General features: G+C 69.6%; 110 protein-coding genes (2 of these 110 only partly in view). 49 read left to right on the forward strand and 61 right to left on the reverse strand.

The genetic code is table 11. The features are described 5' to 3' along the window. The 9 genes in view from IF64_RS0110655 to IF64_RS0110695 are tightly spaced (at most 33 nt apart) and all read right to left on the reverse strand, a layout consistent with a single transcriptional unit that may run on beyond the window. Positions 1-166: the beginning of an isochorismatase family protein gene (locus IF64_RS0110655; protein WP_051757710.1), read on the reverse strand. 545 nt of this gene lie to the left of the window's left edge; the window shows 166 of its 711 coding nt (coding positions 1-166); the start codon lies at positions 164-166; the stop codon falls past the left edge of the window. Next, positions 153-845, reverse strand: a complete 693-nt coding sequence (locus IF64_RS0110660; protein ID WP_030531896.1) for an SRPBCC family protein — start codon at positions 843-845, stop codon at positions 153-155. Before IF64_RS0110660 ends, IF64_RS0110655 begins: the two co-directional genes overlap by 14 nt. Continuing rightward, on the reverse strand, positions 842-1,360 hold the full coding sequence (locus IF64_RS0110665) for a (2Fe-2S)-binding protein (RefSeq protein ID WP_030531897.1): 519 nt from the start codon (positions 1,358-1,360) through the stop codon (positions 842-844). The genes IF64_RS0110660 and IF64_RS0110665 overlap by 4 nt, the downstream gene beginning before the upstream one ends. After that, complete coding sequence (locus IF64_RS0110670; protein ID WP_030531898.1) at positions 1,360-3,774, reverse strand: xanthine dehydrogenase family protein molybdopterin-binding subunit; 2,415 nt, start codon at positions 3,772-3,774, stop codon at positions 1,360-1,362. Before IF64_RS0110670 ends, IF64_RS0110665 begins: the two co-directional genes overlap by 1 nt. After that, positions 3,771-4,655, reverse strand: a complete 885-nt coding sequence (locus IF64_RS0110675) for an FAD binding domain-containing protein (RefSeq protein ID WP_030531899.1) — start codon at positions 4,653-4,655, stop codon at positions 3,771-3,773. The genes IF64_RS0110670 and IF64_RS0110675 overlap by 4 nt, the downstream gene beginning before the upstream one ends. A gap of 24 nt (positions 4,656-4,679) precedes the next feature. Then, positions 4,680-6,080 carry an MFS transporter gene (locus IF64_RS0110680; protein ID WP_030531900.1) on the reverse strand — a complete coding sequence of 467 codons (1,401 nt, stop codon included), beginning with the start codon at positions 6,078-6,080 and terminating at the stop codon, positions 4,680-4,682. Positions 6,081-6,113: 33 nt separating this feature from the next. Next, positions 6,114-7,385, reverse strand: coding sequence for an FAD-dependent monooxygenase (locus tag IF64_RS0110685; RefSeq protein ID WP_030531901.1), 1,272 nt, complete (start codon positions 7,383-7,385; stop codon positions 6,114-6,116). Positions 7,386-7,410: 25 nt separating this feature from the next. Then, the gene (locus tag IF64_RS0110690) at positions 7,411-8,187 is read right to left on the reverse strand and encodes a maleate cis-trans isomerase family protein (protein WP_030531902.1); all 777 of its coding nucleotides are present in this window, start codon (positions 8,185-8,187) and stop codon (positions 7,411-7,413) included. Then, entirely contained in the window at positions 8,184-9,230 is a 1,047-nt protein-coding gene (locus IF64_RS0110695; RefSeq protein WP_030531903.1) for a 2,5-dihydroxypyridine 5,6-dioxygenase NicX family protein, read from the reverse strand. Before IF64_RS0110695 ends, IF64_RS0110690 begins: the two co-directional genes overlap by 4 nt. Positions 9,231-9,419: 189 nt before the next feature. Here IF64_RS0110695 and IF64_RS0110700 point away from each other — a divergent pair, with 189 nt between their 5' ends. Both IF64_RS0110700 and IF64_RS0110705 read left to right on the forward strand, forming a co-directional pair. Further along, complete coding sequence (locus IF64_RS0110700; protein ID WP_030531904.1) at positions 9,420-9,920, forward strand: MarR family winged helix-turn-helix transcriptional regulator; 501 nt, start codon at positions 9,420-9,422, stop codon at positions 9,918-9,920. A gap of 51 nt (positions 9,921-9,971) precedes the next feature. After that, a complete protein-coding gene (locus tag IF64_RS0110705) occupies positions 9,972-10,931 on the forward strand; it encodes an alpha/beta fold hydrolase (RefSeq protein WP_211252561.1) in 960 nt (319 codons plus the stop codon). Positions 10,932-10,937: 6 nt separating this feature from the next. Here the strand turns inward: IF64_RS0110705 and IF64_RS25385 are convergent, their stop codons facing one another. After that, a complete protein-coding gene (locus IF64_RS25385; RefSeq protein ID WP_036876258.1) occupies positions 10,938-12,140 on the reverse strand; it encodes a PucR family transcriptional regulator in 1,203 nt (400 codons plus the stop codon). 130 nt (positions 12,141-12,270) lie between these two features. Here IF64_RS25385 and IF64_RS0110715 point away from each other — a divergent pair, with 130 nt between their 5' ends. The 6 genes from IF64_RS0110715 to IF64_RS0110740 are packed head-to-tail and all read left to right on the forward strand — an operon-like array spanning position 12,271 to position 18,676. Next, positions 12,271-13,857 carry a long-chain-fatty-acid--CoA ligase gene (locus IF64_RS0110715; RefSeq protein ID WP_036876261.1) on the forward strand — a complete coding sequence of 529 codons (1,587 nt, stop codon included), beginning with the start codon at positions 12,271-12,273 and terminating at the stop codon, positions 13,855-13,857. A 48-nt stretch (positions 13,858-13,905) separates the two neighbouring features. Further along, positions 13,906-15,111 carry an ABC transporter substrate-binding protein gene (locus IF64_RS0110720; RefSeq protein WP_030531907.1) on the forward strand — a complete coding sequence of 402 codons (1,206 nt, stop codon included), beginning with the start codon at positions 13,906-13,908 and terminating at the stop codon, positions 15,109-15,111. A gap of 49 nt (positions 15,112-15,160) precedes the next feature. After that, positions 15,161-16,027 carry a branched-chain amino acid ABC transporter permease gene (locus IF64_RS0110725; RefSeq protein ID WP_030531908.1) on the forward strand — a complete coding sequence of 289 codons (867 nt, stop codon included), beginning with the start codon at positions 15,161-15,163 and terminating at the stop codon, positions 16,025-16,027. After that, entirely contained in the window at positions 16,024-17,085 is a 1,062-nt protein-coding gene (locus tag IF64_RS0110730; protein ID WP_051757713.1) for a branched-chain amino acid ABC transporter permease, read from the forward strand. The genes IF64_RS0110725 and IF64_RS0110730 overlap by 4 nt, the downstream gene beginning before the upstream one ends. Next, a complete protein-coding gene (locus tag IF64_RS0110735; RefSeq protein WP_084705783.1) occupies positions 17,082-17,975 on the forward strand; it encodes an ABC transporter ATP-binding protein in 894 nt (297 codons plus the stop codon). The genes IF64_RS0110730 and IF64_RS0110735 overlap by 4 nt, the downstream gene beginning before the upstream one ends. Next, positions 17,969-18,676 carry an ABC transporter ATP-binding protein gene (locus IF64_RS0110740; protein ID WP_030531911.1) on the forward strand — a complete coding sequence of 236 codons (708 nt, stop codon included), beginning with the start codon at positions 17,969-17,971 and terminating at the stop codon, positions 18,674-18,676. Before IF64_RS0110735 ends, IF64_RS0110740 begins: the two co-directional genes overlap by 7 nt. 20 nt (positions 18,677-18,696) lie before the next feature. On the opposite strand, the gene IF64_RS0110745 is transcribed toward IF64_RS0110740, so the two are convergent. Then, the gene (locus IF64_RS0110745; protein ID WP_030531912.1) at positions 18,697-19,317 is read right to left on the reverse strand and encodes an IMPACT family protein; all 621 of its coding nucleotides are present in this window, start codon (positions 19,315-19,317) and stop codon (positions 18,697-18,699) included. 229 nt (positions 19,318-19,546) lie between these two features. Here IF64_RS0110745 and IF64_RS0110750 point away from each other — a divergent pair, with 229 nt between their 5' ends. Then, positions 19,547-21,208 carry an amidase gene (locus tag IF64_RS0110750; RefSeq protein WP_169741938.1) on the forward strand — a complete coding sequence of 554 codons (1,662 nt, stop codon included), beginning with the start codon at positions 19,547-19,549 and terminating at the stop codon, positions 21,206-21,208. Positions 21,209-21,295: 87 nt separating this feature from the next. Here IF64_RS0110750 and IF64_RS0110755 read toward each other — a convergent pair whose 3' ends face one another. Next, the gene (locus tag IF64_RS0110755; protein WP_246134689.1) at positions 21,296-22,213 is read right to left on the reverse strand and encodes a M15 family metallopeptidase; all 918 of its coding nucleotides are present in this window, start codon (positions 22,211-22,213) and stop codon (positions 21,296-21,298) included. A 139-nt stretch (positions 22,214-22,352) separates the two neighbouring features. Here IF64_RS0110755 and IF64_RS0110760 point away from each other — a divergent pair, with 139 nt between their 5' ends. The 5 genes from IF64_RS0110760 to IF64_RS0110780 all read left to right on the forward strand — a co-directional run bounded on the left by IF64_RS0110760 (position 22,353) and on the right by IF64_RS0110780 (position 27,221). Further along, positions 22,353-23,291, forward strand: a complete 939-nt coding sequence (locus IF64_RS0110760; protein ID WP_051757716.1) for an ABC transporter ATP-binding protein — start codon at positions 22,353-22,355, stop codon at positions 23,289-23,291. Then, entirely contained in the window at positions 23,288-24,100 is an 813-nt protein-coding gene (locus IF64_RS0110765) for an ABC transporter permease (protein WP_030531916.1), read from the forward strand. Before IF64_RS0110760 ends, IF64_RS0110765 begins: the two co-directional genes overlap by 4 nt. Positions 24,101-24,135: 35 nt before the next feature. Next, positions 24,136-25,200 (forward strand): sensor histidine kinase, encoded by a 1,065-nt coding sequence (locus IF64_RS0110770; protein WP_051757719.1) that lies wholly within the window; start codon positions 24,136-24,138, stop codon positions 25,198-25,200. After that, the gene (locus tag IF64_RS0110775) at positions 25,197-25,802 is read left to right on the forward strand and encodes a response regulator transcription factor (RefSeq protein WP_030531918.1); all 606 of its coding nucleotides are present in this window, start codon (positions 25,197-25,199) and stop codon (positions 25,800-25,802) included. Before IF64_RS0110770 ends, IF64_RS0110775 begins: the two co-directional genes overlap by 4 nt. A 207-nt stretch (positions 25,803-26,009) precedes the next feature. Further along, complete coding sequence (locus IF64_RS0110780; protein ID WP_030531919.1) at positions 26,010-27,221, forward strand: cytochrome P450; 1,212 nt, start codon at positions 26,010-26,012, stop codon at positions 27,219-27,221. A gap of 27 nt (positions 27,222-27,248) precedes the next feature. On the opposite strand, the gene IF64_RS26020 is transcribed toward IF64_RS0110780, so the two are convergent. After that, the gene (locus tag IF64_RS26020; RefSeq protein WP_048807819.1) at positions 27,249-27,962 is read right to left on the reverse strand and encodes a cache domain-containing protein; all 714 of its coding nucleotides are present in this window, start codon (positions 27,960-27,962) and stop codon (positions 27,249-27,251) included. Between the two features lie 34 nt (positions 27,963-27,996). Continuing rightward, positions 27,997-28,761: a FadR/GntR family transcriptional regulator gene (locus IF64_RS0110790; RefSeq protein WP_169741939.1), complete on the reverse strand. Its 765-nt coding sequence runs from the start codon at positions 28,759-28,761 to the stop codon at positions 27,997-27,999. A 310-nt stretch (positions 28,762-29,071) separates the two neighbouring features. Here IF64_RS0110790 and IF64_RS0110795 point away from each other — a divergent pair, with 310 nt between their 5' ends. Continuing rightward, positions 29,072-30,334, forward strand: coding sequence for a D-arabinono-1,4-lactone oxidase (locus IF64_RS0110795; protein ID WP_051757722.1), 1,263 nt, complete (start codon positions 29,072-29,074; stop codon positions 30,332-30,334). 30 nt (positions 30,335-30,364) lie between these two features. Beyond that, positions 30,365-31,591 (forward strand): ethanolamine utilization protein EutH, encoded by a 1,227-nt coding sequence (eutH, locus tag IF64_RS0110800; protein ID WP_030531923.1) that lies wholly within the window; start codon positions 30,365-30,367, stop codon positions 31,589-31,591. Positions 31,592-31,675: 84 nt separating this feature from the next. Here eutH and IF64_RS0110805 read toward each other — a convergent pair whose 3' ends face one another. Continuing rightward, positions 31,676-32,230, reverse strand: coding sequence for a GNAT family N-acetyltransferase (locus IF64_RS0110805; RefSeq protein WP_030531924.1), 555 nt, complete (start codon positions 32,228-32,230; stop codon positions 31,676-31,678). A 37-nt stretch (positions 32,231-32,267) separates the two neighbouring features. Here IF64_RS0110805 and IF64_RS0110810 point away from each other — a divergent pair, with 37 nt between their 5' ends. Beyond that, the gene (locus IF64_RS0110810) at positions 32,268-32,885 is read left to right on the forward strand and encodes a TetR/AcrR family transcriptional regulator (protein WP_030531925.1); all 618 of its coding nucleotides are present in this window, start codon (positions 32,268-32,270) and stop codon (positions 32,883-32,885) included. Positions 32,886-32,924: 39 nt separating this feature from the next. Here IF64_RS0110810 and IF64_RS0110815 read toward each other — a convergent pair whose 3' ends face one another. The 5 genes from IF64_RS0110815 to IF64_RS0110835 all read right to left on the reverse strand — a co-directional run bounded on the left by IF64_RS0110815 (position 32,925) and on the right by IF64_RS0110835 (position 38,855). Next, positions 32,925-35,288: a xanthine dehydrogenase family protein molybdopterin-binding subunit gene (locus tag IF64_RS0110815; protein WP_030531926.1), complete on the reverse strand. Its 2,364-nt coding sequence runs from the start codon at positions 35,286-35,288 to the stop codon at positions 32,925-32,927. A 97-nt stretch (positions 35,289-35,385) separates the two neighbouring features. Continuing rightward, on the reverse strand, positions 35,386-36,729 hold the full coding sequence (locus IF64_RS0110820) for an acetyl-CoA carboxylase biotin carboxylase subunit (protein WP_030531927.1): 1,344 nt from the start codon (positions 36,727-36,729) through the stop codon (positions 35,386-35,388). Then, positions 36,726-36,965, reverse strand: coding sequence for an acetyl-CoA carboxylase (locus tag IF64_RS0110825; protein WP_030531928.1), 240 nt, complete (start codon positions 36,963-36,965; stop codon positions 36,726-36,728). Before IF64_RS0110825 ends, IF64_RS0110820 begins: the two co-directional genes overlap by 4 nt. A 16-nt stretch (positions 36,966-36,981) precedes the next feature. Next, positions 36,982-37,959, reverse strand: a complete 978-nt coding sequence (locus IF64_RS0110830) for a 5-oxoprolinase subunit C family protein (RefSeq protein WP_030531929.1) — start codon at positions 37,957-37,959, stop codon at positions 36,982-36,984. Then, a complete protein-coding gene (locus IF64_RS0110835; protein WP_030531930.1) occupies positions 37,956-38,855 on the reverse strand; it encodes a 5-oxoprolinase subunit B family protein in 900 nt (299 codons plus the stop codon). Before IF64_RS0110835 ends, IF64_RS0110830 begins: the two co-directional genes overlap by 4 nt. A 119-nt stretch (positions 38,856-38,974) precedes the next feature. On the opposite strand from IF64_RS0110835, the gene IF64_RS0110840 reads away from it, so the two are divergent. Continuing rightward, entirely contained in the window at positions 38,975-40,417 is a 1,443-nt protein-coding gene (locus IF64_RS0110840; RefSeq protein ID WP_030531931.1) for a PucR family transcriptional regulator, read from the forward strand. A 155-nt stretch (positions 40,418-40,572) separates the two neighbouring features. Further along, a complete protein-coding gene (locus tag IF64_RS0110845) occupies positions 40,573-41,346 on the forward strand; it encodes a LamB/YcsF family protein (RefSeq protein WP_030531932.1) in 774 nt (257 codons plus the stop codon). A gap of 86 nt (positions 41,347-41,432) precedes the next feature. Here the strand turns inward: IF64_RS0110845 and IF64_RS0110850 are convergent, their stop codons facing one another. Together IF64_RS0110850 and IF64_RS0110855 are read right to left on the reverse strand one after the other, a co-directional pair. Beyond that, positions 41,433-42,044, reverse strand: coding sequence for an RNA methyltransferase (locus IF64_RS0110850; RefSeq protein WP_246134688.1), 612 nt, complete (start codon positions 42,042-42,044; stop codon positions 41,433-41,435). Positions 42,045-42,109: 65 nt separating this feature from the next. Continuing rightward, positions 42,110-43,177: an NAD(P)-dependent alcohol dehydrogenase gene (locus IF64_RS0110855; protein ID WP_246134687.1), complete on the reverse strand. Its 1,068-nt coding sequence runs from the start codon at positions 43,175-43,177 to the stop codon at positions 42,110-42,112. A gap of 121 nt (positions 43,178-43,298) precedes the next feature. On the opposite strand from IF64_RS0110855, the gene IF64_RS0110860 reads away from it, so the two are divergent. Beyond that, on the forward strand, positions 43,299-44,039 hold the full coding sequence (locus IF64_RS0110860; protein ID WP_030531935.1) for an MBL fold metallo-hydrolase: 741 nt from the start codon (positions 43,299-43,301) through the stop codon (positions 44,037-44,039). Positions 44,040-44,060: 21 nt separating this feature from the next. Here IF64_RS0110860 and IF64_RS0110865 read toward each other — a convergent pair whose 3' ends face one another. Further along, positions 44,061-45,053, reverse strand: a complete 993-nt coding sequence (locus tag IF64_RS0110865; protein ID WP_030531936.1) for a LacI family DNA-binding transcriptional regulator — start codon at positions 45,051-45,053, stop codon at positions 44,061-44,063. 203 nt (positions 45,054-45,256) lie between these two features. Here IF64_RS0110865 and IF64_RS0110870 point away from each other — a divergent pair, with 203 nt between their 5' ends. The 5 genes from IF64_RS0110870 to IF64_RS0110890 are packed head-to-tail and all read left to right on the forward strand — an operon-like array spanning position 45,257 to position 51,709. Continuing rightward, on the forward strand, positions 45,257-46,681 hold the full coding sequence (locus IF64_RS0110870; RefSeq protein ID WP_030531937.1) for an L-fucose/L-arabinose isomerase family protein: 1,425 nt from the start codon (positions 45,257-45,259) through the stop codon (positions 46,679-46,681). Next, on the forward strand, positions 46,678-48,171 hold the full coding sequence (locus IF64_RS0110875) for an FGGY-family carbohydrate kinase (protein WP_030531938.1): 1,494 nt from the start codon (positions 46,678-46,680) through the stop codon (positions 48,169-48,171). The genes IF64_RS0110870 and IF64_RS0110875 overlap by 4 nt, the downstream gene beginning before the upstream one ends. Positions 48,172-48,223: 52 nt before the next feature. Beyond that, positions 48,224-49,735: a sugar ABC transporter ATP-binding protein gene (locus IF64_RS0110880; RefSeq protein ID WP_246134686.1), complete on the forward strand. Its 1,512-nt coding sequence runs from the start codon at positions 48,224-48,226 to the stop codon at positions 49,733-49,735. Continuing rightward, positions 49,728-50,711, forward strand: coding sequence for an ABC transporter permease (locus IF64_RS0110885; RefSeq protein WP_030531940.1), 984 nt, complete (start codon positions 49,728-49,730; stop codon positions 50,709-50,711). The genes IF64_RS0110880 and IF64_RS0110885 overlap by 8 nt, the downstream gene beginning before the upstream one ends. Before the next feature lie 2 nt (positions 50,712-50,713). Continuing rightward, on the forward strand, positions 50,714-51,709 hold the full coding sequence (locus IF64_RS0110890; protein ID WP_030531941.1) for a substrate-binding domain-containing protein: 996 nt from the start codon (positions 50,714-50,716) through the stop codon (positions 51,707-51,709). A gap of 108 nt (positions 51,710-51,817) precedes the next feature. Here the strand turns inward: IF64_RS0110890 and IF64_RS0110895 are convergent, their stop codons facing one another. After that, the gene (locus IF64_RS0110895; protein WP_030531942.1) at positions 51,818-52,747 is read right to left on the reverse strand and encodes an AraC family transcriptional regulator; all 930 of its coding nucleotides are present in this window, start codon (positions 52,745-52,747) and stop codon (positions 51,818-51,820) included. 169 nt (positions 52,748-52,916) lie between these two features. Between IF64_RS0110895 and IF64_RS0110900 the strand changes: the two genes are divergently transcribed. After that, positions 52,917-53,507, forward strand: coding sequence for a flavin reductase family protein (locus IF64_RS0110900; RefSeq protein WP_030531943.1), 591 nt, complete (start codon positions 52,917-52,919; stop codon positions 53,505-53,507). Positions 53,508-53,668: 161 nt separating this feature from the next. Further along, a complete protein-coding gene (locus IF64_RS0110905; RefSeq protein WP_246134876.1) occupies positions 53,669-55,147 on the forward strand; it encodes a 4-hydroxyphenylacetate 3-hydroxylase family protein in 1,479 nt (492 codons plus the stop codon). A gap of 70 nt (positions 55,148-55,217) precedes the next feature. Here the strand turns inward: IF64_RS0110905 and IF64_RS0110910 are convergent, their stop codons facing one another. The 4 genes from IF64_RS0110910 to IF64_RS0110925 are packed head-to-tail and all read right to left on the reverse strand — an operon-like array spanning position 55,218 to position 57,622. Further along, positions 55,218-55,586, reverse strand: coding sequence for a hypothetical protein (locus tag IF64_RS0110910; protein ID WP_048807826.1), 369 nt, complete (start codon positions 55,584-55,586; stop codon positions 55,218-55,220). Further along, entirely contained in the window at positions 55,573-55,965 is a 393-nt protein-coding gene (locus IF64_RS0110915; protein ID WP_030531946.1) for a hypothetical protein, read from the reverse strand. Before IF64_RS0110915 ends, IF64_RS0110910 begins: the two co-directional genes overlap by 14 nt. Continuing rightward, positions 55,962-57,179 carry an NRAMP family divalent metal transporter gene (locus tag IF64_RS0110920; RefSeq protein ID WP_036876264.1) on the reverse strand — a complete coding sequence of 406 codons (1,218 nt, stop codon included), beginning with the start codon at positions 57,177-57,179 and terminating at the stop codon, positions 55,962-55,964. Before IF64_RS0110920 ends, IF64_RS0110915 begins: the two co-directional genes overlap by 4 nt. An 8-nt stretch (positions 57,180-57,187) precedes the next feature. Beyond that, positions 57,188-57,622, reverse strand: coding sequence for a hypothetical protein (locus IF64_RS0110925; protein ID WP_030531948.1), 435 nt, complete (start codon positions 57,620-57,622; stop codon positions 57,188-57,190). Between the two features lie 178 nt (positions 57,623-57,800). Here IF64_RS0110925 and IF64_RS0110930 point away from each other — a divergent pair, with 178 nt between their 5' ends. Continuing rightward, positions 57,801-58,127: a DUF6221 family protein gene (locus IF64_RS0110930; RefSeq protein ID WP_030531949.1), complete on the forward strand. Its 327-nt coding sequence runs from the start codon at positions 57,801-57,803 to the stop codon at positions 58,125-58,127. A 123-nt stretch (positions 58,128-58,250) separates the two neighbouring features. On the opposite strand, the gene IF64_RS0110935 is transcribed toward IF64_RS0110930, so the two are convergent. The 4 genes from IF64_RS0110935 to IF64_RS0110950 form a co-directional block, all read right to left on the reverse strand. Then, on the reverse strand, positions 58,251-58,514 hold the full coding sequence (locus IF64_RS0110935) for a DUF4235 domain-containing protein (RefSeq protein WP_030531950.1): 264 nt from the start codon (positions 58,512-58,514) through the stop codon (positions 58,251-58,253). Further along, on the reverse strand, positions 58,511-58,837 hold the full coding sequence (locus IF64_RS26535; protein WP_030531951.1) for a DUF3618 domain-containing protein: 327 nt from the start codon (positions 58,835-58,837) through the stop codon (positions 58,511-58,513). The genes IF64_RS0110935 and IF64_RS26535 overlap by 4 nt, the downstream gene beginning before the upstream one ends. After that, on the reverse strand, positions 58,834-59,250 hold the full coding sequence (locus IF64_RS0110945; protein WP_030531952.1) for a phage holin family protein: 417 nt from the start codon (positions 59,248-59,250) through the stop codon (positions 58,834-58,836). The genes IF64_RS26535 and IF64_RS0110945 overlap by 4 nt, the downstream gene beginning before the upstream one ends. A gap of 147 nt (positions 59,251-59,397) precedes the next feature. Next, positions 59,398-60,162: an SDR family oxidoreductase gene (locus IF64_RS0110950; protein ID WP_030531953.1), complete on the reverse strand. Its 765-nt coding sequence runs from the start codon at positions 60,160-60,162 to the stop codon at positions 59,398-59,400. 101 nt (positions 60,163-60,263) lie between these two features. Between IF64_RS0110950 and IF64_RS0110955 the strand changes: the two genes are divergently transcribed. Then, the gene (locus tag IF64_RS0110955; RefSeq protein ID WP_030531954.1) at positions 60,264-60,611 is read left to right on the forward strand and encodes a MerR family transcriptional regulator; all 348 of its coding nucleotides are present in this window, start codon (positions 60,264-60,266) and stop codon (positions 60,609-60,611) included. 179 nt (positions 60,612-60,790) lie between these two features. Further along, positions 60,791-61,636, forward strand: a complete 846-nt coding sequence (locus IF64_RS0110960) for a mycofactocin-coupled SDR family oxidoreductase (protein WP_051757726.1) — start codon at positions 60,791-60,793, stop codon at positions 61,634-61,636. A gap of 6 nt (positions 61,637-61,642) precedes the next feature. Here the strand turns inward: IF64_RS0110960 and IF64_RS0110965 are convergent, their stop codons facing one another. The 3 genes from IF64_RS0110965 to IF64_RS0110975 form a co-directional block, all read right to left on the reverse strand. After that, a complete protein-coding gene (locus IF64_RS0110965) occupies positions 61,643-63,280 on the reverse strand; it encodes an AMP-binding protein (RefSeq protein WP_084705787.1) in 1,638 nt (545 codons plus the stop codon). A 153-nt stretch (positions 63,281-63,433) separates the two neighbouring features. Continuing rightward, positions 63,434-64,603 carry an alpha-hydroxy-acid oxidizing protein gene (locus tag IF64_RS0110970; RefSeq protein ID WP_030531957.1) on the reverse strand — a complete coding sequence of 390 codons (1,170 nt, stop codon included), beginning with the start codon at positions 64,601-64,603 and terminating at the stop codon, positions 63,434-63,436. Between the two features lie 193 nt (positions 64,604-64,796). Next, positions 64,797-65,174: a (2Fe-2S)-binding protein gene (locus tag IF64_RS0110975; RefSeq protein WP_246134685.1), complete on the reverse strand. Its 378-nt coding sequence runs from the start codon at positions 65,172-65,174 to the stop codon at positions 64,797-64,799. Here IF64_RS0110975 and IF64_RS0110980 point away from each other — a divergent pair. Further along, a complete protein-coding gene (locus tag IF64_RS0110980) occupies positions 65,161-65,799 on the forward strand; it encodes an alpha/beta fold hydrolase (RefSeq protein WP_246134684.1) in 639 nt (212 codons plus the stop codon). The two genes, IF64_RS0110975 and IF64_RS0110980, sit on opposite strands and share 14 nt — an antisense overlap. 87 nt (positions 65,800-65,886) lie before the next feature. On the opposite strand, the gene IF64_RS0110985 is transcribed toward IF64_RS0110980, so the two are convergent. The 16 genes from IF64_RS0110985 to IF64_RS0111060 all read right to left on the reverse strand — a co-directional run bounded on the left by IF64_RS0110985 (position 65,887) and on the right by IF64_RS0111060 (position 81,517). Next, entirely contained in the window at positions 65,887-66,711 is an 825-nt protein-coding gene (locus tag IF64_RS0110985; protein ID WP_030531960.1) for an SAM-dependent methyltransferase, read from the reverse strand. A 122-nt stretch (positions 66,712-66,833) separates the two neighbouring features. Further along, positions 66,834-67,769: an amidohydrolase family protein gene (locus IF64_RS0110990; protein WP_051757727.1), complete on the reverse strand. Its 936-nt coding sequence runs from the start codon at positions 67,767-67,769 to the stop codon at positions 66,834-66,836. Then, complete coding sequence (locus tag IF64_RS0110995; protein WP_211252562.1) at positions 67,766-68,620, reverse strand: N-acyl homoserine lactonase family protein; 855 nt, start codon at positions 68,618-68,620, stop codon at positions 67,766-67,768. The genes IF64_RS0110990 and IF64_RS0110995 overlap by 4 nt, the downstream gene beginning before the upstream one ends. A gap of 4 nt (positions 68,621-68,624) precedes the next feature. Beyond that, positions 68,625-69,041: a carboxymuconolactone decarboxylase family protein gene (locus tag IF64_RS0111000; protein WP_030531963.1), complete on the reverse strand. Its 417-nt coding sequence runs from the start codon at positions 69,039-69,041 to the stop codon at positions 68,625-68,627. 75 nt (positions 69,042-69,116) lie between these two features. Beyond that, a complete protein-coding gene (locus IF64_RS0111005) occupies positions 69,117-70,013 on the reverse strand; it encodes an NAD(P)-dependent oxidoreductase (protein WP_030531964.1) in 897 nt (298 codons plus the stop codon). After that, complete coding sequence (locus tag IF64_RS0111010; RefSeq protein WP_051757729.1) at positions 70,010-71,692, reverse strand: AMP-binding protein; 1,683 nt, start codon at positions 71,690-71,692, stop codon at positions 70,010-70,012. Before IF64_RS0111010 ends, IF64_RS0111005 begins: the two co-directional genes overlap by 4 nt. After that, positions 71,689-72,729 (reverse strand): NADPH:quinone oxidoreductase family protein, encoded by a 1,041-nt coding sequence (locus tag IF64_RS0111015; RefSeq protein WP_084705788.1) that lies wholly within the window; start codon positions 72,727-72,729, stop codon positions 71,689-71,691. Before IF64_RS0111015 ends, IF64_RS0111010 begins: the two co-directional genes overlap by 4 nt. Continuing rightward, positions 72,726-73,865 carry a CaiB/BaiF CoA transferase family protein gene (locus tag IF64_RS0111020; RefSeq protein ID WP_051757730.1) on the reverse strand — a complete coding sequence of 380 codons (1,140 nt, stop codon included), beginning with the start codon at positions 73,863-73,865 and terminating at the stop codon, positions 72,726-72,728. The genes IF64_RS0111015 and IF64_RS0111020 overlap by 4 nt, the downstream gene beginning before the upstream one ends. Further along, a complete protein-coding gene (locus IF64_RS0111025; protein ID WP_051757731.1) occupies positions 73,862-74,863 on the reverse strand; it encodes an acyl-CoA dehydrogenase family protein in 1,002 nt (333 codons plus the stop codon). The genes IF64_RS0111020 and IF64_RS0111025 overlap by 4 nt, the downstream gene beginning before the upstream one ends. After that, the gene (locus tag IF64_RS0111030; protein ID WP_030531969.1) at positions 74,860-75,639 is read right to left on the reverse strand and encodes an enoyl-CoA hydratase-related protein; all 780 of its coding nucleotides are present in this window, start codon (positions 75,637-75,639) and stop codon (positions 74,860-74,862) included. Before IF64_RS0111030 ends, IF64_RS0111025 begins: the two co-directional genes overlap by 4 nt. Next, on the reverse strand, positions 75,636-76,511 hold the full coding sequence (locus tag IF64_RS0111035; protein ID WP_145600322.1) for a 3-hydroxyacyl-CoA dehydrogenase family protein: 876 nt from the start codon (positions 76,509-76,511) through the stop codon (positions 75,636-75,638). The genes IF64_RS0111030 and IF64_RS0111035 overlap by 4 nt, the downstream gene beginning before the upstream one ends. A 30-nt stretch (positions 76,512-76,541) precedes the next feature. Next, the gene (locus IF64_RS0111040) at positions 76,542-77,420 is read right to left on the reverse strand and encodes a 3-hydroxyacyl-CoA dehydrogenase family protein (RefSeq protein WP_030531971.1); all 879 of its coding nucleotides are present in this window, start codon (positions 77,418-77,420) and stop codon (positions 76,542-76,544) included. 41 nt (positions 77,421-77,461) lie between these two features. Next, positions 77,462-78,226, reverse strand: a complete 765-nt coding sequence (locus IF64_RS0111045) for an SDR family NAD(P)-dependent oxidoreductase (RefSeq protein ID WP_030531972.1) — start codon at positions 78,224-78,226, stop codon at positions 77,462-77,464. Next, positions 78,223-79,467: an acyl-CoA dehydrogenase family protein gene (locus tag IF64_RS0111050; RefSeq protein WP_036876266.1), complete on the reverse strand. Its 1,245-nt coding sequence runs from the start codon at positions 79,465-79,467 to the stop codon at positions 78,223-78,225. The genes IF64_RS0111045 and IF64_RS0111050 overlap by 4 nt, the downstream gene beginning before the upstream one ends. Next, positions 79,464-80,264 carry an enoyl-CoA hydratase/isomerase family protein gene (locus IF64_RS25390; RefSeq protein WP_036876268.1) on the reverse strand — a complete coding sequence of 267 codons (801 nt, stop codon included), beginning with the start codon at positions 80,262-80,264 and terminating at the stop codon, positions 79,464-79,466. The genes IF64_RS0111050 and IF64_RS25390 overlap by 4 nt, the downstream gene beginning before the upstream one ends. Continuing rightward, complete coding sequence (locus tag IF64_RS0111060; protein ID WP_246134683.1) at positions 80,261-81,517, reverse strand: CaiB/BaiF CoA transferase family protein; 1,257 nt, start codon at positions 81,515-81,517, stop codon at positions 80,261-80,263. The genes IF64_RS25390 and IF64_RS0111060 overlap by 4 nt, the downstream gene beginning before the upstream one ends. A 425-nt stretch (positions 81,518-81,942) precedes the next feature. Here IF64_RS0111060 and IF64_RS0111065 point away from each other — a divergent pair, with 425 nt between their 5' ends. From IF64_RS0111065 to IF64_RS0111075, 3 genes are all read left to right on the forward strand, one after another. Next, complete coding sequence (locus tag IF64_RS0111065; protein WP_084705790.1) at positions 81,943-83,328, forward strand: MFS transporter; 1,386 nt, start codon at positions 81,943-81,945, stop codon at positions 83,326-83,328. Positions 83,329-83,513: 185 nt separating this feature from the next. Then, the gene (locus IF64_RS0111070) at positions 83,514-84,263 is read left to right on the forward strand and encodes a FadR/GntR family transcriptional regulator (protein WP_030531977.1); all 750 of its coding nucleotides are present in this window, start codon (positions 83,514-83,516) and stop codon (positions 84,261-84,263) included. A 417-nt stretch (positions 84,264-84,680) separates the two neighbouring features. Beyond that, entirely contained in the window at positions 84,681-85,304 is a 624-nt protein-coding gene (locus IF64_RS0111075) for a GntR family transcriptional regulator (RefSeq protein ID WP_048807844.1), read from the forward strand. 77 nt (positions 85,305-85,381) lie between these two features. Here IF64_RS0111075 and IF64_RS0111080 read toward each other — a convergent pair whose 3' ends face one another. Further along, positions 85,382-86,545 (reverse strand): NAD(P)/FAD-dependent oxidoreductase, encoded by a 1,164-nt coding sequence (locus IF64_RS0111080; RefSeq protein WP_030531979.1) that lies wholly within the window; start codon positions 86,543-86,545, stop codon positions 85,382-85,384. Next, positions 86,545-86,886 (reverse strand): bifunctional 3-phenylpropionate/cinnamic acid dioxygenase ferredoxin subunit, encoded by a 342-nt coding sequence (locus IF64_RS0111085; protein WP_030531980.1) that lies wholly within the window; start codon positions 86,884-86,886, stop codon positions 86,545-86,547. Before IF64_RS0111085 ends, IF64_RS0111080 begins: the two co-directional genes overlap by 1 nt. A gap of 344 nt (positions 86,887-87,230) precedes the next feature. Between IF64_RS0111085 and IF64_RS0111090 the strand changes: the two genes are divergently transcribed. Beyond that, entirely contained in the window at positions 87,231-88,661 is a 1,431-nt protein-coding gene (locus tag IF64_RS0111090) for an MFS transporter (RefSeq protein ID WP_030531981.1), read from the forward strand. A 156-nt stretch (positions 88,662-88,817) separates the two neighbouring features. On the opposite strand, the gene IF64_RS0111095 is transcribed toward IF64_RS0111090, so the two are convergent. From IF64_RS0111095 to IF64_RS0111120, 6 genes are all read right to left on the reverse strand, one after another. Beyond that, positions 88,818-89,966: an aromatic ring-hydroxylating oxygenase subunit alpha gene (locus IF64_RS0111095; protein ID WP_030531982.1), complete on the reverse strand. Its 1,149-nt coding sequence runs from the start codon at positions 89,964-89,966 to the stop codon at positions 88,818-88,820. 214 nt (positions 89,967-90,180) lie between these two features. Next, positions 90,181-91,050 (reverse strand): formyltetrahydrofolate deformylase, encoded by an 870-nt coding sequence (purU, locus tag IF64_RS0111100; RefSeq protein WP_048807845.1) that lies wholly within the window; start codon positions 91,048-91,050, stop codon positions 90,181-90,183. A gap of 10 nt (positions 91,051-91,060) precedes the next feature. Further along, positions 91,061-92,434, reverse strand: a complete 1,374-nt coding sequence (locus tag IF64_RS0111105; RefSeq protein ID WP_030531984.1) for an L-serine ammonia-lyase — start codon at positions 92,432-92,434, stop codon at positions 91,061-91,063. After that, entirely contained in the window at positions 92,431-93,360 is a 930-nt protein-coding gene (locus IF64_RS0111110) for a bifunctional 5,10-methylenetetrahydrofolate dehydrogenase/5,10-methenyltetrahydrofolate cyclohydrolase (RefSeq protein WP_084705791.1), read from the reverse strand. The genes IF64_RS0111105 and IF64_RS0111110 overlap by 4 nt, the downstream gene beginning before the upstream one ends. Beyond that, positions 93,357-93,977: a cyclodeaminase/cyclohydrolase family protein gene (locus IF64_RS0111115; RefSeq protein ID WP_030531986.1), complete on the reverse strand. Its 621-nt coding sequence runs from the start codon at positions 93,975-93,977 to the stop codon at positions 93,357-93,359. Before IF64_RS0111115 ends, IF64_RS0111110 begins: the two co-directional genes overlap by 4 nt. 41 nt (positions 93,978-94,018) lie before the next feature. Next, positions 94,019-96,484, reverse strand: a complete 2,466-nt coding sequence (locus IF64_RS0111120) for a GcvT family protein (RefSeq protein WP_030531987.1) — start codon at positions 96,482-96,484, stop codon at positions 94,019-94,021. Positions 96,485-96,925: 441 nt separating this feature from the next. Between IF64_RS0111120 and glyA the strand changes: the two genes are divergently transcribed. The 8 genes from glyA to IF64_RS0111160 all read left to right on the forward strand — a co-directional run bounded on the left by glyA (position 96,926) and on the right by IF64_RS0111160 (position 107,374). Beyond that, complete coding sequence (gene glyA / locus IF64_RS0111125; protein ID WP_030531988.1) at positions 96,926-98,224, forward strand: serine hydroxymethyltransferase; 1,299 nt, start codon at positions 96,926-96,928, stop codon at positions 98,222-98,224. Then, positions 98,224-99,453: a sarcosine oxidase subunit beta family protein gene (locus tag IF64_RS0111130; protein ID WP_211252563.1), complete on the forward strand. Its 1,230-nt coding sequence runs from the start codon at positions 98,224-98,226 to the stop codon at positions 99,451-99,453. The genes glyA and IF64_RS0111130 overlap by 1 nt, the downstream gene beginning before the upstream one ends. Before the next feature lie 10 nt (positions 99,454-99,463). After that, complete coding sequence (locus IF64_RS0111135; protein ID WP_030531990.1) at positions 99,464-99,733, forward strand: sarcosine oxidase subunit delta; 270 nt, start codon at positions 99,464-99,466, stop codon at positions 99,731-99,733. A 5-nt stretch (positions 99,734-99,738) separates the two neighbouring features. Next, entirely contained in the window at positions 99,739-102,570 is a 2,832-nt protein-coding gene (locus IF64_RS0111140; RefSeq protein WP_425468421.1) for a 2Fe-2S iron-sulfur cluster-binding protein, read from the forward strand. Then, positions 102,563-103,150 carry a sarcosine oxidase subunit gamma gene (locus IF64_RS0111145; RefSeq protein ID WP_030531992.1) on the forward strand — a complete coding sequence of 196 codons (588 nt, stop codon included), beginning with the start codon at positions 102,563-102,565 and terminating at the stop codon, positions 103,148-103,150. The genes IF64_RS0111140 and IF64_RS0111145 overlap by 8 nt, the downstream gene beginning before the upstream one ends. A gap of 39 nt (positions 103,151-103,189) precedes the next feature. After that, entirely contained in the window at positions 103,190-104,272 is a 1,083-nt protein-coding gene (locus tag IF64_RS0111150; protein WP_030531993.1) for an S-(hydroxymethyl)mycothiol dehydrogenase, read from the forward strand. A gap of 107 nt (positions 104,273-104,379) precedes the next feature. After that, entirely contained in the window at positions 104,380-105,234 is an 855-nt protein-coding gene (locus IF64_RS0111155) for a methylenetetrahydrofolate reductase (protein WP_030531994.1), read from the forward strand. Positions 105,235-105,322: 88 nt separating this feature from the next. After that, positions 105,323-107,374, forward strand: a complete 2,052-nt coding sequence (locus tag IF64_RS0111160) for a BCCT family transporter (protein WP_084705792.1) — start codon at positions 105,323-105,325, stop codon at positions 107,372-107,374. 56 nt (positions 107,375-107,430) lie between these two features. Here IF64_RS0111160 and IF64_RS0111165 read toward each other — a convergent pair whose 3' ends face one another. Next, positions 107,431-108,012 carry a PadR family transcriptional regulator gene (locus tag IF64_RS0111165; RefSeq protein WP_030531996.1) on the reverse strand — a complete coding sequence of 194 codons (582 nt, stop codon included), beginning with the start codon at positions 108,010-108,012 and terminating at the stop codon, positions 107,431-107,433. A gap of 189 nt (positions 108,013-108,201) precedes the next feature. Between IF64_RS0111165 and IF64_RS0111170 the strand changes: the two genes are divergently transcribed. The 4 genes from IF64_RS0111170 (at position 108,202) to IF64_RS0111185 (ending at position 111,932) form a co-directional block, all read left to right on the forward strand. Further along, on the forward strand, positions 108,202-109,293 hold the full coding sequence (locus IF64_RS0111170) for an aromatic ring-hydroxylating dioxygenase subunit alpha (RefSeq protein ID WP_145600320.1): 1,092 nt from the start codon (positions 108,202-108,204) through the stop codon (positions 109,291-109,293). Continuing rightward, the gene (locus IF64_RS0111175) at positions 109,293-110,288 is read left to right on the forward strand and encodes a PDR/VanB family oxidoreductase (protein WP_030531998.1); all 996 of its coding nucleotides are present in this window, start codon (positions 109,293-109,295) and stop codon (positions 110,286-110,288) included. The genes IF64_RS0111170 and IF64_RS0111175 overlap by 1 nt, the downstream gene beginning before the upstream one ends. A 36-nt stretch (positions 110,289-110,324) precedes the next feature. Continuing rightward, entirely contained in the window at positions 110,325-111,659 is a 1,335-nt protein-coding gene (locus tag IF64_RS0111180) for an MFS transporter (RefSeq protein WP_030531999.1), read from the forward strand. Positions 111,660-111,725: 66 nt separating this feature from the next. Then, positions 111,726-111,932: an RNA-binding S4 domain-containing protein gene (locus IF64_RS0111185; protein WP_030532000.1), complete on the forward strand. Its 207-nt coding sequence runs from the start codon at positions 111,726-111,728 to the stop codon at positions 111,930-111,932. Positions 111,933-112,032: 100 nt separating this feature from the next. On the opposite strand, the gene IF64_RS0111190 is transcribed toward IF64_RS0111185, so the two are convergent. Next, the gene (locus IF64_RS0111190) at positions 112,033-112,710 is read right to left on the reverse strand and encodes a GntR family transcriptional regulator (RefSeq protein WP_036876272.1); all 678 of its coding nucleotides are present in this window, start codon (positions 112,708-112,710) and stop codon (positions 112,033-112,035) included. A 102-nt stretch (positions 112,711-112,812) separates the two neighbouring features. Here IF64_RS0111190 and IF64_RS0111195 point away from each other — a divergent pair, with 102 nt between their 5' ends. Then, positions 112,813-114,009, forward strand: a complete 1,197-nt coding sequence (locus IF64_RS0111195; protein ID WP_030532002.1) for a CaiB/BaiF CoA transferase family protein — start codon at positions 112,813-112,815, stop codon at positions 114,007-114,009. Next, on the forward strand, positions 114,009-114,640 hold the 5' portion of the coding sequence (locus IF64_RS0111200; RefSeq protein WP_030532003.1) for an HpcH/HpaI aldolase/citrate lyase family protein. The gene runs 232 nt beyond the window's last position; only the first 632 of its 864 coding nucleotides appear in the window; it begins with the start codon at positions 114,009-114,011; its stop codon lies off the right edge, out of view. The genes IF64_RS0111195 and IF64_RS0111200 overlap by 1 nt, the downstream gene beginning before the upstream one ends.

Genomic DNA, 114,640 nt, shown 5'->3' on the forward strand with positions numbered 1-114,640 from the left:
GGAAGTCCGGCTCCGTGAAGCCCCGTGTCAGGTCGACGACGACCAGTGCGGGGTTCGCGCCTCGTGGCACGGTCGCACCGAATCCGGCGCGCGCGTAGGTCTCGGCGGTCCGGGCGCCATGCAACTCCACGTGGTCGGCGGAGGCCGGACGGTCAGCGGTGGCCATGCTGCAGCTCCTTGATCGTCGCGCGCTGTGCGCGCAGGCGACCGCACAGCCAACCCTGGACGAAGGCCACGGCCGCGGCCGCGGCGACCGGTCCGTACCGCCGCACGGCGGGTGGCACCAGCATCGCCACTCCGTCGAGGGCCTCCTGCTGGCCCGCGGTTCCGGACGGGGCCGCCGCCCCCGCACCGCGGTGCGCGGCATCGTCCGCGGACGCCGAAGCATCGCGGGCACTTTGCGGTTGGCTCAGCTCGGCCACGAGGTTGCGGGCGAACTGGTCGAGCAGGCGGGTGGAGACCGCACTGATGGCGCTCTTGCCGAACTGCGCGATCCTGCCGCGCACCGACAGGTCCGTGCGCAATCGGATCGTGGCGCCCTGTGGACCCTCGTCGACGACGAGCGTCACATCGGCTTCCGCGTCGCCGTTGCCGTGCGTGTCGGCACCCCGCGCCGACAGCCGCAGGCTGCGGGTGTCGGCTGCCACCTCGGCGAACCGCACGGTCCCCGCGTACGCCGCGGTGATGGGACCGACCTTGAAGCGCACCCGACCGCGATAGGCATCGCCGTCCGTGCCGTCGAGCGTGGCGCCCGGCAGGCAGGTGGCGACTCGTTCCACGTCGTTGATCAGCGCGAACACCGCGTCCGGCGCGGCAGGCACGTCGATGTGGTTCTCCAGTATCACGAGGCTTCTTCCTTCCCCGAATCCTCAGTGGACGGTGCGGCTTCCCTGCGCCGCCGTGCCGTGGCCGTCACCGCGTCCACGATCGTCTGGTAGCCGGTGCACCGGCACAGGTTCGCCGACACGGCCTCGCGGATCTCACCGCGGTCGGCATCCGGGCGCTGCGCGAGGAACCCTTCGGCCAACATCAGGAAGCCGGGCGTGCAGAACCCGCACTGGAGTCCGTGGTGGGCACTGAACTCCTGTTGCAGGTCCGACAGCTGCCCGTCGCGTTCCAGCGACTCCACCGTGCGGATGTCGTGGTCCTCGGCCTGGACGGCGAACATCAGGCACGCGCGCACGGGCTCGCCGTCGACGAGGATCGTGCAGGTACCGCAGACACCGTGCTCGCAGCCGGCGTGTGCCCCCGTCAACCCGACGTCCTGGCGGAGCACGTCGAGCAAGGTCCTGCGCGGTTCGGTCAGGATCTCGTGCACGGCACCGTTCACCGTGAGTTCGATCAGCTGGCGGTCGGCCATCAGACGTCGTCCTCCGCTCCGATGCGCGCCGAGTCCAGTGCCGCGAGCACGGCCTCCGGGTGCACGGGGGTCGTGTCGAGTGCGACGCCCGTGTGCCGAAGTGCGTCGTTGATCGCGTTCAGCACCGCCGCCGGAGCGCCGATGGTGCCGCCCTCGCCGACGCCCTTGGCACCGTTCTCGGTGAGCGCGCTGGGTGTTTCGAGATGGGTGATCGAGACGTCGGGGATCTCGGTCGCGGTCGGAACCAGGTAGTCGATGAAGCTGGCGGCCGAGGGTTCACCGTTGTCGGCGTAGGTGATCTCCTCGAACAACGCACCGGCGATCCCCTGCGCGATGCCGCCCCGGCACTGCCCGTCGACGACCTGCGGATGGATCACCACACCGCAGTCCTCCGCGCACGCGTACCGCAGGATCTCCACCTTGCCCGTCCCGCGGTCGAGTTCGACCACGACCGCATGCGTGGCGTTCGAGAACGTCCCGTCCCCGGGGACGTCGAAGCTCGCCGTCGCGGTGAGCGTCGGCTCGACGTCCTTGGGCAGCAGGTGGCTGCGCAGGTAGGCGACGTCCGCGATCTCCTCGTAGGACACGCGCTGAGCGGGATCGTCGAGCCGGACGACACCGCCGGCTCCGTCGAGGCGCACGTTGTCGTCGCGGGTCTCGAGCAGGTGTGCCCCGATCGTGCACAGCAGGTCGCCGAGCCTGCCCGCCGCGGTCGCCACCGCGGAACCACCGATCGTGGCCGACCGGGAGGCGAAGGTGCCCCATCCGTAGGCGATCCGCTCCGTGTCGCCCTGACGCAGTTTGATCTTTTCGATCGGCAGTCCGAGCCGGTCGGCCACGAGCTGCGCGAGCGTCGTCTCGTGGGACTGGCCGTGGTTCATCGTTCCGCTCGTGACGACCACCGATCCCGAGGTGTCCATGCGGATCTCCGAGATGTCGAACCCGGGCACGACCTCCATCTTCCGTTGGGCGAAGGCGTCCGAGCCATACCCGGTCCGTTCGGAGAAACAGGCGTAGCCGATCCCGATGCACCGCTGATCGGCCGGGGCCGCGTCCCGCACCTCGTACCATCCCTCGTCGCGCAGCACCGCCTCCGCGAGGTCGAGCGACTCCCGGTACGTGCCCGGGTCGTAGGTCACGTTGTTGACGCCGGTGTAGGGGAACTCAGTGATCACGTTGCGCCGGCGGATCTCGACCGGGTCGAGTCCGAGTTCGCAGGCCGCACGATCCATCACCCGTTCCATCGCCATGACGTACTGCGGCCTGCTCACGCCCCGGTAGGGCGCGGTGGGTGCCTTGTTGCTCGTCATGGCCCGCGCATGTACCCGGTAGGCCGGAACCCGGTACACACCCGGCATCTCGGCCGAGGCCATGAGCGGTTCGATGCCCGCGGTGAAGGGGTAGCACGAGTAGGCACCCATGTCGCACACGACGTCGACGTCGAGCGCGGTGATCCGGCCCCGGCCGTCGAACGCCGCGCGAGTGCGGTATCGCTGCTCCCTGGCGAGGAACGCCGCCGTGAGCGCCTCCGACCGGTCCTCGATCCACTTCACGGGTGCGCCCAGCCGCTTGGCGACCGCGGCGACGGCGATCTCCTCCCGTCCCACCACGCATTTCTGCCCGAAACCGCCGCCCATGTCGGGCACCGTCACGCGCACCGCACACTCGGCGAGCCCGACCGACCGGGCGAGCATCGTGCGCACCTGGTGCGGCACCTGGGTACAGGTCTGCACCAGCAGCTGGTCGTCGTGATCGTCCCAGGACGCCACGACTCCGCGGGTCTCCAACGGCAGGGCGTTCTGCCTGCCGCTGCGCGTGGTGATGTCGACGACGCACCCGTCCCGGTCGGCCGCCGCGAACGCCTCGTCGACCCCGGCCGTGTCGAACATCGACACGTCGAGCAGCACGTTGCCCGGGGCCTCGTCGTGGACGAGCGGGGCGCCGTCGGCGAACGCGGACCGCTCGTCCACGACGGCTCCCAGGTCCTCGTACTCCACGACGGCGGCCTCGAGGCCGTCCTCCGCGGCGTAGGGATCGCGGGCGACGACGACGGCCACGGGCTCACCCACGAATCGCACCTTCTCGCGCGCCAGCACCGGCATGGCGGTCGGGACGAACTCCTCGGGCGGTCGTTGCAGCAGTGCGACGATGTCGCCGAGCGCGAGATCCCCCGCCGTGAACGCCGCCACGACCCCGTCCACGTCGAACACGGCCGACAGGTCGACCGAGGTGATCCTGGCGTGGGCGATCGGTGCACGGACGAATGCGGCGTGGAGCATCCCGGGAAGTTCGATGTCGCCGACGAATCGTCCCCGGCCCCTCAGCAACCGAGGGTCCTCCCTGCGCGGCACCGAGACGCCGACCCAGCGCCCGGACGTGCCGTCGAAGGCGGGTTCACCGTGTGTGCTGGTCAACGGTCCGCTCCCTTCGCCCATGCCTGTTCCAGTGCCTGCGCGACCAGGGTGCGCACGAGTCGCCTCCGGTAGGCCCCGCTCCCCGCCGCGTCCGACGGCGGGTCGACCGCCGCCGAGGCCGCATCGGCGCACGCCGCGAACAGCTCCGGCCCCGGCCGGCCGCCGCGCAGCACGTCCTCGGCCTCGGCGACGCGTATCGGCGCCGGTGCGACCCCGCCGAGCACCACCCTGCCCACCAGGGCGCCCTCCTCGTCCCGCTCGAGTGCCGCGGCCACGTCGACGGTCGCGAAGTCCCCGTGGCGGCGTGCGAACTCGGTCAGTGCGGCCCTGCGGGAGCCCCGGGTGAAGCGGAGCTGCGTGACGACCTCGTCGGGTTCGACCGCGGTCGTGTAGAAGCCGTGGAACATCTCCGACGCCGGGATCTCCCGGACGCCCCGCGGGCCCTCCGCGACCACGACGGCATCGAGCAACAGGGCCAGCAGGCACCACTCGGCCGTGGCGTCCCCGTGGACGATGCTGCCTGCGACGGTGCCCCGCGACCGGATGGGCAGATGTCCCACCCAGCGCATCGCCTCGGATAGCACACCGAACCGCGGCCCGAGCGTGTCCGCGGCGCGTTCGACCTCCCGATGCGTCACGAGCGCCCCGATGGTCAGCACGTCGCCGTCCACACGGAGGGCGCGCAACTCGGGCAACCGGCGCAGCCGGCCAAGGTCGACCAGGGCGGTGGGCCGGGCGAGCCGGAAGTTCATCATCGGGGTCAGGCTCTGCCCTCCCGCGATGAGCTTGGGCTCGTCGCCCTCCTCCACCAGCCGGCTCAGAAGTCCGACGGCGTCGGCGACGTCGTGTGCCCGGTGGTAGGTGAACGCAGCAGGCTTCACGCGTGGAACCTCCCTCGTACGGCGTCAGGACGTCTGCGATGGCTTCGGCGCAGGCGGCGCGGCCGGCGCGTCGGTGCCCTCGATCCGGTCGAGCTCGCGTCCCCTGGTCTCCGGAGCCGCGACCATCATGAACACGACCGCGGCGACCAGGAGCACACCGAGCACGGTGAACGTCAACGGCAATCCGAGCACGGGCCACAGGACGCTGCCGAACAGCAGGGGCGCGAATCCGGTCACGGCGCGGCTCGCGGACGAGGCCCACCCGAAACCGGACGCACGCAGCTCCGTCGGATAGAGCTCGGACACGTAGGCGTACATCACCGGGATGACGACGAGGGACAGCAACCCGAAGGCACCGAGCGCCAGTACCGCGGCGGTGGGCACCTGGAGACTCACCGAGAACACCACCAGCGTGATCGCGGCCAGCGGGCCCGCGGTCGCGATCACCCGTTTCCGGCCGACGCGGTCGACCACGAGCACCGCCACGAGCACACCGACGATCCCGACCGCGTTCATCAACGCCGTGGAGGCGAACGCGGCCAGCTCACCGAATCCCTCGGCACGCAGGATCGACGGCATCCAGCTCAACGCGGCGTAGTAGACGAGCATCACCGTGACGAACACCGACCACGACACCGCCGTGATCTTGGGACTGTGGGCCCACACGCGCCGAAGCTGATCGACCGCGGCCGCCAGCGCACCGCCACGGGTGTCCTCCTGCACGGCGGCGGGGATGACGTACGGCTCCGGGGTCGCGCCGGTACGCCGGACGAGGTCGTCGATCACCCGACGGGCTTCCTCTTCTCGCCCCTTGCGTACCAGGTAGAGCGGAGATTCCGGCACCCCGCGCCGCACCCAGAACAGCAACAACGCGGGAAGGATCATCAGCACCAGCATCCAGCGCCAGTTTCCGTCGACGGGGACCAGGAGCGTGGCCGACACACCGGCGAGGGTGGTGCCGATGGGCCACCATCCGTCCATTGCGGACAGCACTCTGCCGCGTTGGCGACGCGGCGAGAACTCGCTGACGATCGCGTAGTCGACGGGAATGCAGCCGCCCAGTCCGATGCCGGCGAGGAACCTCAGCAGCAGGAACACCTCGATGTTCGGCGACAACGCACCCAGTGCGGAGAACAGCGCGAACAACGCGAGCGTGATGCTGAACGCCCGTTTCCGGCCGATCCGGTCGGCGATCGTGCCCCACGCGACGGCGCCCACCGCCATGCCGACGAGATTCGCCGTGGCAACCAGTCCCTGCTGCCCCGAGGACAGATCGAACTCGGTGCCCACCAACGGGGTGAGGAAGCCGTTCAACGCGACGTCCCAGGCGTCGAACAGGTAGCCGAGTCCCCCGATCAGGAAGATCTTGCCCTGCACGTTCCATCGCCAGGGCAGGTCCTGGACGATCTGGTCTCCGGTACGCATGGCTGTCTCCGTCCGTGCTGCCGAGGCGGTGCCTCAGCGGGCGAACTGGTAATGGATGGATTCGGTGTCGGGATCGGTCAACGGGCTGCCGTTCCACAGCCAGTCGTAGGAGACGTCCGACTCACCGTCGAAACGCCGCAGCTTCTCGTCTCGTTCTCGTTGTTCCGGACCGTCCGGCAGGTGGTAGAAACTCATGTTCTGCAGCGACGCGTCCTGCACCATGCCCGCGTGTTTCGACCGGCGATCCACGTAACGCACCAGCGCGTCGTCGATACCGCGGCGGGTCACCCGTCCCAGTTCCTCGGCCAGTACGGCGGCGTCCTCCATCGACTGGGACGCGCCCTGGGCCTGGTACGGCAGCATCGCGTGACAGGAGTCGCCGAGCAGGGCCACCCTGCCGTCCACCCACACCGGGTCCCGTCGACGCCGATACATCGCCCACACCGACGTGTCCTCGTCCTTCGCCTTCGCCAGCAGCGTCGGGACCCGGTCGTCCCAGTCCTGGTAGTGCGCGGCGAGTTCGGCTCCGGTGGCCGGCGCCGACCATTCCCGTTCGATCCGTTCGCTGCACGGCACGATGGCCACGACGTTCAGGTACTCGCCGCCGCGGATGACGTAGTGCACGAGGTGCTTGTCCGGGCCGTACCAGATCGTCGAGTGGTAACGGTCCATCAGGAAACGGGTCGCCGGGTCGGCCAGGACGAGGTCACCCGGAATCAGTGCGCGATAGGCCATCTCCCCGGAGAAGACCAGCGTGTCGTCGAACCCGGCGAGCTCGCGCACCGCGGAACGGATTCCGTCGGCGCCGATGACGACATCCCCGCTGAACCGCCTGCCGTCGGCCGTGATGACGGTGGGACGTTCCGGGTCGGTCCGGTCCAGGTCGACGACCCGCGCCCCGGTCACCACCTCCACCACCGGCCCGTGCCCGCCGGAGTCGACGCAGGCGTCCAACAGGATGCGGTGCAGGTCCGCACGGTGGTAGTGCCAGTACGGAGCGCCGTAGGTGTCGATGACACGTTGACCGAGCGGGAGCTGCGCGATGATGCTGCCGTCCGCCCAGCGCCGGCGTACCTGATCCTCCGGCTGGGTCCGGACGGCCTCAAGCTGTGGACGCAGGCCCAGTCCGATGAGGATGCGGCTCGCGTTGGGCGCGGTCTGGATTCCGGCCCCGATCTCGCCGAGTTCGGGAGCGGCTTCGACGACCGTCACCCGCAAGCCGCGCTGGCGCATCGCGAGCGCGGCACACAGCCCGCCGAGACCGGCACCGACCACGACGACTTCGTAGGACTGACTCGCAGCCACGGAGATATCCCTGCCTTTCCGATCGTCAACGGGCCCGTGCGGGCACGGCACCGCTGAGCAAGTGCCCCGCGTCCGGCACGCGTGTCTCGAGGTTGAGTTCCGACAGGATGCGGAAGGTCGTGGCCGTGGCCGCCGACAGCACCGGCATGCCCACCTCGTCCTCGACCGGCTGGATCGACGGCAACGACGGCATCTGCACACACGCCGACAACACCAGCGCCTCCGCGCGCGAGAGATCGAGCTTCCGGTGGTGCTCCCGCAGATCGGCCGGGTCGAGGCGCGCGACGGCCAGGTTGTCCGGAACCTGCAACGACAGGGCGTCGACGACCTCGACGCCCGCGTCCTCGAGGTAGGTCACGACGGCCTCGGTCAGCGGCTCCATGTACGGGGTGATGACGGCGACGCGCCGCGCTCCCAACGCCGCGATGCCCGAGAGCAACGCTCCCGCACTGGACACCACCGGCGCATCGCTGCCCTCGGCGCGCAGTGCGCGCGTGATGTCGTCCTCGGCGGTGCAGTGGAAACCGGGCCCCTGCGCCATGATCGCCACGAGACAGGCGGTGGCGACGACGTCGGGGCGCGCATCCGCCAGTTCGGTGGCCGCGCGGGTGGACTGCTCGTTCATCGCCCTCAGCTGTTCCGGCGTGACGTGCTGCATCCGCGCCCGTGCCGCATGGAACACGAACCGATCACCGGGGATCTCCGCCTCGCGCGCGGCCAGCATCCGGGGCAGCTCCGTCTCCATCGTCAGGTTGGAGCTGGGCACGATCATGCCGAGGTGATGCTCACGGGGGGCGCTCATCGTTTGTCCGCCGGGCGCATCTCGGGCACGGTCAGTTCTCCGGCATCGACGATGAGTTCGTCGTCGAGATACAGACTGTTGCCCCGCATCGGAATATCGAAATGACACGGCGTGTCGTTCGGACCACCCAACTCGTTGTTCGGCCCGATCGAGAACATCACGTTCCCGTAGAAACTCCGCAACTCCATCCCCATCCCACCCGGGAACTGAGTCAACCCGTGCCAATGAGCCCGCTCATCCAGACCCCACCCCACATGACTCATCCCATACCCCCGCGGATCCTCGAACGACTCGATGTAGGACCGCAACAGATCCGCATCCAACCCCGACGAACCCGCACCACCCCGAATATCCCGAATGAACCCCTTCTCGATCGTGATCTCCACCGGCGTCTGCACATACGTGTTGAACGGCAACAACACATCCCCCGGCGCCAAGACGATCCGACCGTCCACCCCGTCATCAGCACCACCGGTGAACACGAACGCCGCAGGCCAGTGATCCCACCGACCCGGCGTATCGGTGAACCCGTACTCCGACATCGTCGGATACACACCCAACCGATACGTCACATCCGTGCCATGCGGACTCGTGATCCGCATCGTCTGCGCCTTGGCCAGCAACTCCTCACCGACCTCCACCCGCTCCCGCAACTCCCTCGTCGGCATCAACCGCGCCAACAACTCCGGCGGCTCCACCGCCGTCAGAATCCGCGTCCCCGCACCCTGAATCTCGAACTGCTCCTTCGAGAACAACAAGAACGTGCAATCCACCACCATGTCGGCGGCCGAGAGTGCTTCGACGGCGCGGGGAATCCGATCCAGCCCCGACTGTCCGACGGCCCAGGCACCCGAAGCACTGTCCGGGGACGGAAGTCGCATGTGGAATGTCGCGGCACCCAATCGCTGGGCCGCCCAGAGGAAGGCGTCGGCGTACTCGGCTCGTTCGGCCCCACGGGTGAGCACGACGACCGTCTCGCCCTCGTGCACACCGGACAACGTGAGCTGTTGCAGACAGATGTCGTTGAACAGGTTCTGGTCCATCGTTGACCACCTCCGAAACTCATCCGAACACGTACTATCCGGATACGCAATAGTCTCTCGGTAGTTTTCCCGGTCGTAACGCCGTTGTCGCATCGACGGAGCGCCCCTGTCGGACGCTGAAACGATCCGGACACGTACCATTGACAGCGCTCCGTACACGGAGCACGTACGGCCAAGGGGAGGAACGTCATGGGTCGACCAGCGCACACGGCCGAGGGGTCGAACAACGGAGAGCCCGCACCGCCTCCGGACCTGCTCGCAGCACCCGGGTACGGGGCACGCCGGCTCTATCAGGCCTACCTGGCGGCGTGGAGCCGGCACGTCGACCCGGTACTCACCGGACCACAGTTCGCGGTGCTGTCGACCATTCGCGCCCACCCCAACAGTGACCAGAGTTCCCTGGCGGGTGCGGCGGCGCTCGACACCTCGACCATGGCCGACCTGTGCCGGCGTCTCGAGCGGCGCGGCCTGATCCAACGCGTGGAATCGCCCCACGACGCGCGGCGCAAACTGGTCTCCCTCACCCCCGAAGGCAAGAAGGAGCTGAACCGGGTGCACCGCAGGGCACGCAAGCTCGACGAGGCCCTGCTCAGCGATACCGGCCTCGCCGACACACTCGACGTGGCCACCGTGCTGAACACGCTCGGTGAGCGGTGGGAGGCGGTGGCCGAGTTCGATCGTCTCCGCTGAGGACGGCGGCGGCGCCGGGCCCGCGCGGCGGTCGGGTTAGATTCGATGCCGATGGATATCGAGAACGACGCCGAGGCCCCCTCGTGGTTCCGCGCCGCACTGGCCGACCTGCCCGAGCACCGCGACACGACGGTCGAGGGCGGCAAGGTCCACCTGCGCTGCTGGGGACCGGAACACCGGCCCGGACTGGTCCTCGTCCACGGCGGTTCGGCCCATTCCGGTTGGTGGGACCACATCGCGCCACTTCTGGCCGAGGGGCGGCGGGTCGTCGCCGTCGATCTGTCCGGGCACGGCGACAGCGCCGCCAGGGACGCCTACGACATCACACTCTGGGCACGTGAGGTCGTCGCGGCCGCCGAGGCCGGTGGCATCGAGGAGCCGTTCCACGTGGTCGGCCACAGCATGGGCGGCTGGGTCAGCGCCCAGACCGGCGCGGAGTTCGGATCCCGGCTCAACGGCCTGACCATCATCGACTCGCCGTTGAACGATCAGCCACCCGAGGATCGCCGCCCACGCCCCACCCGCTTCTATCCCGATCGGGAGACCATCCTCGGGCGCTTCCGAACGTTGCCGCCCCAGGACGTCCTCCTGCCCTACATCCGCAGGCACATCGCCGAGGAGTCGGTCCGCGCCGTCGACGACGGATGGACCTGGAAGTTCGACCCCACGCTGACGGTGCCGTACACCCCGCTGCGCGGAATCCTGCCCCGGATCACGCCGCCGACCACCTACATCCGCGCCGAGCACGGCCTCGTCTCACCCGAGATGGGCCGGGAGATCCAATCGCTGCTGCGGAGCCGGTCCCTGCTCGTCGACCTGCCCGACGCGGGGCACCACCCGATGCTCGACCAGCCGCTGTCGCTGGTCACGGCACTGCGCACCATCCTCGAGGCAGCCGCACCCCGCGACACCATCCCCCACGACACCGCGCCCGACCACACCGCGCCCGACCACACCAGCGACGACACCCCGGCCGACGACATCATGCCCCCTGGCACCGGCGGCGACTGAGCACCGTCACTCCCGCACCTGGTCGGGCAGCAGCCGCACCGCCTCCAGTGCCAGGTACAGCCGGGTGACGTCACCGGGCCTGCGCAGATCACGGCCGCTCAACTGGGCCAGCTTGTTGAGCCGGTACCGCACCGTGTTCTGGTGGCAGTGCAGCCGATGACCCGCATCGCGCGCCGAACCGCCGGTGGTGAACCACGCGTCCAGGGTGTCCAGCAGCACCTCCTGTTCGTCCACCGGCAGTTCGAGCACCCGGCCCAACACCTGCCGCGCCAGGCCGACACTCACCTCCGGCACCGAGGTCACCAAGGCGGCCACCCTCGCCTCGTCGAACCGCATCACGACGTTCGACCCGGCCGGCACGGCGTCCCGCGCCAACAACGCCTGAGTCACCGCCTGCGGAGTCGCGACGATCGACTCGAACACCTCACTCACCCCGACCCGGCCGGTCGTGATCGACGCCAGATACCGGTCGAGACGATCCGTGCGATGGGCGGGGGTGAACGCGACCAGGCCGAGCTCGCTGTCGGGTTCGGACCGCCACACCGACCGCACACCGAGTGAACTCAACGCGCGCTCCACCGACACCGAGGGCCGGTTCTGCTCCATGGCCTGCGGATCCGAGGCGACCACGACGAACAACCCCACCTTCGGCAGCCGCAACGCGGCGGCGACGTCGGCCAATCCCCTGCCGTTGGTCGTGATGCCACTGAACAACGAGGCCAACGCCGCCTCCCGCAGCCGGGAGTCGCGGAACAACTGCTCGGTCTCGACGTCCCGGTACGCCGTGGTCAGCGCCTGCGACGACATGTCGAGCGAGTTCCACAGCACCGACGCCGACCCCAGAAGCGCCTGGCTGGAACCGGGATCCGGGCTGCACTGGCGCACCAGCTCGTGCCACAGGTGCAACGTGCCGATGCGGTAGGCGTGCATGACGGTCGCGAGCGGCACGCCGTGTTCGGCGCGTTCTCTGCCGGTGCGGCGCGCGACCGTCGGACGGTTCGCCTCGTTCTGGATCACGTTCTGCAGACCCGAGATGACGTTGGGACGGATCGCATCCGCCAGCTGCCGCTCGGTCATGTAGTCCACGTAGTAGGGCTCGTCCTCACGGATCAGCCGGGCCATCCGCAACGTCAGCGAATCCAGGTCGTCGAGGAGCGTCTCGCAGGCGGCCACGACGCGTGCGTCCGTCGCGGTGTCTTGACTGGTCACCGGACCTCCTTGTCGCCGAGCACAAACATCCGCGCCATATGTGAGTCCGGTCACTATGGCCGACACGGTGCGACCTGGACAAATCTGGACTCCTCGCGACCTTCCCGTACGGCCGACGAGCGGAGCCGCCATGAACCTGGCCGACAATCTCGAGAGGGCCTCCCGGTTCCACGCGCGCACGCCCGCTCTGGTGCTCGGCGACGAGGTCGTCACCTACCGGGAACTCGACCGGCAGAGCCGCGGCGTGGCGGGCTTCCTGGCGGTGTACGGCGTGCGGCCGGGGGAGCGGGTGGCGCTGATGCTGCCGAACACGCTCGAGTTCGCCCCGCTGTACTACGGCATCCTTCGCGTCGGCGCGATCGTGGTGCCGCTCGACCCGCACCTGACCGACCGCGACGTGGCGTACTACCTCACCGACTGCCGGCCACGGCTGCTGTTCGTGTGGCCGTCCTCCGCGGCCGCGTGCGCGGACGCCGCGCGCACCGCGGCCGTCGACGTCGTCGTCGTGCCTGCCGGAGGGCTCGCCTCCGCACTCCACGCCCATGCGTCCCGGAACGGTCACCTCTCGACGGAAGGCCCCGCGCCACACGAGGACACCGCACCGCTCGAGGACACAGCGCCACTCGAGGACACAGCGTCGTTCGAGGACACCGCGTCGTTCGAGGACACGGTGCCGCGCGATCCCGACGACACGGCGGCGATCCTCTACACCTCCGGTGCGACGGGACCTCCCAAGGGCGCGGAGCTGACCCACGGGAATCTGGTGCGCAACGCCGAACTCGTGGCCCAGGACCTGCTGGAGCTGTCGACCGACGACGTCGTGCTCGGCGCCCTGCCGCTGTTCCATTCGTTCGGCCAGACGGCGGCACTGCACGCGGCCGTTCGGGCGGGGTCCTGCCTCGCGCTGGTGAGCAGGCTCGACGCCTCGGACGTGCTCGCCGCGGTGCGGAACCACCGCGTCACGGTCCTTCCCGCCGTGCCGACGCTGTACGTGGCACTGCTGACGCACCCGCACCGCGACCACGCCGACACCCGCAGCCTCCGCGTGGGCACCTCCGGCGGCTCGGCTCTGCCGGTCGAGGTGCTGCTGGCCTTCGAGCGCACCTTCGGCTGTGTGGTGCTCGAAGGGTACGGACTGTCGGAGACCTCGCCCGTGGCCGCGTGCAACCGCGTCGACCGGCGCCGCGTCGGCTCGGTCGGCCCTCCCCTGCCGGGGGTCGACCTGCGCATCGTCGACGACCGTGGCAACGACGTCGATGCTGGCGAGCTCGGCGAGATCGCCGTCCGCGGGCACAACGTGATGAAGGGGTACTGGAACCGGCCCGCCGAGACCGCGGCGGCGATCCCCGACGGATGGCTGCGCACCGGGGATGTCGGACGCCGCGACGAGGACGGGTTCGTCTATCTCGTCGACCGCACCAGCGACCTCATCGTCCGCGACGGACGCACCGTCTATCCCCGCGAGATCGAGGAGGTGTTCTACGAACATCCCGCCGTCCTCGAGGCTGCCGTCGTCGGTGCGCCGAGCGGCGACACCACACCCGAGATCGTCGCGCTCGTGACCCTGCGCCCCGGCCAGTGGGCCGGTTCCGACGAACTCCGCACCTACGTCACGGGCAAGGTCGCGGCCCATCAACGGCCCACGGCCGTGCACGTCGTCGACCGCCTGCCCACGAGCCCGACCGGAAAGATCCTCAAACACGCGATCACGTTCTGACCCGCACACCGCCACATCTCCACCGCCACATTTCAAAGGAGAAATGCCATGGCCACGACACCGACCCGGCGTGTCCGCACCGTCGTCACCGCCACCGCCTGCACCGGCGTACTCCTGGCCGCCGCGGCCTGCGGGGGCGCCGGTGGGTCCGATTCGGACACCATCGTCATCGGCTACTCCGGTCCGTTGAGCGGAGGTGCGGCCGCCTACGGCAAGAACATCCAGGACGGCCTCCGGTTGGCGATCGACGACCTGAACCAGCGCGGCGTCACCGTCGACGGCCAGGAGTACCGCGTCGAACTGAAGTCGCTCGACGACCAGTACGCCCCCGACGTGGCGGCGACCAACGCGCAGCGGCTGGCCGAACAGGACGACGCCGCGGTGGTGTTCATCCCGCACGCAGGCGGAATCCAGGCCGCCCAGGAACTCAACTCCAGCCGCACCGAGTTCCTGCTCGGCGCCTACAGCTCCGACCCGAAGATCGTCGACCAGGGCAACGAGCTGACGATGATGATTCCGCCGAGTTTCCAGAGCTACGTCGCCCCGTTCGTCGACAAGCTCATGGAGGGCGACGCGCAGAAGCTGGGCCTGCTCGGCACCTCCAGCGAGTACGGCCAGGAATGGACGGCGTTGGTGTCCGAGGAGTGGCGCAAGAAGGGCGGCCAGGTGCTCGGCGACAACAGCGTCGACTACAGCACCGTGTCCGACTTCGCGGGGCCGGTGTCGCGCACGCTCGCCGACCAACCGGACGTGATCTTCATCGGCGGACCGTCCCAGCCGACCGCGTTGATCGTCGAGGAAGCGCGCAAACAGGGTTACGACGGCTCGTTCCTCGTCATGGACCAGGCGAAGTTCGAGGAGATGGAGGAGTTCACCGATCCGAAGAACCTCAACGACGCCATCGGGGTCAAGCCGGCACGCGACTACGACGACCCCGGAACCCAGGACCTCGTCGACCTGTACGCCGAGAAGGTGACCAAGGAGCGTCCGCTCACCAGCGAGGTCGCCCTGAACTACCAGGCCGCCGCCATCGTCGTCAGCGCCATGCGACAGGCGGGCACGATCGAGGACTCGCGCGCCATCCGCGAGGCATTGCCCGAGGCGATCGGCGAGGTCGACGATCACTTCCACGTCACCGGATTCCCCACCGAGATCACCGACGCCGGGCATCTGCGCAACATGGATCTCGAGGCCGCGTACCGCACGCCACAGGGCGAGTACGAGTACCTGCCCATCGACCAGCCCGACGAGTGACCGGCGCCGCCGTGTCCACCGACTGCCGACAACCCATCAAGGACGGCACATGACCCTGTTCATTCAGCAGCTGTTCGAGGGACTGGCCCTCGGCGGCGTGTACTGTCTGGCCGCGATCGGGCTCACCCTCGTCTTCGGCGTGCTGCGCATCCCCAACCTCGCGCACGGCGCGCTCTACATGCTCGGCGCCTACGTCACGTACTTCTTCCTCGTCTCCGTGGGAGTTCCCTACGTGGCCGCGATCGGCATGGCCGCCGTCGTACTGGCGGTGATCGGCATCGCGCTCGAACGGCTGGTGTTCCACCCGCTGCGCAATGCTCCGCACACCCACCACATGATCGCCGCCGTCGGTGCGATGTTCTTCTTCCAGTCCGTCGCACAGGCGATCTGGGGCGCCGACTTCCGCCGCATGGACTCACCGATCACGGGCAGCGTGACGATCCTCGGCACCCAGGTGTCGTGGCAGCGGATCGTCATCGTCGTCACCGCGGTCCTCGTGCTGGGTCTGTTGACGTGGTTCATCAAACGGTCGGTGCACGGGCGCACGATCGAGGCGATCGAACAGGACCGCACCGGCTCCTCGCTCGTGGGGATCAGCCCGAGCAAGGTCTCCATGCTCACGTTCGGACTCGCCGCGGCGCTGGTCACCATCGCCGCGGGCCTCGTCGCCCCGATCAACCTGCTCTCCCCCACGATGGGCGACGCGCTCAGCCTGAAGGTGTTCGCGATCATCATCCTGGGCGGTCTCGGATCGCTGCCGGGCGCCATCGTCGGCGGGTTCGCACTGGCGATCACCGAGGTGATGACCTCGACCTACGTCTCGGCGGTCGCCGGCGAGGTCGTCGCGTTCGTGGTCATCGTCCTCGTACTGGCCATCCGACCGACCGGACTGTTCGCAAGGGCGGTGCAACGATGACGACCAGGCTCTCCCCGAAACTCCTGGGCACGCTGCTGGTGGCGCTCGCGCTGCTGGTGGCTCCGCTCACCCTCGGCGGCGAGGAGTACGTGCTGCGGGTGCTGACCGTCGGCGCGACGTACGCCATCGCCGTGTACGGCATGAACCTCATCCTGGGCCTGACGGGTCAGCTTTCCCTGGCACACGGCGGATTCTTCGGCATCGGCGTGTACGTCGTCGGACTGCTCACGACCGACTACGGTTGGACGTTCTGGCCGTCGCTGCTCGTGGCCGTCGCCGCCACCGCCGTCGGTGGCTACGTGGCCGGCATCGTGGCGCTGCGCACCCGCGAGGAGTACTTCGCCATCTTCACGATGGCGATGGGCTTCATCATCTTCCTCGTGATCAGCCGTTGGGAGTCGGTGACCCACGCCCACTCCGGTGTCAGCGGGGTCAAATTCCCCGAGGGCTTCGGAGTGCTCGACTTCTCCGAGCCGGTCGTCATGTACTACCTCGTCCTGCTGTTCCTGCTCGGGGCCGGGTACGTGACCTACGCCGTGCGCCGGTCCGGCATCGGCCGCACGCTGGTGGCGATCCGCACGTCCGAGGACCTCGCGCGCTCGATCGGCGTCAACGTGGGGCTGAACAAGCAACTCGCCTTCGCCGCGTCCACCACGTTGGCCGGACTCGGCGGCGGCCTGTTCGCCGCCGTGCAGGGATTCGTCGGGCCGAGTGCGGCGAGTATCGACCTCACCTTCGAGATGCTCATGTTCATCCTCGTCGGCGGCCTGGGCACGGTGATGGGCCCGGTGGTGGGCACGTTCGTCGTGCTGTTCCTGTTCGAGTACTTCCAGGACTTCGAGGCCTACCGGTTCATCGTCCTGGGCCCGATCATCGTCGCCCTGGTGATCTTCGCTCCGCGCGGCATCGTCGGCTATCTCAACGCGTTCGCCGACGCCCGCCGCTCCCGCTCCCCCGGCGGGCGTGCGGACGCGACCGGCCCGCCCACCGGCGAACTCGACCCGCCGCCCACGACGACCCCGGCAGGCTCCACGACCGAGACGAGGGAGGCGCTGTGACACTGCTGGAAGCACGCGGACTCGGCAAACACTTCGGTGGACTCCACGCGGTGCAGGACGTCGACCTCGACGTCCATCCCGGACACGTCACCGCGATCATCGGCCCCAACGGTGCCGGCAAGTCCACATTGTTCAACCTGCTCGCCGGGTTCTACCGGCCGACCTCCGGAACGGTGCGGATGGACGGGCGGGACATCACGGGCATGAGTCCGCATCGGATCGTCGCGCACGGCATCGCGCGGACCTTTCAGACCACGAGCCTGTTCGGCGACGCGACGGTGCTGGACAACGTGCTCTCGGGCCGCATCGTGCGGTCGCGCTCGACGGTCGTCGACGCGGTGCTGCACACCCCGCGCCACCGCAGGGAGGAACGGACGAACCTGGACAAGGCGATGGAGGTCCTCGAGTTCACCGGCCTCACCGAGTACCGCAACGACCTCGCCGCGCGCGTCCCGCAGGAGGCGCAGAAACGGGTGTCGATCGCACTGGCACTGGCCACCGAGCCCCAGCTGCTCCTGCTCGACGAACCGGCGGCAGGGTTGACCGAGGAGGAAACCGAAGGGTTCGCCCGGTTGATCCGCAGGATCGTCGACCGCGGGGTCACCGTGTGCCTCGTGGAGCACCGGATGTCCATGGTGATGAGCCTGGCCGACCACATCCTGGTACTCGACCACGGCAGGGAGATCGCCTCCGGCACCCCGGATGCCGTGCGCACCGATCCCCAGGTGATCGAGGCCTACCTCGGCACCCACCACGACGACGGCCCCGACCACAACGCCGACAGCAACAGTGCCGATCACAACAGTGCCGATCACAACGGTGCCGACAAGAACACCACCGGCCGGGACGTCGCGGGTCGCGGCGCGGAGAAGGGCGGGAACACATGCTGACCGTGCAGGGTTTGTCCGCCGGATACGACACCGCCGACGTGCTGCATTCGGTCGACATCACCGCACGCTCCGGCGAACTCACGGTGATCCTCGGGGCGAACGGTTCGGGCAAGACGACGCTGTTCCGCACGATCAGCGGACTCGTGCGGCCGAGGGAGGGCGACATCGAGTTCGACGGCAGACGGCTACCCGGACTGCCCGCCGACCGCATCGTCAAGGCCGGCCTGGCGCACTGCCCGGAGGGCAGGCACCTGTTCGCCAAGATGCCGGTGGAGAAGAACCTGGTCCTCGGCGGTTACGTCCGCAGGCGTGACCGCGCCCGGCTGCGGGAGCTGCTCGAGCAGGTGTACGAGCTCTTCCCAATGCTGCACGAGAAACGCCAGCAGCCGGCCGGGACGCTCTCCGGTGGACAGCAGCAGATGGTGGCCATCGGCAGGGCACTGATGTCCGATCCGGCGTTGCTGATCCTCGACGAACCGTCCATGGGACTGGCGCCGCTGGTCACCGAGCAGGTGCTGGAGGCGGTGGCCCAGATCAACCGCAACGGGATCGCGGTGCTGCTGGCCGAGCAGAACGCCCAAGCCGCCCTCCGCATCGCCCACCGCGGCTTCGTCCTGGCCGAGGGCCGCGTGGTGTTGTCCGGCGATGCCGCCGACCTGCTCCGGGACCCGACCGTGCGGGAGGCCTACCTCGGCGTGTGACCGCGACCCCACCCGATCGATCAGGGTTGGTAGAGGTCGCACGGTCCGGTGTAGACGGCCTCGACGTTGCCACCGGAGTGTTCGGCGAGCCAGTCCTCGAAGGGTGCGATGTCGGCGACCGCGACGGTGAGCGTGACGTCGGCGCCGTAGTCGACCTCGCGCAGCAGGTACGGCGAGTTGCGCAGGTCGTTCTCGAGACGTCCCGCGCGGTCGTGCGGCACCGACAGCATCATCTCGTGGTACCGGACACGGCGGAGCCTGCCGACGACGTCCAACGTCTCGGCCAGCACACCCGAGTAGGCGCGGATGAGACCGCCCGCGCCGAGTTTCGTCCCGCCGAACCACCGCGACACGACGGCGACGACGTCGGTCAGGTCGCGGCGCGTCAGCACCTCCAACATGGGCGCCCCCGCGGTGCCTGCCGGTTCGCCGTCGTCGTTGCTGCGCGCGACCTGTCCCCCGTCCTCGGGGTCGCCGATGCGCAGCGCTGTGCAGTGGTGGGTCGCGTCCGGTCCTTCCTTGCGCACCCGGGCGATCACCGCGCGGGCGGCGTCGAGGTCCTCGACGCGCGCCACGACACAGCGGAACCGGGAACGCTGGATCTCGACCTCGTGTTCCCCGTCCCGCGCGATCACACCCACGCCGCGAGTGTAGGCGAGCGTCCCACGGTGACCGCGCGAGCAGACCACGGTGGTGGCCTCGACCACCGCGACCCACGTGCACATCCGCCGCCGGCCGTCGCGTCTGCGCGTGACCCGCCGCCGAGATCACGACGCAATCCGGCGGAAATATCGGCGTTCTAACGTCCGACGGCCGGCCGTGCTCCGCACGCGCCGGGCCCACCAGCACCGAGGAAATGGAGCGACACGCGTGCTCAGAAGGCACTCCCAGCGGGTCCGCCACGCCGGACTCGCCCTGTCCGCCGTACTCGCCTGCACGACGATCTCCCTCACCGCACCCCAGGCCGTCGCCGCGCCGACCCCGCCGGGCCTGCTCGCCAAGCAGGACCCGACCACGTTCACGCTCACCGACACCCTGACCGCCCTGCGGACCCACCGGGTCACCGCCGTCGAACTCCTCGAGGCCTACCTCGAGCGGATCGAGACCTACGACCGCAACTACAACGCCTTCACGCAGATGAATCCCGACGCCATGGCCGAGGCGAAGGCCTCGGACGAGCGGCGCACGCATGCGAAGAAGGACGTGGGACCGCTCGACGGCGTCCCGGTCGTGATCAAGGACTCGCTCGACGTCGCGGGCATGCCCACGACGTCCGGCTGGGCGTTGACGTCCCCGATCGCCGACGGCGTCGCGCTGGTACCGGAGAAGGACTCCGCGGTCGTCTCCCGGCTGCGGGAGGCCGGCGCCGTCATCGTCGGCAAGACGAACCTGCCGGTGCTGGCCGGATCCGGGTCGAACGCCAACAACTCCGCGTACGGGCCGACCTTCAACGCGTTGAACCAGGAGTGGGCGCCGGGCGGTTCCTCGAGCGGCTCGGCGACGTCGGTGGCCGCCGATTTCGCACCGGCCGGCATTGCCGAGGAGACGGGCGGGTCCATTCAGAACCCGGCGTCGGCCCAGTCGCTGTACGCGGTGAAACCCACCTTCGGGCTGGTGCCGAACACGGGCAACTTCCCCCTCGCGGGCAACACCCGCGACGTGCTCGGCCCCCTCGTCAAGTCCCCCGAGGATGCCGCGCTGATGCTCGACGTCATGGCGGGTGAGCACGAGGACGATCCCAAGACCGACGGCGCGGTCGTCCCCGACGGCGGCTACACCTCGGCGCTGTCCCCGCGGGCACTCGACGGCGCGCGGATCGGCCTCTACGGCCCGGGCTGGCGTTCCGGCGAGGACGGTGAGCTGTCCCCGGAGACCGCGGCACTCTACGACCGTGCGGTCGCGAAACTCGAAGCACAGGGCGCGACCGTCGTGGCGGACCCGTTCGCGGGGTCGGGATTCGCCGACATCGCCGAGGTCGGCGACGGGGGTTACGACGACCGCGGCAGCGTGGGCAACGCCCACGCCATCGAGGAGTACCTGCAGGGACTGGGTGACACCTCGCCGGTCGGGTCGATCGAGGAGCTCGACGCGTGGGCCGACGAGAACGGTTTCGCCGACGACGAGCGCATCGACGAGATGGTGGAGAAACTGGCCACCGAGCCCGAGGTCGACGAGGAGTTCGTCCGGGCCTCACGGCAGTACCAGCGGGTCTTCGCGCGGGTCATGAAGGCCCGCGACCTCGACGCGCTCGTGTTCCCGCAGCAGCTCGAGGAGATTCCGGGCATCTACGACGGCGAGATCGAGGCCTCCACGGTGTCGGAGATCAACATTGCGGGTCTGCCGGGGGTCGTGGTGCCCGACGGCACGTACCGCAGCGGTAAACCCTTCAACCTGATCTTCGTGGACGAGAAGTGGAGCGAGGCCGAGCTCCTCGGCTACGCCTACGACTACGCCGAGGCCTACGGCGGGCGCACCGTCAACCGGGATCTGTCCCACACCCCGGGCCCGGAGCGTCCGTCCATGCAGGACTGACCGAGCGGGCCCGCGACGTGCGGATCCGGTGTGGACGGTGGTCGGCCGCTCGCGTCCGGGACCACCGTCCGCACCGGCGCCGCCGCGTCACCGGAAGGCGGCGCTGTCGACGGGGAAGTCGAAGTACTGATCCGGATACGGCTCCTGCGTGAGGTTGTAGTGCCACCATTCGGCGCTGTAGTTCTCGAGGCCGACCGAGGTGAGCGCGTCCCGTAACCGGTCACGATTCTGCCTGGCCGCACCGGTCACGCGCGGATCGTCGGTGTGGGACAGACTGTCGAAACAGTCGTATCCCGTTGCCATGTCGACACTGTTGTCGGACGCGCGCCGGTCCTGCGGTGCCGTGCACGGGGTCAGCGGCTGTCCGGGCACGTAGTCGCGTTGTGCGGCTGCCGGCAACCGCACCAGGGTGAGGTCGACGGAGCTGCCGCGGCTGTGTCCCGAGCGTTCGGCGAGCCAGCCGTCGGCGAACAACCGGGACTTGTCCGCGTCCGGGTAGAACTCGCGTTTCATCCGCTGGTCGCCGTCCGAGGCCCACGCCACGAACCGGTCGACCGCGCGCTGCGGCCGATAGCAGTCGTAGACCTTCAGGCCGTAGCCCTGGCCGCGCAGCTGCTGTTGCGCGCGGTGCAGCGCTTCGGCCAGCGGCCGGGTCAGCACGCACATCGGTTCGTGGTAGCCGGGGACCGGACGGCCGGTGAAGTTGTGCGGCGTCGCGTACCGCATGTCCTCGATGATCGAGGCGTCCACGTCGCGCAGCCGCACAAATTCGTCCGGCGCGGGCGGCACCTTCCGGGCCGGATGCGGCCGCTGCCCGTCCGGACTGCTCTGCCGGCCCTGCGGCTGCGTGGACGGGGGCGAGCTCGGCGCGTCCGACGTCGGAGAGGCGGGTGCGGACGCGCGCGGGGACACCGACGGCGACGAGGCGGGCGGCTCGCTCACCCCGCACGCCGCCAGGAGCATCATCGCCGCCGGCACGGCCAGTCCCCGGAACACGCGTCCCATGTCGTCACGGTAACGGCGACGAGCAGGTCCTTCAGCGCGAAGCGCGTCCGCCGGGTGAGCACCACACTGACATCTGTCACGGCCGGTCGATGACGTCCGCGCTACGCACCGGGCCGCGCCGCGGCCGAGACTGACGGACATGAACCACGAACCCGTCATCTCCGCCCGCGACGTGCGGTTGTCGTTCCCCGACGGTGCCGGCGGACGTGTCCGCGCCGTCGACGGGATCGACCTCGACGTCGCCCGCGGCGAGGTCCTCGCGCTGCTCGGCCCCAACGGGGCAGGCAAGACCACGCTGCTGGACCTCGTCCTCGGTCTGGCCACGCCGGAGTCGGGCCGGGTCACCGTCGGCGGGCGGAGTCCCCGGGTCGCCGTCCGCGAGGGCAGACTCTCGGCGCTGTTGCAGACCGGCGGCCTGCTTCCCGATCTGACGGCCGCCGAGACCGTGCGGATGATCGCCGCACTGCACGCGAACCCGGCGGACGTCGACGAGGTCATCGACATCGCGGGCGTACGCCCGTTTGCCGCACGCCGAGTGGGTGCCTGCTCGGGCGGGCAGCAACAACGCCTGCGGTTCGCGCTGGCCCTGCTCCCCCGGCCCGAGATCATCGTGCTCGACGAACCGACCGCAGGCATGGACGTCTCCGCACGGCACGAGTTCTGGGATCGCATGCGCGCCCAGGCCGATCTGGGCGTCACGGTCGTGTTCGCGACCCACTACCTCGAGGAGGCCGAGCAGTTCGCGCGGCGAACCGTGCTGCTGGACAAGGGCCGCGTACTCGCCGACGGACCGACGGACGACGTGCGCGCCCGCGCAGGCGCCGCCTACGTGACGGTCACGTGGTCACCGGCCGCAGGCGAGCTGGAGCGCGTGCCGCACGTGGCCGAGGCCTCGGCCGAGGGTGCACGGATCACGTTCCGCACCGACGACGCCGACGCACTCGCCCGGCACCTGCTGACCGAGACCGCGGCACACGGTCTCGCCGTCCGGCCGGCGAGCCTGGAGGAAGCGTTCCGCCTGCTGACCGCCGCACCCACCGCCGGGCACACCGGCCACCCCGAGGAGGTCTCGGCATGACCACCGCGACGCCCGCACCGTCGGCCCGGGCACGGTCCGCAGGCCGGCCCGACCTCGTCCGCTACGTGGCCATGGACTTCTGGCGGAACCTGCGCAACGTCGGCAACAGCTTCTTCGTCATCGTGCTGCCCACCGCGCTGTTCCTGTTCTTCGGTGCCTCGATGTCGTGGTCCGGCGAATCGGTCGGCGTCGGCAACGTGAGCGCGTGGACCATGATCGCCATCGCCTCCTACGGCGCCGCGATGGCGACGACCTCGATGGCCGGCTCGGCCGCGTTGGAGATCCAGCAGGGCTGGGGCAGGCAGCTGGCGCTGACGGCCATGCCGCACAGCGCCTTCGTCCTGGCCAAGACCGTCGTGTCGGTGGCCATCGCGACGCTGCCGGTGCTGGTGCTCAACGTCGCGGGCGTCTTCACGGTCGCCGACATGCCCACGGGGACCTGGCTGGCCACCGCCGCGTTGACGGTCGTCGGGGCGTTGCCCTTCGCGTTCTACGGCCTGGCCGTCGGCCTGACGTTCCGTTCCGACGCCGCGGTCGGCACGGCGACCGGCCTGTTGGTGATCCTCAGCTTCCTCGGCAACGCGTTCATGCCCCTGGACGGGGTACTGCTCGATATCGGCCGGTTCACCCCGATGTACGGCATCGTCGCCCTCGCCCGGTATCCCCTCACCGAGGGCAATCTCGTCTCCACCTCCGGAGCCACCGATTACGATCCACTGTGGACCGTTCTGGCCAACGTGGGCGGATGGACGGCCGTGTTCGCCGTCGCCTGCCTGATGCTGCAGCGTCGCCGCACCGCGCGCCGCTGATTCCGGGCGGGCCCGGCATCGGGCAGGATGAGGGGATGGGGATGCGCATCTACCAGCTGCTGTACGCGGGCGTGTGGCTCGTGTTCCTGGCCATTCCCACCACGGCTGCCGTCACCGCCGACGTCCCCGTCGCACTGCGCGTGCTGGCGGTGGTGGCCACGCTGTGCTTCGCGGTGCTGTACCTGGAGACGTTCTGGCACCTCCCGGAGCAGGACAGTGCGCACGCGCGGCGCTGGGCCGTGGGACGGGTGGCAGCGCTGGCGGCGCTGGCCGCCGTGACCGTGCCCGCTTCCGGCTACATGGCGGTCACGTTCTCCTGCTTTCTGGCGGCCATCCTGGTGTTCGCGCTCCCGGTACGGATCGGGCTGATCAGCGGGGTCTGCGTGTGGACCGCCGCCGCGGCGGGGACGCTGCCGTTCGTCGACACCTTCTGGCCCCTCCTCGGCACCGGTATCGGCGTGCTGTTCATCGTCGTCATCCGCCTCGCCGAGGACGTCGAACACCGCCAACGCGACGCCGAGCACGAACTGCGGCACGCGGCCCAGCGCGACGCGATCGCCCGCGACGTCCACGACGTGCTCGGGCATTCGCTGACGGTGCTGTCCATCCGCGCCCAGCTGGCAGGACGACTCATCGACCGGGATCCGCAGCAGGCCCGCGAGGAGATCGACCGCATCGACGCACTGGCGCGCGAGTCCCTCGCACAGGTTCGCTCAACGGTCGCCCGCCTGCGCACGCCGCAGCTGGCCAGCGAGGTGGACACGGCCAGGGAGGCGCTCGCGGCTGCGGGGATCACCGCCGACCTCGACGTGCACACCGTGGACGACGCCGACGCCGAGCTGTTCGCCTGGGCGCTGCGCGAGGCCGTGACCAACGTCGTCCGGCACTCCGGGGCGTCGACGTGCCGGGTCCGGATCCGTCCGGGCATGCTCGTGGTCTCCGACGACGGCGTCGGGATGGACGGGCAGTCCGGGGGCACCGGATTCGGCCTGCGTGGGCTGCGCGAACGGGCGACGGCGAGCGGTGCCCGGCTGTCGATCGTGCCTCGGTGTTCCGACGCCGAGCGTCCCGGAACCGTGGTGGAGGTCGAGCGCACATGATCCGTCTCCTGCTGGCCGACGACCAGGACCTGGTCCGCGGCGGCCTCGCCGCGCTGTTGTCACTGGAGCCGGACCTCGAGGTCGTCGCCGAGGTGGGGCGCGGCGACGCGGTGCTGCCCGCGATCACCGCACACGACCCGGACGTCGCGCTGATCGACATCGAGATGGCCGGCGGTGACGGCATCGAGGCGACGGCAGCCGTGACGGCGTCCGGTGCGCGGTGCCGCTGCCTGATCGTCACGACGTTCGGCAGGCCGGGCTATTTGCGCCGGGCCATGGAGGCCGGGGCCGCGGGGTTCGTCGTCAAGGACACCCCCGCCGATCAACTCGCCCAGATGGTGCGCAGAGTGAGCCGCGGCGAGCGCGTGGTCGACCCAACCCTGGCGGCCGATTCGCTGGCGGGTGGCATCGACCCGCTCACCGACCGGGAACGCGAGGTGCTCAGGGCCGCGGCCGACGGCGCGTCGGTGCGCACCATCGCCGGACGGCTGCACCTGTCCCCCGGCACCGTGCGCAACCACCTGTCCTCGGCCATCGGCAAGACCGAGACGGAGAACCGATACGCAGCGGCCCGCACGGCCCGCGACCGCGGCTGGATCTGACCTCCGCGTATTGATATGCATGGTTAGCCTGACTCAGCATCGACGTTCAGATCCTCCGAGGATTCACCCACACGAACCGATCGGGCGCGACAATTCCTTGACATAGATTGCGGGCCGACCCAATACTGCTCGCCGTGTGACCCAGGCCTCACTCGGCGCCCGCGGCCTGTTCCGGATCAGTCGTCGGATCAAAGGAGATCCCGCATCATGACCGCTCTCCAGGACGCGCCCGACATCCTGTCGGCGGAGTTCGCCCGGAATCCCTACCCGTACTACCGGATCATGCGGGACCAGCACCCGTTGATCTGGCACGAGGGGATGCAGAGCTACATCGTCTCCCGATACGACGACGTCGAGAAGGCGTTCCGCGACCCGGTGTTCACCAGCAAGAACTACGACTGGCAGCTCGAACCCGTGCACGGCAGGACCATCCTGCAGATGGACGGACGCGAGCACGCCACCCACCGGGCGCTCGTGTCCGCGGCGTTCCGGGGCAACGAGCTGGAGACGAAGTTCCGGCCGGTCATCGAGCGCAACAGCCGCGAGCTGATCGAGCGTCTGCGTGGCCGGAATCCGGTCGACCTCGTCGAAGCGTTCGCCACGCGGTTCCCGATCAACGTCATCGTCGACATGCTCGGACTTCCCAAGAGTGACCACGACCGGTTCCACCGCTGGTACACGTCGATCATGGCGTTCCTGTCGAACCTCACGCAGGATCCCGACGTGATGGCCGAGGGCGCGCGTACGCGCGACGAGTTCGCGGCGTATCTGATTCCGATCATCCGGCAGCGCCGCGCCGATCCGGGCGACGACCTTCTGTCCACTTTGTGCGCGGCCGAGATCGACGGCGAACGGATGACCGACGAGGAGATCAAGGCCTTCTGCAGTCTGCTGTTGACCGCAGGCGGCGAAACGACGGACAAGGCGATCACCAGCATGATGAAGAACCTGCTCGAACACCCCGAGCAGCTCGACGCCGTTCGCGCGGACCGGACCCTCATCGGAGCGGCGTTCGCCGAGACACTCCGGTTCTCCCCTCCGGTGCACATGATCATGCGCCAGCCCGACGAGGATGTCGAGCTCTCGGGCGGTGTCGTGCCCGCGGGCAGCACCGTCACCTGTCTCATCGGCGCGGCGGGCCGGGACGACCGGCACTACGCGAACCCCGAGAACTTCGACATCTTCCGCGACGATCTGACGACCACGAAGGCGTTCTCCGCCGCGGCCGACCATCTCGCCTTCTGCCTGGGCAGGCACTTCTGCGTCGGTGCGATGCTGGCGAAGACGGAGATCGAGATCGGCGTCGGCATGCTGCTCGACGCCATGCCGACGGTGCGGTTCTCCGACGGTGCACCGCCGGAGGCCGGGGTGTTCACGCGCGCACCGACCGAGCTCTGGGTCGACTGCACGCCGGCCTGAGCCGCGTCCCCGGGCGGGCCGGACGTCTCAGACGTCGGCCTGGACCAGGCGCCAGCCGACGTCGCCGCCGACCTCGGCCGACTCCGCCCAGTGGGCGTCGACGTCGCGGCGCAGCAGTGTCCCGCTCCACCAGCGGGCACTGGTCGAGGCCACCACGCGGTCGTGATCGTTGAGCAGGACCGTGTCCGCGGGCCCCGACCGCACCGACTCCAGCAGCAGGCGTTCCACGCCTTCGACCGCGACGTCGGCACCCAGCACGTCGACGAACCCGTCGGGGTGCGCCACGGGAACGGCCATGGTGACGGTGTGCTCGTTCGTGCCCGCGAAGTCGACGAACGGCCCGGTGACCGCAGGCCGGCGACTCCGCTGCGGCCGGGAGAACCATTCCTTGCTCGCGTAGTCGTAGAAGTAGTGGTGCTGCGGGTCGAGTTCGTGCGTGACGAAGTGGGCGGGTTCACCGTCGTCACTGCGCCACCACTCCATCCACCGCGGCGCGTCGGCCAGATGATCCTCGTCGAACGCCAGACCCACGCCCTGGGCGAAACCGCGATGCCGGTCGAGCAGCGCGAGCAGTGGCGGCTTCACCTGCGCCAGATCCGCGCGCCGGGGCGGCCGTCCGCCGCGCGCGAGGATCCCGACGATCTCGGTCGCCGTGGAATCCAGATCCGCGAGCAGCGTGTCGACCCGCGCACGGACGCGTTCGGCGGAACGGCGCAGCGACTCGGGAGCATCGTCGGTCACGACTCTCCTCCTTCTCGCGTGCGCGGCGTGGTCATCATGATTCACCCCGGACCACCAGGTCCAGATGCAGATCGAGCAGGTGCTGCACGCGGCGTTCCACGTTCTGCATCGCCGCGGCGCGCGCGGCCTCGGCGTCGGCGGCCTCGATCGCGGCGACGAGCTCGGCGTGCGCGCTCTCGGTGACGGGGTGATGCTCCGCCTCGCCCCCGACCATCCAGAACAGCGACGCCAGCTCGTCGTGCAACTGCACGATGGACTGCGTCAACCGCACCGAGTGGGCGATCACCCCGATCTCGATGTGGAAGCGGCTGTCGGCCCGCCGCCGTTCGTCCGCGGTGTCGGCGGCACGGAACTGCTGGGCCAGCGAACGCAGCCGCTCCACGTCGTCTCCGGCCGCCCGCTGGGCGGCCAGTCGTGCCGCGCCCCCGATCACCGTGGCACAGGCGTCACCGAGATCACGCAACGAATCGGCGCCCCACTCGCGCAGTTCGTGGCGCACCGCCTCCGGAGCCTGCTTCGACACGGCGCGGACGAAGCTGCCACCGCCCCGTCCACGCCGGGTCTCGATGACCCCGCGCTGGCGCAGCGTCTCCAGCGCCTGGCGCAGTGTTCCGGTGGAAACGCCCAGTTCGGCGGCCAGTTCCGATTCCGGGGGAAGTCGGTCGCCGTGGCTGAGCAAGCCGACGTCGATGGCGGTCTCCAGTTGGCGCGCCACGTTGTGGGGCAGTCCCGGACCGTCGCCGGCCGACGGTCTCAGGTACGCAGCGAAACTCGACACCGCCCACCCTTCTCTGCTCATCCGGCCGGTCCGATCGTGAGGGCCCGCTCCGACCCGCGCGACGTGCGCATATGCACCTTCGGCCCCTTCCGTCACGGTACGACACCGCCGCGGTGCGCCTGCCGCACCCGGTTCCATACCACCTTGTCATTTAAATTTGAGTGTTTTATGTTTCCAGCGCCGCCATCCACTCGGGTGTCGCCGACAGGGGTTCGACGCCCGGGCGACCCGGACCGGCCGTCAGCCGTGCGATGTCGCACCGCCCACGGCGGGGCACGCCCGCGGCCGACAGGAGACCGCAGATCCGCCCGCACGAGATCGGAGCATTGACGTGACCGAACCGCCACTTTCCGCGCCGACGAGCTACGACCGGGTCTGGACCAACTGGGCGGGAAACCACACCGCCACCGCGGCGATCTACGCCCGGCCGCGCGACGAGGACGAGGTCGTCGACGCCGTCCGCTATGCGATCCGGCAGGGCATGAACGTGCGGGTCGCCGGCACGGGGCATTCGTTCACGCCGATCGTGCCGACCGGTGGGCTCATGCTCGATCTGACCCAGCTCAGTGGCGTGACGACGACCGATCCGCAGCGCCTGCGCGCGACGGCGTTGTCGGGCACCACCGTCGGCAAGCTCGGTGAGCCGTTGTGGAACGCCGGACTGTCACTGTCCAATCAGGGCGACATCGACAAGCAGGTCATCGCAGGCGCACTCTCCACCGCGACGCACGGTTCGGGCATCGAACTGCCCAACATGTCCGCCGCGATGCGCCGCGTGCGCCTGGTCAACGGCCACGGCGAGGTCGTCGAGATCGGCGAGGACCGGATGCGCGAGCTGCGCGCGGCGCAGGTGGCGATCGGTTCGCTGGGGGTGATGCTCGAGGTCGAGCTCGCCGTCTCCCCCGCGTACTACATCAAGGAGGAGATCAGCTATCGGCCGTGGGAGGAGATCGAGGCGAACTGGGATGCGCTGATCGCCGACCACCGGCACTTCTCGTTCTTCTGGTGCCCTGCCGACCACTCCGTCGATCTGTACCAGTTGCCGGCACCTCCCGATCAACCGATGCACAACCACTGCTACGTCAAGATCTACGACGAGGTCGAGGTCACCGAGCCGGACGGACTGGTCTCCGACGACGTCGGCAACCGCACCGACCGTGCCTACCGTGTCTACCCTGGCGGCTACGACGAGCCGTTCCACGAGATGGAGTACATGGTCGCCGCCGAGCACGGACTCGAGGCGCTGAACACGATCCGCAGGCTCATGCTCGACGAGTTCCCCGACCAGTTCTATCCGATCGAGGTCCGCTGGACCGCCGCCGACGACGCGTACCTGTCGCCGAACTACCGGCGCGACACGATGGTGATCTCCGTGTCCGGCGCGCCCGGCACGGACTACTGGCCGTTCCTGCGCGCCGTCGACCAGCGACTGCAGCCGTACCAGGCCCGCCCGCACTGGGGGAAGATCCACTTCATGACGCGGGACCGGCTGCCCGAGCTGTTCCCCGAGTTCGACACGTTCCTGGCCGTGCGCCGGGAGTTCGATCCGGACGGTGTGTTCCTCAACGACCACCTGCGCCCGCTCCTTCGCTGAGCCGTCCCCCACCGGAAAGGAGGAGGGCGCGTGGAGTCCTTCGGGAACCTGATCATCTACATCATGATGGCGTTCGTCCTGATCGGAGCGATCGCCTCGATCCGCGACGACGAGAACGGCCTCGGTAAGGAGTTCAAGGAGGGTCTGCACTCGATCGGTGCGATCTTCATTCCCGTCGCCGGGATCATGGCCGCCATCCCGTATCTGTCGGCACTCGTCGAATCGGCGGCCGGTCCGCTGTTCGACGCGATCGGCGCGGATCCGGCCATCGCCGCCACCAGTCTGATCGCCGTCGACATGGGCGGCTACCAGTTGGCCCACGAGACCGCCGCCACGACCGGCGGCTGGATCATGGCCGCCGTGGTGGGCTACATGGCCGGGGCCACGATCATCTTCACCGTGCCGGTCGGCATGGCCATGGTGGACAGACGCGACCACCGTTACATGGCGCTGGGCATCATGTCCGGTGTGCTGGCGATCCCGATCGGCGTGCTCATCACGACGACGCTGTTGGTCGCGACGTCGACGACGGTGCGCGGCGAGGTCTCCGGAACCAGCGCGTCCGACACGGCACTGTCCGGATTGGACACGGGTGCGATCCTGCTGAACCTGTTGCCGCTGACCGTGTTCGTCCTCGCCCTCGCCGCGGCGCTGTGGTTCGTACCCAACGTGATGATCCGCCTGTTCATCTGGTTCGGCCGGATCCTGGACGCGCTCTTGAAGCTCGTGCTGGCGGTGAGCATCATCGAGCACTTCACCGGCGTGTTCTCCACCGTGTTCGGCAGCTGGGGCTTCGACCCGATCATCGCCGACACCGAGGATCAGTACCGGGCGCTGGAAGTCGCGGGCAACATCGGCATCATGCTCGCCGGTGCGTTCCCCATGGTGTACATGCTGCGCAAGGGCCTCGCCCGGCCGCTGGGTGCGCTCGGCCGGCGCGTCGGCATGAGTGCCGAGGGCACGGCCGGCCTGCTCGCCGCGGTGGCGAACGTGCTCGCGCTGTTCCGGCTCGTGCGGCACATGCCGCCGAAGGACAAGGTGCTGTGCATCGCCTTCGCCGTCTGCGCCGCGTTCCTGGTGGGCGACCACCTGGCGTTCACGGCGAACTTCCAGCCGAACCTCATCGGCCCGCTGCTGGTGGGCAAGCTCGTCGGCGGTCTGCTGGCGATCGGTCTGGCGGCACTCATCACGATGCCCGTCGTGCGCGCCCTCGCCGCACAGGAACGCGACGAGGACACCGCACCGGCGGCGTCCTGACCACACGCGACGGACCTGCCGCAATCACGCGCGAACTGTCACGCGCCACCGGCCGCCCTCCCACCGGGGAGGGCGGCCGGTCGTTCATGGCGTCCCCGCGACATCACCGGCGACGGGACGGGAGAAGTACAGCACCTCGGCGGTCCGCCCGGACGGCGCGGTGTCCGTGCCGCGGCCACGGCATACGAACCCCGCCGCGACGAGCACGCGGTGGGATGCCGCGTTCTCCGGCATGGTTCGGGCGGTGAGTTCGCTCAGACCGCTGCCGCTCGCGAAGCGAGCGGCGAGTGCCAGACCGGCGGCGGTCACCCCGGATCCGCGATGCGCCGGGTGCACCCAGAACCCGACCTCCGCCCGCCGGTCGGTCACGTCGAACAGCACCACGCTGCCCAGGAACTCGTCCCGCTCGATGTCGGCGACGGCAAGGACCGCGAGGTCGCCACGCGCCAACCCCGGCAGCACCTCCCGCTCGATCATCGACCGCACCGACTCGGGTGTGTACTCGGGCTCAGGCAGATGTCCGTACCGCCGCACGTCCGGGTCCGCGGAACCCTCGGCGAACGCGACCGCATCGCCGAAGCTCAGCGGACGAAGGCGCACCCGTTCATGGCACAGCGGAAGCAGATCGGCGTCGAGCATCCACTAAAACTAACATAGGTCGGATAACATGGTCCGCGTGAGCTACTGGGACCATCGCAAACCTGTCCGGCGGGAACGCGCGGTCGACATCGATGCGGCAGCACAGGCGGCGGTCGACCTCCTCGACTCCGGCGGCCTACGGGCGCTGACCCTGCGCGCCGTCGCGAACCGACTCGAGGTCGCCCCGCCGAGCCTGTACTCCCGCGTGGAGTCCGTGGACGACCTGTTCGACCTCGCCCTCGACCGGGCACTCGGGTGTGACCCCGAACTGACCCGGACCGTGGACGAGGCCGGCATCGAGGAGCTCGTGCTCTCCTACTACCGCCATGTCCTGCGCCACCGCTGGGTGTGCCACGTGATCGCGATGCGCGCGCCGCGAGGACCGCACTACCTTCGCCTGTCGGAACGACTGTGCACGCTGCTGGTCGACAGCGGGGTCGCTGCTCCGCTGAGTGCCGCGTACGCACTGTCGAACTTCGCCATCGGCAGCGCCGCCACCGCACCCGTCGCCGGCAGCGAACACCACGCTCCGGTGGATCCGGCGTCGGCACCGACGTACGCTCGCCTGCACCGGCGACAACGTCATGCCGACGCCGAACGCACTGTCCGCGAAGGCATCGCCGCCCTGGCCGCGCATTTCGGCGCACGCGGCTGACGCCGACCTCTCCGCCGGCGCCGACCCGGAGCCCGGCCGTCAGCGGGCGGACGCACCCGCTTCGGTGATCGCCTCCCATACGCGACGCGGTGTGACGGGCATGTCGATGTGGTCGACGCCGAGCGGCTGTAGCGCATCGAGCACTGCGTTGACCACCGCGGGCGTCGAGGCGATCGAACCGGACTCCCCTGCCCCCTTCGCTCCGAGCGGGTTCGTCGGTGACGGCGTGACCGTGTGGTCGAGCGTGAAATCGGGCAGCTCGGCTGCACCGGGCACGAGATAGTCGGCGAGCGAGGCACTCGTGAGGTTGCCGTCGTCGTCGTACTCGGCTGCCTCGTACAGCGCCTGGCCGATGCCCTGTGCGATACCGCCGTGCATCTGGCCGTCCACAATGGCCGGATTGATCACGGTTCCGCAGTCGTCGACGCCGTAGTACTCGGGGATGGTGACCTTGCCCGTCTCGGTGTCGACCTCGACGACGCACACGTGCGTGCCGAACGGGTAGGTGAAGTTCGGCGGGTCGAAGAACTGCTCCTCCGACAGGCCCGGCTCCATCCCCTCCGGCAGATCCGCGGCCAGATAGGCGGCACCGGCGACCTCCTGGATCGTGACGCTGTTGCCGGACACACCCGCGACGGAGAACGCGCCGTCGGCGAACTCGAGGTCCTGCTCGGCCGCCTCCAGCAGATGAGCGGCCAACGTGCGCGCCTTGGCACGCACCTTCTCGCACGCCAGGTACACCGCCGTGCCACCCACGGCGGCGCTGCGCGAGCCGTAGGTGTCCAGTCCGTACGGCGCCGATCGGGTGTCGCCGTGCACCACCTCGACGCTGTCCATCGGCACGCCGAGCCGGTCCGCGACGATCTGCGCCCAGGTCGTCTCGTGCCCCTGCCCATGGGGCGACGTCCCGGTCACCACCTGGACCGCGCCCGTGGACAGCATGCGCACACTTGCCATCTCCCATCCGGGAGCACCGAGCCGTAGCGCCGCGGTCATCTTCGACGGCGACAGGCCACCGTTCTCGGTGTAGCTGCACAGTCCGATCCCGAGCTGAACGCGATCGCCGGACTCCCGCCGACGTCGCTGCTCGGCACGCAGCCGTTCGTAACCGGCGAGTTCGAGCGCCTTGTCGAGCGCGAGCGGGTAGTTGCCGGAGTCCATCTCCAGGCCGGCAGGCGTCGCGGCGCCGTTGTCGAACGGCGGATGGTAGTTGCGCCTGCGTATCTCCGCCGGGTCCATGTCGAGCCTGCGCGCCAGGGCGTCCATCGCACGTTCGACGCCGTAGATGCCCTCGGTCCTGCCCGCACCACGATAGGAATCCGTCGGCGTCTTGTTCGTGAACACGCCCGTGCACTCGATCGAGAACGAGCCGAACGCGTACACGCCGGGGAAGATGAAGGCGCTCAGCAACGGGATGCCGGGAGTCAGCAGCTGCAAGTAGGCGCCCATGTCGGCGAGCAGACGCACGCGCATGCCCAGGAGCGTGCCGTCCTTGCGGGCGGCGAGTTCCACGTACTGGACCTGCCCGCGCCCGTGCGTCATCGACTGGCTGTCCTCGGACCGGCTCGCCGTCCACTTGACCGGCACCGACAGCCGGCGCGCCAGTGCGATGCCGATGCACTCCTCGGGGTAGACGTTGAGTTTGCCGCCGAACCCGCCCCCGACGTCGGGGGCGACGACACGGAGCTGGTGTTCCGGGACCGCACACACCCCGGCCAGAACGCTGCGCAGGATGTGCGGAATCTGGGTCGAGGAGTACAGGGTGTAGCCCTCACCTGTGGGCTCGGGCACCACGACGACGGCGCGCTGTTCGAGCGGCGTCGGCTGAAGGCGTTGCTGCACGTACCGCTCGGACACGGTGACCTCGGCCTCGGCGAACGCCGCGTCCACCTCACCCGTCGCCAGCGACCATGTGTAGCTGGCGTTCGTGCCGAACTGCTCGTGCACGAGCGGCCCTCCGGCCAGACCGTCCTCCACGTCCAGCACGGGGTCGTCGGGCTCGTAGTCGATGTCGATGTGACCGAGGGCGTCCTGGGCGGACGCGGCGTCGGTCGCCGCCACCACCGCCACCGCCTCACCGGCGAATCGCACCCGGTCGACGGCCACCGGCAGGTGATCGGGGATCTTGATGTCCTCGGTCACCGGCCAGGCACACGGGATGCCCGACCATTCGTCGGCGAGATCGGCGCCGGTGAACACCCCGACCACACCGGGACAGCGCGCGGCCTCGGTGACGTCGATCGAGCTGATGCGGGCGCGCGCGAACGGACTGCGCAACACCGCGACGTGCACGGTGCCCGGAGGGGCGATGTTGCCGGTCCATCTCGCCTTGCCCGTCAGCAGCTGGGGATCCTCCCTCCGGGGGACCGCAGTTCCCACACTCGGGCGGAGCGTCTCGGTCATGGTTCACCCTCCTGCTACAGCGACGACACCTCGGTTCGGACAGGGACCGGCCTCCGGCACAGGAGCATCCACAGTGGATGCACCGACTCCGGTGCGGTTACAGCGTTTCCGGCATCAGCTCCTCCAGCCACCGGGTGTGCACGGCTCCGGCGCGCACGTCGGGTTCGTCGAGCAGGCGGCGGTGCACCGACACGGTCGTCGGAACTCCCTCGACCCTGAGTTCGGCGAGCGCTTGGCGGGCACGGGCCAGAGCGGTGTCTCGATCGGGGCCCGAGCAGATGACCTTGGCGATCATCGAGTCGTAGAACGGGCTGATGCGATCGCCCGCCACGAACCCGGTGTCGACGCGCACGCCCGGGCCACCGGGCAGGTCCAGGCGGGTCAGCGTGCCCGGGGTCGGCTGGAACCGGTTGTCGGGGTCCTCGGCGTTGATCCGCAACTCGACGGCGGCGCCGCGGATGCCCACCTCGTCCTGGCCGAACGAGATCGGCTCGCCCGCGGCGATCCGCAACTGCTCGCTCACCAGGTCCACGCCCGTGATCGCCTCGCTGATCGGGTGTTCCACCTGGATCCTGGTGTTCATCTCGATGAAGAAGAACTCGCCCGACGGTGTCAGCAGGAACTCCACGGTTCCCGCACCGAGATATCCCACCTGGCGCGCGAGTCTCACGGCCGCGTCGTTGATGTCCGCCCGCGTCCGCGCCGGCAGTCCGGGGGCCGGCGCCTCCTCGATGAGTTTCTGGCGGCGCCGCTGCACCGAGCAGTCCCGTTCGAACGTGTGCACCACGGTGCCGGCCGTGTCGGCCAGAATCTGCACCTCGATGTGGCGTGCGCCGTCGATCGCCCACTCCAGGTACACCGTGTCGTCGCTGAAGGCTGCTCGTGCCTCGGCCTGCGCCGCGGGCAGCGCCTCCGCCAACTCGGCGGCCGAGGCCACCGGCCGGATGCCGCGGCCTCCGCCTCCCGCCGCGGCCTTGAGCAGTACGGGATAGCCGACGTCATCGGCGGCCGCGAGCGCCTCGTCGACGTCGCCCACCGGTCCGCTGCCCGGCACCACCGGCACGCCCGCCCGCCGCGCGGCCTCGCGCGCGGCGGCCTTGTCGCCCATCGTCTCGATCGTGGACACCGCAGGCCCGACGAACGTCAGCCCCGCGTCGGCGAATTCCTTGGCCGCACCGGCGCGTTCGGACAGGAACCCGTAGCCGGGATGCACCGCATCGGCACCGGTCGATCGTGCGGCCTCCACCAGCGCCGCCGAGTTCAGATAGGACTTGGCCGCGGCGGACTTGCCGATGTGCACGGCGGTGTCGGCCAGCTGAACCCACCGGCCGTGCTCGTCGGCGTCGGAGTAGACGGCCACCGTCTCCAGTCCCGCGGCGTGTGCGGCGCGGATGATGCGCACCGCGATCTCGCCGCGGTTGGCCACGAGCACACGCCTCATGTCTCACCCAGCCGCACGATGTCCTGGCCCACGTCGACCTCGTCGCCGTCCTCGACGAGGAACTCGGCGACGGTGCCCGGTGTGTCGGCCTTCACCTCGTTGAACGTCTTCATCACCTCGATGAGGGCGATGGTCTGGCCCGCGCTGATCGACTCGCCGTCCTCGACGTAGACCGGCTTTTCCGGGGCGGGCCTTCGGTAGAACACGCCCGGCATCTGAGCCTTGATCGTCGCCATGTTTCGCTCCTGCCTCCTACCCTGCGATCGCGCGGCGGATCCGTTCGATCCGCTCGCGCCGGTCCGTTCTCGCCGCCAGCGCCGTGTCCAGATCCACCGAGTTGAACCGCACCACGTCGCCGGTCTTCGTCTGCGCGATTCGGTCGCGGTCGACCGAGATCACGGTCCCGATCGTGGCGTAACCGCCGCCCGTGACGGCGTCGTTGAGCAGGACGATCGGTTCGTCACCGCCCGGCACCTGAATCGAGCCGACGGGATATCCCAGGTCGACGACGTTGGCCGGATCGCTGCCCGCACCGAACGGCTGCTCGCGCTCGGTGAAGTCGAGCGTGCCGCCCCGCAGGCGGTAGCCGACCCGGTCGGCGTCCTTGGTCACCTTCCAGTCGGTGCCGAGGAACGAGGCAAGCGCGTCCTCGGTGAGCCGGTAGGAGCACAGGCCGACGACCGTGCGCAGCTCGGCCGCGCCGTCCAGCTCGGGCCGCAGGTCCTGCGGTACCGCGGCCCCCTGCCGCACCGCGCTCGCGGCCGAGCCCAGTGGGAGCGTCTCGTCGTCGGCGAGTTTGCGTCCGTGGTGACCACCGATCCCGGTCAACGTGTAGGTCGACCGCGAGCCCAGATACACCGGAACGTCGATCCCGCCGCTGACGGCGACGTAGACCCGGCAGCCCGCACGGATCATGGCGAAGCCCAGCACGTCACCGGCCCGGACACGCACGGCGGTCCACGGTTCGACCGGCTCGTCGTTCACCGTCACGGGAACGTCCGCGCCCGTCACCGCCACCACCCGCTCGTCGGTGAACTCGAGGGTCGGGCCCACGTACGTACCTTCGAGCACCCCGGCGCCGTCCGGATTGCCCACCAGCAGGTTGGCCGCGATCGCCGAGTACGCGTCCATCGCACCGGAGGGAGGCATGCCCATGTGGTAATAGCCGAACCTGCCCGAGTCCTGCACCGTCGTGTACAGACCACCGGCTCGCACGCGCAGCTGGCTCATCGGTACAGCACCTCCAGCAGCTCACGGTTGACCGCGTCGGGGTCGGCCAGCAGCGCCGCGGGCTCGAACTCGACCTCGCGGATGCGGTACCGGAACGTGCCCGCCTCGACCTCGGCGCGGGTGGCCTCGAACTCGGCCATGTCGATCGCCCGGTACCTCAGCACGTCGTTGGCCCTGGGGAAGCAGATGTCGTCGGCGAAGTCGGGCAGGCTCTGCGACAGGTCGAACACCGGGGCCGGCGCCATCCCGAACATCTGGTATCCGCCTGCGCCGCGCACCGGGTAGACCACCGCGAACGCGCCACCGAAACCGAACGTGCGCTCGGGGGTGTCGGTCCGCGGGCGCACGTACTTGGGCACCTGGATCTGCCTCTCGCGCGGAACCAGCTGGTAGCAGAACGGCAGGCCCGGCACGAACCCGAGCATCGTGACGATCCACGGCGCCTCGGTCATCGCGTCGACGACACCCTGGACGCTGTCGAAGCCGTTGATGCGTGCCGCGTACTCCAGGTCGGTGGCGTCCGGGTCCTGGTGCCGGTCGCGGAACCGCATGAGCGTTTCGTGGGTCCACGGGTCGTTGAACAGGATCGGCACGTCGACCACGCGGGTCTTCAGCACGTAGTCGTCGGGCAGCGCGCCGACCGTCGTCTCGAGCCGGCGCAACCGTTCGACCAGCTCCCTCGGGTCGAGCCGGTCGGGGTCCACCTGGACCATGTAGGACGCGTTGGACGGGCAGATGTCGACGATCCCGTCGATGGCCTCCTCGCGCAGCGCGTTGGTCACGGCCATGCCGGCGAAGTTCGCCTCCAGGCTCATCGCCTGGTCCAACTCGACGAAGACGAACTCGTCCCCGCCGTACTCGTAGCGTGCGGGCGGCAGCTGGATCTTCTCGGTCATCACCACGCCTCCCTGTGTCGGCGATCACAACACTGTGCCCGCTGGGACGCCACCTCGCCAGCGCAACTCTGTACAAATCGACAGCGCCACTTTGGCCAGACTGTGCAAAACTGCTGGTTATGCCCACCGCGAGGGAGCTCACTCACGACGCGCAGCTGGGCCTGGCCCTGCGCGCAGGCGACGCGGGCGCCGACCGCCCGATCTCCTGGGTCCACTCCAGCGAACTCGACGACCCGACGCCGTTCCTCTCCGGTGGCGAGCTGCTGCTGATCACCGGCATCGCGTTGCCAGCCGACGACGAGGGACGAGCCGCCTACGTCGGACGGTTGGCCGCCGCCGGGCTGTCCGGCCTCGGATTCGGCATCCAGCTCGGGCACGACACGATTCCCGAGTCACTCCTGGCCGCTGCCGAGGCTGCGGCACTCCCGGTGCTCGAGGTTCCCCATCGGACGCCGTTCATCGAGATCGGCAAGACCGTCTCCCAATCGCTGGCCGATGATCGCAGCGCCGAAGCACGCCGGTTCGAGACCGCCCGCACCGCGCTCACCACCGCGGCCATGCACGGCGAGGACCTCGGCGGCGTAATCGGCAGGCTCGCCGTCGACCTCGCGTGCTGGGCGATGCTGCTGGAGCCCGACGGGACGGTGGCACATGCCCAGCCCGCGGACGCGGCCGAACGTGTCGGCGACCTGGCTCCCGACCTGGACCGATTGCGTACCGTGCGCCCGCCCTCCAGCATCGGACTGTCGGCGTGTGGGGACCACGTCGCGGCGCACTCGCTGGGCGGCGCCAGCACCTTGGCCGGGTTCCTCGTCGTCGGCAGGGCGCGGCCGTTCTGCCCCACCGATCACCACATCACGCACGCCGCGTCGTCACTGTTGTCCATCGCGTTGACCCGCACCCGCTCCGCCGCGGACGTGCGCCTCCGCACCACCGCGCTGAAACTGCTACTCACCGGCCACCGCACGGCCTTCGACGAGCTCGCGGGACCGCTCGGACTACGACTTCCCGCCCCGCCCGTGGTCGTCCTGGCCGGGTCGGGGCACTCGTCCACGCTGGTGGATTCGACCGGTTCCCCGGACCTGCTGACCGGCCAACTCGACGGCCGGCTGATCGCGGTCGCCTCGGCCGCGCAGCAACTGCCGTCGGCCCGACACCTGGGCGTGTCCGCACCGATCGGATGGGACGGGCTGCCCGGCGCGTATCGGCAGGCAACGCAAGCGCTGGCGGAGGCCACGCGCAGGGGTGCGGCGGTGGTCCGGTTCGACGACCTCGGTGTGGGACTGCTGCGGGACGTCGCCGACGAGGAGGTCGTCGGGCGCGCCGAGGCGGTCCTGCGCCCGTTGGACGAGCACGACGCGCAGCAACGCGGCGAGCTGGTGCGCTCGCTGCGCGCGTGGATCGCGCACCACGGGCACTGGGACCCCGCGGCGGCCGAGTTGGGCATCCACCGGCACACCCTGCGGTACCGCATGAGCAAGGTGGCCGCGTTGCTAGACTGCGACCTCGACTCCCCCGACGTGCGTGCGCAACTGTGGCTGGCGATCCGCCTGGTCTCCTGATCGGGTGCGCCCGAACCGGTGAACCGCGAGCGCCTGTGCCTTCGGTACAGATCGGATGGGCGCCGCTGGCGATTTCCACGAGCCCCGCACAGGGCATACCGTTGCCGGTTCCCGGACGTGACCGGTTTTCCGGACGTGAAAGGTAGGAGGCGGCCATGAAGACCCTCATCGACCTCAACGCCGACGCGGGCGAGAGTTTCGGCAGGTGGAAGCTCGGCGACGACGCTGCGCTGCTACCCCAGGTCAGCTCGGTCAACGTCGCCTGCGGCTGGCACGCGGGCGACCCGGCGACGATGCGCCACTCGGTGGAGTTGGCCGTCGCCAACGGCGTGGCGCTGGGCGCCCATCCCGGATTTCCCGACCTCGCGGGATTCGGCAGGAGGGCCATGGCGCTGAGTCCGTCCGATGCGGCCGACACCTGCCTCTACCAGTACGGCGCGCTGCGCGGGTTCGCCGACGAGGCCGGCGCCCGCATCGCGCACGTCAAACCGCACGGCGCGTTGTACGGGTTGACGCTGCGCGACCCGGACGTCGCCACGGCCATCGCCGCGTCGATCACCAAGGCCGATCCGACCCTGCTGCTGGTGCTGCTGGCAGGGCCGACCGCCGAGCGCGTACTGGCCGACGGGTTCCCGGTGGCACGCGAAGCGTTCGCCGACCTCGACTACGACGACAACGGTCACATCATCATCGAGCCCGTGCCCGAGGCCAAGGACCCCGAAGCCTGCGCGCAGCAGGCGATCGACGTGCTCAACGGCCGTGTCACCTCGGTCAACGGAACGACCATCGAGGTCGACGCCGACACGATCTGCCTGCACGGTGACCGCCCGAACTCGGTCGAGATCGCGCGCGCCGTCCGCGCCCGGTTCGCACAGCACGGGGTAAGCACGGCCGCCATGCACGAGGTGGTCGCCGCCCGCGGCCGGTGACGCAGGCCGGAACCCCGCACCCGTGCGACCGGACACTGTGGACCGTGGCACGTCCGAACGCGACGGCGGAACGGGCGATGCGCGGCTCACGCCGTTCGTAGCGCGTACAACGCGATACCGGCCGCCACACTCACGTTGAGCGAGCTCTTCCTGCCGTACATGGGGATCTGCAGCAACACGTCGCACTGCGCGCGCAGCTCGGGCGAGATGCCCCGCACCTCGTCACCGAGCACCAGTGCCACCTGGGTGTCCGGCCGGTAGTCACCCAGGCCGACCGCGTTCGGGTCGATCTCCAGTCCCACGACCGTGAAGCCGTCGGCGCGCAGCGCATCGAGGAGCTCCTGGACGTCGTCGTGCCGTTTCCACGGCATGGTGCGTTCGGCCCCCGCGGCCGCCTTGGCCAGCCGACGTGTCTGACGGGCGGCGAGGATCGGATCCCGTTCGTCCCCCGGATGCTGCGGATACGGGGTGAATCCGGTGACGTGGAGCGTGTCGACGGCGAACACCTCGCCGGTGCGCATGACCGAGCCGACGTTGTGGGCCGAACGCAGGTTGTGCGCGACGACCACGATGCGCCGCTGATCCGCGGGCTCCCCACCGAGTTCACCGTGTCCACCGAGATCACCGTGCCCGGCGACGCCACGCAGGCGGGAGACATCGTCCTGATCGGAGGGTCCGACCTGTACATCACCGCTCACGACGCAGGGACCCTAGCAGGTCACCGACGCCACCCTGCCCACCTCTCCCGACCACAGCCGGACGGTCACGGCGTGACGACCGCCCGCCCGCGCAGCGTCCCCTCGTGCAGCCGGTGATACGCCTCCGGCGCCTCGTCGAGGCTGAATCTCTCGGTCTCGACCCGCACGTGACCGCTGCGCGCGAGCGCGAGCACCTCCATCAGTTCCGGCCGCGAGCCCCAGTAGGGCGCCCGTACCGTCGCGTCGTACGGGGCCAGGAGCATGCCGACGTCGACCTGACCACCACCGACGCCGACGAGCACCTGATCGCTTTCGACGCCCCGCAGTGCGGCGCCGAGTTCGAGGGTCGGCGCCGCGGCCACGAAGTCGAACACGGCCGTCACCGCGGGCACGCCGATCACCTCGGCAATCCGCTCCCTCGCCGACGGGTCGGACGGGAACGCGTGATGCGCCCCGACGTCCCTGGCCAGTGCGAGCTTGTCGTCGCTGACGTCGAGGGCGATGACCGTCGCGGTCGTGAGCGAACGCAGCAGCTGGATCGCGACGTGGCCGAGTCCGCCCGCTCCGATCACGACGGCCGAACTGCCGGGCCCCAGTTTGCCCAGCGAACCCTTGATCGCGTGGTATGGCGTCAGTCCGGCGTCGGTGAGGGCGACGTTGTCGGCCGGATCGAGGTCGCCCAGCGGGACGAGGAAGCGCGGATCGTCGACGATCATGTACTCGGCCATCGAGCCGTCGTGGCCGAGCCCGGGAGGCGTGATCCCCAGCTCCGCCGCGCGCGGACAGTAGTTCTCCTTGCCCTGCGCGCACTGCAGACAACGCCCGCATCCCCACGGTCCGTAGACGGCGACGGAATCCCCCACCGCCACACCGGTCGCTCCGTCGCCCAGCTTGTCGACGACGCCTGCGCCCTCGTGGCCGAGGGTCATCGGCAGCGGATAGCTCGCCGTGTACTGCTCCTCGGGCAGACTCATGACGAACGAGTCCGAGTGGCAGGCACCCGCGGCGGTGACCTTCAGCCGCACCTGCCCCGGCCCCGGTTCGGGGACCGGAACCTCGCGCAGCTCCGGTGGCGCACCCACCCGCACGTACTGCAACGCCTTCATGACCATCACCCCTTCCGCCGCCGTCATCGTCGCACCGCAGGCGGCTGTCCGCAGGGATCGCGCGCGCTGGCCGGCAGACGCGCGCATGCTCCGCGTTCGTCCGGGTAGCCCCCGACCACGAACGCACCCTCGGCCCCGGGAGGTCGGCATGCTGACGACGAACGTCGCGGACGGCATCCACCGCGTGGAACACGCGCACGTCAACTGGTTCCTCGTCGAGGACGACCACGGCGTCACCGTCGTCGACGCGGGACTTCCGACGTCCTGGGACCGCCTTCGCCGCGCCATGGCCGAGGTGGGACGGTCCCTGCGGGACATCAGGGCACTCCTGCTCACCCACGGCCACTTCGACCACCTGGGCATCGCCGAACGCCTCCGGTCCGAACTGGACGTTCCGGTCCTCGTTCACGACAACGACGTCCCGTTGACGCGCAACCCGCGCCGGTACGGCCGCGCGCGCCCGGTCAGCGCGTACCTGGCCACTCAGTTCCGTGCGCTGCCCCTGGCCGCCGGGTTGCTGAGGAACCGCGCCTGGTGGCCGCGGCCGGTGCGCGAGGTGCATCGCCTCCGCGACAAGCGGCTGACGGTGCCAGGCGGGCCCAGGGTCGTCTTCACCCCGGGCCACACACTGGGTCACTGCGCCTTCCACTTCCCCGACCGCGACGCGGTGATCGCCGGGGACGCCGTCGTCACGCTCGACCCGTACCGCGCGACGCGCGGACCACGCATCGTCTCCGGTGCGGCGACCGCGGATCCCGAACGGGCCCTCGAGTCGCTGGACGGGATCGCCGCCACCGGGGCGCGGACGGTGCTGGTCGGCCACGGCGAGCCGTGGACCGACGGCGCGGAACGCATGGTGGAACTGGCACGGCAGCACGGGCCCGGATAACCGGCGCCCCACGGCCGGTCCTCACCGCACGCTGCTGGCGCGTTCGACGAGTGCGGTGTGCAGGGTGGTCGTCCGCACGTCCCGGTCGGGTTCGGCGATGCGGTCCAGCATCATCCGGACGGCATGGCTGCCGATGTCGTAGGCGGGCTGGGCAACGACGGTGAGCGGCGGGTCGATCAACGTCGTCCACGGCGCCTCGTCGAACGTCACCACACCCACGTCGGATCCCGGCCTCAGGCCGAGTTCGCGCAGCGCCTGCAGCGTGCCGATCGCCATCGCGTTGTTGGCGACCAGCACGGCGTCCGGTCGCGTGCGGCCGCGGAACAGCTCGACGGTCGCCGACCGCGCCCCCGACGCGCGGTACTCGGCCCGCTTCGTCAGTGCCGCGGGCGCTCGCAAACCCGCCGCACGCAGCGCGTCCCGATGCCCGGCGGCGCGGTCGTCGGCCGTGGGAACGCCGCGCGGGCCGGTCAGGCAGGCGACGGTGGTGTATCCCTGTCCCAACAGGTGCTCGGTCGCCTGCCGCGCGCCCAACCTGCTGTCGACCAGGACGGTGTCGGTCGGCGGTCCGGGCACCGGGCGGTCCACCGCGACGATCGGCACCCCGGCGTCGCGTAGCGGGGCGAAGTTCGGTTCGGCCGTCGTCGGCGACACGATCACGCCGGCGACCTGTTCGGAGACCGCCACGTCGACGTAGCGCGCCTCCTTGTCGGCGTTGTCGTCCGAATTGCACAGAACCACCGAATAGCCCGCTTCCTGTGCGATGTCCTCGACACCCCGTGCGATCGCGGTGAAGAAGGGGTTCTCCACATCCGAGATGATCAGCGCGAGCACGGCCGTGGACTGCCGGCGCAGGTTTCGCGCCAGGCCGTTCCTGCGGTAGCCGAGTTCCTTCGCCGCCACCAGGACCCGATCGGCCAACTGTTGATCCACAGTGGACTTACCGTTCAGCACGCGCGACACGGTCGCCGTGGACACGCCCGCGTGTGCGGCCACATCGTTGATCGTGATCACGCCTCATCCTCCACTGCGCCTCACCCCTCCCGCGATCCGCCCGCTCCCATGCTGCCCGGGCGGATCGCAACGTCCTATTGACACTAACGGGCGACAGCGCATAGCTTCAAGAAAACGATTACTCATCGCTGCCGGAATGACCCGAACAGCGAACGCCCGAGCACCCAGTCGACATCCACCGCCGTATGCGATCTGGAGGATCGATGGCACGAATCGGTCTGGTGAGCATCTCCGACGGCCGCGGTCACGTACACGCGCGCAACGCCGAGTTCATCACCACGAAGCAGAACGCCCTCGCCGAGAGTCTCACCACCGCAGGCCACGAGGTCGTCCGTGGCAGCGACATCGTCGCGACGAACGAGGCCGCCACCCGGGTGGCCCGCGAGGTCGCCGCCTCCGACGTCGACCTCACCGTCTTCTACTACGCGGTCTGGTCCTTTCCGAACTTCACGATGCTCGCCGCCGAGGCCACCCGCAGCCCGCTCGCACTGGTGGCCAGCACGGATCCGACCGAACCGGGGCTCGTGGGCAGCCTCGCCGCGGGCGGAGCACTCGATCAGATCGGCCGGTCGCACACACGACTGGCGGGAGCGCCGGACTCGGCCGAGCTGATCGACGCGATCTCCGCGCAGGCGACCGCGGCCGCCGCCGTCTCCTCCCTGCGCGGTTCGACGTTCGGCCGTTTCGGCGGACGGCCGATGGGGATGAACACCGCCGTCGCCAACACCGACCAGTGGATGCGGTTGTTCGGCATCGACGTGGAGGAGATCGACCAGCACGAACTGGTCGTCCGCTCCGAGAAGGCCGACGCCGCGGAGGCCGCGCGAGCGCGGCAGTGGCTCGAGAAGCACACCGCGGGGGTGCACTACGACGGCGGGAAGCTCACCCCGGAGCTGCTCGAGCGCCAGCTGCGGTCCTACATCGCTATCCGCGAGATCATCGCCGAACGTGCCATCGACTTCTCCGGCATCAAGGCGCAACCGGAACTCACCGAGAACTTCGCGACGATGGACGTCACCGAGGCACTGCTCAACGACCCGTACGACTGGAACGGACCGAAGCGCCCGCACATCTGCGCCACCGAGGCCGACATGGACGGCGCGCTCACGATGCAGTTGCTCCATCGCATCGCCGACGTTCCGGTGCTGTTCGCCGACGTCCGCCACTATCACCCCGAGCTCGACGTCTGGGACCTGTGCAACTCCGGTCAGCACGCCACCTGGTACGCCGCACGCAGTGACGACCCCGCGGAGAACCTCGCGCAGGTCACGCTGTATCCGGAGGTGTTCTTCTTCCCCGCAGGCGGTGCTTCGGTGCAACACATCGCCGCACCCGGCGAGATGACGCTCGCCCGCTTCACCCGCCTCGACGGCGACTACCGCCTCCACCTGATGCGCGGCGAGTTCCAACACTTCGACACCGCGACCACGACCGGGCTGGTCAACGCCTCGACGCCGGAGTGGCCGCACGCGTTCGCCAGGATCGACACGTCGGCGGAGACGTTCCTGACGCGGTTCGGGTCCAACCACATCCACGCCGTTCCCGGTGACCACAGGGCGACGCTCCGCGCCGCGGCGCGGATGCTCGGGGTGACGGTCGACGAGTTCACGCCGGAGACGCAGCCGTGACCCGGCACGTCATCGGCATCGACATCGGCACGTCGAGTTCGAAGGGCGTGCTGGTCGACGAACGCGGCGTCATCCGCGCCCGCGCGAGTAGGCCGCACGAGGTGTCGACACCGTCTCCGGGGTGGGTCGAGCACGACGCGGACGCGGTGTGGTGGGCCGATTTCGTCCACCTGGCCAGGGAACTCACGGCGGCCTGCGACGGAGACCTCTCCGGGCTCGCCATCAGCGGCATCGGACCGACGTTGCTGCCCGCCGACGCCGACGGCACGCCGCTGCGGCCGGCCGTCCTCTACGGCGTCGATACCCGCGCGACCGCGCAGATCGACGCGCTCACCGGGGAGATCGGCGAGCAGACCCTGCTCGATCGCGGCGGTTCGGTCCTGACCTCGCAAGCCGTCGGTCCGAAGATCCGCTGGCTGGCCGAACACGAACCCGACGTGTTCGCGCGCACCGAGATGCTGCTGATGTGCTCGTCGTACCTGGTGCATCGGCTCACCGGGCGGTACGTCCTCGACCACCACTCGGCCAGTCAGGCCGATCCGCTGTACGACCTGAAGGCACGTGCCTGGGCCGACGACCTCGCTCGGCGCGTCGCACCGGGCATCCCCCTTCCGGAACTGGTGTGGCCCACCGAGATCGTCGGCGAGGTGACGCCGCGGGCAGCCGAGGAGACCGGACTTCCGGCCGGGTTGCCCGTGACGGCCGGGACCATCGACGCGTGGGCCGAGGCGACCAGTGTCGGCGTGCGCTCCCCCGGCGACACGATGGTCATGTACGGCACGACCATGTTCCTCGTCCAGGTCCTCGACGATCTCCGGCCGCACCGGGGTCTGTGGGGGACGTCGGGAGCGTTTCCCGGCACCTACACCCTGGCCGCCGGCATGGCCACCTCCGGCGCGGTCACCGACTGGCTGCGCAAACTCGCGGGCGGCGACTTCGCCACACTCGTCGACGAGGCGGCCGGCGTGCCTGCCGGGAGCAGGGGCCTGCTCCTGTTGCCGTACTTCGCAGGGGAACGCACACCCCTGTTCGACCCGGACGCTCGCGGCATCCTCGCCGGCCTGACCCTCGAGCACACGCGCGGCGAGCTGTACCGGGCCGCACTCGAGGGCATCGCGTACGGCGTGCGGCACAACCTCGAGGCCATGACCGAAGCAGGCGGGACGGCCGAACGTCTGCTCGCCGTCGGCGGCGGAACCCAGGGCGGGCTGTGGACGCAGATCGTCTCGGACGTCGTCGGTGCCGAACAGGAGATCGCGCGCGAGACGGTCGGGGCGTGTTACGGCGACGCGATGCTCGCGGCCGCGGCCACGGGGATCACCGGCGAGACCGGCACGTGGAATCCGATCGTGACCACGGTGCGGCCGGATCCGCAGCGGACCAGCCGGTACGACGACTTCTACCGGGCCTACCGGTCGCTGTACGAGTCCACAACGGACATCGCACACTTCCTGGCCCACCAGCAGCGAGCGGCAGCACAGCCCTCGTGACCCGACCTTCCCGACCACTCGGCAGATCAACGACGATCACGAGGAGGTGGCCGTGACACGCGAGACATCGGCCCGCGTGCCCGCGGTTCGGCTCACGCACGTGAGCAAGTCGTTCCCCGGCGTCGCCGCCGTGGACGACGTGAGCCTCGACATCGACCCCGGCGAGGTGCACGTGTTCGCCGGCGAGAACGGTGCGGGGAAATCGACACTCATGAAGCTCGTCGCCCAGGTCGAGGAACCGACCTCCGGCACGATCGAGCTGCACGGCACACCCATGACGTATCGCGGCCCGGGACACGCACGCGAGTTCGGGGTGGCCATGGTCCACCAGGAGTTCGCGCTCGCCCCCGACCTGACCGTCGCGGAGAACCTCTTCATCGGAGGAGAACCGGGCCGCGGTGGCTGGATCTCGCGGGCGCGTGAACGCAGGGACGCCCGCGAGCTGCTGTCCCGTGTCGGTGCGGACCTCGACCCCGGCCGCCGGGTGGCGCAGCTGTCGACCGCCGAGCAGCAACGGGTGGAGCTGGCGAAGGCGCTCGCCGTGGACGCGCGCGTACTCATCCTCGACGAACCGACGGCGACGCTGACCCGCCAGCAGGCCGACGAACTGTTCGCGATCATCCGGCAGCTCACCGCCTCGGGGATCGCCGTCCTGTACATCTCGCACCGACTCGACGAGATCTTCGAGATCGGCGACCGCGTCACCGTGATGCGCGACGGTGCGGTGGTGGCGACCCGCCCGGCGTCCGAACTGGACGAGGACGCGCTGGTGGCCCTCATGGTCGGGCGCAATGTGGACAATCTCTACCCGCGGGAGCACACCAGCCCCGGGCCGGTACGACTCCAGGTTCGCAACCTCACCCGGCGCGACGTCGTCCACGACGTGTCGTTCGACGTGCGCGGCGGCGAGATCCTCGGGATGGCCGGACTGGTCGGCGCGGGACGCACCGAGGTCGCTCGCATGGTGTTCGGCGCCGAGCCGCCCGACAGCGGAAGCGTGACGCTGGACGGCAGAACCGTCCGGATCAGACGGCCGTCCGACGCCATCGACGCCGGCATCGGATATCTCACCGAGAGCAGGAAAACCGACGGACTCGCACTCCAACTGGGTGTCGACAAGAACATCACGATGGCGAAACTGCCGATGTGGAACGGGCTGATCAACCTCAGGGAGGAACGGTCCGTGGCCGGCCGGCACCGTGATCGGCTGGGCATCCGCGTGCCGTGGGTGGGCAGACCGGTGCAGGCCCTGTCCGGCGGCAACCAGCAGAAGGTAGTGCTGGCCCGGTGGCTGGAGACGCAGGCCGAGGTGCTGCTGTTCGACGAGCCGGGGCGGGGCATGGACGTCGGCGCGAAGGCGGACATGTTCCGCGAGATGGACAGATTGGCAGGCGACGGCAAGGCCGTCGTGTTCATTTCGAGTTATCTACCCGAATTGCTCAACATGTGCGATCGCATTCTCGTCATGCGCGGTGGGCGCGTGGCCGGCGAACTCGCCAAGGAGGAGTTCTCCGAGGAACGCGTCATCGCACTCGCGACCGGAGCGAAGGACAATCATGACTGACCAACGGACGGCCCGGGGCGTGTCCGACCGGATGGCGGGCGCCATCTCCCAGGTCGCGGCCGCCGGTGCCCTCATCGTCGTGTTCGTCGTGCTGTCGATCGTCGCACCGTCGTTCCTGACCGCCGACAACCTGTTCAACCTCGGGTCGCAGACGTCGGTGAACGCCGTCATGGCCGTGGGCGTGACCCTGGTGATCATCACCGGTGGGATCGACCTGTCGGTCGGTTCGGTGGCGGCGTTGTCGGGCGTGATCGGCGTGATGCTGATGGCCGAGTACGGATTCGACCCCACCCTCGCCATCATCGGCGGGATCCTGGTGGGCGCCGTCGCCGGACTGGTGAACGGACTCCTGGTCTCCGTGGTGGGGCTACCGCCGTTCATCGCCACGCTCGGCATGCTCAGCGTGGCCCGCGGACTGGTGCTCATCGCCACCGGAGCCGTCGCCGTGTTCGGCGCTCCCGACTCGTTCCGGCTGCTCGGCCAGGGCGTCATCGGCGGATTCCCGATCCCGGTGCTGCTCATCGTCCTCGTGGCGGTCGGCGGTTACGTGGTGCTCACCAGAACGAAGCTGGGCCGGTACTCGTACGTGATGGGTTCCAACATGGAGGCCGCACGGCTCTCGGGTGTTCCGGTCCGTTCGTACACGACGGCGGTCTACGTGTTGTCGGGCGCCTTAGCAGGGCTGGGCGGCATGATCGCGGCGTCGCGGATCAATTCGGGACAGCCCAACTTCGGTGAGGGCCTGGAACTCGACGTCATCGCGGCGGTCGTCATCGGCGGTGCCAGCCTGTTCGGCGGCCGGGGTACGGTCCTCGGCTCACTCATCGGCGCGTTCCTGGTGGCGGTGATCCGCAACGGCGCCGTGCAGCTGAACATCGGGACCTTCTATCAGAACGTCCTGATCGGAGTGATCATTTGGATCGCCGTGTGGTGGGACCGCTACCAGCGGCGCAAGCTCAGTGGCGATACGGGGTAATCATGCGCAAACCACTCGCGATCGGCCTGCTGCTGACGCTGACGATCACCGCAGGCTGCGGGGTCGAGGTGCGCCGTCCCACCGGGGGCGGCGCGCCCGGCGAGAACGTCCGCCTGGCCGTGGTGCCGAAGGCCATCGGATTCGACTTCTGGGAACAGGTGCGGGTCGGCGCCGAGTGCGCCGCGTCCAAACATCCGGAGGTCACGATGCACTGGGACGGCGTGACGTCCGAGGACGACGTCAGCGGCCAGCAGAGCCTGCTGCAGGATCTGCTGGCCCAGGGTGTCGACGGGCTCGTCTACGCCGCCACCGACGCGCAGGCTCTGTCCAATGTGAGCAGTACGGCCGTGGAACAGGGCACGACGGTGGTGAACATCGACTCCGGGACCACGCCCCAGCCGAAGAACGTTCCGGTCTACGCCACCGACAACGTGGCTGCGGCCGAACGCGGCACGGACCTGCTGGCCAGGCAGTTGGGCGGCAAGGGAAAGGTCGCGTTCGTGGAGTTCCAGCCGGGGACGAGCACGAACGACACGCGCGGCGAGGGGTTCGAGCGCGGGCTGGCCAAGCATCCGGGCCTGAAGCTGGTGGCTCGGCAGTCCAGCGAGAGCGACTACAACACCGCGCTGCAGGTCACCCAGGACATCCTCACCGCCAACCCGGACCTGGACGGCATCTACGCGGGTAACGAGCCCAGCATGCTCGGTGCCGCCGAAGCCGTGCGGCAGGCGGGCAAGGCGGGCAAGATCAAGATCGTCGGCTGGGACACTGCCGAGGGACAGATCGACGCACTCCGCGAGGGTGTGGTCAGCGGTCTGATCGCGCAGAACCCGTTCGCCATGGGTTACCAGGGCGTGCAGGCCACCGTCGACAAGATCCGGGGCCGCGGCGAGCAGCGAGCGACCGACACCGGCGCGACGATCATCACCAAGGACAATCTGGACGATCCCGACGTGCGGAAACTGCTCAACCCGAGTTGTGCAGACCCGCCGCGGTGACGCGGATCCGGCTCGGCGGCCGCACTGTGTACCGCCGAGCCGGATTCGTCCGGTTCGGCCGGTCCCACCGGCCGCGGTGGAGGCCCCTCGCCGAACCCGGTCGCAATGTCACCGTCGCAGGGTCGCCGAGGGGCTCACCCCGAACTCCCTGCGGTAGGCGGCGGCGAACCGCCCGAGGTGGGCGAACCCCCACCGGACGGCGGCATCGGCCACGGTGTCGGCCCGTTTGTGCAGCAGGTCCTCGTGCACCCGGCGCAGACGGATCCGCCGCAGCGCCTCGGTCGGCGTTTCCCCGCGGTAGCGCTGAAAACTCTGCTGCACACGCCTGATCCCGACACCGGCCCGACGTGCGATCTCCGCCGGGGTCCAGTCCTGCGCCGGATCCGCCTCCATCGCATCGACCACCCGCGAGACGATCCGCGGGCAGAAGTCGCCGGTCTCGGGGTCGTCGGGGAAACACGCGGTGACGAACGCCGCCGTGAGCGTGGCGCCCAGCCGCTGGCGGACGGCGCGGCGTTCCACCAGGTCGGGCGATCGCAGACTCTGCGCACCGATCGAGGTCAGCAGGGCCAGCCACGCCTGCGCGGCATCGGTACGCAGGTCGAGCTGAGCGGGCATGTCCTGTTCGGTCAGCCCGACCAACGCGGTCACCTCGTCGGCGAGGTAGTCGGCGTCGATCCGCATACCGAGGATGGAGCAGTCGGCCGACCAGCGGCTCATCAGCGTCTGCGTGTCGGGCGGGCACACGGTGGCCTGGCCTTCGAGCGACAGCACCGACCGCCCGCTGACCCGCGCGTCGAGCACCCCGCTGCGGGGCACGTTCACGGCCCACCCGCCCGGATGATCCGAGCGCACGCTCACCTCGGCGCCCCACCCGATGCGGGTCAACCGCACCGGGCCCAGGTCCACCATGCGCAGTTCCGCGGCGCCGGCGCCCTCGCGGAGCACGGTGAGCTCGTGCGGGAAGTAGGCCTCGGCCACGGCCGCGGAGAAGTCCGGCAGCTCCTCCGCGGACGTCGCGACGCGACCAGAGTGCATGAACACACCTCCCGACGACCTCGTCGTGATCCACGACACGATACATCGCGTTTCGTCGAGCGGACAGCGGCTGCGCTCAGCGGATCGCCGCAGCGCAGCGACCGCCCTACCGTCACCGGCACCTGTCCGACACCGGCGCCACGCGCCCGTTCCCATCGCTGGAGGCCCGATGGATCCCACGAGCCTGAGGGCGGCCTTCGGCCGCTTCGCCACCGGCGTCACCGTGATCACCTGCCGGTCCGCCGACGGCGAACCGCACGGGGCGACGGTCACGGCGTTCATGCCGGTCTCGCTCGCACCGCCGCTCGTCGCGGTGGCACTCACCCGCACCTCACGCGCCTGCACGTACCTCGACCGCGCCCCGTTCGCGGTCAACGTGCTCGCCGCCGACCAGGTCGACGTCGCGATGAACTTCGCGGGCAGACCCACGACCGACCCCATCCGATGGGCTCCCGGTCCCACCGCACCCGTGCTGGCGGGCACGGCGGCGACCCTGTCGTGCGCGCCGTACCGCACCGACGACGGTGGCGATCACCTGCTCTTCCTGGGTGAGGTCGTCGCCGTCGACACCACGGGCAGTGCGCCCCTGCTGTTCTCCGACAGCGCCTTCGTCGAGGTCGGCAAGCGCGCGGCCGAGTCGGTCTGGGCGGGTTCGTTCGACGACCCGCACTCCGGCTGGTTCGACGCCGCCTGCGACTTCACCCCGATCTCCACCCGTCCGGCCCCGCCGGTCACCGCGGGCCGCGACCGGAGCCCCTGACCCCGGCCACGCCGTCGTCCAGCACACCCGTCCGACGTCTCACAGGAGAGATCATGACCGACACCGCCGTCCCCACACAGTCCCTGTCCGCCGAGCCGCCCACGGTCAACCCGGCCGCGAACTCCGAGTCCAATACCCGCGCCAACTTCGCCGCCGCGCCGATGACCGGTGACGAGTACATCGAGAGCCTGCGCGACGGACGCGAGGTCTATCTGCACGGCGAACGCGTCGACGACGTCACGACCCACCCGGCGTTCCGCAACCCCGTACGGATGACGGCTCGGCTCTACGACGCACTGCACACCGGTCCGTACGTCGACGAGCTCACGGTGCCGACCGACACCGGGAACGGCGGCGTGACCATGCCGTTCTTCAAGACGCCGACGTCGGCGGCCGACCTGCTCAAGGAACGGGACGCGATCGCCCGCTGGGCCCGGCTCAGCTACGGCTGGATGGGCCGCTCCCCCGACTACAAGGCGAGCTTCCTCGGCACGTTGCACGTCAACCAGGAGCTCTACGCGCCGTTCCAGGCCAACGCGGAGCGGTGGTATCGCGAATCGCAGGAGAAGGTCCTGTACTGGAACCACGCGATCATCAACCCGCCGGTCGACCGGGACCTGCCCCCGGACGAGGTCGGCGACGTCTACATGAAGGTGGAGAAGGAGACCGACGCGGGCCTGATCGTCTCCGGCGCGAAGGTCGTCGCCACCGGCTCGGCCATCACGAACTACAACTTCATCGCCCACTACGGACTGCCCATCAAGAAGAAGCAGTTCGCACTGATCTGCACGGTGCCGATGGACGCACCCGGGATCAAACTCATCTGCCGACCCTCCTACACCGAGCAGGCCGCCAGGAACGGCACACCGTTCGACTATCCGCTGTCGAGTCGCATGGACGAGAACGACACCATCTTCGTCTTCGACCGCGTTCTCGTGCCATGGGAGAACGTGTTCATGTACGGCGACGTCGACCGCATCAACGCGTTCTTCCCGCAGTCCGGGTTCCTGCCGCGGTTCACGTTCCAGGGCGTCACGCGGCTGGCCGTCAAGCTCGACTTCCTCGCCGGTCTGCTGTTGAAGGCACTCGACGCCACCGGTTCCGGCGGCTTCCGCGGGGTGCAGACCCGCGTCGGCGAGGTGATCGGCTGGCGGAACCTCTTCTGGTCGTTGAGCGAATCGATGGCCCGCGACCCCGAGCCGTGGATCGGGGACGCCGTGATTCCCAAGCTCGAGTACGGCCTGACCTATCGAATGTTCATGATGCAGGGATATCCGCGCGTCAAGGAGATCATCGAGCAGGATGTCGCCTCCGGTCTGATCTATCTGCCCTCCGGCGCGGCCGATTTCAAGAGCGACGCCGTGCGGCCCTACCTGGACAAGTACGTCCGTGGCTCGAACGGGATCGCGGCGGTCGACCGGGTCAAGGTGATGAAGGCCCTGTGGGACTCGATCGGCAGCGAGTTCGGCGGCAGGCACGAACTGTACGAACGCAACTACTCGGGCAACCACGAGAACGTCAAGGCCGAATTGCTGTTCGCCGCGCAGAATCGCGGCGGCACCGCCCAGATGCGGGGCCTGGCCGAGGAGTTCCTCGACGAGTACGACCTCGACGGGTGGACCGTTCCGGACCTGTTCTGAAGGCCGTGACGGCCGGGTGCGGGTGGGGGCAGCCGTCGGCGACCCCACCCGCACGGCGCCCGGTGGCGTGTCAGACCTCGGTGATCCTCGGGAGTTCGGTCCACGGGCACCGCAGTTGCACCGGCTCCGCGTCCAGGTCGGCCGCCTCCAGGTCGGTGGCCTCCAGGTCGGCTGCGTTCAGGTCCACCGCGTCCCACGGGGCGTACCGGGTGTGGCGATGCAACCACCGGATCAGCGCCTGCAGCAGCGCGGGGCCACGCTCCTCGATGCGTTCGTAGCCGAACAACCGCCAGTCCCTGCTGCCGACCACGATCCCGTCGACCACCAGCACGGTGCCCCGTCCGTGCTCGTGGTCGGCACGCACCCGCACGTCGACGACCACACCGCGCCGGCCGTCACGGTCACGGACGGGAGCGCCGAGCAGCTCATCCGCTCGCATGTCCCGCCCCCGGAATCCGCGCGACGGTCCGTCGAGCACGGTCGGCCGCCGGGTTCGCCGTCGCCTCCGCGCCCGCGGTGGTGAGGCGGATCTCCGACTCGACGCCCGCGACCGTGTCGACGGGCACGCGCCGCTCGGGGTCCGCCCCGCCGACGAGCGCGGCCGCCCCAGCCAGCGGCCGCGCGATCCACCGTGGAAGCCGCCGCTGCAACGTCGCGATGCCGGTGAGCAACGCGACCACCTCGAGCCGTCCGTCATCGCGCAGGCGCAGCTCGACGTCGTCGACCATGCCCACCGAGACGCCGTGCGGGTCGACGAGTTGCCGATCCATCAGCTCCGTGCCGAGGTCCAGTGTTTCCCGTCCGTGCCAGTCGCTCATGCGCCCATTCCCGTCACCACCAGAAGCGGAACCGCGGCGACCGCGGCGACGATCACCACGGCCAGCACCACGATCCCGAGTCCGTTGCTCAGCCTGCCGTTGACGTGCTCGCCGAGGTAGTCGCTGTCGTTGGCGGCGATGAGCACCGGCAGGTACGTCAACGGCAGCGCCACCGCGGAGAAGATCAGCGAGTACTCGGTGATCATGATCGGATCGATGCCGGTCTGCACCACCAGCGCACCGACCAGCAGACACAGCGCCACCGTGATGTGGAACCGTGCGCCCCGCACCGGGCGCAGCCGCTTGGCCCACGGCCAGCCGAAGTACTGCGCGAGCATGTAGCCGCAGGACAACGCCGTCTCCAACGCGGCTCCCACCGTGGCCATGAAGAACCCGAACAGCGCCACGGCCAGACCGGCTACTCCCATCGACAGTGCGATCGGCAGCACGACCTGTCCGAGTGTCTCGACGTCCATGCCCGCGGGGAGCAACACGGCCGCCGCGACGGCGGCGATACTCAGCGACAACAGCCCGCCCAGCGGAAAGCCGATGAGCACGTTCACGCGCTGGCTCGGAATGTCCTCGGGCCGCCAGTTCTCCTCCGCACCACCGGAACTGAAGAAGAACACCTCGTACGGCGTCATCGCCGCGGCGAACAACGCCACCGCGTAGTACAGGTAGGTCGGCAGCGGCTCACCCGCGGGCGGCGCGACACTCGTCGCCTGACCGGCCAGCGCCGCCCAGTCCGGGTCGATCCACCAGAGCGCCAGAGCGAACACGACGATCGCGAGTCCGGCCAGTCCCAGCGCCCGTTCCATCGCGGCGAACTTCACCCGCCACACCACGAGCCACAACAGCACCGCGACCGGCAGGATCCACACGATGTGCGGGATGCCGCTGGCGAGTTCGATCACCAACGCCACGCCGCCCATCTGCGCGGTCAGCGTCAGCAGGGTGACCAGGAACGATGCGACGAGGTTCGCCAAGGCGGCACGGGGACCGAGCTTGTCGCGGATCAGCCCGTAGACCGGCCGTCCGGACGCAGCGACGACCCGCCCGGACATCTCGGCGAAGACACAGATGCCGATCACGCCGAGCACCAGCACCCACGACAGGCTGAGGCCGTAGCGGGCGCCGATGGTCGCGTTGGCGACGATGTCACCGATGTCGACGAACCCGCCGATCGCGGTGAGCACCCCCAACGTCAGGGTCATCAGCTTCCTCACGACAGCCCCAGTGCCTCGAGACGGGTCACCGCCGGTTCCAGTTCAGCGTGCAGACGGGACAGCCGCCCGGGGTCCCCGGACTCGGTGGCGGCCATGAGCGGAGGCATCGCGTCCTGAAGACGACCGGCCACCCGGAGCAGCGCAGGCGTGCGGGGATCGGACTCGGTGAGACCGGCGATCTTCTGCCGCTCGTCGTCGAGCGTCTGAGCCGCGTCGTCCAGCATCACACCGAGTGCGGGACGGGGAGCGTCCCCGCGCATCGCCGCCTCCGCCACCAGCACCATCACCTGTGCCTGCGAGTACACCGTCCCTCCCGCGCGCTCCAGTTCGTGCGGCGCCGGGGCCGAGTTGGCGCACGCCGCCACCGTGCAGACGCACGCCAGGGCGGCCAGCGCACCGGCCGCGCCGCGTCCACGCGGTCGCGCCTGCATCGTCGCGGTCCCCTCCTCCGCTTTCCGGGTTCGACGCGGACAAGGGTTACCCGTCCACGTGCGGTTCACACAGGACGGTGCCGATTCACCGGTCCACACGGGACACTCCGGGCGAAATCCGGCACATCCGGTACTGCATGTGACGTGTACGCCGCGTGTGCGGGGGAAGCCGAGGGGCATGACCGACGATCACAACGACCTGGTGGCATTCGTCCGAACCCGTCTGGACGAGGACGAACAGCGGCACGCGCAGCAGCTGCTGCCGTACCTGGACGAGGCCGAGCGCCGCGGGCGGATCCGCATCATGCGCACCGACGACGGGCAGGGACTGCACCTGGCGGCAGGCCCGTTGGCAGCGCGGGAGGAACGGGTGCCGGTTCCGTTTCCCGAGAAGGTGACCTATCTCCGCCGGGAGATCAGCGATGGCGGCGACCCCGACACACTGAAGCTCATCGCCTCGGTCTACGCCGGGCACGCCGACTGGCGGCCCGAATGGGAGCTGTGAACCCCTCTCGACACGGATCAGGCGGCGACCCGCTGCGGGATCGCCGCCTGACGGTGTCGATGTCGGTGGCTCTGCCGTCCGTCCTCACCGGACGGCAGAGCCACCCCTCAGCCGCACCCGTACCTATTCGTCACCGGGCCAGGATCCGGTGGCGTGCTCGTAGCCCGAAGCGCCGGCACGGTCGACCGCCGCCTTGACGGCGCCGAACACCGCACCCTGCAGCGCACCCGCGAGCACGACCTGCCACGCGGGGTACCGGCGATCGGTGGCCTGCGGCGCGGTGTCCTCGCCGCTGATGCGTTTCCACACCTGGCCGAACAGCGTCGTCGCCAGCATTCCGCCCGCGGCGCCGACGGGGATACTCAGCGCCTTGTACAACATCTTCATCGCCTAGCCCTCCACACGATCACGCCGCCGCACACGAGCACGGCCACCATGGCCACGACCACCGGTCCCCGGGTGTCCACCGAGGACGACCGCAGACGGTCGATTCGACCTCTCGCCTGCGCCGCGGACGCGAGTGCCACCGACCGCAGCCGGCTGCGCGCCGAGGCGGTGCGCTCCGTGGCCAGGTCCTTCGCGCGGTTCGGCACGTCCAACTTGTACGCCAGCGCCCGTGCCGTCTCACCGAGCTCCTTGCGGGTGAGCTCGATGTCCACCCGCGCCTGGTGCGGGTCCTTGGGAAAGGACGACTCGTCGCGTTCGTTCATCGGCGCATCGACTCCTTCACACTCGCCACGTCGGCTCGCACGCTCTCGGCGGCCTCGGTCGGTACCGGCGCGCCCGCCTTGGTCACCGACCGGCGACCGGCCAGCGCGAGCACGCCCGCCACGAGCAACAGACCACCGCCGACGAGAAGTGCGGCCGCCCATCCGGGTACGACCAACGCCAGCGCGAGGATGGCGGCGGCGACGAGCGCCCCTCCGCCGAACAGCGCTGCCACGGCGGCTGCACCACCGAGACCCGCGCCGACGCCGTACCGCATGCCCTTGCTGCGCAGTTCGGCGGTCGCGAGGGTCAACTCGTCCCGGACGAGCCGGCTCACCTCGGCGGAGAGCTCCTCGACCAGCTGCGCCACCGACCGGTCGTCCGTGGCGGCGTCGCGGTGATCGTTGTAGACCATGACAACCTCCATCCGTTCGCCAGGCCGGGTCGCCGACGCTGCGCCATGGCTAGCACGGCCGGGCGCCTGCGAAACGTGCTCCGGCACGGGACGCGCCTTTCGCGGGCACCCCGGAACCCCCGGAACGACCGAAACACCGGGCTCGGCTCACACGGCGCCGCCGAGGATCTCGGCCTCCAGGATCGCCGGATCGGCGGCGAGCGACGCCTTGACGTGAACGCTCCACGGGTCGGCGAGGACCTCCGTCGCGCCGGCCTCGATCCCGTCGAGCGCCGCACTGGCGACGGCGGCCGGATCGCCCTTGGGACCGTCGTAGCCGGCGCTGAAGTCGGTGTCGACCGCGCCCAGGTGCAGGCCGGTGACGAGCGTTCCGTGGTCGGCCAGTTCGGTGCGTACGCCGTTCGTCAGTGCCCATTGGGCCGCCTTCGACGCGTGGTAGCCGTTGATGCCGGGATAGGCGTGCCAGGACTGCGCCGACAGCACGTTGAGGATCGCACCGCCACCGCCTGCCGTGAGGACGGGCGCGAAGGCACGTACAACGGCGAGGGTGCCCCAGAAGTTGGTGTCCATCTCCGCGCGGATGGCCGCCGCGTCGCCGGTGACGAGATCGGTGAACCGGCTGATGCCCGCGTTGTTGACCAGGATCGTCACGTCGCCCGCCGCCGCGGCCGCGGCGCGCACGCTCTCCTCGTCGGTCACGTCGAGGCGCAGGGGCACGGCGCCCGGCAGGTCGACCGTCTCCGGACGTCTCGCCGCCGCGTAGACCCGCGAGGCGCCGCGTTCCAGGAGCTGGTGAGCGAGGTGGCGGCCCAGTCCCCGGTTCGCGCCGGTGACGAGAGCCGCCGCGCCGTGGATGGGCCTGCCGCGAGCAGGGCCGGCGGTACCGCGTCGTGTGGTGTCGGGTGTCGTCATGGCGCGTACGCTAAAACCTACCGTGGACGTGAGGGGCAAGTCCGCGTCCGCCAGTTCGGTCGGCGATCACGTCGACGATCACGAGGAGACGAGGCACGCCCGTGCGCATCGGAGAACTGGCCCGGCGTGCGGGCGTCAGCGTCCGCGCGCTGCGTTACTACGAGGAACAACGACTCCTCGTTCCGGACCGCACCCCCAGCGGGCAACGCACCTACAGCGCCGACGCCGTGGACCGCGTGCGGGTCATCCAGCAGCTCTACGCCGCCGGCCTGCCGAGCCGCCGGATCGCCGAACTGCTCCCGTGCATGGACACCGACACCACCACCGACCACCAGGTCGCCATGCTCAAGGCCGAACACGCCCGCATCAGCGCACAGGTCGAACGGCTCACGGCCACACTCGCCCGGCTCGGCGACCTCATCGACGCCGCCGAGACCCGCCGAAGGTGAGGCCGCAGCAGGTTGACCGCCGGCCGGCACCGCTCTAGATTGGCCCTCGGAAGATCATCGCGATCCCGTCCCGGCGACGTCGCCACCCGGTCCACAGTAGACATTCTTCGACGGATCATCGTCGATCGTGCACGGACGCACCGTCACGCGCCGGTCCCCCACCGCGCCGAGGAGAAGACATGGTCAGTCCGAACGGGACGCACGCCGACCGGTTCGCCGACCGCACCGCCGTCATCACCGGAGCGGCGCGCGGACAGGGACGCAGCCACGCCCTCCGACTCGCCGCCGAGGGAGCCGATGTCATCGCCGTAGACGTCTGCCGCAACATCGAGACCGTCGCCTACGACCTGGCGACCCCGGCCGAACTCGACGACACCGTGGCGATGGTCCGGGACGCCGGTCGGCGCGCGGTAGGCGTCCAGGCCGACGTCCGCAACCCCGACCAGCTCACCGGCGGCATCGAGAACGCGTGTGCCGAACTGGGGACGGATCCGGACGTCGTCGTCGCCAACGCCGGAATCGGCCTGATGGCCGACCCGGACGACCGCGCCGCCTTCCGCGACCAGCTCGACGTCAACCTCGCCGGGGTGTGGAACACCGTCCAGGCCACCGCACACCGCATGATCGCCCACGGCCGCGGCGGGGCGATCGTGTTGATCAGCTCGGTCTACGGTCTCACCGGGCGAGGCGGCGACGGAAGGCCCGGCACCGACGGCTACGTCGCGAGCAAGCACGGCGTCATCGGTCTCACGCGCTCGGCGGCCAGCTGGCTCGCACCGCATCGCATCCGCGTCAACTGCGTCAATCCGACCGGCGTGGCGACGCCGATGGTCCTCAATCCGGCCGTCGCCGCGCTCGCCGTCACCGACGAGGCGGGCAACAACTCCTACGCAGCCAACGTCATGGACGTCCCCATGCTCGAGCCCGAGGACCTCACCGCCGCGGTGACGTTCCTGGCTTCGGACGAGGCGCGCTACATCACCGGCATCTCGCTCCCGGTCGACGCCGGGCTGCTGTTGCACTGATCCGCATCAGCCGATGCGCCGCGACCTGTCCTGCCAGACCTGGTCGCGCAGGACGTACTTCTGGATCTTCCCGGTCGAGGTCTTGGGCAGTTCGGTGAACACGACCCGTTTCGGCGCCTTGAAACGGGCCAGCCGCGACCGCACGTGCTCGACGATCTCGTCCGCGGTGACCACGGCGCCGTCGTGCACGGTGACGTAGGCGGCGGGCACCTCGCCCCAGGTCTCGTCGGGTACGGCGATCACCGCGACCTCCAGCACGGCCGGATGGTCGGCGATGACCTGTTCGACCTCCACCGACGCGATGTTCTCCCCGCCGGAGATGATCACGTCCTTGCTCCGGTCGCGCAGTTCGACGTACCCGTCGGGATGCATCACGCCGATGTCGCCGGTGCGGAACCAGCCGTCCGGCGCCGCGGCGCGGGTGGCCTCCGGGTCCTTGTAGTAGCCGAGCATCACGTTGTTGCCCCGCAACGCGATCTGCCCGGTGCTCTGCCCGTCGGCGGGTACGTCCGTGCCGTCGTCGGCCACGACCCGCACGCGGCAGGCGATCATGTTCCCCACGCCCTGCCTGGCCTTCATGCGCGCCTGTTCCTGCGGGTCCAGCACCTCCCATTCGGGACGCCAGTCGCAGATCATCGCGGGCCCGAACGTCTCGGTCAGCCCGTACAGGTGCGTGACGTCGAAGCCGAGTTCCCCCATCCGCCGCAGAATGGCGGGCGACGGCGGCGCACCCCCGGTCGCGACGCGCACCGTCTGCGGCAGCGGTGCCGCCTGCTCGGCGTAGGCCAGCATCGACAGCACGGTCGGTGCGCCGTTCAGATGCGTCACGCCCTCCTCCCGCAGCAGCCGCCACACCTCCAGCGGATCGACGGAGGGCAGACACACGTGCGTTGCGGCCGCCGCCGTCACCGCCCATGGGAAACACCACCCGTTGCAGTGGAACATCGGCAGCGTCCACAGATGCACCGCCGACGGGGACAGCCCCGTGTGGCCCACCATCGCCAGCGCCTGCAGGTACGCCCCGCGGTGGTGGTACATGACGCCCTTCGGCCTGCCCGTGGTGCCCGACGTGTAGTTGATCGACAGCAACGCACGTTCGTCGGTCACCGTCACCGCCGTGGGCTCGCCGCCGGCGATCAGCTCCTCGTACTCGTCACCGGCGCGGACGAGCACCGGCGGTGCGGCCAACTCCGCGCACGCCTCGGTCACCACCGACGCGAACGCCGGGTCGTACACGAGCACCCCGGCCTCCGCATGGCCCAGGATGTAGGCGATCTCGCCCGCCGACAGGCGCGTGTTCACCGCCACCAGCGGCGAGCCGGACCACGGCACGCCGAAGTTCGCTTCCAGGAGCACGTGCGTGTTCGGCGCGAGCACGGCCACCGGACGCCCCTGCGCCAGGCTCGCCAACCCACCGGCGAGCCTGCGGCAGCGATCCCACAACTGCGCATACGACCACCGGCGAGTCCCGTCCACCACCGCGGTCCGTTCGCCGTGGGCCGCGGCCGCCCGATCGAGGAACGCCACCGGCGACAACGGCTCGAACGACAACGCCTCGAAGGACGACGTCTCGAAGGACGGCGTCTCGACGGACGACGGCTCGGGGGCGTCGGGGAATGCGCCATCGACATCGCCACGGGACATGCCTGACTCCTTCCGTCGTTCCGCCGCAGGCCGGGAGCATGACCGTGCCGGCCGCAGCGCCCCGCCGCTCCGCTCATCCTGATCCATCTCGCCGCCGCGCACGACCCCCACAGCGGTGCCCGTCCGCCGGTCCGCAGGGCTCGCTCGGCGGGGTCAGAGCACGCGTTCCACGCCCGCCGCCCGGAGCCGGTCCAGGGTGGGATATCCGTCGATGGCCATCAGCAGATCGGCCTCGGCCAGAAACGACCGCAGGTGATGCACCACGCCGTCCTCACCACCGACCGCCAGCGCGTGCACGTACGGCCGCCCGGTGCCGACGGCCGTCGCGCCCATCGCCAGCGCCTTCACCATGTCCGAGCCGCTGCGCACACCCGAGTCGAACAGCACGGGAATCTCGTCGGCAGCGGCCTCGACCACCCGAGGCAGCGTCTGCAACGCGGGCAGTCCCCCGTTGGCCTGCCTGCCACCGTGGTTGGAGCAGTAGACACCGTCGACCCCGACATCCTTGGCCTTGAGCACGTCGTCGGGGTGGCCGATGCCCTTGAGCACGATCGGCAACGACGTGGCCGCACGGATCCACTCCAGGTCCGACCAGGTCGTCGCGTGGCCGAACACGCCGGCCCACAACGCCGCCGTGGCCAGCGGGTCGGCCTCGGGATCGGCGCCGAGCCGGGCGCGGAAGTGTTCGTCGGTCACGTAGTTGGCCAGACAGTAGCCCCGCAGTTGGGGAAAGTTCGCCGTGTTCAGATCGCGGGGCCGCCACCCGGTGACCCAGGTGTCGAGCGTGACCACCAGCGCCGAGAACCCCGCACGCTCGGCCCGCTGGATGAAGCTGACCGCCAGGTCACGGTCGTTCGGCGGGTACAGCTGGAAAAAGCCCGGCGTGTCACCGAGTTCGGCCGCGATGTCCTCCATCGGATCCTGCGACAGCGTCGAGGCGACCATCGGTACGCCCGTGCGTGCGGCGGCGCGCGCGGTGGCCAGGTCGCCGTGGAAGTCCTGCGAGCAGATCCCCAGCACGCCGATGGGACACAGGAACAACGGATGTTCCAGCTCGATCCCGAACAGGGTCGTCGACAGGTCGCGCTCGTAGGCGCCCTCCATCATGCGCGGGACCAGGCCCCACTTCGCGAACGCCTCGACGTTGGCCCGCTGGGTGCCCTCGTCTCCGGCGCCGGACTTCACGTACGACAGCACCCACGGCGGCAACGCCTCGGCCGCCCGCTGTTCCATCGTCGCGGCGTCGGTCGGGAACCGAGGCTGCACCCCCCGCATCCCGTTGAGGTAGATCTCCAACTGATAGTCACCGTAACGCGGGGACATGACCAGACCTCCCGAGCGCAGCGCCCACGAACGCGGGCGAGGAACCGTCGTCCGCGCGGCCGAGGCGGCCGAGCGGTGCCCACCAAGATCGCCGGTGCCGCCCCGCCCGTCAACCACACACCCGAGCCGGCCGCGACGAGATGCGCCCCGCGGCCGGGGCGCCGGCATCCGCGGTGCGGGCCGAGCAGACCGATCAGGCCGATCGGTCGTCGGCGGACGGGAGTTCGGCGAGGTCGCCGATACGTACCGGTCCGGCGAGCGGGCGTTTGATCGCACCGGCCGCCGCCTCGCCCGCACGTGGCCCCGTCTCGCCCGTCGCGAGGCATCCCGCGGCGAAGCCGCACATCCGCCCCTGACACCAGCCCATGCCGACGCGGGCGAACGACTTGAGATCACGGCCGTCACCTGCACCGAGGTCGCTCCTGGCCTCGCGCACCTGCGCGTACGGCACTTCCTCGCATCGGCAGACCAGCGTGTCGTCGGTGAGCCACGACGCCCAGCGGGACGGTACGGCGTGCACGGTGTGCATGGCGGCCGCGAACGCACGATGCCTGCGGATGGTTCGCTCCACCGAGTGGTGGAAGGAGGAGTACGCGCTCACCGCCGACCACTACGTGAACTTCATCGTCGCGCTCTGTGACGCGCTCGAACTCGACGATCCGCTGTTCATGGGGTCGTCGTTCGGCGGGAACGTCGCGCTGCAGCTGGCGCTGCGCCATCCGGAACGGTTCGCCGGCGTGCTCTCGGTCGAGGGCGCGGACTACTCCCCCGGCTTCTACCTCGACTGGTGGCACCACCCGCACGCCAACGCGGCGCAGGTCTGCGCGAGCGGAACCTGGGATCTCATGGCCCCGCAATCACCGGAGTCCGACCGCTGGAAGACCTGGTTCTACTACTCGCAGGGTTCGGAGGCCTTCAAAGGCGACCTGCACTTCTACTCCATGGACCACGACCTGCGCGGCAGACTCGGCGAGATCGACACCGATCGCTGCCCCGTGGTGATGCTGACCGGCGAGTACGACTACCTCACCACCCCCGAGGACAGTGCCCGCACCGCACGGCAGATCCGCAACGCCACGTTCATCGAGATGCCCGAGATCGGGCACTTCCCGATGAGCGAGAACCACGCGCGCTTCCGGGGTCACCTCCTGGAGGCCCTCGACGTCCTCCGGAAGGCGAAGGCCGGTTCGGCCTGACGGCCCGACGGTCGAGCGGCGCGTGCGGTGCGCCTCCATGGCAACCGCGCGCGCCGCGACCCCGTCATCGGAGGCAGGCCGCCGACGTCACGCCTTGTAGCCGACGGCGGCGAACACGCCGGAGAGTTCCGGTTTGTCGCCCACGTCCTCCGGGGAGTCCGGGTGCCATTCCGGGGTGAACACGATGCCGGGTTCGACGAGCTCGAAGCCCGCCATCAGTTCGCGGACCTCCTCACGGCTGCGCAGATGGATGGGCTCGCTCGTGCCCTTGCTCAGCTCGACGGCCCGGAACATCTCCTCGTCCTGCTGGTCGCCGGTGAAGCTCGACAGCGCCAGATAGCTGCCAGGGGCGAGCGCGTTGCGGTAGCGGGTGATCATCGCGGCGGCGTCCCGCTCCTGAGGCGGAAAGTAGTGCACGAGCGCGGACATCAGGACCATCACCGGCTCGTCGAAGTCGAGCAGCCGCCTCGTCGTGGGATGACCGAGGACCTCGTCGACCCGCTCGGCGTCGGCGCCGATCATCTCGGCACGGTCGTTGCCCTCCAGCACGATCGCACTGTGTGCCACGGCGATGCGCTCGTTGTCGACGTAGACCACCTTCGACTCGGGCTCGATCTCCTGCGCGATCTCGTGCACCTGGCCCACCGTTGGCATACCCGAGCCCAGGTCGAGGAACTGCCGGATCCCCTGGCGTGCGCCGTAGCGCACCGCACGGCGCAGCCAATAGCGGTTCAACAGCGCCGTGTCGCGGGCGCGCGGCATCTCGGACAAGAGGTCGTCGACGAGCTGGCGGTCCATCGCGTAGTTGAGCTCGCCGCCCAGCACGTAGTCGTACATGCGCGCCGGATTCGGCTTGTCCAGCTCGAGATCCTTGCCCGCGAACTTCTCCGCTTCGCTCTCACCGGCAGTCATCGCGCACCCCAGCCCTTCACATCCGGCACGTCGTTGCGCTCCATCGTAGGGATACCACCCGGCGAGCCACCGCGCAGCCACTTCTCCCGACCCGCCCGCATGGATGACCTGCGCGGACCCGGTCACGGCACGGCAGGTGCGGTGCCGAAGTCGTATCGCCGGACGGCGTTGTCGACGAGGATCCGGCGCCGGAGATCCGGATCGGGAACCCACCGGTCGAGGCGGGCGCGTATGCGGGCACTGTCGGGAGCAGGCAGGCGCAGTCCCACGTGCGGCCAGTCGCTGCCCCACAACACCTGCTCCGGCCGGGCGTCGACGAAAGCCCGGACGCGCTCGGTGACGGCATCCTCGTGTCGCCGCCACGTCTCGTCGAACCCGGGATCGCCGGGCGCCCCACTCCCTGGCAACAGTCTGTCCAATCCGGACAGCGTCATCCAGATCTCGCCGTCGGCGAGCAGGTCGAGCAGCAGTCGCACCGCGGGATCGCCGGTGCCGACGTCGGAGGGCACGTACCCGAGGTGGTCGACGACCACCGGCACCGGACACCGGCGGACGGCGTCACCGAACCAGCTCACGTGTCTGCGCACGTCGGTCCAGACCTCGACGTGCCAGCCCAGTGGGGCGACCTTGCGCCCGACCTCCACGAGTGACTCCACCGGAACACCGCCGGGGTAACCATCCTGCACCCGCGTGCCGCGCACACCGGCGGCGTGCATCCGCGCCAGGTCCTCGTCGGCCCAGCCGGGATCGACGCAGGCGACTCCGCGCAGCCGGTCGGGATCGGACCGCAACGCCGCCAGCAGACAGCGGTGGTCCCGGCCGTAGGCACTGGGCTGGACCAGAACTCCCCGCCCGCACCGGACGGCGTCCAGGTGCCTGCGATGGTCCGCGACGTCCGCCCGCGGCGGACGGTAGGCCGCATCCAGGACCGTGGGGGTCGGCCCGGCCCCGTCCGCACTGAACACGTGGCAGTGCACATCGACCGCCTGCCTGTCGACCGCCTGCGCACCGGTGTGCTGACCGCCGGTTTCGGACGCGCCGGGGGTCGTTCGCGTCATCGTGCCTCCTCCGCAGGGTCCAGCCTGCCGATCACGCCGGCCACTCCGGCCAGCTCCGGCCGGTACGGCTCGAGCCGTTCCAGGACGCCGGCGTCGTGGCCGGTCAACACCGTGTCGACGGCGCCGGTGTCGAGCAACGTCCGCACGGTCTGGAGCCCGCCGTAGAGCCCGGGCAGATCGGTGACCGCCATGAACGGCATGTCGCGTTCGAGTTCCTCGGTGAAGTGCACCGTGTCCGAGGCCAGCAGCACCACGCCCTCGGTGGTGCGTACCGTCACCATGCTCTGCCCGGGGGTGTGACCGCCGACCTCGGTCACGGTGACACCCGGCGCCACCTCGGCCGATCCGGACAGTCGGCGGACCCGGCCCTGCTGCTCCGCCTGCACGAGCGCCGCCACCTCGTCGTCCTCGGCGAACAGGCCGATCAGGGGTTTGCTCGCCACCTCCGAGGTCCAGAAGTCGAGCTCGGCTCCGCTGATCGCCACGGTCGAGCGCGGAAAAAGGCCGACGTTGCCGATGTGGTCGTAGTGCGCGTGCGTGACGACCACCAGGTGTTCGCCGTCGGTGTCGACGCCCAGCTCGCCGTACACCGTTGCCGGTTCGGCGAGCACGGTCCGTCCGCGCGCCTCGGCGGGCCCGCGTGCGAAACCGGTGTCGACCAGCACGGTTCGCGCCTCGTTCCGCAGGATCCACAGGTAGTAGTCGACGACGAACGGCCCGTCCGGTTCGCCGTAGTGCCCGTAGTTGAGGAACACCTCGCTGCGCCGCGTCCGCCTGGTTCCGTGCCGGACGACGATCACCTCGTACACGTCGTCCTGGCGTGGCGCGGTCATGTCGTCCGGCCCGCTCACGTTGTCACGACCCGGCGCCGCTGCCGCCCTCGTGCACCTCGACGTTGGGTTCGATGCCGTCGGCACCCACCACCTCGCGCCAGGCGTCGAAGCCGGTCTGGAATGCGACGATGCCCGCTTCCGGCAGCGCGATCTCGATGGCTTCGAGAATCTCCTGAGCGCTCACGCCCAGGTCCAGTGCGACCCGGATGTGGCTCTGGATGTGCCCCTTGGACGCGCGCATGACCGTCAGGCTGACGATGAAGATCAGTTCCTTGGTCTTGCGGTCCAACGTGCGCTGGTCGAGATAGGCAGCGCCGACGAGTCCGTTGGCAGCCTGCAGCACGGGAAAGTCGTGCTTGGCCATCACCTTGTGGTAGTCGAGAACGTAGCCGCGTTTGCGGGCCATGTCGTCGATGTAGTCCTGTGCCGCGTCGGTCATCTGGTCACCTCACCGTCGTCGTCGACCCTGTCTGTCGTTGACATGGTCTACTGTGGATTTACTGTCTGCTGTGGACTAATCTGCCCGGCCGCGCAGCGGCGCATTGTTGACCGTCTCGTAGTAACGAGCGAGCTCGGTGTGGTCGAGACCCGCGCCGCCGAGCTGTTCGCGTGCCGCGAGCGCCGTCTCGAACGCCGCCGCCGTCACCGGCGCCGTTGCGCCCAGCTCATCCGCCAGCGCCCTCGCCATGCCCAGGTCCTTGATCATCAGGTCCATGGCGAAGCCCGAGTCGTAGGTGCCGGTGAGCACGTGGCGGGGGTACTTGACCTCGGATGCCTGGGAGCGGCCCGTCGAGGAGTTCAGCACCTCGACCATGACCTCCGGCTCGATACCGAAGGACGTCGCCACCGTGAGCACCTCCGCGGCCGCGGCGACGTTGGTCGCGGAGACCAGATTGTTCAACGCCTTCGCGGCGTGCCCGGCACCGCTGGGACCCACCGCGTGCACCGTCGACCCCAACGGCTCGAGGTGCGGCCGTGCCCGGGCGACGTCGGATTCGGCCCCTCCGACCATGATGGACAGTTCCCCGGTGAGCGCCTTGGCCACACCACCCGACACCGGTGCGTCGACGTAGCCGACCCCCGCCGCACGCGCCCGTTGCGCGAGGTCCCGGGTGCTCGCCGGTTCGGAGGAACTCATGTCGATCACCAACGCACCCGAGGGCAGCGCGGCCAGCAGGCCGTCGGTGAGCAGTACCGATTCCACCACCCGGCTGTCCGGCAGCATGAGGATCGCGGTGTCGATCACCTCGGGAAGCTGTGCGAGTGAAGCCACCACCTCGGCGCCGAGCTCACCCGCCAACGCCGACGACACCGCAGTGTCCACATCGAACAGCATCGTCGGGTGTCGCGCCGCGTACCGCCGCACCATCGGTGAGCCCATGCGGCCGAGTCCCACGAACAACGTCGTCATGATTCTCCGTACCGTTCCCGCAGTTGCACCTTGCGCACCTTCCCGCTCGCCGTCTTCGGCAGTGCCTGCACGTATTCGAGTCGTTCGGGCAGGAAGTGTTTGGACAGACCGTTCTCGAGCAGGAAGTCGCACACCTCCGCCAACGAGGGCCGCGCGTCTCCGCTGGGTACGACGACGGCACACGCGCGTTCGCCGAGGCGTTCGTCGGGCACGCCGACGACCGTGGCCTCGAGGATGTCGGGGTGCTGGAACAGCGCGCTCTCGACGCTGGTGACGGGGATGTTCTCGCCGCCGCGGATGACGATGTCCTTGGTCCTGCCCTCGAGCTCGACGTACCCGTCGGCGGTCAGCCGCACGGTGTCGCCGGTACGGAACCAGCCGTCGGTGTCGATCTCCGCACGGGTCACCTCGGGCAGGTTCAGATACCCGAGGAACAGCCCGGGGCCGCGGATGAACAGTGGGCCCGCCGTATCGCCGGGTGTGCCCGCCGTCGCCGCGGCGTCGACGTTCTCGGGTGCGCCGACCTTGATCTCGGTTCCCGGAACCGGGACGCCGTCCGTGGTCTGCGCGTGCGCCGGCAGGTGCGGGGCGCAGGAGACCCCGATACCGAGCTCGGTCATCCCCCACGCCGGGCACACGTAACACCCGAACATCGAACCCGCCACCGACGGCAACGTGCGGGGCACCGGTGCTCCCGCCAGCACCACGGTCCGCAGTGGACAGTGCTCGTCGTGTGCGAGATCGGTCTGCATCAGGTCCTGCAGGAAGGTCGGCGCCGAGAACATGGCCGTGACCCCTTCCTCACGGATCACCTGCGCTGCCCGATCGGGCACCCACCGGTCCAGGTAGACCGCGGTGCCCCGCAGGTAGGTCGTCAGCAGCACGCCCCAGAGGAAACCGGTGTGGTGCCCGACCGGCGAGCCGACGAGGTTGACGAACGGTTCGGCCAGTGCGTCGGCCCCCGCGTGCGCGGCCCAGTTGCGCATCACCGCCTGCAGGGTCTGTCCGGTGTTCATCACGCCCTTCGGCTCACCCGTCGTGCCCGAGGTGAAGCCGACGTGGGCGAGCACGCGCGGGTCGGGCTCCGGCAGGTCCACCTCGGGCGCGTCGAGCAGCGAGTCCAACGGCGTGCTCCCGTCCTGGCGCGGACCGGCGAGCACGATGTGCTCGAGTCCCGGAAGACGTCCGCGCAACCCCTGCACGAGCTCCAGGGGCCGGGCGCTGCCGAAGGACTCCGGCACCACCACGACGCGGGCCCCCGTCCTGCGGAGGATCACCTCGACATCGCGCTCGCCGTACGCGACCGGGATGCCGCTGTAGACCGCGCCGAGCTCGTTGATCGCAAAGATCAGTGCGGCGAAGTCGGCACGGTTCGGCAGCATCACGGCCACCGAGTCACCGGCGCGGACGCCCAGTGCGTACAACCCGCAGGCGTAGCGGTGGGCCCGCTCGTCGAGCTCGGCGTAGGTCACCGATGCAGTTCGCTGTCCCGTCGACGTCCGGTCGACGGCGGCGACGCGGTCCGGCACCTCCGCCGCGGCCGACGACAGCAGGTGCCGCAGGGTCGTCGGCACCCAGGCGCCGGACTCCTCGTACTGCTGCACGAGTTCCGGGGTCAGCCTGCTGTCGGGGCGTAATCCGGGATGCGCCGTGGGCGCGGTGTCCATCAGCGTGTTCATGGCGTGTGCTCCTCGTGGACGTCGGTGTGATCCGTGGGAGAAAGGGGCGGGTCGGGGCGGTCTGCCGGGCACGTCAGCACGACGTTGCCGGTGAGGCCACCTGCCTCGACGTCGGCGAGCGCGCGAGCCGCGTCGCCGAGTGGGTACGTGCGCTCGATCGGGACGGTGAGGCTGCCGTCGAGCTGCAGCCGCAGCAGATGCTCGACGGCGGCGCACATGGCGGCGGGTTCGCGGTCGCGGTAGTCGCTGACCTGCAGGCCCAGCACGGAGATGTTCTTCACCAGCAGGTGACCGGCCTTGACGGTGGGCAGTTGCCCTGAGGCGAAGCCGATGACGACGAGCCTGCCCTCCCACGCCGTGGCGCGCAGCGCCTGCGTGAACACGTCGCCGCCCACGGTTTCCAGCACCACGTCGGCGCCGCGCCCACCGGTCACGGCGAGAACGTCGTCGCGCAGGGACGGACCTGCGGTCAGCACGTGATCGGCTCCGTGGTCGCCGGCCACGCGGGCCCGGCGCTCGTCCCGTGCCACGGCGACGACCGTCGCTCCCCACGCCTTCGCCAGCTGGATGCCCACCGAGCCGACACCGCCACCCGCTCCGGTGACGAGCACCGTCTCGCCCGTGCGCAGGTTCGCACGCCTGCTCAGCGCGAAGTAGGCCGTCAGCGCGTTCAGACCGCATGCCGCTGCCGCCACGAGCGACACACCGTCCGGCACGGTCACGACCCGGTCCTCGGGCACGGCCACGACCTCGGCATAGCCGCCGTGTTCCAGCTGGGCGACCACCCGGTCTCCCGGGCTCTGCCGCACGACTCCCTCGCCGACGCTGCGGACCGTGCCCGCGATCTCCTTACCTGGAACGAACGGGCGCTCGGGCAGGAACTGGTACCGGCCGCCGACGACCAGCACGTCGGGAAAGTTCACCCCGGCCGCCTCGACGTCGATGAGGACCTCGCCCGGCCCCGCGACGGGTTCTGGCAGGTCCATCGTGGCCACCGAGTCCGGAGGGCCGAAATCCTTCACGACCGCCGCTCTCATGCCGCACTCCCCCGTCCGCGGTCGAACGTCAGCGCGTCGAGTCCCGTCCACAGTGGAGGGGCGGGCCGTGCGCCGGGTGCGTGCCGCAGCGTGTCGTCGACGGGCACCGGCAGGCCTCCGACGTCGAAGCCGTCGCCCGTCACGCGATAGGCCTCGCGGGTGCCCAGCCTCTGCGCCTGCGCGGCCTCCTCGAACGTCGCGACCACACAGCAGCAGGCGTCCTCGCCGTCGAACACGTCCCGCCAGTGCTCCGCGGTCCGCGCCGCGATGCGTTCGGCGACGGCGGCGATGACCTCGTCCGCACGCCCGTTGTCGGCGCGCAGGTGCTCGGGAAGGCCGATCAGGTCGCAGAAGCGCTGCCAGAACCGTTCTTCGAGAGGAGCGGCGGCGACGTGGCGCCCGTCGGAGGTGCGGTAGATCCGGTAGCGCGGGCTGCCCCCGGTGAGCAGGTCGCGCCCGGCGACGGGCCAGCTGCCGCTGCCCTCGTAGGTGGCCAGGTACCCGTAGGCCAGGGTGCCGATGTTGGCGGTCATGGACACGTCGAGGTGGCAGCCCTCGCCGGTGGCGTCGCGGCGGAACAGCGCCAGCAGGATGTTCATCACGGCCGGATAGGTGCCGCCCGCGATGTCGGCGAGCACCGTCGGCGGAAGGTGCGGGTCGCCGCGATCGTCCACGACGGACCCGAGCAGTCCCGTCTCGGCGAGGTAGTTGAGGTCGTGTCCCGCGCGCGGGGCGTCGGGCCCCGTCTGGCCGTATCCGGTGATCGAGCAGTAGACGACGCCGGGGTTGACCGAGCGGAAATCCTCGTACCCCAGACCCAACCGGTCCATCACACCCGGCCGGAACTGTTCGACGACGATGTCGGTCTCGGCGGCCAGTTCCAGCACGCGCTCGCGCACCTCGGGGGCCTTGAGGTCCACGGCGACGCTGCGCTTGCCGCGGTTGAGCAGCGCGTAGTTCGCCGAGTCGGCTCCGAGTCGTGGTTCGTAGCTGCGCATCTCGTCGCCGTGCGGGGGACGTTCCAGGCGCAGGACGTCGGCGCCGGCCTCGGCGAGCAGCAGTGTCGCCAGTGGACCGGGAAGCAGGGTGGAGAAGTCGAGCACCGTGCGTCCGGACAGGGGCGGCAGGGCCGTCATGCGCCACCTCCGGCCAGTGCGCCGGCAGCCACCCGTGCCGATGCCGTTGCATCCACGGCCGCGCGCAGCGAGACCGCGTCCCGCAACAGGCCCTCGACGCCGTACTCGGCCATGTAGCCGTAGCCGCCGTGCGACTGCACCGCGGCCGCCGCGACGTCGATGGCTGCCTCGAAGGCGGGCGCGACCGCCGCACCGGGCGCGCCGGTCGCGCCTGCGACGGCTGTCGTCAGCAGGCCGCGGACGGCGGTCTCCTGTTCCGACAGCGACGCACGCACGGTGGGCAGTGCGGTCAGTGGCGCACCGAACTGTTCACGGATGCCGCTGTAGGTGTGCGCGGCCTGGGCCGCGGACTCGGCGATGCCGGCAGCCAGCGCCACCGCACCGACGTCGAGGAACGCCCGTGCCCGCGCGACCGCCGGACCGCGCACGACGACATCGTCGGTCGGTGCGACGTCCACCTCGCACCCGACGGTGAGCGCGCCGTCGAGCCCGGTACGCCGGACGGGCGGGCCGAACGCGACGTCGCCCGGCGGCACCGCGACGGCCGTGTCGCCCGAGAGCAGCACCACGCGCGGGTCACGGCCTGCCGGGTCGATCCGGTCGAGCGCCACCGCCAGCCGGTCACCGGGGCCGCCGACGTCCACCGGCGCCACCGCGACGGGCGCGCCACCGTGGATGCGGTCGAGCCCGTCCCGCGTCGGCGTCACCACGGCGGCCGCGTGGGCCTGTACCGACGCCCACGCCAGGGCCGGCCACGTCCCGGCCAAGCGAGCCAGCGCGACGAGCGTCGTCCGCAGATCGGCACCACCACCGCCGCGCTCGGCCTCGACGCCGAGCGTCCACAGTCCCTGCGCCGCCAACGTTTCCCGAGCCCGGTCGACGTCGTCCGGCTGCTCGTCGCCGACGCGGTGCAACCGCTCGGCGGTCAGGTCGTCGACGAGGTCGAGGACGGCCCGCTGGTCGGCGTCGAGCGGCGGACCCCACCACGGCCGCCTCACGACCAGAACTCCTCGTCGTTCGGCGTGCGCTTGGCGGCGAAGGAGTCGGAGACCTCGTGTGCCTCGCGGGTGTTCAGGTACAGGGTGAGCTGCTGGTCGTGCGCCATGCGTGCCTGCCCGATCACGCCGCTGTGCCGGGCGGAGAACGCGCCTTTGAGACCACCGATCGCCATCGGGCTGCGGGTGGCGATCTCGGCGGCCACCTCCTGGGCACGCGTGACGGCCTCGCCCGCCGGGACGACCTCGTTCACCAGGCCCATCTCCAGCGCCTGTGCCGCCGAGTACTTGCGGTTGAGGTACCACATCTCCTTCGCGCGCTTGCGCCCGATCGTGTCCTCCAGGTACCAGGTGCCGTACCCGGCGTCGAAACTGCCGACCATCGGGCCGACCTGCCGGAAGACCGCGGTCGCCGACGCGATCGTCAGGTCGCACACGTTGTGCAGTACGTTGCCGCCGCCCACCGCGTACCCGTTGACGGCGGCCACGACCGGCTTGGCGATGGTGTCGATCGCCTCGTACACGTCGATGATCGGCAGCACCTGCGAGTAGTCCAAACCGGACATCTCGTCGTGTTCGCCGCCGATGCAGAAGAATTTCTCGCCCTCGCCGGTGAGTACCGCCGCGCGCAGTTCGGGGTCGGTGCGGAAGCGCTGGAGGACGTCCTTGAGCTCCAGCAGCGTGCGGTTACGGAGCTTGTTGCCCGCCTCCGGCCTGCGGATCGTGATCGTCATGACGGGACCGGCGGTCTCCGCGGAGATGTCCGTGTAGTCGCTCATCGGCTCTGTCCTTCCTCGGTCGTTCCCACCCGGAATCCCCGTCCGCTCTTGGTGCCGAGGTAGCCGGCGGCCACCATCTGCCGCAACAACGGCGGCGGCGCGTACTGCGGATCGAGCGTCGCCTCGTAGGCCGACTCGGTGGCGTGGGTGTGCACGTCGATGCCGATCAGGTCCAGCAGCTCGAGCGGGCCGAGGCGGTGACCGAGTCCGAGCCGGATCGCCACGTCGATGTCCTCCGCGCTCGCCAGGTCGTCGTCGAACTCGCGTACGACGTCGTTGAGGTACGGCATCAGCAGGCGGTTCACCAGGAATCCGGGCCGGTCCTTGACCTCCACGGGCGTCTTGCCCAGGTCCTCGGTGAAGGACACCAGATCGGCGGCCACGGATGCGTCGGTCTGCAGTGCACGCACCACCTCGACGACGGCCATGACCGGTGCCGGGTTGAAGAAGTGGAGTCCGGCCACCCGCTCCGGCCCCGGTACCCGCGCCGCCAGGTCGGTCACCGAGAGCGCGGACGTGTTGGTGGCCAGCACGGTTTCGTCCCGCACGACCTCGGCGACTCGGCCCAGCAGATCCGCCTTGACGTCCATGCGCTCGGTGACGGCCTCGATTACGAGGTCCACAGTGGATAGCTCGGCGACATCCGTGGTTCCGGTCAGTCGGCCGAGCACGGTGTCCCGCTCGGCTTCGGTGGTCTTGCCGCGGCTGACCCCGTCGTCGAGGAACCGCCGTACGGCGGCGAATCCGGCGTCGAGGCGGTGGCGGTCGGTCTCGAGGACCACGACGTCGCGGCCCGACCCGGCCACGACCTGGGCGATGCCGCCGCCCATCGTTCCGAATCCGAGCACCGCGACCCGCGAAAACACAGTCATGCTCATTCTCCGTTCTCGGTTCGCCTGCGCTCAGGCGCCGAAGGACTTCGTGCTGTCGTAGGTGTAGAAGCCGCGGCCGGTCTTCCTGCCGAGATCCCCGGCGGCGATCATGCGGTCCACCAGGGGAGGCGGCGCGAAACGTGGTTCCCGCAGCTGTTCGTACAGCCGCATCGCGACCGCCTTGTGCACGTCGAGCCCCACCACGTCGAGCAGCGTGAACGGCCCCATCGGGTGGCGCAGTGCGCCCACCACGGCCTTGTCGATCGACTCGACCGTGCCCGCGCCCGCCTCGAGCGCGCGAATGCAGTTGTTCTCCCACGGGATCAGGAACCGGTTGAGGATGAACCCGGGCCGATCCTTCGTGACGACCGTGGTCTTGCCGACACTGTCGAGGAAGGCCATCGACCGTTTCGTCGCCTCCGCCGAGGTATGCCTGCCCTCGGCCACCTCCACGAGCTTCATCAGCTGTGCGGGGTTGCAGTAGTGCGTGCCGACGACCCGGTCCGGGTACCGCGAGCCCGAGGCGATCGCGGTGACCGAGAGCGTCGAGGTGTTGGTGTGCAGCAGGGTGTCACGCGCGACGACGTCGTCGAGCCGCCCGAACAGCTCCTTCTTCAGTTCGAGGTCTTCGTAGACGGCCTCGACAACCACGTCCGCACCGGCGAGATCGCCGAGCTCGGTGGTCCCGGACAGGTTGGCGATCGCGGCCTCGGCCTGCTGCTCGGTGAGTTTGCCGAGGGATGCGCTCTTGCGCAGGAAGCTCGTGGCGTTGTCGAGTCCACGTCGGACGGATTCGTCGTCGACGTCGCGCACGATCGTGCGGTGGCCGCCGCGCGCGGCGGTGACGGCGATGCCGGATCCCATGGTGCCCGCGCCCAGTACGGCGACGGTGAGAGTGTTCGCTGTCATCGGTCCTACTTCCTTGTATCGACCGGTTCGGTGGGACGGGGTTATCGGGCCGTCTGCCCGCCGTCGATGACGATGGCCTCGCCGGTCATGAAGTCCGAGGCGGGTCCGGCGAGCAGGACGAGCCAGGACGCCAGTTCGGGTGCCTCGCCCATGCGGCGTGCGGGAACCGCCCGGACGACCTTGGCGAGCGCATCGGGGTCGGCGCGCAGATCGGCGTTGAGATCGGTGGCGAAGTAGCCGGGGGCGAGTGCATTGACCTGCACGCCGTGCGGCGCCCACTCCACGGCCATGGCCTTGGTGAAGGCGACGACGGCGGCCTTCGAGGCGCAGTACGCCGCGTGGTTGGCGATGCCCTTGAAGGCGAAGTTCGAGGCGACGTTGACGACCTTTCCCGACCCCTGCGCCACGAGGTGTTCGCCCGCCGCGCGGGTGACCAGGTACGTGCCGCGGAGGTTGGTGTCGACGACGCGGTCCCACGTCGCGTGGTCCTGTTCGAGCAGCGGTCTGCTGTCGATCACACCGGAGTTGTTGACGACGACGTCGAGATGACCGAAGTGGTCGACGGTCCGATCCACCAGGTTTCGCACCGCGTCGGCATCGGTCACGTCGGTGGGGACGGCCATGGCCCTGCGCCCCCGGCGCGTCACCTCCTCGGCGACCGTGTCGAGCTGGTCCTTGCTGCGTGCGGCCAGTGCGACGTCGGCACCGGCGTCGGCCAGCGCCACCGCCATGGCCCTGCCGAGCCCCCGGCCCGCGCCGGTGACGATGGCGGTCTTGCCGGCGAGCGCCGGCGTTGTCTCGGTCATGGCAGCACGTCCTTCAGTCGTCCGGCGGTGTCGCGCGCGACCAGCAGTCGCTGCACCTCGTTCGTTCCGTCGTAGATCTGAGTGACCTTGGCGTCGCGGAGATACCGTTCCGCTCCGAACGCGGCGAGGTCACCGTGGCGGCCCAGCAGCGCGGTGGCCTCGACCGCCACCTGCCAGCCGACGTCGGTGCAGGTCTGCTTCATCAGGCCGATCGAGCCGCCCGCACCGCCGCCGGCGTCGACGTCCCGCGCGGTGGCCAGCAGCATCAGCCGCGCCGACAGGATCCGGCCCCGCATCGCGGCCAGGCGGGCGGCCACGTCCTGCGGGACGGCCGGCCCGTGGATGCGGTGCAGTCCGGCCAGCGCGTGGGCGTACGCACCGCGGGCCAGACCGACGCCCTGCGCGGCGGCACTGATCCGCGATTTGGTCACCGAGCTCACCACGATCGCCCAGCCGCCGCCCTCGTCGCCGAGCCGGTGACTCGTAGGCACGGGGGTGCGATCGAACGTCAGCTCCGCCGTACTCGAGGAGTGCATGCCCATTTTGGACAGCGGACGTCCGCGGGTGAGCCCCTGCGACCGGCCGTCGACGGCGAAGGCCGTGATGCCCCGCCGGCCCGCGGCGGGATCGACGGTGGCGAAGCAGATCACCACGTCGGCACGGTCGCCGGTGGTGATGAACATCTTCGACCCGCTGAGCGTGTAGCCCTCGTCCGTGCGGGTGGCCAGCGTGCGCAGGGACGCGGCGTCGCTGCCGGCAGACGGTTCGGTGACGCCGAGCGATCCGTACCGGCTGCCGTCGACGAGACCCGGAACGTACTCACGCGCCAGCTCCCTGCTGCCGGAGTGCAGGATCGGATAGGCCGCGTGCATCTGGGTCATGAACACCAGGCTCGTGGCCCCGCAGCCCGCGGCGATCTCCTCCATCGCGGCGGCGTAGGCGACGGTGGTGTCGTCGGTACCGCCGTACTCCTCCGGCACCAGCAGCCCTCCGAGGCCTGCGGCGGCCAGCGCCTGGTAGCTGTCGTGGGCGAACGTGTGCTCGGCGTCCCGCAACGCCGCCGTGGGTGCGACGTGTTCGGCCACGACGTGCCGGGTGCGGTCGCGCACCTGCCGTTCACGATCCCCGAGCAGGCCGTCGGCGACCGGCTCGTCCAGCGCGCCGTGCAGTGCCAGGTAGGCGTCCGCATCGACGTCGAGCTCGAGGGGCTCGATGCCCGCGATCGGCGTTCGCGCGCTCATGCCTGTTCACCTCCGCGGGTCGCATCGAACGCCGGAGTCCGCTTGCCCAGGAACGCCGCGATGCCCTCCGCGGCCTCCTCGCCGCCGGTGACGACACCGGCCAGCGCCGACTCCAGTGCCAGCCCCGACTCCAGCGACCCGTCGGCGCCCCGGTGGAGCGCCTCCAGCGAGGCCCGCACCGCGCGCGGACCACGGGCCGCGACGCGCAGCGCCAGATCGTGGGCCGCGTCGACGACGCCGCCGACCGGAACGGGTGGCACGGGCGTGAGTCCGAGGCCGTAGGCCCGCTCGGCGGACATGCGCTCGCCGGTGAGCATGGTGTAGGCCGCCACGGGCGCGCCGACCCGGCGAGCCAGCCGCTGCGTTCCGCCGTACCCGGGCATCAGGCCGAGGCCCGTTTCCGGCAGTCCGAGCTCCGCGGTCTCGGCCAGCACCGCGAACGTGCACGCGAGGGCGATCTCGAATCCGCCGCCCAGCGCCAGGCCGTTCACCGCCGCGATGACGGGGACCGGCGACCGCTCGATCCGGGCCACGACGGCCTGGCCTCGTCCGAGCACGTCGTGCGCCCGGTCCGCACCCAGGCCGGCCAACTCGTGCAGGTCGGCTCCGGCGCTGAACGCACGCTCCCCCGTGCCGGTCAGCACGATCGCCCGCACCTCGGTCGCGGCGAGCTCATCGAGCGCGCGGTCCACCGCCGACAGGACGTCGGCGTTCAGCGCGTTGTGCTGCCGCGGCCGGTTGATCCGCAGCTGTGCCACCGGGCCCTGCCGCTCGACCACCAGAACATCGTCGCTCACGATCCCACCTGCTCGGCTGTGTCGGGAGAAGCCTGCACGGACCCGTCGTCGAGCAGGCGTGCGATCTCGGCGTCGTCGAAGCCGGCCTTGCGGAGGATCTCGACCGTGTGCTCGCCGAGCTCCGGGAAGCGCTCGTTGCGCGGCTGCGGCAGCGATCCGAGACGGAACGGACTGCGTACGCCGTTCAGCGCACCGTCACCACCGGGCGAGGGAAGGACCGATTGCCTCGCAACGACCTGTGAGTCGGAGACCACTTCGGACAGTCGCTGCACGGGAGCCACGGGGACACCCGCTTCGTGCAGCACCGACAGCCAGTGCTCGGCGGTCCGTCCACGGAGGACCCCGGCGATGGCCTCGACGATCTCGGCGCGGTGCCGCCTGCGACCTGCGTTGTCGGCCAGGCGTTCATCGTCGGCGAGCTCGGTCAGCCCGGCCGCCGCGCAGAACCGCCGCCAGATGGCGTCGTTGCCGAGTGCGACGACGATCTCCCGGTCGGCCGTGGCGAACGGCTGGTAGATCGCGATCACCGAATCCGTTCCGCCCGACGGGGCGGGCTCCGGCTCGCCTGCCAGGTACGAGGCGATGCGGGGTGCCATCAGCGCGAGGTCGGAGTCGAGCAGCGAGACGTCGATGACGTCGCCCGTGCCGGTACGGCGTTGCCGCACCACCGCAGCGGAGATCGCGAGCGCCGCCGACATTCCCGTCACGATGTCCGACAACGCCGTGGACACCCGTTCCGGCGATCCGCCCGCGGGACCCGTCACCGACATCAACCCCGACCGGGCCTGCGCGACCAGGTCGTACCCGGGCAACTGCGCATCCGGCCCGGTGAGTCCCATTCCCGACATCGCGCAGTAGATCAGGTGCGGGTGCCGGGCCAGCGCGTCGGCGGGGGCGAGACCGAACCGCTCGAGTTTGCCAGGGTTCATGCTCTCGATGAACACGTCGGCGTCGGCGATCAGCCGGTGCATGGCCGCGAGTCCGTCCTCGGAACGCAGGTCGAGCGCGATGCTGCGCTTGTTGCGATTGGCCGAGGCGAACCACGCCGACGTCCCGTCGACGAACGGCGGGCCCCAGTAGCGGGCGTCGTCCCCGGCCCCCGGCCGTTCGACCTTGATCACGTCGGCACCCAGGTCGGCCAGATACATCGACGCCGTCGGCCCTGCGTAGGACGTGGACATGTCCACCACGGTCAGCCCCTGCAGCGGTGCGGCCGGTGGGCCCGCGGTGCCCGTTCGCCTGGTCCCCGTCACGTGCTCACCTCGCCGGTCGTCATTGCCTCGGCGGTCGTCACTGCCATGCCGGCAACATAAGTAGCTCACGCCACAGGTGTCAATGTTGGACATTTGACAAGCTCCCACGCCGGGCCGCTCACGCTACGGTGGCTGCGGTGCGCATTCGCTCCGACACGGCAGGTCATATCCGCATCTACGTCAACCGGGAATCACTCCTGACGCTCCCCGACCTGGCCAATGAACGTGCCAGACCAGCGGCCGCGATGTAACCCTTGACACATCATGGTTAATGACCGACATTTACGCGGAAGCAGCGTCGCTGAGCCAACGGACCACCCGTAGGGCCCGACGTGGACACCATCCGACCGGGCACAACGGTCCGCCGACTCACCGGCCCCACCCACCGCGTCCGCGGAGTTCGTGCCCCCGAAGAAGGAGCAGGCATGACGACCGACACCGGGCACGCCGCGCACGAACATGCCCGAAAACACGCACAGCGAGGTGCCTTTTTCGGCTTCTTCGTCGACATGTTCGACATCTATCTGCCGATCATCGCGCTGGCTCCTGCGATGGGGTACTTCATCTCCCCCGACCTGTCGGACACCGCCACCGCGATCACCAGCGGCATGATCTTCGCCGCGACCCTCGTCGGCAGACCACTCGGCGCGTTGCTGTTCGGCCGGTACGCCGACACGAAGGGACGCAAGAACGCCACCGTGGTCGCGGTGTCGGGCTTCGGCGCCCTGACCATCCTCATCGGACTGTTACCGGGTTACGAAACCTGGGGCATGACGTCGGTGGTGGTGTTCGTCGCCCTGCGGTTCGTCATCGGGGTGTTCGTCGGCGGTGAGTACACGGCGGCGAGTCCACTGGCGATGGAGTACTCGCCCAAGGAACGGCGTGGACTCAACGGCGGGTTGATCATGACCGGCTTTCCGTTGGCGTACGTCGTCGTCGCCGTGATCACGTTCGTCATGCTGCAGGTCGCGCCCGCGGGCGAGGTCAGCTCGCCGTACGTCCAGTGGGGTTGGCGGATCCCGTTCTTCATCGGCGGTGCACTGGCGCTCAGCTTCGTCATCTACTACCTGCGCAGCGTCAGTGAGTCGGAACTCTTCGAGGGCAGCAGCGGAGGCGCTCCGGTCAAGGACCTGTTCAGCGGCCAGAACCTGAAGAACTTCATTCAGGTGTTCGTCCTGATGACCGGATTCTGGCTCAGCCTCAACTGTGTCACCGCGATCCTGCCGGGCCAGTTGTCCGGTGAACTCGGACTGGGCGAGACGGAAGTGACCGTCACGCTGATCATCGCCTACCTGATGGTGGCCGTGGGGTACGTGGTCGCCGCCGTGATCAGCCAACGGGTGGGCCGCAGGCCGTTCCTCATCGTGTGGGGCGGCATCGCCGGCATCGGCGGCACCGCCGTCTACGCAGTGCTGCTCGCGACCAAGCCGGACAGCCTCGTCGCCGTGATCGCACTCACGACACTGCTCGCCGTTCTCGTCCTGTCGGTGTGGGGCCTGACGACCGTCTACATCAACGAGCGTTTCCACACCGGCGTCCGGGCCACCGGTTTCGGCCTGGGTTACAGCCTGGCCGTGGTGGTCCCGTCCTTCTACGCCTTCTTCCAAACAGGACTGTCCAGCCTGATGCCGATGCAGTGGACGGTACTGCCACTGCTGGTGATCGGCTGTGTCCTGATCAGCGTGGGCGGTGCCATGGGCCCGGAGACGAAGGACGTCGACTTCGCCGCGGTCGACGCGGCTGCCGAGGGAGCGGGAGGTACGGCCGATCCGGCGGTCGACGGACCGGTGCGCGGCGGTGCCGCCCACTGATCCGTGCCGCAACGCAGAGCGGGCACGCCGTGTCGAGCCGAACCGACACGGCGTGCCGCCTGCGGACGGACCGGACGCGACGTCCCGAGCTGGGGCGAGTCGGTAAAATTCGTGCTTCGACCGGGCCTTGTTCAGCGGCAGGGTCGGAGCAGGCGCAGGCGCACGTGGAATGAGGTAGGCCCGCAGTGACGAAGTCGGCCAAGACCATCGGCAGCAAGGTGCTGCGTCCGCGGCAGCAGGTCGAGGAACAGATCAAGGCTGCCATCTTCTCCGGCGCGCTCCGGAGCGGCGACCGCCTGCCCAGCGAGGCCGAACTGGCGCGGCAGTTCGCGGTCAGCAGGACGACGGTGCGCGAGGCACTGCGCTCGCTGACCACGCAGAACCTGATCGTCAAGACGCCCGGTGCAGGCGGCGGGAGCTTCGTCCGCAGCGCGGACCCGTCGACGCTGCGCAGCGCGGTCGGTGATTCGGTGCACACGCTGCTGGCCCTCGGCAGCATCGCGTTCGAGGAGGTGGCGCTCGTACGCCAGCACCTCGAGGTGCCGTCCGTGCGACTGGCGGCCACCCATCGCACCGACGACGATCTCACGGAACTGCGCGAGATCCTGGACCTGCAGAAGTCGATCTCCGTCGACGACGAGAGCGTTCCGGCGCTCGACGAGCGTTTCCACGGCACGATCGCGCGCGCATCGGGCAACCGGGTCCTCGCCTCGTTCGTCAGCGCACTGCACATCGAGACCGAACCGGTGCACTACCTGGATCTCTCACCGGAGGTCGGGCGGACGACCGTCCGCCAACATCAGCAGATCGTGCGCGCGATCGACGAACAGGACCCGGACGCGGCCGAGGCGGCGATGGTCGAGCACCTGACCTACGTGCGCGAACACCTGGTGGCCTACCACCGCGGCGACCGGGACGGCGGGGCGACCGGCTGACCTCCGAAGGCCCTCCTCCGCCGGCATCCTCCCCCGCGCCGGGCCTCCCGAGGACGGCCCTCGGGCCGACGACCGCGACGTCTGCGCATTCACGCGGGTCGCACTGGCGACCGAGGATTGAATTCGTCGTGACCTCGGACAGAATTCCTCCGAAATACGATGGCCGACGGTCCGGCAGCGTCGTTCACCAGGAGACCCGCTACGGCGATCCACCACGACCCGGTACCGTCACACGTCTCCCATCTACCCAGAATTCGCAGGTCACAGCCACATCGCCGGGGCGTCACGCGCGGGACACGTCAGGCGTTCAACGGAAATCTGCTATACTAGTCGCGTATCAGAATTCGTGAAGCGCTGGGATTTGGCGATGCAATCGGGGTTGCGATGAGTTCTTCGACCAAGGATCAACCGATTTCCATGGCCGAGAAGGCCTATCAGTCGATCCGCGATCGGCTGATCATGCTGGACATCCCGCCCATGGAACCGATCGACGACGCAGCGCTCGCGCAGTCCCTCGACATCGGCAGAACACCGGTCCGCGAAGCACTCAAGCGCCTCGAGATCGACCGCCTGGTCGTGTCGTACCCGCGCCGGGGAACGTTCGCCACGGCCGTCGACATCACCGACCTCGCCTACATCTCGGACCTGCGCGTGCACCTCGAACCGCTCGCAGCGCGCCGCGCAGCCGAAACCCTCGGTGACGCCGAGGCCGGCGAGTTCGCCGAACTCGCCGACTTCCTCGACAACATGGACTTCCGCTCCCTCAGCCGCGACGAGGTGATGCGGTGGGACCTGCACGTGCACCGCGCGATTTACCACGCCGCGGGAAACCCGCACCTCGAAGACACGCTGATTCGCTACGACAACCTCGCCACGCGCATCTTCTGCGTCTTCCTCGACCGTATGCCCGACTTCGACAGTCACGTCATGGAGCACTCCGGACTGCTGCGGGCGATCAGCTCGCGCGAGCCGGACAAGGCTGACCGGCTCGCCCGCGAACACGTGCTGAACTTCGACAAGGCCATGCGCTCACTGGTCTGAACGCCTTGTCGACACGTCCGTCCCGACTGGGCTTGCTCCGACAGGCCGGTCGGACACAGCCCTTCCTCTGACCTCGGTCAGCCGCGCTGGGCCAGTTTGCGCCGCCACTGACCGAACGGACGGGCCCTGTCGATCGCCAGCACCCCCACCGGACGTTCGTCGGGAGTGAGGTAGAGCGCCACGAAGTCGCCCGCGTCCGGATCCCCCTCCTCGATGTGGACCGTGCAGTCGTCCGTGCGATGACCGGCGAACTGGATCTTGTGGCCGTACTGATCCGACCAGAAGTACGGCACCGAGTGATGCGCCGGGGCGGCATGCTCCCGGCCGAGCAGCGCGGCGACCGCGGCCGACGGTTGCTGCAGCGCGTTCGTCCAATGTTCCAGCCGCAGGGGCCCCGCGGTGTAGTCGCGGTAGGAATGGGCACAGTCGCCGACGGCGAACACCTCGGGGATCGCCGTGCGGCCCTGCGCGTCGGTACGCACCCCGTCGTCGATCTCCAGACCGGACCCGGCGAGCCACTCCGTGTTCGGCTGCGCACCGATACCGACGACGACCACGTCGGCGGGCAACTCCCGCCCGTCGGTGAGGCGCACCGCGTTCACCCGGTCCTCGCCGACCAGCTCGGCCAATCCGGTACCCACGTGCAGGCGTGCACCGTGCCGCGCGTGCAGCCTGCCGCACACCGCTCCCATCTCCACGCCCAGCGGGCGTTGCAACGGAACCTCCGCGGCCTCCACGATGTCGACCTCACAGCCCAGACCCGCTGCCGTGGACGCGATCTCGGCTCCGATGAACCCGGCCCCGATGACGACCAGCCGGACACCGGGCGCCAGTTCGTCGCGCAGCGCCCGCGCGTCGTCGAGGGTGCGCAGAGTGTGCACGCCCTGCGGGCAACCGCCGGGGAGCCGGCGCGCCCGAGCGCCGGTGGCGAGCACGACGGCGTCGGTGTCGATCCGGAAACCGCCGGCGAGCACAACGGCTTTGCCCGCGGCGTCCAGGGAAGTGGCCGGTTGGCCCAGCACCCACTCCACGTCCAGCTCGGCGTCCTCGGCATCGGTGAGGCCGATGTCCTCCTCGGTGACCGTGCCCGCCAGGTACTCCTTGGACAACGGTGGGCGATCGTACGGCTCGTGCGGCTCGTCACCGATCACGGTGATCCGGCCTTCGAACTCCTGCGCGCGCAGTGCGCGGACGGTCGCCAGTCCTGCCAGCGAGGCACCGACGACGGTGACGTGCTGCATCAACCGACCTCCTCCGTCACGGCGCCACCCACGCTGACCGGGGTCGACTCGTGCACGTAGATCACGCCGTCGTCGATCGAGACCGCGTGCGTGCGCACGGGCTTCTTCGCGGGTGGACCACTGGGCTGCCCGGTGCGGAGGTCGAAGCAGGCGGCGTGCAGCGGACACTCCACCGCACATCCCTCGAGCCATCCGTCGGACAGTGACGCGTCCTGATGCGTGCAGGTGTCGTCGATCGCGTAGAGCTCACCGTCCACGTTGAACACCGCGATCGCCACCTCGCCCTGAACCCGGACGGACTCTCCGGGTGGCAGGTCAGCCAACTCACCAACCAAGATCATTACGGACCCCTGTTGCTCATAGCGGAACGAGTAGTGAATTACGCAACTCACAGGATGGGGTTCGACACCCCCTGCGTCAACGGTCGAACGGGATCGGAAACACACGCTTTTCACGCGGCACTACCAGGGGAAACACGTGTGGACGCGCGGGGGCCGCGGAGCCTCGGCGACTGAAGCGGAGACTCCGCGCGCGTCCGCGGAGAGACCTGAATCCTTGCCTCGAAGAACACCGACCGGCTACCTTGCCGTAAACAGATATATCAGTCGTCGATCGCCGTCACAACCGCGATGTCGCCGAGGCACCGCACCGCTGGCCGTCACACGTCGCCTCGCCGGGGAGGCCCATGACCGACAAGTCCAGGCGACCGCGCCGGGGCCTGAGGCCCCCCGTGGTGCAAGAGGAACGCACGGTCCGCCGCGCCACCACGGCGGCCGCGGTCGGCAACGTCGCGGAGTGGTACGACTTCGGCATCTACTCCTATCTGGCCGCGGTCGTACTGGACCGGGTGTTCTTCCCGGAGGTCGGGGAATGGGCCGCGGTCTACACCCTCGGCGCGTTCGCCGCCGCGTTCGTCATGCGACCGCTGGGCGGGCTGATCTTCGGACGACTCGGCGATCGCTACGGCCGCACGAAGGTCCTGTCGGCCACAATCCTCCTGATGGCCTTCGCCACGGTGCTGCTCGGCCTCGTACCCAGCTACGGTGCGGCCGGGATGCTGGCGCCGGTGCTCGTGCTGCTCCTCCGGATGCTGCAGGGATTCTCCGCGGGCGGCGAGTACGTCGGGGCGTTGACCCTGATGGCGGAGTACGCGCCGGACCGCAGGCGCGGTTTCTTCGGCAGCTGGCTCGAATTCAGCACGATCACCGGCTACACGCTCGGCGCGAGCACGTGCGGTGCGGTGATCGCACTGCTCCCCGACGACCAACTGGTGGCTTGGGGATGGCGGGTACCGTTCATGCTCGCGCTGCCGTTGGGCGTGGCCGGGCTGTACCTGCGTATGCGGCTGGAGGACACCCCGGCCTTCCGGCAGCAGATGGAACGCTCCCCCGCGCTGGCCACGATGTCGACCAAGCGCGCGGTGCAGATCGTGCGGCGGCACTATCGCACCGGAGCGCTCGTGGCCGCGGGCGTGATCGTGGCCTGGAACGTGACCAACTACGTGCTGACCAACTACATCCCGACGTACCTGACCGGCACACTGCCCCGGTTCGGGGAGATCGGGACCGGCAGCGGGGTGGCCACCGGGATGCAGGTGGCCGTCATGCTCGTCATGCTCTGCATGATCGTCGGTGTCGGGCGGCTCAGCGACCGTATCGGCCGCAAACCCATTCTGATGACCGGCAGCGTCGCACTGGTGCTGCTGGGCCTGCCCGCGGTGTGGTTGTTGCGCACCGGGACGCTGGGCCAGATCGCCGGACTGCTGATCATCGGGCTGTGCCTGATGTGCTTCGCGGCGGTCTCGCCGTCCACGCTGCCCGCGCTGTTCCCGACCATGATCCGGTACAGCAGCCTCGCGGTGATCTTCAATCTGTCGGTCTCGCTGTTCGCCGGTACCGCGCCGACCATCATCGAAACCGCCGTCACCGCCACCGGAAATCTGGATTGGCCGGGTTACTACCTCATCGGCGCGGGCGTCATCGGTCTCGTCGCCACGCGCCACCTACGGGAACACGCCGGTAAACCGCTCGACGGCGCCGCTCCGCTGACCTCCAGCGCCGAACTCCCGCCTCCCCCGCTGTCCGAGGACGGAGTCCCCTTGGAACAACCCCGCTGACGCCGTCGTCCCGCCGGGAAATCGGGGCCAACGGCGCGACGGGATCAGATCGGACCGAGCCGTCCGACGGGCCACCGGCAGGCGAATTCGGGCACGCGAAAGGGCCTCGCGTCGGGCTCGGACCGCTGCCCGACGCGAGGCCCTGCCGTGACCGGATCAGCCGATGCGCTCGCGGACCCAGTCGTGGAACTCGGAGATGTGGTGCTCACTGGGCACGAGGACTCCCCCGCGGGCATAGGCGCGCGAATCCATGGCCAGCTGGCAGCGTTCGCAGGCGTCGAAGTCCTGTTGGTTGACGCGGTGGAACAGCTCCACGGAGCGGTCGATGTCGGTACCCGAATCGACCACTTCCGGAAGATAGAGCCAGTCGCAGCGCACCAGCGTGCGCTCGGCGCTCAGCGGGAACATCCGGTGGAACACCACGTGATCGGGCACCAGGTTGATGAACACCTGCGGCCGTACCGTGATCGCGTAGTACCGGCGGTCCTGCTGCTCACTGACACCGGGCAGCTTCTCCACCCCGGCGGAACCGTCCACGGTGAAGCCCTGGACGTCCTCGCCGAATTCGGCGCCGTGCCCGACGAAGTACTGTGCCGCGAGTCCGTCGGCGAACTCCGGAAGCACCTCGGTGAGCTCCGGGTGGATCGTGGCGCAGTGGTAACACTCCATGAAGTTCTCGACGATCTGTTTCCAGTTCGCCTTGACGTCGTACTCGATGCGCCTGCCGAGTTTGAGGTCGGCGACCTGGTAGCCGACGATCGCGTCCGGGGTTCCCAGCCGCGCGGTGACGTCCCCGATGACGGTGTCCTCGAACGACGGCGGCTGTTCGGCCAGGCACAGCCACACGTATCCGAGCCACTCGCGCACGTGGACCTCGTGCAGGCCGTACTGCGTGCGGTCGACGTCGTCCATCGCGCCGAGGTTCGGGGCAGCGATGAGCGCGCCGTCGAAGGAATAGGTCCAGGCGTGGTACGGACACTGGAAGGACCGGCGGACCTCGCCCTTCTGTTCGGTGCACAACCGCGCGCCGCGATGCCGGCAGACGTTGAGGAACGCCTTGATCGCCCCGTTGCGGCCGCGCGTCACCAGCACGCTCTCGCGTCCGATCTGGACCGTCTCGAACTGCCCGGGCTTGGCCAGATCCGCACTGAGCACGGCGCAGAACCACCCGGCTTCGAAGATGTTCTCCTGCTCCAGCCGGAAGATCTCGGGGTCGGTGTAGTAATGCCCGGCCAGGGTCTCGCGCAGGCTCTTCGGGAGCTCGTCGGCCTGCTCGTGTCCGGTGGGAAGCTCACTGGTCGTCATGGGTCACGCTCCTCGTCGAAGGGTGAGGCTCTCGCTGCGGCGCGGTCACAGCGGGCGCGGCTGGCGATTCGATGTGGTGGGTGGAGAAGCTGGTGGTGGGTGGAGAAGATGGTGGCGGGTGGGGAAATCCCCTGCGGGCATCGCTCGAGCACTGAGGACGCCGTCGGGGGCCCGCGGTCGGCCGGCCAAGGTGGTCCCACTTCGTCCGGTACGGCTAACGGAAGACCACGGTGCTGGTGCCGTTGAGCAGCACCCGGTTCTCGCAGTACCACCGCACCGCCCGGGACAGTGCCAGCGCCTCGGCGTCCCTGCCCACGGTCTGCAACGCCCGCGGATCGTAGGTGTGGTCGATACGGATCACCTCCTGCTCGATGATCGGACCCTCGTCGAGGTCCGGCGTGACGAAGTGCGCGGTGGCGCCGACGAGCTTGACCCCGCGGTCGTAGGCCTGGTGGTAGGGCTTGGCGCCTTTGAATCCAGGCAGGAACGAATGGTGGATGTTGATCGCGCGGCCGTGCAGGGCCTTGCAGGTCTGGTCCGAGAGCACCTGCATGTACCGCGCCAGCACCACGAGATCGGCTTCGTAGTCGTCGACCAGTCGCAGCAGTTGCGCCTCGGCCTCGGGCTTGCTCTCCGGGGTCACCGGGACGTGATGGAACGGCAGACCCGCGGCCTCCGCCATCGGACGCAGATCCTCGTGGTTGGACACGACCGCCACGATCTCGGCGCTCAGCGCTCCGGCTCGCCACCGGTAGATGAGGTCGTTGAGGCAGTGCCCCAGCTTCGAGACCATGACCACCACCCGGGCGTCGCGGTCGGGGTGCAGTGCGAAATCCATCTCGAAGTCGGTGGCCACAGGGACGAAGTCCTGGGACATCGCGTCCAGATCGACGTCGTCGGCCGCGGCGACCTGCACGCGCAGGAACAGGCGGCCGCGGACCGCATCGTCGAACTGGCGGTACTCGACGATGTCGCACTCGTGCTCGACGAGATAGGAACTGACGGCCTGAACGATCCCGGTGCGGTTCGGGCAGCTCAAGGTGAGCGTGAACGACCGGGTTTGCACGCTGACACTGCTGGTCACGGGGTTCTCCTCAGCATTCCACGATGTTGAGCGCGAGGCCGCCGCGCGCGGTCTCCTTGTACTTGTCCTTCATGTCGGCTCCGGTCTCGCGCATGGTCTTGATCGCCTTGTCGAGGGAGACGTGGTGGCGGCCGTCGCCGCGCAGGGCCATGCGCGCAGCGGTGATCGCCTTGATGGCGGCGACCGCATTGCGCTCGATGCACGGGATCTGCACCAGCCCGCCGACCGGGTCGCAGGTCAGGCCGAGGTTGTGTTCGATGCCGATCTCCGCGGCGTTCTCCACCTGCTCGGGCGTGCCGCCGAGCAGCTCGGCCAGTCCGGCGGCAGCCATCGAACAGGCCGATCCGACCTCGCCCTGACACCCGACCTCGGCACCGGAGATGGAGGCGTTCTCCTTGAACAGCACACCGATCGCGCCGGCCGTGAGCAGGAAGCGGACCGCGGCGTCGTCGTCGAAGTGCGGCAGGTAGCGATGTGCGTAGTGCAGCACCGCGGGCACGATGCCGGCAGCGCCGTTGGTGGGCGCGGTCACCACCCGTCCGCCCGCTGCGTTCTGTTCGTTGACCGCGAGCGCGAACAGCGTCACCCATTCCATGGCCTGCTCCGCATCACCCTGTCTCGCGCTGCTTTCCAGGCTTGCGCGCAGTTCGCGTGCGCGGCGGCGGACCTTGAGTCCGCCCGGCAGGGTGCCGCCGGTGTTGACGCCATGCTCGACGCACTCCTGCATCACCGACCAGATGTGCAACAGTCCCGCGCGGGTCTCGGACTCGCTGCGCCAGCTGCGCTCGTTGGCCAGGACCACGTCACTGATCCGCCCGCCGGTGGCGGTGGTGTGCGCCAGCAGCTGGTCGCCGGTGGTGAACGGATACCGCACGGGAGTGTCGTCCTCGACCAGAGTCGGCCGTCCCGCTTCGTCCTCGTCGAGGACGAAGCCGCCCCCGATCGAGTAGTACTCACGGCGGTCGAGCCGGGCACCGGTCTCGCCGAACGCCTCGAAGACCATGCCGTTGCTGTGGAAGTCGAGCCGTCTGTTGCGGTGCAGCACGACGTCCTCGTCGACCTCGAAGACGATCTTGTGCTCCCCGCCCAGGCTCAGCCGCGCTTCCTCGCGCGCGGCGTGCACCTGGGGTTCGGCGGCGACCGGGTCGACCAGGTGCGGTTGCTCGCCCGCGAGTCCGAGGACGACGGCCTTGACGCTGCCGTGCCCGTGCCCGGTCGCGCCCAGCGAACCGAACAGCTCGCAGCGCACGCGCTCGACCCGGGGCAACGTCCCCGTCCGCCGGAGCTGGTCGACGAAGAGGTGGGCAGCTCGCATCGGCCCGACGGTGTGCGAACTCGACGGGCCGATGCCGACCTTGAACAGATCGAAGACGGACAGGCTCATCGCTGCTCCGAACCGGTTCGCGGCGGCGACCCGGCGCGATGCCGCGCCTCGCGCGCGGCGCGGATCGCCGACTGCACGGTGTGTTCCAACAGCAGCGCGGTGGTCACCGGGCCCACTCCCCCTGGCACCGGCGTCAGACCGGCGACCCGCACCGAAGGGTCGACGTCGCCGAGAAGTCCGCCGTCGGCCGTCGGCGTGGTACCGACGTCGACGACGATCGCGTCCTCCCGGACGTGCTTGTCGGTGATCAGGCCGGGCTTGCCGACGGCAACCACCAGCACGTCGGCGTCCGGGGTGAACGCGGTCAGATCCGGGGTGTACCGGTGGCAGATCGTCACGGTCGCGTCGCGCTGCAGCATGAGCTGGGCGACCGGTTTGCCGACCACGTTCGAACGCCCCACGACGACACAGTTGCGGCCGGCCAGCTCGATCTCGTGGTGGTCGAGCAGTGTGAGGACCGCGGCTGCGGTGGCGGGTGGATGGGCAGGCAACCCTGCTGCCAGGTTGCCGAGCGAGACCGGGTTCGCCCCGTCGACGTCCTTGCGGGGATCGATCGCCGAGGCCAGGTCCTCGAAGCGGGCCCCGGTCGGCAGCGGGGTCTGCAGGATGATGCCGTGCACCGACTCGTCGGCGCTGAGTCGCTCCAGTGTGGCCCGGATCCGCTCGGGCTCGGCCCCGGCACCCAGGTCGACCGTCCTGCAGTCGATTCCGGCCTTGCCTGCGGCGCGGGCGATCGAGCGCACGTACCAGGCGCTGGATTCGTCGTCGGTGGCCACCACCACTGCCAGTCCCGGCGTGGTGCCGGACTCGGCGAGCTCCGCGGCGCCGGACGCCGCTCGTGCGCGGATCTCGCGGGCGAGTCCGGTACAACCGAGTTCGCGCATGTCCGTGGTGTCTCGGGGTGCGGTGGGCTGAATCGTGGTCATCGCAGGATCTGCTCCCGAACGGCGGAGGTCACGGTGTCGGCTCGCAGCAACGTGTCGTCGGTCTTGACGACCGTCTCCTCGAGTTCTGCGCGGACGTCGGGATCGGTGATGCCCGCGAGGTTGATCTCGACGTTGACCCGCGCGGTCGAGACCGCCGCCCTGGCAGCGATCGCGGCGGCCGCCACGTCGCTGATCACGTTGGCGTTTCCCACGGGCCGCATCAGCTCGGCGAGTTCGACGAGGTGTGCCGCCAGCGCGATCACCCTGCCCGGCACCCGGCCCGCCTCGGCGAGCGCGGCCGCGATGGCCGCGGAGCGCTCCTGTTTCTCCTCGGGGCTCTGCTTCGGCAACGTGTAGGCGGCGGCGACCGCGCCGAAGGCCTCCGCGTCCCGCTCGGCCAGGTCGAGGCAGAGCGCGCGCAGTTCGTCGGCGGTGTCGCACACCTGCTGAACGGTCGCGGCGTGGTCGGCGTACTTCTCGCCGTCGCTGTAGCGAGCGACCATGGACAGCAGTGCCGCGGCCTGCGCCGCGTGCAGAGCAGCGGACGCCCCGCCACCGGGCGCGGGCACCCTGGCGGCCCGCTCCTGCAGGAAGTCCTCGACGGTCTCGGTGCGCATGAAGCTCCTTCGCGGTCGTGGGCCTACGGGCGCGGCGCCGGTCACCGGCGGATCCGGTGCATGTCGGGGTCGACCAGGGGCTCGGCCGCGACGGTCGCGGCCACCATGCGGTCGAAGTACTGGATCCGCACCTGCGTCCCCTCGACGGCTTCCGCGGGCAGCCAGGCGTATGCGATGGGAATGCCCAACGTGTGGGAGAAGGCGGCGGAGGTGACGTAACCGGACGGCACACCGTTGACGAACACCGGCTCGGAGCCCAGCACCACGCTGCGTCCGTCGTCGACGGTGAGACAGCGCAGTTTCCGGGTGACGGATTCGGGATTGATCGCCTCGAGCGCCGCGCGGCCGACGAAGTCGCCCTTCTGCATCCGCACGGCGAACCCGAGTCCGGCTTCGAACGGGTTGTGCTCGGTGGTCATGTCCGCACCCCAGGCGCGGTACCCCTTCTCCAGCCGCAGGCTGTTGAACGCCGCCCGGCCGGCGGCCACGACACCGTGCTCACGGCCTGCCGCGTACAACACGTCCCAGAGCCGCTGCCCGTACTGGGCGCTGGTGTAGAGCTCCCAACCCAGTTCACCCACGTACGACACCCGCATCGCGGTGACCGGGATGCCTGCGATGCGGATCTGCTTGCAGCGGAAGAACTTCAGCCCCTCGTGCGAGAGGTCGTCCCGGCTCAGGGGCTGCACGAGGTCGCGGGCGCGCGGGCCCCACACCCCGATACAGCAGGTGCCGCCGGTGATGTCGCGCAGCTGCACGCTGCCGTCCTCGGGCAGCTCGCGGCGCATCCGGTCGAAATCGAGGTTTCCGTTGGCACCCACCTGGAACAACTGCTCCTCCATCCGAGCCACCGTCAGGTCGCTGCGCACCCCGCCCGCCTCGTCGAGCATGAGCGTGTAGGTCACCGAGCCGACGGACTTGTCGAGCTTGTTCGTGGTGAGCCGGTCCAGGAACGGCAGTGCGCCGGGCCCGCTGACCTCGAGTCGCTTGAGCGAGGTCATGTCGAACATGGCGACGTCGGTGCGGGTCTTCCACGCCTCGACCGCGGCGATCGGACTGTGGTACATCGCCGCCCACGCATCCCGGGCGGGCGGCTGCCACTCCATCGGCAGGTCCTTGACCAGCGGCGCGTTCGCCTCGTACCAGTGGGGCCGCTCCCAGGCGTGGGCCTCGAGGAACACCGCTCCCAGCTCCTTCTGCCGGGCGTGGAACGGGCTCACCCTCAGATCACGTGGCGAGAACTTGGGCTGCAGCGGGTGTTTGACGTCGTAGACCTCGACGAAGTTGCGCGCGGCCGTCTCCTCGACGTACTCCGGTGTCGTCTCGATCTCGTCGAACCGGTGCACGTCGCAGCCGTGCAACTCGATCTCGCTGCGCCCGTCCACCAACAACTGCGCCACCGACCGCGCCACACCCGCCGAATGGGTCACCCACACCGCCTCGGCGATCCAGAAACCGGCCAGGTCCGGTGATTCGCCGATCAGCGGACCGCCGTCGGGAGTGAACGACATGATCCCGTTGAAGCCCGTCTCGACCGTCGCCGATTCCAGCGCGGGCATCAGGCGTGTGGTGTGCTCCCAGGACGGCGCGAAGTCCTCGTCGGTGAACGGCAGCATCGACGGCATCGCCGACTCGGAGGGCTCGTCGAGCGCGGGCAGGTCACTCAGCCGCACCGGCATCGGACGGTGTGCGTAGGTGCCGATGCCCAGCCGGTCCACGTGCTCGCGGTAGTAGAGGTCACGGTCCTGGTGGCGCAGGATCGGCAGTTTGGCCTCGGTGTGCTCGTCGTTGCGCCCGGCGAGTTCGGGCAACGGGTCGGTCTTGGCGTACTGGTGTGCCATCGGCAGCAACGGCACGGTCATCCCGACCATCTCACCCAGTTGCGGACCCCAGAATCCCGCGCACGACACCACGATGTCGGCCGGCACCTCACCGTGATCCGTTTCCACGCCGGTCACCCGGCCGCCCCGCTGGGTGATGCCCAGAACCCGGACCTGGCCACGGAACCGGGCCCCGCGACCCTCGGCTCGCCGTGCCAGCGCCAGTACGGCGCGAGGGGCCTTGGCCAAGCCGTCGGTGGGCGTGTGAAACCCGCCGAGGATGCGGTCCGGCTCGAGCAGCGGGTGCAGTTTGGCGCACTCCTCGGGGGAGATCACCTCACCGGGAACTCCCCACGACGTGGCGAGACCCTGTTTGCGGTGCAGGTCGGCCAACCGCTCCGGCGTGGTCGCCACCTCGAGTCCGCCGACCTGGTTGAAACACCAGCCCTCGCCGGGGTGCAGGCTCGAGAACTTCTCGACGGTGTAGGTGGCGAACTCGGTCATCGTCTTCGACGCGCCGGTCTGGTACACGAGGCCGGGCGCGTGCGAGGTGGAGCCACCGGTCAACGGCAACGGTCCCTGGTCGAGGACGGTCACCTGGGTCCACCCGCGGCTGGTGAGCTCGTCGGCCAGGTTCGCACCGACGATCCCGGCTCCGACGATGACGACGCGAGGGGTCGTGCTCATGCAGGTCTCCTTACGGGACGGCAGAGTTTCGAACAGAAGATCGGTAACGCCTTCACAGGCGGAGCGCGCGCCTGAAGCGGATTGGGATACGTGGCACCATCCGGCCACCCGGAAAGGGGTCCCGTCGACCCCTGAGCGAGGACTGATATATCAACTACAGGGCACGGTAGGACGTCGGGTGTGATCCGGTCAACAGGTTGCCGGGAAAATCCTGGTCGTCCGCGTCGCCCGCCCTCGCAAAGCGAGCACCTGCCCCCCGCGGGGAGCTTCCCGGGTGTCGTCTCGCAGGCGGGTTCCGAGGCGGATCGCCGGACCTCTTGACCACGCGGCACACGGTGCTACCGTGACACTACTCTGATATTTCAGTTGTCTTTCAGATGATCCGGTTTCCCGCCGTGAACCCCTCGATCGCCTGCTGCGTGCCAGCGCGGAAGGAGTCCCATGAATTCGTCCACCAATGATGTGTTCGACGACCCGCTTTCGGCGGTGGACCCGGAGGTGTCCACGGCGGTCGCGGCCGAACTGGACCGCCAGCAGAGCACCCTGGAGATGATCGCCTCGGAGAACTTCGCCCCGCAGGCGGTGCTGCAGGCCCAGGGTTCGGTGCTGACCAACAAGTACGCCGAGGGCTATCCCGGCAAGCGCTACTACGGCGGCTGCGAACACGTCGACGTCGTCGAGCAGCTGGCCATCGACCGCGCCAAGGACCTGTTCGGCGCCGACTACGCCAACGTCCAGCCCCATTCCGGGGCCCAGGCCAACGCCGCTGCCATGTTCGCCCTCCTGCAGCCCGGCGACACGATCATGGGCCTGCACCTGGCCCACGGCGGGCACCTCACCCACGGCATGCGGATCAACTTCTCCGGCAAGCTCTACAACGTCGTGCCCTACAGCGTCCGCAGCGACACCCACCGCGTCGACATGGACGAGGTCGCCCGCTTGGCGCGTGAGACGAGGCCGCAGCTGATCATCGCCGGATGGTCGGCCTACCCCCGCCATCTCGACTTCGCGCGATTCCGCGAGATCGCCGACGAGGTCGGCGCCTATCTACTGGTCGACATGTCCCACTTCGCCGGACTCGTCGCCGCAGGCCTCCACCCGAACCCCGTTCCGCACGCCCACGTCGTCACGACCACCACGCACAAGACCCTCGGCGGCCCCCGCGGCGGAGTCGTGCTCTCGGGCGACGCCGAGCTCGCCAAGAAGCTCAACTCCGCCGTCTTTCCGGGACAACAGGGCGGGCCCCTCGAACACGTCATCGCCGGCAAGGCCGTGGCCTTCAAGATCGCCGCGAGCGCGGACTTCGTCGACCGCCAGCGCCGCACCGTCGAAGGCGCGAGAATCCTCGCCGAACGCCTTCAGGCCGACGACGCCCGCCGCGCCGGCGTCCGGCTCGTCTCCGGCGGCACCGACGTGCACCTCGTACTGGTAGATCTGCGGGAGTCCGAACTCGACGGTAAACAGGCCGAGGACCGCCTCCACGAGATCGGTATCACCGTCAACCGCAACGCCGTGCCCGACGATCCGCGACCGCCCATGGTCACCAGCGGACTCCGGATCGGCACACCAGCGCTGGCCACCCGGGGCTTCGGCGCGGCCGAGTTCACCGAGGTCGCCGACATTCTCGTCGAAGCCCTCTGCCCGGCATTCGACGAGGCCACGAGCGTCCGACTCCGCTCGCGCGTCGACACGCTCGCCAGCAAACACCCCCTCTACCCGAACGTGAACGGAGGGTTCTGATGCCGCGCACGCCCGGCGCCGATCTCCCGGACCATCCGGACTGGCTCTGGAGTTCCCCGGAGCCGCAACGCTCCTACGACGTGGTGATCGTGGGCGGCGGAGGCCACGGCCTGGCCACCGCCTACTACCTGGCGGTCAACCACGGCATCACCGACATGGCGGTGGTGGAGAGCGGATGGCTGGCAGGCGGGAACATGGCCCGCAACACCACCATCATCCGCTCCAACTACCTGTGGGACGAGAGCGCGGGTCTCTACGAGCACGCCATGAAGCTCTGGGAGGGCCTCGAGGACGAGCTCGACTATCCGTTGCTGTTCTCCCAGCGCGGCGTGCTCAATCTCGCCCACTCGCTGCAGGACGTGCGCGACAGCAAGCGGCGAGTGGGCGCGAATCGACTCAACGGCATCGATGCCGAGTGGCTCGACGCCGACCAGGTCGCCGAGATCTGCCCGATCCTGAACACCTCGGAGGACCTGCGCTACCCGGTCATGGGCGCGACCTGGCAGCCGCGGGCGGGCATCGCCAAGCACGACCACGTCGCCTGGGGGTTCGCGCGTGCACTGGACCGCATGGGTGTGGACCTCATCCAGAACTGCGCGGTCACGGGGTTCGACCGCGTGGGCGACCGGATCACCGGCGTGCGCACCACGCGCGGCGACATCGGCGCGGGCAAGGTGGCCCTCGCCGCCGCCGGGTCCACGTCCGTGCTGACCGACGACCTGGGCCTGGAACTGCCCATCCAGAGTCATCCGCTGCAGGCGTTGGTGTCCGAACTGCTCGAACCGGTGCACCCCACCGTGGTGATGTCCAACGCGGTGCACGTCTACGTCAGCCAGGCGCACAAGGGGGAACTCGTTCTCGGAGCGGGTATCGACGCCTACAACTCGTACGCACAGCGCGGGTCGTTCCACACCATCGAACGCGAGCTGACCGCCGCGGTCGAGCTGTTCCCGATGTTCGCCCGCGCGCACGTGCTGCGTACCTGGGCCGGCGTCGTGGACGTCACGCCGGACGCCTCGGCGATCATGGGCCTGACCCCGTTCGAGAACCTCTACGTCAACTGTGGTTGGGGTACCGGCGGTTTCAAGGCGACCCCGGGAGTGGGCTGGTGTTACGCCCACACCATCGCCCACGACGAACCCCATCCGCTCAACGCACCGTTCAACCTCGACCGCTTCACCACCGGCGCCCTGGTCGACGAGCACGGCGCCGCCGGCGTCGCCCATTAGGAGATCCGCCATGATGCTGATTCCGTGCCCGTGGTGCGGGCCGCGCAACGAGATCGAGTTCCACTACGGCGGACAGGCCGACGTGTCGTACCCGGCCGACCCGCACGCGTTGTCCGATGTGGACTGGGCGCGTTTTCTGTTCTACCGCGCCAACCCCAAGGGAGTCCTCACCGAGCGGTGGAACCACCAGGCGGGTTGCCGGCGCTGGTTCGCCGTCCGCCGCGACACGACCACCAACGCGATCGTGCAGGACGACTCCCCCGGGATGGTGACGAGGTGACGGACGTGTACAGGGTTGCCGAGGGCGGACGGATCGACCGGGACCGCCCGGTCCGATTCCGGTTCGACGGGCACGACTACGTGGGTTACGCCGGTGACACGCTGGCCTCGGCCCTGCTGGCCAACGGCGTGCACCAGGTCGGCACCAGTATCCGCTACGGGCGGCCACGCGGTATCGCCACCGCAGGCCCGGAGGAGCCGAACGCGTTGGTGCAGATCGAGCAGCCGTTCCCGGAGCCGATGCTCACCGCGACGACGGTCGAGCTGCGGGACGGGCTGGTCGCCTGCGGGCTGCCCGGCCAGGGACGGCTGGCCACCGAGCCGGATCCGGCCCGCTACGACGCGATGAACGCCCACTGCGACGTCCTGGTCGTCGGCGCAGGCCCTGCGGGTCTGGCCGCGGCCTTGAGTGCGGCGCGCAGCAACGCCCGGGTGATCGTCGCCGACGCCGGCACCGAGTTCGGCGGGAGCCTGCTGGGCAGCAACGAGGAGCTCGACCAGGCACCAGCGCAGCGATGGGTCGACCGCGTCACCACCGAGCTCCGCAGCGCTCCGGACGTCACGGTCCTGCCCCGCACCACGGTCGTCGGCTGCTACGACGACAACTATCTGGTGGCCGTCGAGCATCGCGGCGAGGACGCGTTCACGCGGCAACGCACCTGGCACATCCGCGCCCGCGAGGTCGTGCTGGCGACCGGATCCCACGAGCGTCCGCTGGTCTTCCCCGGCAACGACCGGCCGGGCATCATGCTCGCCGCATCCGCACGGACCTACCTGCACCGCTACGGCGTGCTGCCCGGCCGCCGCGCCGTCGTGTTCACCACCAACGACAGTGCCTACGCCGCGGCCGTCGACCTGCACGACGCCGGGGTGGAGATCGCCGCGGTGGTCGACGTGCGGCCGGTGGTTACCACGGTGTGGGCTGCGCGGTGCGTGGAGCGAGGCATCCGGATCCTGACCGGCTCCGCGGTCACCGGCACCTCGGGCACGGATCGGATCAGCGCCGCACAGATCTCCACCCTTCCCTCCGCCGGATCGAATCCGGAGTTTCTGTCTGACGTGGACTGTGACCTGCTCCTCGTCTCCGGCGGCTGGAACCCCGCGGTGCACCTGCACAGCCGGGCGCGCGGAAGCCTGCGCTACTCCGAGGAGATCGGCGCCCTCGTCCCCGACCGTGCGGCGCGGGGGACCCGCTCGGTGGGCGCGGCCGCGGGGGTGTTCACCACCGCCGGATGCCTCCGCGACGGTGCCGAGGCCGGATGTGGCGCGGCGCGCGACGCGGGATTCGAGACCGACGTTGCCGACGTGCCCGGCGCCCCCACCGGCCCCGTCACGGCGCCGCAGCCCACCTGGCTGTTGCCGGGTCTGCACGAGACCTCCGCGGACGAGCAGTTCGTGGACCTCGCGCGGGATGCGACCGTCGCCGACGTCCGCAAGGCCATCGGCGCCGGCATGTCGTCGGTCGAGCACATCAAGCGGTTCACCACCATCGGCACCGCGCACGACCAGGGCAAGACCTCGGGGTTGCTGTCCTCGGGCGTGATCGCCGAGCTCCTCGGCGTCGACGTCGCCGAGGTCGGGGTCACCACGTTCCGCCCGCCCTACGTCCCGGTGGCCTTCGCCGCACTCGCCGGGCGCGACCGCGGCGACCTCTACGACCCCGTACGCGTCACCGCCATACACGACTGGCACGTCGAGCAGGGTTGCCCGTTCGAGAACGTCGGGCAGTGGAAACGGCCCTGGTACTACCCGCGCGCGGGCGAGGACATGGAGTCCGCCGTCCTGCGCGAATGCCACGCGGTGCGCACCGGCGTCGGGATGCAGGACGTCTCCACGCTCGGCAAGATCGACGTGCAGGGTCCGGACGCAGCCGAGTTCCTCGATCTCGTCTACACCAACAAGATGAGCACGCTCAAGGTCGGCCGCATCCGGTACGGCGTGATGTGTCACGCCGACGGGATGGTGTTCGACGACGGCACCGTCATGCGCACCGACGAGCATCGCTACCTCATCTCCACCACGTCCGGCGGCGCGGCCGGGGTGCTCGACTGGCTCGAGGACTGGTTGCAGACCGAGTGGCCCCACCTGCGGGTCCACCTGACGTCGGTGACCGAACAGTGGGCCACCATCGCCCTGGCCGGTCCCCGCTCGCGCGCGGTCCTGGCGCGCGTGACCTCGGACATCGACCTCGACAACGACGCGTTCCCGTTCATGTCCTATCGGGACGGTTCCGTTGCGGGCCGATCCGCCCGCGTGTGCCGGATCAGCTTCTCGGGCGAACTCGCCTTCGAGATCAACGTGCCCCGGCGCCACGGCCAGGAGGTCTGGGAGGCCCTGTACCGGGCCGGATCCGATCTGGACATCACGCCGTATGGCACGGAGACGATGCATGTGCTGCGTGCCGAGAAGGGCTTTCCCATCGTCGGGCAGGACACCGACGGCACGGTGACCCCGCACGACCTCGGCATGAGCTGGGCGGTGTCGAAGAAGAAGGACGACTTCCTCGGCATGCGCTCGTTCAGCAGGGAGGACACGGCCCGTCCGGACCGCAAACACCTCGTCGGGCTGTTGCCGCCTGCCGACTCGGCCGTCGTTCCGGAGGGAACCCAGCTGGTGGAGTCGATCGAGCTGCCCGAACCACCGGTACCGATGCTCGGGCACATCACCTCCAGCTACCGCAGCGCCGCGCTGGGCCGTCCCTTCGCGCTCGCACTGGTCAAGAGCGGCCGCGAACGCATCGGGCAGACGATCTACGGCCACGTCGGTGACCAGCTCGTGCCCGTCGAGGTCACCGAACCGGTCTTCTACGACAAGGAAGGAAACCGTCGCGATGGCTGAGCTCCACGGCGGGTCGCCCTTGGCCTCCCGCGCCGCAACCTTGGCCGAGTCCTCGGTCCCCGGGGTGCTGCATCTGTCCGAAGTGGCCTTCACCACCCAGGTCACGCTCCGCGTCGATCCGAAGAGTCCGGCCGCCGAACGCATCGGCACCGCGCTGGGCACGATGTTGCCCAACCAGCCGGGCCAGGTCGCCCGCACCGAGGACCTCCAGATTCTGTGGCTGGGCCCGGACGAGTGGCTGCTGGTCGGTCCCGAGGGCAGCGCGGACCGTATCCAGGCAGCCCTCGTCGAGGCCATCGACGCGGAGCACGGCTCGGTGGTCGACGTCTCCGACCACCGCACGATCGTCGAGGTGAGCGGGCCGGTGTCCCGGGAACTGCTGGCCAAGGGCTGCGGCCTCGACCTGCACCGGCGCAGCTTCACCGCAGGGCAGTGTGCGCAGACCCTGCTGGCACGTGCCGGCGTGGTGCTGGTGTGCCGCGACGCCGAACAGCCGAGCTTCTGGATCTTCGTCCGCGCGTCGTTCGCGCGCTACCTCGCCGACTGGCTGGCCGACGCGGCCGCCGAGTACCGGGCCTGACACCCGGACCGGCCAGGCCGACGACGAAGGGCGGCGTCAGTGAGCGAGGTGCGCGCGGTGGTGGCCACGGGGCAGGGCAAGCCCGTGGAGGTCACCACGATCGTCGTTCCGGATCCGGGTCCGGACGAGGTCGCGGTGGATGTCCGGGCCTGCGGGATCTGTCCTGCCGATCTGCGCTACCGCGACGACGGGGTCGACGGCGAGTTCCCGATGCTGCTCGGGCACGAAGTCGCCGGAACGGTCGCTGCCGTGGGTGTCGGCGTGCACCACGTCGAGCCCGGCGATCTCGTCGTGCTCGACTGGCGTGCGGTGTGCGGCACCTGCCGGGCGTGCCGGCGTGGCCGCCCACAGCGCTGCTGCGACACCCCCACCGCCGACCAGCCGATGACCCTGACCGACGGCACTCCCCTGTCGACGGCTTTGGGCATCGGCGGGTTCGCCGAAAGAACGCTGGTGCACGCCGCCCAGTGCACCAAGGCGGGCCCGGCGTGGCGCCCCGCGGTCGCCGGGCTGCTGGGCTGCGGTGTGCTGGCCGGTTTCGGTGCGGCGGTCTACACCGCTCCGACCGGGCCGGGCGACTCGGTCGCGATCCTCGGCTGCGGCGAGGTCGGTGTCGGAGCCGTCGCGGGGGCGGTGATGGCCGGGGCACGGCGGATCGTCGTCGTGGACACCGATCCCAGGAAGCTCGACCGGGCCTGCCGGTTCGGCGCCACCCACACCGTCAACGCCGCGAGGGCCGATACCGTCGAGGCGGTCCGCGCGCTCACCGGCGGCGACGGAGCCGACGTGGTGATCGACACCGTCGGCACGCCCGAGTCGTACACGCACGCGTTCTACGCCCGCGACCTCGCCGGAACCGTCGTACTCGCCGGTGTTCCCGGCCCGGCGACGCGGCTGGAACTGCCGCTGCCGGACGTGCTCTCGCGCGGCGGTGCGCTCAAGGCCAGCCGGTTCGGCGACTGCCTGCCGGAGCGCGACCTTCCGATGATGGCGGAGCTGTACCTGCAGGGGCGGCTGCCGCTGGAGAAACTCGCGACCGAGAAGGTCCCGTTGGAGGAGGTCGAGGCGGCGTTCGACCGCATGCACCGCGGAGACGTGCTGCGTTCGGTCGTGACGTTCTGACCGCGATCCGAACGGACCATTTCAGCACCACCGCCGCGGGGTAACGCTCCGCCGACGGCGGACATGAGCTTTCTGCACACGTTCCACCACCGAGGAGGAGCCCTTCGATGTCGCCTCAGCCTTCCGCGCCCCACCGGGACGCCCTGGCCGGAGCTCTGCGCAACGCCTCCTACGAGGTGCTGCCCTTCCGCAGCACCGAGGACAAGGTGCTCGCCCACGTCCCACCGACCGTGCCCCTGACCGTCACCGCCACCGAGGCCAAGGGCCTCGAGGCGACCGTGGAACTCGCCGTCCGGCTGGGCAAGAACGGCTACCAGGCCGCCCCGCACCTGCCCGCGCGACTCGTCCGCGACCGCGCGGAGCTCGACGACATCGCGGCGCGACTGCTCGAGTCCGGGATCGAGCGGATCTTCGTCATCGGCGGGGACGCCGCCGAGCCTGCCGGGGACTTCCCCGACGCGGAGAGCCTGCTGATCGCCCTCGCCGAAGCCGGGCATTCCTTCCGCAACGTGGGCATCGCGGGCTACCCGGAGGGACACGGCAGGCTGCCCGACACGGTGATCGACGACGCACTGCGAGCCAAGGCGGGCCGGGCGCACGAGATCATCACGCAGCTGTGTTTCGACCCCGCCACCACCATCGGCTGGGCTCGCAGACTGCACGCCGAAGGCCTGCGCACGCCGATCCGGGTCGGCGTGCCGGGCTCGATCAACCGGCAGAAGCTCATCCGCGTCTCGGCGAGTCTCGGTCTCGGTCAGTCCGCCCGATTCCTGAGGAAACAGTCCGCGATGTTCTGGCGGTTCTTCCTGCCGCGCGGTTACCGGCCGGACACGCTGATCGCCGGCCTGGCCGAACAGATCGGCAGCTCCGACAACGCGCTCGCCGGAATCCACGTGTTCACCTTCAACGATCTCGCCAACACCGAGCGGTGGCGGCAGCGGTGGCTCGCCCGGCTGACGTAGTCGCCCGATCGTTCACGCGTCACCCGCAGGCCGGCATCACGTCCGTGGTCGCCGTGCGGGGTGAACGCCCGAAACAGGAGTGATTGTCATGGCTTCGCACAACGAGGTAGGAGCCGCGTCCACCGGCGCGCCGCAGCCGGCACCGAGAGCACGGCTGTCCAAGCCGGTTTTCGTGCCTGCGGTGATCGTCATCGTCGCCGCACTGAGCTTCGCGACGTGGTTCGGTGCACGCTACGGCGCCGAGGCCGGTGCGGCGTTCACCGCGCTGCGCGACGCCATCGGCACCAACGTCGGGTGGTGGTACATCGTCGTCGTCACCGCCATGCTGGCGTTCTGCCTGTGGGCCGCGCTGTCCAAAGTGGGCAACATCCGCCTCGGCAGGGACGACGAGCGCCCAGAGTTCTCGTCGTACTCCTGGTTCGCGATGCTGTTCTCCGCCGGGATGGGCATCGGCCTGGTCTTCTCCGGGGTGTCCGAGCCACTGACCCACCTGTACAACCCGCCCGCGGTCGCCGACGTCGAGGCCGGTACCGAGCAGGCGGGTCGCGCCGCGATCGGCCAGGCGATGTTCCACTGGGGACTCCACGCGTGGGGCATCTACGCGATCGTGGGACTCGGTCTGGCCTACATGACGTTCCGTCGCGGCCGGCCACTGTCGATCCGGTGGCTGCTGGAACCGATCTTCGGCCGGAAGCTCATCGAGTCGTGGGTGGGTCACGTCATCGACGTCGTGGCCATCGTCGGCACGGTCTTCGGCGTCGCCACCTCGCTCGGGATGGGAGTTCTGCAGGTCCAGGCGGGACTGTCCTACCAGGGCTGGTTCGAGCCGTCCGGCACCCTGCTGACGGTCCTGGTGCTCGGCATCACGGCGCTCGGCACCATCTCGGTCGTCACCGGACTCCACAAGGGACTCCGGTGGCTGTCGAACGCGAACATGACACTGGCTGCACTGCTGGCCGTCGTGGTGTTGCTGCTCGGCCCCACCGTGTTCCTGCTGCGGTCGCTGGTGCAGAACTTCGGCGAGTACCTGCAGACCGTTCCCCAGCTGGCGTTCGTCACGGGCGCCGGCGCCGGGGACACCTGGACCCTGGACTGGACGCTGTTCAACCAGGCCTGGTTCCTCAGCTGGGCGCCGTTCGTCGGCATGTTCATCGCGCGGATCTCCCGTGGCCGCACCATCAGGGAGTTCGTGCTCGGTGCGCTGCTGGCTCCGACCCTGGTGTCGCTCGTGTGGTTCACCGTCTTCGGCACCACCGCCGTGACGCGCCAGCTCACGGACGGTGGCCTCGTCGGCGAAGACGGCGCGGTCGATCAGAACACCGCGTTGTTCCTGCTGTTCGGCGAACTTCCCGTCTCGGAGGGCCTCGTCACCGTGCTGTCGGTCGTGGCGATCGTGGTGATCACGCTGTTCTTCGTCACCAGCGCCGACTCGTGTTCGCTGGTGGTGGACGTGCTCTCCCACAACGGACGGAGCGAGACGCCGTGGTTCACCCGCGTGTTCTGGGCCGTACTCGTCGGCACGGCCGGTGCCCTGCTGCTCATGGCGGGCGGCCGGGCGGCTCTGACGGTGCTGCAGGTCAGTTCCCTCGCCGGCGCCGCTCCACTGTCGATCGTCTACGTGCTGGCGATGGTCGCACTGTGGCGGATGTTCCGCCTCGAGGTCGCGACCATGCCGCGGTACGTGCGGATCCGTTCCCACGCCACGCCGTCGGCACTCGTCGCGGCGGCCAGGGAGAACACCGACACCGAGCGCGACATGGCGCGAAGCCTGCGCGACACGCTCCGTGCCCGCAACGGTGACGGCCGCGGCGGACTGAAGCGCGTGTCGGCCACCCTGGGTGGACTCGAAACCGGCCCGTCGGCCTCACCGGCCGGAACGGTCATCGCCGACGACACGATCCTCGCCGTCCACGAGGTGCCCGCACACGCCACGACCGTCGATCCGAGGACCGGCGCGATCGGGCTCGGCGATGCGACCCACGACGACCCGACCGCGGGGGAAGTGTTCGACACGCCGGAGTTCACCGATTCCGCCGTGGGGGCCGAACACCACTCCCAGGAACTGCTCGAACGTTGCACCGACGTCCAGGACAGGGAACGAGACGACGAACGGGCCGAGCAGCGGGCCAGGTCGCACTGAGCGGCGACGAGCAGGCGGCGTCCACTGCGGACCACGCCGCGACCGGCGGGCCGTGCTCAGCCGGACAGTTCCTCGACCAACGCGAACCCGTCCTCGATCCACGCCAGCTCGCTGCGCGCACGGGCGATGAGGCCGTCGTAGGCGTAGACCTTGCAGCGGACCGCGAGCTCGGCCTCGTGCTCGTCCAGCTTCTCGATGCGCGCAGCCAACGTGGGGTGGCTGCGGTCGACGAGACTCGCGCGGGTGCGTTCCAGCATCTCCAGGTGCTGCTCCCAGTACACCTGTTGCTCCCGTAGCTGTTCGCGCACCGCGGCCGGGTCGGCGAAGTCGAAGTACGCGGCCTTCAGGTAGGCCGGATCGCGTTGCCGCTGCGGCACCAGCGGCGATTCCATCCATTCCCGGAAGCGGGCGAGGCCCTCGTCGGTGACGTGGTACTCCTTCTTGGTCCCCTTCTTGCCCCAGGGAATCTCGACCGAGGTGAGCAGTCCGTCGCGCTCCATCCGGTTGAGCTCGGGATAGATCTGCGAGTCCGGGGCGTGCCAGACGTGGGCGACCGACGTACTGAAGCTCTTCGAGATGTCGTAGCCGGTCATCGGACGGCCCGTCAGCAGCGCGATCAGCGCCCAGCGCAGAGACACGATCCCCTCCTCTCCCGATCGTTCACGCTATCCACCCTTGCCAACTCACTATATCGATAGATAGTTTGTGACGCGCCCAACCAAATACTTCTCTCCATAGGGAGTTGGCCGATGACGCTCACCTCTCCTCAGCCGGCAGCAGCCACAGTCCCTGCCGGACCCTCCGGGTCTTCCGGGCCCACGGCGCCCGTGACGGCGGCCGCCAAGATCTTCAACCACCCCCGCAACGCCTGGTACGTCGCGGCCTGGGACCACGAGGTCACCGGCAAACAGCCGTTGGCCCGCACGGTCGCCGGCGTGCCGCTCGCGCTGTGGCGGAACGCCGAAGGACGCGCCGTCGCGCTCGCCGACGCGTGCTGGCACCGGCTGGCGCCGCTGTCGCAGGGCAAGATCCTCGGCAACGAGTTGCAGTGCCCGTACCACGGGCTGCGCTACAACGCGACCGGCCGGTGCACCGCGATGCCCGCGCAGGAAACCATCAACCCGAGCGCGGTCGTGCCCTCGTACCCCGTCGTCGAGCGCTACCGATACGTCTGGGTGTGGGTGGGCGATCCCGACCTGGCCGATCCGACGACCGTGCCCGACATGCACCAGATGGACGACCCCTCGTGGGCGGGCGACGGCGAGACGATCCACGCCGACTGCAACTACCAGCTCGTCCTCGACAACCTGATGGACCTCACCCACGAGGAGTTCGTGCACTCCTCCAGCATCGGACAGGACGAGCTCTCCGAGGCCGAGTTCGACGTCACGCACGAGGGCGACACCGTCACCGTCACACGCTGGATGCGCGACATCGACGCACCGCCGTTCTGGCTGAAGAACATGCGTGACAAGTTCCCCGGCTTCGAGGGCAAGGTCGACCGCTGGCAGATCATCACGTTCCAGGCACCGGGCACCATCTGCATCGACGTCGGCGTCGCCAAGGCGGGCACGGGTGCGCCCGAGGGCGACCGCAGCCAGGGTGTCAACGGGTTCGTCATGAACACGATCACCCCCGAGACCGATCGCACCTGCCACTACTTCTGGGCGTTCATGCGCAACTACTGCCTCGACAGCCAGACCATCACCACCCAGCTGCGGCAGGCCGTGCACGGCGTCTTCGGCGAGGACGAGGACATGCTGCGCGCCCAGCAGCGGGCGATCGACGCCAACCCCGGACACGAGTTCTACAGCCTCAACATCGACGCGGGCGGCATGTGGGTTCGCCGCATCCTCGAGCGGATGTTGGCGGCCGAGGGTCGCCCGTCGGCCGCTCCGGCGCCGGGAGCGGGTGTCTGATGGCCGTCCAGACCCGGTCCCACTGGCAGCAGGCACGGGTGGTCGAGACCGAGGACGTCGCCGACGGCGTCCGCCGGATCGTGCTCGAGGTCGCCCACCCCGAGCATGCGGCTCCCGGTACGCACCTCGACGTCGATCTGCCCACCCCCAGCGGGCGGCAACTCCGGTCCTACTCCATCGTCCGGTCCGAACAGGACGGCCGCAGGCTGACCCTGAGCGTGCAGCTCTCCCCCGCCTCACGGGGCGGTTCGAAGGCCATGCACGCGTTGACCGTCGGGGACGAACTCACCGTCTCCGGGCCCGTGCAGAGCTTCCCATTGTCGGTCGGCGCCAGTCGTTACGTCCTGGTCGCCGGCGGCATCGGCGTGACGGCACTGGTCGCCATGGCCACGGCGCTGCGCCGCCGCGGCGCCAACTACGAACTGGTGCTCGTCGGGCGCAGCCGCCGGTTCATGGCCTACCTCGACGAGCTTCGCGCCGAGCACGGCGAACGCGTCCGCGTGCACGTCGACGACGAAGGCACCCCGTTGTCGGTTCCCGAGCTGGTCGGCGAGGTCGCGGCCGCACCCACCACGACCGAGCTCTACATGTGCGGCCCGATCCGCCTGATGGACGCGATCAGGTCGAGCTGGGCCGAGCACGCGCTGCCGGAGACCAACCTGCGGTTCGAGACGTTCGGCTCGAGCGGCCGGTTCGAGGCCGAGGAGTTCCGGGTGCGCCTGCCCCAGTTCGACCGCGACGTCGTCGTCGCCCCCGATACCTCGATCCTCGACGCACTGACCGCGGCCGGCATCGACACGCTTTCCGACTGCCGCAAGGGCGAATGCGGGCTGTGCCTGGCCAAGGTCGTCGACGTGGACGGCACCATCGACCATCGCGACGTCTTCCTCAGCCGGTCCCAGAAGCAACGTTGCGCCAACCTGTGCCTCTGCGTCTCCCGCGCCGTGGCAACCGACACGAGTGACCGTGCCACCGTCACCCTTCACCTCACCTGACCCGGCCCACCGGCCCTCCCACACCTGGACGTTTCCATGAACATCGCTGAACGCATCGCCGCGGCGCCGATGTCCGGATACCAATGGCTGATCGTCGCGCTCTGCACCTTCATGAACTGCCTCGACGGCTTCGACGTCATGGCGGTCGCCTTCACCGGCCCCTCGGTGACCGACGAGTTCGGACTGAGCGGTTCGGAGTTCGGACTGCTCGTCTCGATCGGGTTGATCGGCATGGCGCTGGGTTCCATGCTGCTCGCGCCGTTCGCCGACCTGATCGGACGCCGTCCGCTGATCCTGATCAGCCTCGCCCTCGGCACGATCGGCATGTTCGGTGCCGCCATGGCCCCGTCCATGCCGGTGATGGCCGCGTTCCGGCTCGTCACCGGCATCGGTGTGGGCGGGATCCTCGCGAGTACGAACGTGATCGCCAGCGAGTTCTCGAACGCGAAGAACCGCGGGCTCGCGATCGGAATCTACACGGCGGGATACGGCATCGGCGCCACCGTGGCGAGTGTGGTGGCGAAGTCCGCGGTGGGCGGTGACTGGCGCATCGTCTTCTACGCGGGTGGTTTCGCCACGCTGCTCGCGCTGATCGTCATCGCACTGCTGCTTCCCGAATCGGTCGCCTACCTCGAGCAACGCCGGCCGCAGGGTGCGCTCGAGCGCATCAACCGCACGCTGGCACGCATGCGGATGGACGCGGTCAGCGACGCCGAGCTCGACGAGGCAGCCGCCGCGCGGAACACGGCCGCGCAGGCCGGATCCGGCTGGATCAGGCGGCTGCTGCGGCCCACGATCCTGCTCTGGATCACGTTCATCACGATCATGTTCGGCTTCTACTTCGTCAACAGCTGGACTCCCACCCTGCTGGTCGAGGACGGGCTGTCCGAAGGTGCCGCCGTCACCGCGGGGATGGCGATCTCGATCGGCGGCACGGCGGGGTCGGTGTTCTACGGTGTCGCCGCCCGGATGCGCACCCCACGCGTCGTGCTGATCGGATTCTCGCTGCTCGCCGCCGCGATGATGGTGGTGTTCATCCTGAGCACCTCGATCCTGTGGCTGGGATTCGGGATCGGCGTGCTCGTCGGTGCCCTGATCAACGGCTGTATCGCCGGTGCCTACACGGTCGGCCCGCCGGTGTATCCCGCCCAGCTGCGCAGTGTCGGCATGGGCTGGGCGCTCGGGATGGGACGGATCGGCGCCATCCTCTCGCCGACCATCGCGGGGATGCTCAAGGACGCGGGCGCCTCGGCGACCCAGCTCTACGTCGGGGCCGCCGTCGTGGTGGCGCTCTGTGCGATCGTCCTGGTGGCGCTGCGCCGCCACGACCCGGAATCCGCCCCGGCGGAGACGCGGGCCCAGGCGGTCTGACGTCGGCTCGCGCACCTGTGACCGGCCCGAGTGCGGCCGGTCGCAGGTGCGCGAGATGATGGCGGGATGCAGGACGTTGCCGTCAGTACCGACTCCATCCGCCTCGGCCAGTTCTTGAAGCTCGCCGGCGTGGTCGACATGGGCTCCGACGTGCGGTCGCTGTTGGAGGACGGCCGCGTCGGCGTCAACGGCGAGGCCGAGGACCGCCGGGGCAGGCAGCTCGTGCGGGGCGACGTCGTCACCGTCGACGACACCGAGCTCCGCGTCGCGTGACCGCTGTCTCGTGACCCGGCGCAGCCGTCCAGATTCCTCACCGAAGACGTAATCGAGGCGCACCGCCGCCGTAGACGCTTTGGCGCAGCGGCGGGCCCACTCAGCCGCTGTCGTCCGTCCGGGCGTTACGTGCAGCACCTGCCTCGTCGAGATGTTCGATCATCGCCCTCTCGGCAGTGACGACATCGTGTGCCGCGAGCGCCTCCAGCAACGCTCCGTGCTGGTCGAGGAACCGTTTCGCGTTCGCCGGTTCGTGCCACAGCGATGTCGTCGATGGCACCGGGTGATTGCGCCAGAGGGCGTCCAGATGATCGGCCAGCAGGGCAGGCCCTCCCGCCCGCGCGATCAGGTCGTGGAATCGCCTACTGTGCTCGGCCAGATCGTCGACACTCCCGGCCTCGTACTCACGCAACATCTGCTCGTGCAGCTCGCGCAGCGCAGTCAACTCGGCGTCGGTGATCCGTTCGGCCGCGAGCCGAGCGCAGAGGCCTTCGATCGCACCACGGAGTAAGTACAACTCCCGAGCCGCGTCGCTGCTCAGCTCCGACACCGTCGCCCCGCGGTGCGAGCGGTAGGAGATCAGGCCTTCGCTCTCCAGTCTGCGCAGTGCCTCGCGGACCGGGGTGATCGAGACGCCGAGCCTGCGAGCGATCTCGTCCTGCGGAACTGCCGCACCGGCCGACAGTTCCCCACTCATGATCTCCTCGCGCAACACCTGGTGCACGTAGTCGGCTTTGCTACCCGGTGGACGCGGCCGTGTTGACCTGGGTGCGACCACGCGAGCTCCCTTCCAGACAGATGCGGATACCTCCTCACAGTAGCCGAGAGTCACGGCCGGTCATGTCGATGAGCCCTTGACCGCATCGATGCATTTTATAAGATGCATCCTGTGAACGCTCTCTCCGGAATCAAGGTCGTGGACATCTCGACCCTCTTCGCGGGACCGACTGCAGCCATGCTCATGGGCGACTTCGGCGCTGACGTGATCAAGGTCGAGCACCCTCGACGCGGCGATCCCTCCCGCGGCCACGGCCACGCCAAGGACGGCGTCGGCCTGTGGTGGAAGGTCCTTTCCCGTAACAAGCGCACAACCGGGATCGACCTGTCCGCGCCCGAAGGTCAGGAGCTACTCAAGACGGTCCTGGCCGACGCCGACGTGCTGATCGAGAACTTCCGTCCCGGCACGCTCGAGCGCTGGAACCTCTCCCCCGAGCAGCTACACGAGGTCAATCCCCGACTGGTGATCGCCCGTGTCACCGGATTCGGCCAGTTCGGCCCCATGTCGAACGAACCGGGTTTCGGCACCCTGGCCGAGGCGATGAGTGGGTTCGCCTCGATGACTGGCGAGCCTGATGGCCCGCCGACGCTGCCACCGCTCGCGCTCGCGGACGGGATCGCAGCACTCGCCGGGGCATACACGATCATGGTCGCGCTCCAAGGGAGACAAAAGACCGGCAAGGGTCAGGTGTTGGACCTGGCGATCATCGAGCCGATCCTGACGGTGTTGGGCCCGCAGATCACGGCATACCGCGCGCTGGGCGTGGTCCCGGAACGCACTGGCAATCGGTCCACGAACAACTCCCCGCGCAACATCTACCGCACCCGTGACGGGCGGTGGCTCGCGATCTCGACGAGCGCGCAGTCCATTGCCGAGCGCGTTATACGCCTCGTCGGCAGGCCCGAGCTCGTCGATGAACCGTGGTTCGCATCGGGACGTACGCGCGCCCAGCACGCCGACGAGCTGGACGCGGCCGTCGGGAGTTGGATCGCCGAGCGCGACGCCGACGACGTCATCGCAGCGTTCAGTGAGGCGCAAGCAGCCGTTGCCCCGGTGTACGACGTTGCGGATGTCGTCGCCGACCCACAGTTCCAGGCACTCGGCACCGTCCTCGACGTCCCGGATCCGGAGCTGGGAACCGTTGCCATGCAGAACGTGCTGGCACGTTTGTCTGGGACGCCCGGCGAGATCCGGTGGGCTGGTCCTCGTCTGGGCGAGCACACCGAGGAAGTCCTGAGCGAAGCGGGCGTTTCGAGTGAACACATTGCAGCGCTTCGTCAACGAGGGGTGGTCGCCTGATGCCGGCAGACGTGACGGTCACGGCGCTCTACGCACCCGCCAGCCGACCCGAGTTGCTCCCCAAGGCGTTGAACAGCGGCGCCGACGTCGTCCTTGTCGACCTTGAGGACGCAGTTCTAGCCGGACGGAAAGACTTCGCCCGCACCACTGCCCTGGCGCTGCTCGACGAACTCCCCGACGAGCCCGCCGTTCAGATTCGTGTCAACCACCCTCGTGGCGAATACGGCACTCGCGATCTCGCTGCACTGGGTGAACATCCTGCGCTCAGTCAGGGGCGCATCGGCCTTCGCATCCCCAAGGTCACTACTCCGGAGGACGTCGACGTCGCGCTGGACATACTCGGCGTCGACGACATGGAGTCAGCTCCCCCCATGCATTGCCTGCTCGAGTCCGCAGCCGGGGTTGAGAACGCGAGCGTCATCGCCCGACATCCCGCCGTCGTCGGTCTCGCACTCGGCGAAGCCGATTTGGCGGCCGAACTGTCGCTCGAAGGCGAGGAGGCCTACACGTGGATCCGTAGTCGCATCGTCGTCGCAGCGGCCGGGGCCGGCCTGCCGGCACCCGTCATGGCGGTCTACACCGACCTCGACGACCTTGCCGGACTCGCCAAGTCCTGCGCCCGAGGGAAAGC

The sequence above is a fragment of the Prauserella rugosa genome (assembly GCF_000719975.1).
Classification (GTDB): domain Bacteria; phylum Actinomycetota; class Actinomycetes; order Mycobacteriales; family Pseudonocardiaceae; genus Prauserella; species Prauserella rugosa.

Coding starts and splice junctions, on each gene's coding strand:
- IF64_RS0110665 (WP_030531897.1), bottom strand. CDS start 1,360: ATGGCCGACCGCCAGCTGATCGAACTCACGGTGAACGGTGCCGTGCAC.
- IF64_RS0110680 (WP_030531900.1), bottom strand. CDS start 6,080: ATGCGTACCGGAGACCAGATCGTCCAGGACCTGCCCTGGCGATGGAAC.
- IF64_RS0110690 (WP_030531902.1), bottom strand. CDS start 8,187: ATGAGCGCCCCCCGTGAGCATCACCTCGGCATGATCGTGCCCAGCTCC.
- IF64_RS0110695 (WP_030531903.1), bottom strand. CDS start 9,230: ATGGACCAGAACCTGTTCAACGACATCTGTCTGCAACAGCTCACGTTG.
- IF64_RS0110700 (WP_030531904.1), top strand. CDS start 9,420: ATGGGTCGACCAGCGCACACGGCCGAGGGGTCGAACAACGGAGAGCCC.
- IF64_RS0110705 (WP_211252561.1), top strand. CDS start 9,972: ATGGATATCGAGAACGACGCCGAGGCCCCCTCGTGGTTCCGCGCCGCA.
- IF64_RS0110715 (WP_036876261.1), top strand. CDS start 12,271: ATGAACCTGGCCGACAATCTCGAGAGGGCCTCCCGGTTCCACGCGCGC.
- IF64_RS0110720 (WP_030531907.1), top strand. CDS start 13,906: ATGGCCACGACACCGACCCGGCGTGTCCGCACCGTCGTCACCGCCACC.
- IF64_RS0110725 (WP_030531908.1), top strand. CDS start 15,161: ATGACCCTGTTCATTCAGCAGCTGTTCGAGGGACTGGCCCTCGGCGGC.
- IF64_RS0110730 (WP_051757713.1), top strand. CDS start 16,024: ATGACGACCAGGCTCTCCCCGAAACTCCTGGGCACGCTGCTGGTGGCG.
- IF64_RS0110740 (WP_030531911.1), top strand. CDS start 17,969: ATGCTGACCGTGCAGGGTTTGTCCGCCGGATACGACACCGCCGACGTG.
- IF64_RS0110755 (WP_246134689.1), bottom strand. CDS start 22,213: ATGGGACGCGTGTTCCGGGGACTGGCCGTGCCGGCGGCGATGATGCTC.
- IF64_RS0110760 (WP_051757716.1), top strand. CDS start 22,353: ATGAACCACGAACCCGTCATCTCCGCCCGCGACGTGCGGTTGTCGTTC.
- IF64_RS0110765 (WP_030531916.1), top strand. CDS start 23,288: ATGACCACCGCGACGCCCGCACCGTCGGCCCGGGCACGGTCCGCAGGC.
- IF64_RS0110770 (WP_051757719.1), top strand. CDS start 24,136: ATGGGGATGCGCATCTACCAGCTGCTGTACGCGGGCGTGTGGCTCGTG.
- IF64_RS0110775 (WP_030531918.1), top strand. CDS start 25,197: ATGATCCGTCTCCTGCTGGCCGACGACCAGGACCTGGTCCGCGGCGGC.
- IF64_RS0110780 (WP_030531919.1), top strand. CDS start 26,010: ATGACCGCTCTCCAGGACGCGCCCGACATCCTGTCGGCGGAGTTCGCC.
- IF64_RS0110790 (WP_169741939.1), bottom strand. CDS start 28,761: ATGAGCAGAGAAGGGTGGGCGGTGTCGAGTTTCGCTGCGTACCTGAGA.
- IF64_RS0110805 (WP_030531924.1), bottom strand. CDS start 32,230: ATGCTCGACGCCGATCTGCTTCCGCTGTGCCATGAACGGGTGCGCCTT.
- IF64_RS0110815 (WP_030531926.1), bottom strand. CDS start 35,288: ATGACCGAGACGCTCCGCCCGAGTGTGGGAACTGCGGTCCCCCGGAGG.
- IF64_RS0110820 (WP_030531927.1), bottom strand. CDS start 36,729: ATGAGGCGTGTGCTCGTGGCCAACCGCGGCGAGATCGCGGTGCGCATC.
- IF64_RS0110825 (WP_030531928.1), bottom strand. CDS start 36,965: ATGGCGACGATCAAGGCTCAGATGCCGGGCGTGTTCTACCGAAGGCCC.
- IF64_RS0110830 (WP_030531929.1), bottom strand. CDS start 37,959: ATGAGCCAGCTGCGCGTGCGAGCCGGTGGTCTGTACACGACGGTGCAG.
- IF64_RS0110835 (WP_030531930.1), bottom strand. CDS start 38,855: ATGACCGAGAAGATCCAGCTGCCGCCCGCACGCTACGAGTACGGCGGG.
- IF64_RS0110840 (WP_030531931.1), top strand. CDS start 38,975: ATGCCCACCGCGAGGGAGCTCACTCACGACGCGCAGCTGGGCCTGGCC.
- IF64_RS0110845 (WP_030531932.1), top strand. CDS start 40,573: ATGAAGACCCTCATCGACCTCAACGCCGACGCGGGCGAGAGTTTCGGC.
- IF64_RS0110855 (WP_246134687.1), bottom strand. CDS start 43,177: ATGACGGCGGCGGAAGGGGTGATGGTCATGAAGGCGTTGCAGTACGTG.
- IF64_RS0110860 (WP_030531935.1), top strand. CDS start 43,299: ATGCTGACGACGAACGTCGCGGACGGCATCCACCGCGTGGAACACGCG.
- IF64_RS0110870 (WP_030531937.1), top strand. CDS start 45,257: ATGGCACGAATCGGTCTGGTGAGCATCTCCGACGGCCGCGGTCACGTA.
- IF64_RS0110885 (WP_030531940.1), top strand. CDS start 49,728: ATGACTGACCAACGGACGGCCCGGGGCGTGTCCGACCGGATGGCGGGC.
- IF64_RS0110890 (WP_030531941.1), top strand. CDS start 50,714: ATGCGCAAACCACTCGCGATCGGCCTGCTGCTGACGCTGACGATCACC.
- IF64_RS0110895 (WP_030531942.1), bottom strand. CDS start 52,747: ATGCACTCTGGTCGCGTCGCGACGTCCGCGGAGGAGCTGCCGGACTTC.
- IF64_RS0110900 (WP_030531943.1), top strand. CDS start 52,917: ATGGATCCCACGAGCCTGAGGGCGGCCTTCGGCCGCTTCGCCACCGGC.
- IF64_RS0110905 (WP_246134876.1), top strand. CDS start 53,669: ATGACCGGTGACGAGTACATCGAGAGCCTGCGCGACGGACGCGAGGTC.
- IF64_RS0110910 (WP_048807826.1), bottom strand. CDS start 55,586: ATGCGAGCGGATGAGCTGCTCGGCGCTCCCGTCCGTGACCGTGACGGC.
- IF64_RS0110915 (WP_030531946.1), bottom strand. CDS start 55,965: ATGAGCGACTGGCACGGACGGGAAACACTGGACCTCGGCACGGAGCTG.
- IF64_RS0110920 (WP_036876264.1), bottom strand. CDS start 57,179: ATGACCCTGACGTTGGGGGTGCTCACCGCGATCGGCGGGTTCGTCGAC.
- IF64_RS0110925 (WP_030531948.1), bottom strand. CDS start 57,622: ATGCAGGCGCGACCGCGTGGACGCGGCGCGGCCGGTGCGCTGGCCGCC.
- IF64_RS0110930 (WP_030531949.1), top strand. CDS start 57,801: ATGACCGACGATCACAACGACCTGGTGGCATTCGTCCGAACCCGTCTG.
- IF64_RS0110935 (WP_030531950.1), bottom strand. CDS start 58,514: ATGAAGATGTTGTACAAGGCGCTGAGTATCCCCGTCGGCGCCGCGGGC.
- IF64_RS26535 (WP_030531951.1), bottom strand. CDS start 58,837: ATGAACGAACGCGACGAGTCGTCCTTTCCCAAGGACCCGCACCAGGCG.
- IF64_RS0110945 (WP_030531952.1), bottom strand. CDS start 59,250: ATGGTCTACAACGATCACCGCGACGCCGCCACGGACGACCGGTCGGTG.
- IF64_RS0110950 (WP_030531953.1), bottom strand. CDS start 60,162: ATGACGACACCCGACACCACACGACGCGGTACCGCCGGCCCTGCTCGC.
- IF64_RS0110960 (WP_051757726.1), top strand. CDS start 60,791: ATGGTCAGTCCGAACGGGACGCACGCCGACCGGTTCGCCGACCGCACC.
- IF64_RS0110965 (WP_084705787.1), bottom strand. CDS start 63,280: ATGTCCCGTGGCGATGTCGATGGCGCATTCCCCGACGCCCCCGAGCCG.
- IF64_RS0110970 (WP_030531957.1), bottom strand. CDS start 64,603: ATGTCCCCGCGTTACGGTGACTATCAGTTGGAGATCTACCTCAACGGG.
- IF64_RS0110980 (WP_246134684.1), top strand. CDS start 65,161: ATGGTTCGCTCCACCGAGTGGTGGAAGGAGGAGTACGCGCTCACCGCC.
- IF64_RS0110985 (WP_030531960.1), bottom strand. CDS start 66,711: ATGACTGCCGGTGAGAGCGAAGCGGAGAAGTTCGCGGGCAAGGATCTC.
- IF64_RS0110990 (WP_051757727.1), bottom strand. CDS start 67,769: ATGACGCGAACGACCCCCGGCGCGTCCGAAACCGGCGGTCAGCACACC.
- IF64_RS0111000 (WP_030531963.1), bottom strand. CDS start 69,041: ATGACCGACGCGGCACAGGACTACATCGACGACATGGCCCGCAAACGC.
- IF64_RS0111005 (WP_030531964.1), bottom strand. CDS start 70,013: ATGACGACGTTGTTCGTGGGACTCGGCCGCATGGGCTCACCGATGGTG.
- IF64_RS0111010 (WP_051757729.1), bottom strand. CDS start 71,692: ATGAACACGCTGATGGACACCGCGCCCACGGCGCATCCCGGATTACGC.
- IF64_RS0111015 (WP_084705788.1), bottom strand. CDS start 72,729: ATGAGAGCGGCGGTCGTGAAGGATTTCGGCCCTCCGGACTCGGTGGCC.
- IF64_RS0111020 (WP_051757730.1), bottom strand. CDS start 73,865: ATGACGGCCCTGCCGCCCCTGTCCGGACGCACGGTGCTCGACTTCTCC.
- IF64_RS0111030 (WP_030531969.1), bottom strand. CDS start 75,639: ATGAGCGACTACACGGACATCTCCGCGGAGACCGCCGGTCCCGTCATG.
- IF64_RS0111035 (WP_145600322.1), bottom strand. CDS start 76,511: ATGACTGTGTTTTCGCGGGTCGCGGTGCTCGGATTCGGAACGATGGGC.
- IF64_RS0111040 (WP_030531971.1), bottom strand. CDS start 77,420: ATGACAGCGAACACTCTCACCGTCGCCGTACTGGGCGCGGGCACCATG.
- IF64_RS0111045 (WP_030531972.1), bottom strand. CDS start 78,226: ATGACCGAGACAACGCCGGCGCTCGCCGGCAAGACCGCCATCGTCACC.
- IF64_RS0111050 (WP_036876266.1), bottom strand. CDS start 79,467: ATGAGCGCGCGAACGCCGATCGCGGGCATCGAGCCCCTCGAGCTCGAC.
- IF64_RS0111065 (WP_084705790.1), top strand. CDS start 81,943: ATGACGACCGACACCGGGCACGCCGCGCACGAACATGCCCGAAAACAC.
- IF64_RS0111075 (WP_048807844.1), top strand. CDS start 84,681: ATGGCCGAGAAGGCCTATCAGTCGATCCGCGATCGGCTGATCATGCTG.
- IF64_RS0111080 (WP_030531979.1), bottom strand. CDS start 86,545: ATGCAGCACGTCACCGTCGTCGGTGCCTCGCTGGCAGGACTGGCGACC.
- IF64_RS0111085 (WP_030531980.1), bottom strand. CDS start 86,886: ATGATCTTGGTTGGTGAGTTGGCTGACCTGCCACCCGGAGAGTCCGTC.
- IF64_RS0111090 (WP_030531981.1), top strand. CDS start 87,231: ATGACCGACAAGTCCAGGCGACCGCGCCGGGGCCTGAGGCCCCCCGTG.
- IF64_RS0111095 (WP_030531982.1), bottom strand. CDS start 89,966: ATGACGACCAGTGAGCTTCCCACCGGACACGAGCAGGCCGACGAGCTC.
- IF64_RS0111105 (WP_030531984.1), bottom strand. CDS start 92,434: ATGAGCCTGTCCGTCTTCGATCTGTTCAAGGTCGGCATCGGCCCGTCG.
- IF64_RS0111110 (WP_084705791.1), bottom strand. CDS start 93,360: ATGACCACGATTCAGCCCACCGCACCCCGAGACACCACGGACATGCGC.
- IF64_RS0111115 (WP_030531986.1), bottom strand. CDS start 93,977: ATGCGCACCGAGACCGTCGAGGACTTCCTGCAGGAGCGGGCCGCCAGG.
- IF64_RS0111120 (WP_030531987.1), bottom strand. CDS start 96,484: ATGAGCACGACCCCTCGCGTCGTCATCGTCGGAGCCGGGATCGTCGGT.
- glyA (WP_030531988.1), top strand. CDS start 96,926: ATGAATTCGTCCACCAATGATGTGTTCGACGACCCGCTTTCGGCGGTG.
- IF64_RS0111130 (WP_211252563.1), top strand. CDS start 98,224: ATGCCGCGCACGCCCGGCGCCGATCTCCCGGACCATCCGGACTGGCTC.
- IF64_RS0111135 (WP_030531990.1), top strand. CDS start 99,464: ATGATGCTGATTCCGTGCCCGTGGTGCGGGCCGCGCAACGAGATCGAG.
- IF64_RS0111145 (WP_030531992.1), top strand. CDS start 102,563: ATGGCTGAGCTCCACGGCGGGTCGCCCTTGGCCTCCCGCGCCGCAACC.
- IF64_RS0111155 (WP_030531994.1), top strand. CDS start 104,380: ATGTCGCCTCAGCCTTCCGCGCCCCACCGGGACGCCCTGGCCGGAGCT.
- IF64_RS0111160 (WP_084705792.1), top strand. CDS start 105,323: ATGGCTTCGCACAACGAGGTAGGAGCCGCGTCCACCGGCGCGCCGCAG.
- IF64_RS0111175 (WP_030531998.1), top strand. CDS start 109,293: ATGGCCGTCCAGACCCGGTCCCACTGGCAGCAGGCACGGGTGGTCGAG.
- IF64_RS0111180 (WP_030531999.1), top strand. CDS start 110,325: ATGAACATCGCTGAACGCATCGCCGCGGCGCCGATGTCCGGATACCAA.
- IF64_RS0111185 (WP_030532000.1), top strand. CDS start 111,726: ATGCAGGACGTTGCCGTCAGTACCGACTCCATCCGCCTCGGCCAGTTC.
- IF64_RS0111195 (WP_030532002.1), top strand. CDS start 112,813: ATGCATCCTGTGAACGCTCTCTCCGGAATCAAGGTCGTGGACATCTCG.